Source organism: Streptomyces sp. NPDC087310, assembly GCF_044744405.1.
Classification (GTDB): Bacteria; Actinomycetota; Actinomycetes; order Streptomycetales; family Streptomycetaceae; genus Streptomyces.
This window is the reverse complement of the sequence record NZ_JBIUYF010000002.1, coordinates 613,235-727,241: the sequence shown is the minus strand read 5'-3', so window position 1 is coordinate 727,241 and position 114,007 is coordinate 613,235. Positions and strand designations below refer to the sequence as shown.

Sequence of the window (114,007 nt, the reverse complement as noted above, 5' to 3'; positions counted from 1 at the left end):
CAACTCCATCCACGGTCTGATCCTGGTCTACATCGCCTACTCGCTGCCGTTCACGGTCTTCTTCCTGACCTCGTTCTTCAGAACGCTGCCCACCTCGGTCGCGGAAGCCGCGATCATCGACGGCGCCTCGCACACCCGGACGTTCTTCCAGGTGATGCTGCCGATGGCCAAGCCCGGGCTGATCAGCGTCGGCATCTTCAACTTCCTCGGGCAGTGGAACCAGTACCTGCTGCCCACCGTGCTCAACACCGACCCGGAGCGCAAGGTCCTCTCCCAGGGGCTGGTGCAGCTCGCGGTCAGCCAGGGGTACAAGGGTGACTGGTCGGGGCTCTTCGCCGGTCTGGTGATGGCGATGCTGCCGGTGCTCGCCGCGTACATCATCTTCCAGCGCCAGGTCGTCGCCGGGCTGACGGCGGGAGCGCTCAAGTAGGGATTCACAGGTCAAGTGAGGAGGGGCGCCACATATGTGGCGCCCCTCCTTATGTAGCTGGTCAGACCCTCATCCGCAGTTCGCGAATGCTGTTCGCCCGTTGACGCCTCCGGCGATCCTCCCGCGGAAGTTTACGCACTGCCCTGTGGTGTACTCCTTGACGGCAGCGTAATGACCGAATGTTCCGGAATCAGTCCGATAGGCGATGGCGCCGCTTCTGCTCTGGATGCCGAGTCGTGCTTCCATCGATATGGGAATCCCGTGGCCCGCTGTTTGAAGTGTGACCACGCAATTCTGTCCGGTTTTGCCATTCCAGACGAGGTGCACGAGGCCCAGCTCCGCGCCAGCTTGGTTAGAGATGATGTTGCCGCCAGTGTTGAGGATTACGTAATCCTCCCGGGCCCATCCGCAGCCTTCGGATATCGCAGTGTAGCTGGTGTGTGCTGCGGCTGGTGTCGTGGTGACCGCGGTGATTCCGCCGGCCAGGAGTGCCGTTGACGCACCGAGCGTCAAAAAGCGGCGCACGAATCGCTTAGTGGATGAAGCCGACAAAGTGACTCTCCTTTGTGTTTTCTTATGACAAGAAGTGACCCTATAGCAATTCGGGTGTCATGGCAGGTGAATTAATTGATGCTGCTTCCCTGAGCCGCGCGTCCGTTGACCAGGTGGGGTGCGAGCGCACGATGGGCCCTGTCGTCAGCGGCTCACTCATCCCAGCCGTAGTTGCTCAAGGTCTTGACGGGAGCGGGCCCGAAAGCTGTGCTTAGGGTTCACAAGTTGGAGATACGTCGGGGTCTCATTGGCGCGGCCCCGGCCGGCGGCGGTCGTCGTGCCGTCCGCCAAGGGCAGGAGTGGATGAGTCGTGGAGACTCCAGGGTCGCAGTCGTCTCTGCACCGGGCCAACCTCGAACGGGTCGTACGCGCGGTGCGCTTGGCCGGTTCGCTCACCCAGGCGGAGATCGCACGGAGCACGGGACTGTCGGCGGCCACGGTCTCCAATATCGTCCGTGAGCTCAAGGACGGCGGAACGGTCCAGGTCACCCCCACGTCGGCCGGTGGCCGCCGGGCCCGCAGCGTCTCCCTGAGCGGGGACGCGGGCGTCGTCGTAGGGGTGGACTTCGGCCATACGCATCTGCGTGTGGCGGTCGGCAACCTCGCCCACCAGGTGCTCGCCGAGGAGTCGGAACCCCTCGACGTGGACGCCTCGTCCGCGCACGGCTTCGGCCGCGCCGAGGAGCTGGTCGAGCGGCTGATCGTGACCACCGGTGTCAGCCGTCAGAAGGTGATCGGTGTGGGGCTCGGGGTACCGGGCCCGATCGACGTCGAATCGGGCACGCTCGGCTCCACCTCGATCCTGCCGGGCTGGACCGGCATCAACCCCGGCGACGAGCTGGCCGGGCGCCTCGGCGTACCGGTGTACGTCGACAACGACGCCAACCTCGGCGCCCTCGGCGAGCTGGTCTGGGGGAGCGGGCGCGGGGTCAGCGACCTGGCGTACATCAAGGTCGGCAGCGGCGTCGGCGCCGGTCTGGTCATCGAGGGCCAGATCTACCGCGGCCCCGGCGGCACGGCGGGCGAGATCGGGCACATCACGCTGGACGAGTCGGGCCCCGTCTGCCGCTGCGGCAACCGCGGCTGCCTGGAGACCTTCGCCGCGACCCGCTACGTACTGCCCCTGCTCCAGTCCAGCCACGGCGTCGACCTGACCATGGAGCGCGTCGTCCAGCTCGCCCGCGAGGGCGACCCCGGCTGCCGCCGGGTGATCGCGGACGTCGGCCGCCATGTCGGCAGCGGCGTCGCCAACCTCTGCAACCTCCTCAACCCCAGCCGTGTGGTGCTCGGCGGGGACCTCGCGGAGGCCGGTGAACTGGTGCTCGGGCCGATACGGGAGTCCGTCTCGCGGTACGCCATCCCGAGCGCCGCGCGGCAGCTCTCGGTGCTCCCCGGGGCGCTCGGGGGCCGGGCCGAGGTGCTGGGGGCGCTGGCGCTCGTACTGAGCGAGATGGGCGATTCGACCCTGCTGGAGAGCGCTCTTCCGGCCGCCACGCCCGCCACCTCATCCGTGTCGGCCCCCGCCTTCACTTAGATAACGGATGGCACCGTTGTCATCTCGTTAAGGATTTACTCCTTGACGTCGACATCGGACGAGAGTTGACTTCCAGCCACCTCGGCCGCAACGACGCGGCCTCGTCAGGGAGGTTTTTGAAGTGAACGCAAAGATGCGTCGCGCCGCCGTGGCCACCGTCGCGACCGCGATGGCCGTCTCCCTCGCCGCCTGCGGCAGCGCGAAGGAGTCCGGCGACAAAGCCGAAGCGTCCACGTCGGACAAGAAGGGCCCGATCACCATCGGGCTGCTCCTGCCGGAGAACCAGACAGCTCGGTACGAGAAGTTCGACAAGCCGCTGATCGAGAAGAAGGTCAGCGAGCTGACCGACGGCACCGGCAAGGTCGTCTACGCCAACGCCAAGCAGGACGCGACGACGCAGAGCCAGCAGGTCGAGACCATGATCACCAACAAGGTGAGCGTGCTCGTCGTGGACGCCGTCGACTCGAAGGCCATCGCCAGCTCGGTCAAGAAGGCCAAGGAGGCCGGCATACCGGTCGTGGCCTACGACCGGCTCGCCGAGGGGCCGATCGACGCGTACACCTCCTTCGACAACGAAGAGGTCGGCAAGGTCCAGGGCCAGGCGCTCCTGGACGAGCTGGGGGACAAGGCCAAGTCCGGCGACATCGTCATGATGAACGGCGCCGTCACCGACCCGAACGCCGCCCTGTTCAAGAAGGGCGCGCTCTCCGTCCTCGACGGCAAGGTGACCATCGGCAAGTCGTACGACACCAAGGAGTGGAAGCCGGAGAACGCCAACGCCAACATGGAGGGCGCCATCTCCGCGCTGGGCAAGGACAAGATCATCGGCGTCTACTCCGCCAACGACAGCATGGCGGGCGGCATCATCACCGCCCTCAAGGGCGCCGGCTTCTCCAAGCTCCCGCCGGTCACCGGACAGGACGCCGAACTCGCCGGTGTGCAGCGCATCGTCACCGGTGAGCAGTTCATGAGCGTCTACAAGTCCTACCCGCAGGAGGCCGAGGTCGCGGCCGAGATGGCCGTCGCGCTCGCCAAGGGCGAGAAGCTCGACTCCATCGCCAAGACCACCGTGGACAGCCCCACCACCAAGGGCGTCCCGACGGTGCTCGTCCCGGTCGTGTCGCTGACCAAGGACAACATCAACGACACCGTGATCAAGGAAGGCATCTACACGGCCGCCGAGATCTGCACCGGCAAGTACAAGGCCGGCTGCGACGCCATCGGCGTCAAGTAGGCCGACCGGGCCCGCACCAGGCCGACCGGCGTCAAGCACGCCGACCGGCCCGAAGCAGGCCGACCGGCCCGCAGCGGGTCGACCGGCCCGCACCAGGCCCGGTCCGTACACCTGTCCGGCACCCCGCCCGTCAACGCCCCGCAGCAAGGGCGGGGCGCCGGACGGACCCGCGACGGCCGTCGTCCCCGGCCGCCGTCGCGGGGCGTTCCACCCGCCGTGCCCCGCGCCCCGTGTTCCCCGCGCGGCAGGCTCCCCCCGTTCTCTGTGCTCGACCTCCGCGCCTCACCCCGGCGCGGCATCCCCGCCGGTCAGGCGGCGAAGGAGATGGTTCATGTGACCGCTACGCCCGTGCTGGCGTTGCGAGGGGTCTCCAAGCGGTTCGGTGCCGTCCAGGCGCTCACCGACGTAGAGCTTGAGGTCCACTCCGGTGAGGTGGTCGCCCTCGTGGGCGACAACGGTGCCGGGAAATCCACGCTGGTGAAGACCATCGCCGGCGTCCACCCCATCGACGACGGCGTCATCGAGTGGGAGGGCAGGCCCGTCTCGATCGGCCGGCCGCACGACGCCCAGAACCTGGGCATCGCGACCGTCTACCAGGACCTCGCCCTCTGCGACAACATCGATGTCGTCGGAAACCTCTATCTCGGCCGTGAGCTGCGCAGTTGGGGCGTCCTCGACGAGGTCGAGATGGAACGCCGCTCGCGCGAGCTGCTGACAACGCTGTCGATCCGTATCCCCAGCGTCCGTATCCCGATCGCCTCGCTCTCCGGCGGGCAGCGCCAGACCGTGGCCATCGCCCGCTCGATGCTCGGCGAGCCCAAGCTCGTCATCCTCGACGAGCCGACCGCCGCCCTCGGCGTCGAACAGACCGCCCAGGTCCTCGACCTCGTCGAGCGGCTCAGGGAGCGCGGCCTCGCCGTCCTCCTCATCAGTCACAACATGGCGGACGTCAAGGCCGTCGCCGACCGGGTCGCCGTACTCAGGCTCGGCAGCAACAACGGTGTCTTCGATGTCGCGAGCACCTCGCAGGAGGAGATCATCGCCGCCATCACCGGCGCCACGGAGAACGCCGTGACCCGCCGCGCTTCGCGCAACGTGGAGGTTCAGAAGTGAGTACGGACAAGACCTCCCCGTCGCTCGCCAAGAGCACCGACGCGCAGGTTCCCGCCCAGGCCCCCGCCCCGGTCGACGCCCCGCCCGCCGCGGACGGCGCGGTCACCGCGGTCGACCCCCGGCTCCTCGTACGCGAACAGGGCTTCGCCGGCTACCTGACCGAGTTCAAGCGGAAGATACGCGCCGGCGACCTCGGCTCCATACCGGTCGTCATCGGCCTCGTCGTCATCTGGGCCATCTTCCAGAGCCTCAACTCGAACTTCCTCACCGCGGGCAACCTCTCCGACATCTCCGTCGCCATGGTCGGCACCGGAATGATCTCCGTCGGGATCGTCTTCGTCCTGCTGCTCGGCGAGATCGACCTCTCGGTCGGCTCGGTCAGCGGGGTGTCCGGCGCCATCGTCGCCGTGCTGAGCGTCACCCACGGCATGAACGAGTGGCTGGCCCTGCTCGTCGCCATCCTCAGCGGTACGGTCATCGGCGCGATCCACGGCTTCTTCTTCGCCCGCGTCGGCGCCCCCGCGTTCGCCGTCACCCTGGCCGGGCTGCTCTTCTGGTCCGGCTTCATGCTCCAGATCCTCGGCAGCAACGGCACGATCAACCTCGACGCCGACGGCGTGGTCGCCCAGCTCACCAGCTACTACTTCACCGATGTCGCCGCGGCCTACGGCCTCGCCGTCGTCGCGGTCGCCGCGTACTTCCTCACGGCGTTCCTCGACAACCGCCGGCGCGAGGCGGCCGGGGTGCCGTCCCGCCCGCTCAGCGAGATCCTGCTGCGCACCGGACTGCTCGCCGTCCTCTCCTTCGGCGTGGCGATCCTCTACAACCAGTACAAGGGGCTGCCCCTGGCGGTGGTGATCTTCCTCCTGGTGCTCGTCGTCACCGACTTCGTGCTGCGCCGTACCTCCTACGGCCGGAAGGTCTTCGCCCTCGGCGGCAGCGTCGAGGCGTCCCGCCGCGCGGGCATCAACGTCACCCTGATCCGGATCTCGGTCTTCTCGATCGCCGGTACGTTCGCGGCGGTCGGCGGCCTCTTCATCGCCTCCAAGATCGCCTCGGCCAACCAGGGCGCGGGCAGCGGTGACCTGCTGATGAACGCGATCGCGGCGGCCGTCATCGGCGGCACCAGCCTCTTCGGCGGCCGGGGCCGCACCTGGAACGCGCTGCTCGGTGTGCTGGTGATCGTCTCCATCCAGTACGGTCTGGCCCTCCAGGGCATCGCCTCGGCGATCCAGTTCATGATCACCGGCGCGGTGCTGCTGGCGACCGTCGTCATCGACGCGGTCACCCGCAAGACCCAGAAGACCGCGGGCCGCGCCTGACCCGGCGGAACGCGCGCACGACGCCGCCCGGCCCCCGGTCGACCTCCGGGGGCCGGGCGGCGTCGTGCCGGCGTGTCAAGGGCGCGTCGGTGTGACGTTCGGATTTGACATGTATACGTCCAAACGAGTGATGTGCAACGCACCGCCCCCCACCCGCCCGTCCGAGTGGAACATTAGACTCGGCGGATCGGCAGGCTTGACGGCTCATACACGCAAGGAGGCACGGGTGGCGATGTTGACCCGCATCAGGGGACCGCGCGATCTGGACCGGCTCGGCCCGGAGCAGCTCCAGGAGCTGGCCGGCGAGATCCGGTCCTTTCTCGTGGACGCGGTCTCCAAGACCGGCGGCCACCTCGGCCCGAACCTCGGGGTCGTCGAGCTGACCATCGCCCTGCACCGTGTGTACGACTCCCCGAACGACAAGGTCCTCTTCGACACGGGCCACCAGTCGTACGTGCACAAGCTGCTCACCGGGCGTCAGGACTTCTCGAAGCTGCGGAGCAAGGACGGCCTCTCCGGCTACCCCTCCCGCGCCGAGTCCGACCACGACATCATCGAGAACTCGCACGCCTCCACCGTCCTGGGCTGGGCCGACGGCCTTGCCAAGGCCAACGAGGTCCTGCGCAAGGACGACCATGTCGTCGCGGTGATCGGTGACGGAGCTCTCACCGGCGGCATGGCCTGGGAGGCGCTGAACAACATCGCCGCCGCCAAGGACCGCCCCCTCGTCATCGTCGTCAACGACAACGAGCGGTCGTACGCGCCGACCATCGGCGGCCTCGCCAACCATCTCGCGACCCTGCGCACCACCGACGGTTACGAGCGCTTCCTGGCCCGCGGCAAGGACCTTCTGGAGCGCACCCCGGTCGTCGGCCGCCCCCTCTACGACACGCTGCACGGCGCCAAGAAGGGCCTCAAGGACTTCATCGCCCCGCAGGGCATGTTCGAGGACCTCGGCCTGAAGTACGTCGGCCCCATCGACGGCCACGACATCGAGGCCCTGGAGTCCGCGCTGCTGCGCGCCAAGCGCTTCGGCGGCCCCGTCATCGTGCACTGCATCACGGAGAAGGGCCGCGGCTACGAGCCGGCCGAGCAGGACGAGGCCGACCACTTCCACGGCATCGGCCCCATCCACCCCGACACCGGGCTGCCCATCGCCGCCGGCGGTATGGACTGGACGTCGGTCTTCGGCGAGGAGATGGTCAAGCTCGGCCACGAGCGCGAGGACATCGTCGCGATCACCGCGGCCATGCTCCAGCCCGTCGGCCTGGCGAAGTTCGCGAAGGCGTTCCCCGACCGCGTCTACGACGTCGGCATCGCCGAGCAGCACGGCGCCGTCTCCGCCGCCGGCCTCGCCACCGGCGGGGTGCACCCGGTGTTCGCGCTCTACGCGACCTTCCTCAACCGCGCCTTCGACCAGGTCCTGATGGATGTCGCCCTGCACCGCTGCGGAGTGACGTTCGTCCTGGACCGCGCCGGGGTCACCGGCACCGACGGCGCCTCGCACAACGGCATGTGGGACATGTCGATGCTCCAGTGCGTGCCGGGTCTGCGCATCGCCGCGCCGCGCGACGCCGACCAGGTGCGCGCCCAGCTCCGCGAGGCCGTCGAGATCGAGGACGCCCCGACCGTGGTCCGCTACTCCAAGGGCGCCGTCGGCCCGGCCGTCGCCTCCCTCGGCCGGATCGGCGGCATGGACGTACTGCGCAGGCCCGAGGAGGGCACGGCCGACGTGCTCCTCGTCTCCGTCGGCGCGCTCGCCCCGATGTGCCTGGAGATCGCCACGCTGCTCGACAAGCAGGGCATCACGACGACGGTCGTCGACCCGCGCTGGGTCAAACCGGTGGACGAGACGCTCGCCCCGCTCGCCGAGCAGCACCGCGTGGTCGTCACCGTCGAGGACAACGGCCGGGTCGGCGGCGTCGGCTCGGCCGTCGCGCAGGCGCTGCGGGACGCCGGGGTCGACGTACCGCTGCGGGACTTCGGCATTCCGCCGCGCTTCCTCGACCACGCCTCCCGCAAGGAGGTCATGGCCGAGATCGGGCTGACCGCGCCGGACATCGCCCGCCAGGTGACCGGTCTGGTCGCCAAGCTCGACGGCCGGCTGGCCGACGCGTCCGCCGAGGTCGCCCGCGACTGACCCTCCTCCGACATCCGGATCTCACCGCGCCGGATGGCGCGGATGGGCCGTTCCGACCACCCTTCCAGGGAGGTCGGAACGGCCCATCCGTGTGAATTACGCCGATACCGGGTATATCGGGGCCCGCAACCTCTCGATTATTGCCGGATGAACGCGCACACGGAGGTACGCCGGTGAGTACGCAGCAGGAGCCAGGACCGGCCCGAAGCGGTCTTTTCCGTACAAAGGACGTAGAGCAGTCGATCCGTGACACCGAAGAGCCCGAGTACGCGCTCAAGAAGACCCTCTCCGCGCTCGACCTGACGGTCTTCGGTGTCGGAGTCATCATCGGTACCGGCATCTTCGTGCTGACCGGCGTCGTCGCCAAACAGACCGCGGGACCCGCCACCGCGCTCGGCTTCGTCGTCGCGGGCATCGTCTGCGGCCTGGCCGCGCTCTGCTACGCCGAGTTCGCCTCGACCGTGCCGGTCGCCGGATCCGCCTACACCTTCTCGTACGCCTCCCTCGGCGAACTGCCCGCCTGGATCATCGGCTGGGACCTCGTCCTGGAGCTCGCGCTCGGCTGCGCCGTGGTCGCCGTCGGCTGGTCCGGGTACGTACGCTCCCTGCTCGGCAACGCCGGGGCCAGCCTGCCTGACTTCCTGTCCGGCACCCAGAACGGGAAGTTCGGCTTCGACCTCCTGGCCTTCCTGCTCGTCCTCGTCCTGACCGCGATCCTCGTCGCCGGGGTGAAACTCTCCTCCCGGATCACCGGCATCATCGTCGCCGTCAAGGTCACCGTCGTGCTGCTCGTGATCATCGTCGGCGCCTTCTTCATCACCGGCTCCAACTACAAGCCGTTCATCCCGCCCGCCGAGGAGAGCCAGGGCGGCGGCGGGCTGGCCGCGCCGATCATCCAGCTCATGGCCGGGTACACCCCCACCAACTTCGGCGTCATGGGGATCTTCACCGCCGCGGCCGTCGTCTTCTTCGCCTTCATCGGCTTCGACATCGTCGCGACCGCCGCCGAGGAGACCCGCAACCCGCAGCGCGACGTACCGCGCGGCATCCTGGGCTCGCTCTTCATCTGCACCGTGCTCTACGTCGCCGTGTCGCTCGTCGTCACCGGCATGCAGCACTACACCGAACTGTCCGTGGAAGCCCCCCTCGCCGACGCCTTCAAGGCGGTCGGCCACCCCTTCTGGGCGGGCCTGATCAGCTTCGGCGCGGCCGTCGGGCTCACCTCGGTCTGCATGATCCTGCTGCTCGGCCAGACCCGCGTCTTCTTCGCGATGAGCCGTGACGGACTGCTGCCGAGGACCTTCTCCCACGTCCACCCGAAGTTCGGCACGCCCTACCGCTCCACGATCCTCCTCGGTGTGATCGTCGCGGTCGTCGCGGGCTTCACCTCCATCGAGGAGCTGGCCGAACTCGTCAACATCGGCACCCTGTTCGCCTTCATCGTGGTCGCGCTCGGCGTCATCATCCTGCGCCGAAAGCGCCCGGACCTGCCGCGCTCCTTCCGCACGCCACTCGTGCCCTGGGTGCCGATCGCGTCCGTACTGGCCTCCCTGTGGCTGATGCTCAACCTCCCCGCCGAGACCTGGCTGCGCTTCGGCATCTGGATGGTCGTCGGCTGCGTCGTGTACTTCGTGTACGGACGGGCGCACAGCCGCATCAACACGCCCCGCTGACACCGGCCGGGCTTCCGGACACACGCCCCCGGCGGGCCCGCGCTACGCGGGCTCGTCCGGGAGTTCCCGTACGGTCCTCGGCCCCGTGCACCGCGCCCCGTACGCCGCGACCCGCAGCCGCAGCTCCCGGTCCGCCGTGACCACGACACACCCGACCCCGTCCCGCTCCGCCCCCGCGGCCAGCTCCACGATCCGGTCGTCGCCGCTGCCGGCCGCCGGTTCGACCCGTACCCCCGGCACCGACTCCACGCCCCGGGCCGCGCCCTCCACGACGAGCACGACCTCGACGGGGCCCGGCTGCCCGGCCACCCCGTCCGCCGCGAGCGGCACGAGGGAGTCACGCAGCCGCTCCGTGGCCCCGCGCCGGTCGCGCCACCATCCGTCGGGGACGGAACCGACCACATTCGCCGCGTCGACGATCAGCTTGTTCAGCACAGTCGCAGCGTGCCACAGCCACCGCGCCGCGTCCGCCCGCCGAGCCGCACGGACCGAGCCGCACGGACCCGGGGCAGGCGGCGAGGCCGGGGCGGTTCCCGAGCGGGGAGGCTGCCGCGCCGCGCCGCATACCCGCGCGTACTATCGTTGTCTGGGTTTTCTCGTACTCGGGAAGGTGGCGGCGGGCCATGGCACCGAGGTCCGGACGGACGTCGAAACGGTCGGGGGACGGCGGGGGAGACGCCGCGCCGACCACCCCGCCGTCCACGGACCCGCACCGCGCCCCCGCCGCGCAGTCCGCGGAAGCCTCCCTCCCCGCGACCACCGGCTGGCTGCTGCGCGGCAAGGACGGCCGGCTGACCGCGTACGCCGCCACCCCGGGCGGGGTCCTCCGCTGGACCGAGACCCGGGCCGGCGGCCCCGCGTGGTCAGGACCCGAGCCGCTGCCCCTCGCCGGGCTCCTGCCGTACGTGTCGGTGGCACGGAGCGCCGAGGGCTTCGTCCACCTGCTGGGGGTACGGGACCGGCAGCGCCCCGAGGGGGACGTCGAGCGCGATCTCGTCCACGCCGTCCAGTACCAGACGGGCCGGCCGCTGCGGGACTGGCAGTCGGTGGGCAATCCGCACGGCAAGGACCGCGGGAAGGGCGCCCGTATCGGCATGCCGTCCGCCGTCCTGGACGCGACCGGCTCGATGCACCTGTTCGTACGCAACGCCAACGGCGGCCTCTCCGCCAAACACCAGTCGCCCACCGGCCGCTGGCAGCCCTGGGGCGGCGCCAACGCCACGGACACCACCCTGACCGGCGAGACCTCCGCCGCCGTCACCGACCGCGGGGCCATCGACATCCTCGTCCCGGCGGGCGGCGGTACGGTGCGCTGGCTGCGCGGCACGCCCGACGCGAAACTGGAGCGCGCCGAGGAGGAACCGGCGGCGGCCGTCGCCCACGCCACGGTCACCGCGGAGCGCACCGGCACCGGCGCGCTCACCCGCTTCTGGCGCGACGCGGACGACTCCACCGTCCGCGCCTGGCGCCCGGGGACCGAACCCGCCTCCCTCGGCGGCCCCGGCACCGGCCCGCTCGCCCTGCTCCGTACCCCCGTCGACGGGTACGACTGCACGATCCTGGCCGGCCGCGGCCCCGACGGCCGCCTCCAGGTCGCCGCCTACCCCACCGAGGACGAGAAGGTGGGCCTGAACTGGACCCCCACCGGCGAACCCTGCGCGGGCGCCCCGGCGCTCGCCCTGGACGGCACGGGACGGGTGGTCCTGGCCTGCCTCGGACTCGACGGAGCCCTGCGCGTCACCCGGCAGAAGGACGAGACGGGCCTGGCGCTGGAGGCGTGGCGCCGGGTCTGACGGTCAGCCGTCGGCGGGCTCCAGCTCTCCGTGGTCCCGGGCGCGCGCCACGCCCTGGTCGGCCGCCCCGTCCGCGAACTGCGTGCGGTACAGCTCCGCGTACCGTCCCCCGGTGGCGAGAAGCTCTTCGTGCGTGCCCCGTTCCACGATCCGGCCGTCCTCGACCACCAGGATCAGATCGGCGGCCCGTACGGTCGAGAGCCGGTGCGCGATCACCACGGCGGTACGCCCTTCCAGCGCCTCGGCGAGCGCCGCCTGGACCGCCGCCTCCGAGGTGTTGTCGAGATGCGCGGTCGCCTCGTCGAGGATCACCACACGCTGACGGGCGAGCAGCAGCCGGGCGATGGTCATGCGCTGGCGTTCGCCGCCGGAGAGCCGGTAGCCGCGCTCGCCGACCACGGTGGAGAGCCCGTCGGGCAGGGAGCGGACGAGACCGTCGAGGCGGGCCCGGCGCAGGACGTCCCACAGCTCGTCGTCGGTGGCTCCGGGCCGGGCGAGCAGCAGGTTGGCGCGGACGGACTCGTGGAAGAGATGGCCGTCCTGGGTGACCATGCCGAGCGTGGCACGGAGGGACTCGGCGGACAGGTCGCGTACGTCGACACCGCCGATCCGGACGGCGCCCGCGTCGGTGTCGTAGAGGCGCGGGAGGAGTTGCGCGATGGTCGACTTGCCCGCGCCGGACGAGCCCACGAGAGCGACCGTACGGCCGGGCTCCGCGCGGAACGAGATCCCGTGCAGCACCTCGGCGCCGCCGCGGGTGTCGAGCGAGGCGACCTCCTCCAGCGAGGCGAGGGAGACCTTGTCGGCGGAGGGGTAGCCGAAGCGTACGGCGTCGAACTCGACGGAGACCGGCCCGTCGGGAACCGGCCGCGCGCCGGGCCGCTCGGCGACGAGCGGCTGGAGGCCGAGGACCTCGAAGACCCGCTCGAAGCTGACGAGGGCGCTCATCACCTCGACGCGGGCGCCGGCGAGCGAGGTCAGCGGCGCGTACAGACGGACGAGGAGCAGGGAGAGCGCGACCACGGCGCCGGGGTCGAGGCTGCCGCGCAGGGCGTAGGAGCCGCCGAGACCGTAGACGAGCGCCAGGGCCAGGGCCGAGACGAGGGTCAGGGCGGTGAGGAAGGTGGCCTGCGCCATGGCCGTACGGACCCCGATGTCCCGTACCCGGCGGGCCCGCGCCGCGAACTCGGCGGACTCGTCGTCGGGCCGCCCGAACAGCTTGATCAGCGTGGCGCCCGGTGCCGAGAACCGCTCGGTCATCCGGTTGCCCATCGCGGCGTTGAGGTCGGCGGCCTCCCGCTGGAGCCGCGCCATCCGGGTACCCATCCGGCGCGCGGGCACGACGAACACGGGCAGCAGGACGAGCGCGAGGAGCGTGACGCTCCAGGAGAGGGTGAGCATCACGGCGAGGGTCAGCAGCAGCGTCACCACATTGCTGACGACACCGGAGAGCGTGTTGCTGAAGGCGCGCTGCGCGCCGATCACATCGTTGTTGAGCCGGCTCACCAGGGCCCCGGTGCGGGTACGGGTGAAGAAGGCGACGGGCATGCGCTGGACATGGTCGAAGACCGCGATCCGCAGATCGAGGATCAGCCCCTCGCCGAGGGTGGCGGAGAGCCGGCGGCCGAGGAGGCCCAGGCCGGCTTCGGCGAGCGCGATGAGCGCGATGAGCAGGGCGAGCCGGACCACCAGCCCCTCGTCGCCGCCGGACACGATCGCGTCGACCACGCGGCCCGCGAGCACGGGTGTCGCCACCGCGAGCAGTGCGGTGGCGACACCGAGCAGGACGAACTGGATGATGCCGCGGCGGTGCGGCCGGGCGAACTCGGCGATACGGCGGAGGGTGGCGCGGGCGAACGGCCGGCGTTCGGGCCGCGCGTTCATGACGTTCTGCAACTGCGTCCAGGCCGTGGACTCCATACTCATGGCAGGACCGTAGAACCTCAAGCGGCCTTGAGGTCAACTCGTCGCGAGGGACCGGCGTCGCGAGGGACCGGCGCCGTGAGGGACCGGCGTCAGGAGGCGTCGGCGTCAGGAGTCAGGACCCGAACCGGGCCCGGAGCGTGGCCCCCGGTCCGGGGCGACGAGTTGTTCGAGCCGGTCGAACCGCAGATGCAGGGCCCGCAGCTCCCGGGCGGCGTCCGTCCTCCCCTCCGACTCGACGTGCTCAAGGGCCTTCGCCACCCTGCGGGCACGGCGCGCCGCGCTGCCGACGAACCAGGTGGCGAGGGACGCGGTGACGATGCTGAAGACCGAGATCCCGACGAGCATCACGACGCCCGCGACGACGCGTCCGGGCGCGGTCACCGGATACAGGTCCCCGTACCCGACGGTGGTGGCGGTCTCGACGGACCACCACAGCGCGAGCGGGAACGAGGTGATGGTCGCCCTGGGAGCCGACGACTCGAACGGAACGATGATCCAGGAGCCGAGCACCAGGACCACCACGACCCCGAGGACCGCCCACACGGATGCCTTCACATGCAGCCGCTGCCAGCGGTCCCCACGCAGCAGCTTGCGCAGTACATAGAACGGCGAAAACGGAGGCATGGGCCGAAGCTAGCCATTTCGGCACCGGCCGGCCGACAGGACACACCCCTGCCCGCCGGGGGATGTCCGCTCCGGCCGGGATCCCATCGGGCCGCTCCCCAGCGGTCCCATCCGTTTCCCACCGCGCCCCCATCGAGTTCCCACCGGACCACAACCTCCGCCCCCCACTCTTGTCGATGTACGGACCAACACGCACCCATGGAGGAGGCTCCTCTTGCTGTCACCGGCCAAGCGGGCAGGCGTCATCGCCGCCGCGATTCTGGGGGTCGTCGGGTCGGCGCCCCACGCGTCGGCCGCCGTCGACCCCCTGGCGGTGAAGTTCACCAACCAGCGGAGCGCGCTGTGCATCAGGCTCCAGGACGGGGCGCTGATCAGCGACTGCTTCGGCACGTCGGGCGAGATGAACTGGACGCTCGCCCCGATCGACACGGCGCCCGTCGAGTACCGCTACATCAGGAGCAACTTCAACGGCTCGTGCCCCGCCGTCTCGGGCAGCACCCTCACCCTGTCGTCGGCCGGCTGCACCTCCGGCAGCGGCACGGCCCGGATGTGGCAGATCGTGCGGTACGAACCCGGTGCCCCGCCCGCGGGGATGGCGGGCGTACGGATGGAGAGCATCGTCGGCAGGAAGTGCATGGACACGGACGCCGCCGACAACTGGGCGATCATCCCCGGCCCGTGCAGCAACACCTCGACGTCGCAGCAGTGGAACATCCCGCTGGACAAATTCAACGCACTCTTCGGCTGACGAAGGAAGACCACGGTGTTCCTCCAGGACCTGGGATGGGGCCTTCTCCCCGCACGCGGGGATGACCTGGACCGCGCTCGACCGGAGCGCCGGTCCCCGGAACCGACGGGCGAGGGGGGACGGGGGAAACGGGGGGACGGGGGACACAGGGAAACGGGGGGACGGGGGAAGGGGAAAAGGGGGAGGAGGACCGGCGGCCGGTGAACGCTCACCGGCCGCCGGTCCTCCCGCACGCCCACGCCCGAGGGCCCGGGAGCGGTCAACAGCGGTTCAGGGTACGGCGGTCAGCTCGGCCAGCCTGCGCCGCGACCGCTGCGCCCAGCGCACACAGCCGAGTTCACCGTTGTGCCGGACCGCCCCGCGCATCAGGGTGGCCGCCACCGTACGCTCGCCCGCGACCTCGGCGACCTCGGCGAGGAAGTGGTCGATGGAGCCCCAGCAGAGCATCGCGGAACCGGTGGTGACGGCGCGCCCCGCGTACGGGAGCAGCCGGTCGAGCGCCCAGCGGCACGAGCGCACATCACCGCAGAGCGCCCACGTGTAGGCACGCAGGACCATCTGGAGGAGCCAGAGCCAGTCGTGCGGCGGTTCGGGCAGCGCCTCGGCGGGCGGACAGTACGTCCCGGCCTCGGCCAGACGACCCTGGAGAGCCAGGACGAGACCGAGGTGCTCCGGTGTGATCGGGGTACCAGGACGGTTGGCCGCGAGGACGAGCGCCTCCATCTCGTCGTACCGGTCCGCGTCCAGCAGCCAGGAGACCCGGTGGGCGAACAGGGCGGGCTCGGCACCCCACGCGGACTGCTGATGGTGCCGGTACGCCTGTCCCGCCAGCCGCTCCGCCGTCGGCAGATCCCCGGCCAGGCCGTGGCGCAGCGCCGCCCACCAGCGCAGATGGGCCTCGATCTCGGGCAGTCTGACCCGCCGGTTGGCGGCGGCGCAGTCGTCGATGTCCCGCTGGGCGCCGGGCATGTCACCCGCCTCCAGCCGGATCAGGGCCCGGCGCAGGAGCAGCATGGGCATCCAGTCGGGGCTCACCCCGGGGCGCCCGGCCAGGTCCAGTTGCTCCTCGACCAGGCGCTGCCGCTCGGCGAGGGTGTCCGGGTGGCGTACGGCCTGGTGGCGCAGGTGCAGCGCACGCAGCAGCAGGGTGTCGTCACCGAGCCTGCGGGCCATCTCCACCGCCTGCGCCGAGAGCCGCGCCTTCGCCACGAGCCCGTCGGCGCCGGGGGAGCCGTTCTCGGCGCCCGCGAAGTACCGTTCGGCCGCGAGCGCCGCGAGGGCCAGGCAGCGCAGCGGCGCGTCCTGCCGGGGCAGCAGCCGTACCGCGTCCCGCAGCGCCGTCAGTACGGTGTCGTGCGCACTGCCGTACTCCCGTACCGGGGTGAAGGTCTCGATGGTGTGGACGGTCGCGGCGCGCGCCAGGGCCTCCGGGTCGGCCAGCTCACGGGCGAGGCCGATGGCGCGGTCCAGGGCCAGGACCGATTCGGGGCGCAGGGCGCCACGACAGCACAACCGGCCCCAGCGCAGGACGAGTTCGAAGAGCCGCCGGGTCTCCTCGGGGGTGGTGGGGGCGGCGTACGCGTCGACGACACCGATCGCCGCCTCGACGAGCCGGGCCGCGTGCCGGTGGGCGTACACCTGCTCGGCCCGCTCAGCGGCGGCCGTGACGGCGGCGAGGGCCTGCTCGGCGTGGCCGACCGGGGCCGCGGCGAGCCAGTGGAACGCGACCGCGTCGAGCAGTTCGGTACCTCCGGCGGTGCCCTGGGCCGCCCGGCGTTCCAGGGCGCCGGCCACCCGGGCGTGCAGGCGCGCCCGGCGGATCCGGGAGAGCGAGTGGCGGAGCGTGTCGCGGATCAGGGCGTGGCCGAACCGGTAGTGGCCGACGGGCCCGGACTCCACGACCAGGCCCCACGCCACCCCGGCCTCCAGGATGTCCAGGAGCCGGTCCGCCTCCACTCCGGCCGCCTCCGCGACCACGTCGAGGCCGAACCGCTCGCCCAGTAGGGCCGCGACGCGCAGCACGTCCTCGGCGCCCTCGGGAAGGCGCCGCAGCCGGTGCCGGATGAGGTCCCGGGTCCCCTCGGGCAGCGCGTCCGCCGGCGTTCGGGCTCCGGGTCCGGCCCCGGGCAGCAGCTTCGCCAGCTCCACCACATGGAAGGGCACACCGCCGCAGCGCCGGTGGACGACCGAGGCCAGTCCTGGATCCGTACCGGGTCCCGTGTACGCGGCGAGCATCTGGGCCACCTCCGCCTCGGTGAGCCGGGCCAGCGGGTGGCGGGTCACCCAGTCACCGGTCAGCCCGGCCACCACGGAGGCGGCGGAGTCGTCGAGTTCGGGGCCGTCACGGCTGGTGACCAGGACGAGCAGCGGCAGTTCGGGCACCATCGTGGCCAGTACGCGCAGCACGCTCACCGAGTCGGGATCGGCCCAGTGCAGGTCCTCCAGGACCACCAGGAAGGGCCGTGTCCGCGCCGCGCGGACGAGCTGTTCGACCATCGCCGCGGGGGTCCCGGAGCGCCCGCGGTCACCGGGGGCGGCGTCCGGGCCCCCGCCGGGCGGCGCGGCGCGCAGCACCTCCAGCCAGGGCCACAGGGCGGGCACGCCCTCCCCGTCGGGACAGCGGCCGACCGCGGCCGTGGTCCCGGCCGCGCCGGCCCGCGCGACGGCGGCCTCGGCGATCCGGGTCTTGCCGATGCCCGGCTCCCCGGTGACCGTCATCAGCCCGCCACGGCCGTCCGCCAGCGCCGCCAGCGCCCGGTCCACCGCGGCCAGCACCTCCTGCCGCCCGGCGAGCGCGGCACCACCCACCGCCGCTTCCGGTACGGGCGGGGCGGCGGCCCGGGGCGCGTCAGTGGTCGCGACCGGTGTCACCGGTGCCACCTGTGCCCGCTCCCGGGCCGCGTCGGGCGTGAGCCCCGGCGTCAGATCCAGCTCCGGGTCCTGGTGGAGAATGGCCTGTTCCAGTCGGCGCAGCCGCCGCCCCGGCTCCACACCGAGGTGCTCGTCGAGCATCCGGCGGGCGTCCCGCAGGGCGGCCAGCGCGTCGGCCTGCCGGTCGGACCGGTAGAGCGCGAGCGCCAGCAGCTCCCACCGCCGCTCACGCAACGGCTCCGCCGCGACCAGCGAGCGCAGTTCCGCGGCGGCGGACTCGGGCCGCCCGGCGGCCAACTGGGCCCCGCAGCGCCACTCCTGGGCCGTGAGCCGCAGCTCCTCCAGCCGGTCGGCCTCCAGCACTGCGAACGGCTCCGCGCCGAACTCCCCGTAGGCGGGGCCGCGCCACAGCGCCAGCGCCCGGTCGAGTTCGGCGAGGGCGTCGAGCGGACGGCCACCGGCCAGCCGCAGCCGGCCGGCCTCCGCCAGCGCGCCGAAGCGCGCCGCGTCGTACTGCTCGGGCAGCACGCGCAGCCGGTACCCGTCCTCCACGCTGACCAGCACCTTCCCGGCCTCACGCGGGGGCCGGTCCGGTTCGAGCGCCCGCCGCAGATGGGCGACGTAGGAGCGCAGGGTGCGGACCGCGGACGGCGGTGGCGTCCGGCCCCACACACTGTCCACGAGCCGTGACACGGGGACCACACTCCCGGCGTCGACCAGCAGGGCCGTCAGCACCCGCCGCTGCTTGGCTCCCCCCAACTCCGCCGTCCGGCCACCGACCTGCACCTCCACCGTTCCCAGCACCGCCCACCACACAGCGGTGAACGTAGCCGCGCGGGCGGTGCCGATCAACGGCCCGCCGGTTGTTGGCTCAGACGCGACGTCCGTACCCACATCCGTACAGGCGTCCGTCACACACCCGTACACGCGGAACGGGCCGTACGGAGACTCCCGTACGGCCCGTCGACCCGCCCTGCAAGATCCCGTCAGGTCCGGTCAGTTCAGGGCACTACGCCGGCACGCTCGCCACACCCGGCGCCAGGAACGGCTTGCCGTTCACCCGCTCCGAGACGCCCGCGCGGTCCAGGTACGGGGTGACGCCGCCCAGGTGGAAGGGCCAGCCCGCGCCCGTGAGCAGACACAGGTCGATGTCCTGCGCCTCGGCGACGACGCCCTCGGCCAGCATCAGACCGATCTCCTGGGCGACCGCGTCCAGGACCCGGTCGCGCGTCTGCTCCTCCGTCAGCACGGTGTCGCCCTGCTTCAGCAGCGCCGCGACCTCCGGGTCCAGCTCCGGCGCCCCGGAGTCGTAGACGTAGAAGCCGCGCTTGCCCGCCTTGACCACCGCGGCCAGGTTCTCGGAGACCGTGAAGCGGTCCGGGAACGCGCCGTGCAGCGTCTCGGAGACATGCAGACCGATCGCGGGGCCGACCAGTTCCAGCAGGACCAGCGGGGACATCGGCAGCCCCAGCGGCTCCACCGCGCGCTCCGCCACCTCGACCGGGGTGCCCTCGTCGATGACGTTCTGGATCTCGCCCATGAAGCGGGTGAGGATCCGGTTGACGACGAACGCCGGGGCGTCCTTCACCAGCACCGCCGTCTTCTTCAGCTTCCTCGCCACACCGAACGCCGTGGCCAGCGACGCGTCATCGGTCCGCTCGCCGCGCACGATCTCCAGCAGCGGCAGGATCGCGACCGGGTTGAAGAAGTGGAAGCCGACGACCCGCTCGGGGTTCTTCAGCTTCGACGCCATCTCCGAGACCGACAGCGACGAGGTGTTCGTGGCGAGGATCGCGTGCGCCGGGGCGACCGCCTCGACCTCCGCGAACACCTGCTGCTTGACGCCCATCTCCTCGAACACGGCCTCGATGACGAAGTCCGCGTCCGCGAACCCCTCGGCCTTGTCCAGCACACCCGAGACCAGGCCCTTGAGCCGGTTGGCCTTGTCCTGGTTGATCCGGGACTTCAGCAGCAACTTGTCGATCTCGGCATGGACATAGCCCACGCCCTTGTCGATCCGGTCCTGGTCGATGTCGGTCAGCACGACCGGCACCTCCAGGCGGCGCAGGAACAGCAGCGCGAGCTGCGAGGCCATCAGCCCCGCGCCCACGACACCCACCTTGGTGACCGGGCGGGCCAGCGACTTGTCCGGGGCGCCGGCCGGCCGCTTGGCGCGCTTCTGCACCAGGTTGAACGCGTAGATCCCCGAGCGCAGTTCACCGCCCATGATCAGGTCAGCGAGGGCCTGGTCCTCGGCGTCGAAGCCCGCCTGGAGGTCGCCGTCCTTCGCCGCCGCGATGATGTCCAGCGCGCGGTACGCGGCCGGGGCCGCGCCGTGCACCTTGGAGTCCGCGACGGACCGCCCGCGCGCCACGGCCGCGTCCCACGCCTCGCCCCGGTCGACCTCCGGCCGTACGACCGTCACCTCGCCCTTGAGCACCGACGCCGTCCAGGCCAGCGACTGCTCCAGGAAGTCCGCGCCGTCGAACAGCGCGTCCGCGATACCCAGGTCGTAGACCTGGCCGCCCTTGAGCTGCTTGTTCTGGTTGAGGGAGTTCTCGATGACGACCGAGACCGCCCGCTCCGCGCCGATCAGGTTCGGCAGCAGCGTGCAGCCGCCCCAGCCGGGCACCAGACCGAGGAAGACCTCCGGCAGCGAGAACGCGGGCAGGGCCGCGGAGACCGTACGGTACGTGCAGTGCAGCCCGACCTCGACGCCGCCGCCCATCGCCGCGCCGTTGTAGTACGCGAAGGTCGGCACGGGCAGCGCGGCGATCCGCTTGAAGACCTCGTGGCCGCCCCGGCCGATCGCCAGCGCGTCCTCGTGGCGCTTCAGCAGCTCCACGCCCTTGAGGTCGGCGCCGACAGCGAAGATGAACGGCTTGCCGGTGATCCCGACCCCGACGATCGCCCCCTCGGACGCCTCCCGCCCGACCTGGTCGAGCGCGGCGTCCAGGTTCGCCAGCGACTGCGGGCCGAACGTCGTCGGCTTCGTGTGGTCGAGGCCGTTGTCCAGCGTGATGAGCGCGAACCGCCCGGCCCCCGCCGGAAGTTCGAAGTGGCGTACGTGCGCCTGGGTGACGACCTCGCCGGGGAACAGCTCGGCCGCGCCCTTCAGGAGTTCAGCGGTGCTCACTTGGTGCCTCCGTCGAAGTGCGGGTTCTCCCAGATGACCGACGCGCCCATGCCGAAGCCGACGCACATCGTGGTCAGGCCGTAACGGACCTGCGGCTGCGCCTCGAACTGCCGGGCGAGCTGGGTCATCAGCCGTACGCCGGAGGAGGCCAGCGGATGGCCGTACGCGATCGCGCCGCCGTACTGGTTGACGCGCTCGTCGTCGTCCGCGACGCCGTAGTGGTCGAGGAACGCCAGCACCTGCACGGCGAACGCCTCGTTGATCTCGAACAGACCGATGTCCGCGATCGACAGCCCCGCCTTGGCGAGGGCCTTCTCGGTCGCCGGGATCGGGCCGTACCCCATCACCTCGGGCTCGACGCCCGCGAAGGCGTACGACACGAGCCGCATCCTGACCGGCAGCCCCTGCTCGCGCGCGAAGTCCTCGGCGGCGATCAGCGAGGCGGTGGCGCCGTCGTTCAGCCCCGCCGCGTTGCCCGCGGTGACCCGGCCGTGCGGCCGGAACGGGGTCTTCAGACCGGCCAGCATCTCCAGCGTCGTACCCGGCCGCATCGGCTCGTCCGCGGTGGCCAGCCCCCAGCCGGTCTCCCCGGTCGCCGGGTCGGTACGCCGGATCGAGATCGGCACCAGGTCCTGCTGGATCGAGCCGTTGGCGTACGCCTTCGCGGCCTTCTCCTGCGAGCGCACCGCGTACTCGTCCGCGCGCGCCTTGGTGAGGTGCGGGAAGCGGTCGTGCAGGTTCTCCGCCGTCATGCCCATGAACAGCGCGGAGTCGTCGACGAGCTTCTCCGAGACGAACCGCGGGTTCGGGTCGACGCCCTCACCCATCGGGTGCCGGCCCATGTGCTCGACACCGCCCGCCACGACGACGTCGTACGCGCCGAAGGCGATGGAGCCCGCGGTGGAGGTCACGGCGGTCAGCGCGCCCGCGCACATACGGTCGATCGAATAGCCGGGCACGGACTGCGGCAGCCCGGCGAGGATCCCCGCGGTACGGCCGAGCGTGAGGCCCTGGTCACCGATCTGCGTGGTCGCGGCGACGGCCACCTCGTCGATCCGCGCGGGGTCGAGATCCGGGTTGCGGCGCAGCAGCTCCCGGATCGCCTTCACGACGAGATCGTCGGCCCGGGTCTCGTGGTACATGCCCTTCGGGCCCGCCTTGCCGAACGGGGTGCGGACGCCGTCGACGAAGACGACATCCCTGACGGTACGAGGCACGATGGCTCTCCTCCAGGGTGCGGGATGGCACTGCGGAGCCCGCACGTAGCACGGGCCCACCCCCATGCTACTTACCAGTAACCAAGTTGCCCAGTCCTGCTTGTTTTTTGAGGCTCGGTTCGCCTCCGGGGCGCTTCATGTCGGCGCCGACGGTTGACCGTGCTCGGTTCGCTCGTACCTCACGAACCTGCGCGCGCTCGCCCTTACGTCGCCGACGCGCCCCTTCGGCTCACTCGCCACCAGGGTCGGGCGCACCCCGGGGCCGGCGAGAGGGTTCCCCGGTGCCGGAATCCTCGGCCTGAGTGCGCGCCTGGCCGGCGAGTGAGCCGAAGGGGCGCGCCGCTGTCGAAAGGGAGAGCGCGCAGGCCCCGAGGAACGAGGGGCCGAGCACGGTCGACCGTCGACAGTGGCATAAAGCGCCCCGGAGGCGAACCGAGCCCCTAAAGAACCAGCGCCTGTGTGAGGAGGGGGGCTACCAGGTCGACCTGCCACTGGCGGGCGCCGTGGCCGGTGAGGGCTGCCGCCACGTTCTCCTCCGTGGGGTCCTGCGGCGGTTCCCAGCAGACGCGGCGGACCGTGTCGGGGGTGATCAGGTTCTCCTGCGGCATGGTGATGCTCTCGGCCAGTTCCGAGACCGCGGCGCGTGCCGCCGAGAGCCGGGCCGCGGCTTCCGGGTCCTTGTCGGCCCAGGAGCGGGGCGGCGGCGGGCCGGTGAGGGGCTGGCCCGGCTGGGGCAGCTCCGTGTCGGGCAGGGCCTTCGCCCGGTCGACAGCGGCCTGCCACTGTTCGAGCTGGCGTCTGCCCATCCGGTGTCCGAACCCGGGCAGCGCCGTCAGCGCCTGCACGGTGGCGGGCAGTGACAGCGACGCCTCGACGATCGCGGTGTCGCTGAGCACCTTGCCGGGGGAGACGTCACGCCGCTGCGCGACCCGGTCGCGGGTCGTCCACAGCTCCCGTACGACCGCCATCTGCCGGCGGCGGCGCACCTTGTGCATGCCCGACGTGCGGCGCCACGGGTCCTTGCGCGGCGGGGCGGGCGGGGCGGCGGCGATCGCCTCGAACTCCTGGTGCGCCCAGTCGAGCTTGCCCTGCCGGTCGAGCTCCTTCTCCAGCGCGTCCCGCAGGTCGACGAGGAGTTCCACGTCGAGTGCGGCGTACCGCAGCCAGGGCTCGGGGAGCGGGCGGGTCGACCAGTCGACGGCGGAGTGGCCCTTCTCCAGGGCGTACCCGAGGACGTTCTCGACCATCGCGCCGAGGCCGACCCGGGGGAAGCCCGCGAGACGGCCCGCGAGCTCCGTGTCGAAGAGGCTGGTGGGGATCATGCCTATTTCGCGCAGGCAGGGCAGGTCCTGGGTCGCCGCGTGCAGGATCCACTCCGTACCGGAGAGGACCTCGCCGAGTCCGGAGAGGTCGGGGCAGCCGACCGGATCGATCAGCGCCGTGCCCGCGCCTTCGCGGCGGAGCTGGACCAGGTAGGCGCGCTGACCGTAGCGGTAGCCGGAGGCACGCTCGGCGTCGACGGCGACGGGTCCGGTGCCCGCGGCGAAGGCCGCGATCACCTCGGCGAGCGCCTCGTCGGTGGCGACCACCGGTGGAATGCCCTCGCGGGGCTCCAGCAAGGGGATCGGCGCCGCTTCGACGTCGTCCGGGGGAAGCGACACCAGCGACTGCCGCCGCGGGCCCCCGGTGGTTCGCAGTGCTGGCTCTGCTGCGGTCTCTTGGGCGTCGGTCACCTGTCAAGGGTATCTGTGAACGGACGGCGCCCGTCGACGGAACGTTCCGTCGACGGGCGGTGGGGGCGAGAAGCGGTCAGTGGCCCGGTCGGGTGGTGTGTCCGGTTCAGTGGATGATTCCGGTACGGAGGGCCACGGCGACCATCCCCGCCCGGTCGCCCGTGCCGAGCTTGCGCGCGATCCGGGCGAGGTGGCTCTTGACGGTGAGTGCGGACAGGCCCATCGAGACGCCGATGGCCTTGTTGGACTGGCCTTCGGCGACCAGCCTGAGTACCTCGACCTCGCGGCCCGACAGCTCCCGGTAGCCACCGGGGTGGTTCGGGGCGCCCGGAGGGCGGCGGTGCATGCGCTGGCCGGCGCCCAGGGGGGCGACGCCGGGGCGGCCGGGGTGGCCGATGTTCGTACGGGTGCCGGTGACGACGTAGCCCTTGACGCCGCCCGCGAGGGCGTTGCGCACCGCGCCGATGTCGTCGGCGGCGGAGAGGGCGAGGCCGTTGGGCCAGCCCGCCGCCCGGGTCTCGGACAGCAGGGTCAGCCCGGATCCGTCGGGCAGGTGGACGTCGGCAACGCAGATGTCGCGCGGGTTGCCGACGCGGGGGCGGGCCTCCGCGATGGACGACGCCTCGATGACGTCACGTACTCCAAGGGCCCACAGGTGGCGGGTGACGGTGGAGCGGACGCGTGGGTCGGCCACGACGACCATGGCCGTCGGCTTGTTCGGGCGGTAGGCGACCAGGCTTGCGGGCTGCTCAAGGAGAACGGACACCAGGCCTCCTGGGAAGGTGCGGGACGGGGCCGGCTGCGGGGGATGAAGCCGGGGCGAACCGTGTGTGAAGGGTCATTGACCTCTTCGGCAGCAATCCCGCTCGCCTTTAGAGAATGATCACGAATTAGTGAGTAACAATTCGGGCAATTCGGATGCGTGATCGATCATCCTACGAGTGGTCCCCCGGGCGGGGGTGTACGGCGGACGAGTGAGGGACGCCCGGCGGACGTGGTGTGACGGAGCGGTGAAGGGGCGTCAGGGGAGCCACGGACTCCGTCAGGGGAGCCGTAGGTGGGCGGGAGGAGATCCGTGGGCCGCGTCGGGAGATCCGCAGGCCCCGTCAGGGGATGCGCGGGCCGCGTCGCTGGGGCAGGGACACCACGCCGGCGCCCCCGGTGTCCCCCGCGCCCGGCGGCAGCCCCGCGACCTGGCAGAGCAGATCGCACCACGCGGCCAGGTGCGCCGCCGTGTCGGGCAGTCCGCCCCGGCCCTCGCGCGGGGTCCAGGACGCCCGGATCTCGATCTGGGTGGCCGGCCTGCGCTCCGCGAGCCCGCCGAAGTAGTACGACCCGGCCCGGGTGACGGTGCCGCTCGCCTCCCCGTACGACAGACCGCGCGCCTCCAGTGCCCCCGTCAGCCACGACCAGCACACCTCGGGCAGCAGCGGGTCGGCGGCCATCTCCGGCTCCAGCTCCGCCCGTACGAGCGTCACCAGCCGGAACGTGCCCTGCCAGGCGTCGTGTCCTGACGGGTCGTGCAGCAGGATCAGCCGGCCGTCGGCCAGATCGTCGTCGCCGTCGACCACCGCCGCCTCCAGGGCGTACGCGTACGGCGCGAGCCGCTTCGGCGCCGGGGTCGGGTCGATCTCGACGCCGGGACGCAGCCGCGCCGTCCGCAGCGCGTCGACCGCGGAACGGAACGCGGGCGGGACGGAATCCCCCTCCCCGCCGCCCGTTCCCCCGGTGCCGTTGGAATGATCGGAAAACTGTCCCTGAGCCGCAGCCATGCGGGGAAGAGTAGGCGGAACCCGCGCCTCGCGCAGGGAGGGACACCCTGCCCGGGGCGGCGGCTTCCCCGTACATGGGAAGATTCTGTCCGTGAGCGCCAACGAACGCCCCCCGGGCCAGCAGACGAAGACGTACGAATCGGCCTTCCTGAAGGCGTGCCGACGTGAGCCGGTACCGCACACACCGGTGTGGTTCATGCGTCAGGCGGGGCGCTCGCTGCCCGAGTACCTGAAGGTCCGCGAGGGCATCGGGATGCTGGACTCCTGCATGCGCCCCGAGCTGGTCACCGAGATCACGCTCCAGCCGGTACGGCGCCACAAGGTCGACGCCGCGATCTACTTCAGCGACATCGTCGTCCCCCTCAAGGCCATCGGCCTCGACCTGGACATCAAGCCGGGCGTCGGCCCCGTCGTCGCCGAGCCGATCCGCACCCGCGCCGACCTGGCCCGGCTGCGCGACCTCACCCCCGAGGACGTCGGTTACGTCACCGAGGCCATCGGCATGCTCACCGGCGAGCTGGGAGCCACCCCGCTCATCGGGTTCGCCGGGGCGCCCTTCACGCTCGCGAGCTACCTCGTGGAGGGCGGCCCGTCCCGTAACCACGAGCACACCAAGGCCATGATGTACGGCGACCCCGAGCTCTGGGCCGACCTGCTCGACCGGCTCGCCGAGATCACCGCGGCCTTCCTCACCGTGCAGATCGAGGCGGGCGCGAGCGCCGTCCAGCTCTTCGACTCGTGGGTGGGCGCCCTCGCCCCCGCCGACTACCGCCGCTCCGTGCTGCCCGCCTCCGCCAAGGTCTTCGACGCGGTCGCCGGGTACGGCGTCCCGCGCATCCACTTCGGGGTCGGTACGGGCGAACTCCTCGGCCTGATGGGCGAGGCGGGCGCCGATGTCGTCGGCGTCGACTGGCGCGTCCCGCTGGACGAGGCGGCCCGCCGGGTCGGCCCCGGCAAGGCGCTCCAGGGCAACCTGGACCCGGCCGTCCTCTTCGCCCCGACCCCGGCGGTGGAGACCAAGGCCCGTGAGGTGCTGGACGCGGCGGCCGGGCTGGAGGGCCACATCTTCAATCTGGGCCACGGTGTGCTGCCGAGCATGGACCCGGACTCACTGACCAGGCTCGTCGACTACGTGCACACGCAGACCGCTCACTGATTGGCCGAAAAGTGTTGGTGGGGCGGGAGTGAGGCGGGAGTGGGACGGAGGTGATTCGCCCCGGAGTGGCGGGGATGAGGTAATTCGTCCCTTATCGCCGGACCTGCCCGACCTCGCCCGCCCCCGCCGCCCGCGCGGTGCTCACCAGCCCGCCGCCCTGACCGCCGTCGCCGCCTTGCGCGCGGCGACCAGCACCGGGTCCCAGACGGGCGAGAACGGCGGCGCGTACCCCAGGTCCAGGGTGGTCATCCCCTCCACCGACATCCTGGCGGTCAGCGCCACCGCCGCGATGTCCACGCGCTTCGCCGCGCCCTCCCGGCCGACGATCTGCACCCCCAGCAGCCGCCCCGTACGCCGCTCCGCGAGCATCTTCACCGTCATCGGCGCGGCGCCCGGGTAGTAGCCGGCGCTGTTGGTCGACTCGATCGTGGCGCTCACGTACTGGAGCCCGGCCCTGCGGGCGTCCTTCTCGCGCAGCCCCGTCCGGGCGATCTCCAGGTCGCAGACCTTGCTGACGGCCGTACCGACGACCCCGGGGAAGGTGGCGTAGCCGCCGCTCACGTTGGTGCCGATGATCTGGCCGTGCTTGTTCGCGTGCGTGCCCAGCGCGACATGGCGGGTGGCGCCCGAGACCAGGTCGAGGACCTCCACGCAGTCGCCGCCCGCCCAGACGTTCTCGTGGCCGCGTACCCGCATCGACAGATCGGTGACCAGCCCGCCGTACGGTCCGACGGGCAGCCCGGCGGCGCGGGCGAGGGCCGTCTCCGGCTCGACGCCGATACCGAGGACGACGACGTCCGCCGGGTACTCGGCGTCCGCGGTGGCCACCGCCCGCACCCGGCCGTCCTCGCCGGTACGGATCGCGGCCACCTCCGCGCCGCCCACGGTGGTGATGCCCAGCCCGTCCATCGCCTCATGGACGAGGCGCCCCATGTCCGGGTCGAGGGTCGCCATCGGCTGCTCGCCGCGGTGCACGACGGTGACCTCGTACCCGCGCTTCAGCAGCGACTCGGCCATCTCCACGCCGATGTACCCCGCGCCGACGACGACCGCGCGCCCGCCCTCGGTCGCGGCGAGGGTGTCCAGCAGCGCCTGGCCGTCGTCGAGGGTCTGCACCCCGTGCACGCCCGGCGCGTCGATCCCGGGCAGCGCGGGCCGTACGGGGCGGGCGCCCGTCGCGACGACCAGCTTGTCGAAGCCGGTCCAGCTCTCCGTACCGGCCTCCAGATCGCGGGCGCGGACCCGCTGCCCCGCCAGGTCGATCTCCACGGCCTCCGTGCGGGTCCGCAGCCCGATGGCGCGGGCCCGGTGCTCCTCGGGTGTACGGGCGATCAGCGCGTCCCGCTCCGTGACGTCGCCGCCCACCCAGTACGGGATGCCGCACGCGGAGTACGAGGTGAAGTGCCCGCGCTCGAACGCGACGATCTCCAGCTCCTCCGGGCCCCGGCCCCTGCGGGCCTGCGACGCGGCGGACATGCCCGCCGCGTCGCCCCCGATGACCACCATGCGCTCCGCCGCCATGTGCGCGTCCCTCCGTCCCTGTTCACCAGGGAGTTGTTCACCAGGTCGTCGTTCATAAGGTCGTACCGGAAGGGAACGCTACGCGGACGGAACCGGTCAGTCCTCCTCGCGCCCCCGCTCGGCGGGTTCGGCCGGTGCCTCGGGTGCTGCGGGTTCGGCGGGTTGCGTGGGCTTCACCGGCCCGGCCGCCACCAGCGGCGGAGCCGACGCGGGCAGCAGCCGGCGCACCAGCCGCCACAGCAGGTAGAGCGCCCCGAGCGCGGCGGCGAACGGCAGCGCAGCCCCGAGGACCACCCCGATCCACCGCAGGGTCGTCAGGAGCGCGTCCCAGCCGCCGCCCAGCGCGTCCAGGAACCCCGGATCCTCCGCCTTCTCCTCCTCCTTCACGACCGGGTTCTCGAAGAGCTCCAGGGTGATCGTCGCCAGCGTGGTGCGGTCCTTGAGGGACGCCTGCTGGGCGAGCAGCGCCTCCAGCGCCGACTGCCGGCTGCTCAACTCACCTTCCAGCGCCACCACATCGCTCAGTTTCGTGGCCCGGTCCATCAACTCCCGTACCCGCGCCACGCTCACGCGCTGCGAGGCGACCCGGCTGTCGACGTCGACGACCTGGTCGGTGACGTCCTCGGCGTTCGCCTTGCGCGTCAACAGCGTTCCCGTGCCCGACAGTTCGGCCAGCACCGCGTCGTACTTGTCCTGCGGGACGCGCAGCACGATCCGCGAGGTCACCCCGCTGTCCTCGTCCCGCTCGGTCACCTCGTCCTGCACCAGACCGCCGGCGTTCCCGGCCGCGGCCCGCGCCGTGGAGAGCGCCTTCCGCGTGTCCTTGACGCGCACGGTCAGCTCGGCGGTACGGATTACATGGACCCCGGCGGGCGCGGCGCTCTTCCCGTCCGCGCCCTTGGCGCCGGGCGTGGCGGCGTCACCGGCGCCCGCCCCCGCCTCCAGGCCGGCCGCCTGCCCTCCCGGCCCCTCCGCGGGCCTGGCGACGCCCTTCGAGGCCGCCTCGTCGGCGGATCCGGCGCTGCATCCGGCGAGCGCGAGTGAAACGGTGAGCAGTGCCGCCGCGAACGCGGGCATCGCACGCATGGTCCCCCCAGGTATTCGGTTGATGTCGCCGGTTCGACGTGTGGGGCCCCTGCGCGGGTTGCCCTTCCACGGTTCCGAAGCGGTCACGGTCAGGACTCGTTACCGGCGGGGTGAACGTGTTTGAGAGAGTGGGGCCATGGAGTCGAGCGCGCAGCACGTGGACACGCATACGGGCCATGTCGTCGTCATCGGGGGCGGTATCGCCGGTCTCGCCGCCGCCCACCGGCTGCTGGGCGCCGGTATCCGGGTCACCCTGCTGGAGGCCAGCGACCGGCTCGGCGGCAAGCTGCGTACGGGCGAGATCGAGGGCGCCCCCGTCGACCTCGGCGCCGAGTCCATGCTCGCCCGCCGCCCCGAGGGCGTCGACCTCGCCGAGGCCGTCGGGCTCGGCGCGCTGCTCCAGCCGCCCACCGCCACCACCGCCTCCGTCTGGACGCGCGGCGCGCTGCGGCCCATGCCCAAGGGCCATGTGATGGGCGTGCCCGGCGACCCCGCCGCCCTCGCCGGACTCCTCTCCGACGAAGGGCTCGCCCGGATCGCCCGCGAACCGGAGCTGCCCCCCACCGAGGTCGGCGACGACGTCGCGGTCGGCGCGTACGTCGCCGAGCGGCTCGGCCGCGAGGTCGTCGACCGGCTGGTCGAACCCCTGCTCGGCGGGGTCTACGCGGGCGACGCCTACCGCATCTCCATGAAGGCCGCCGTCCCGCAGCTCTTCGAAGCCGTCAAGGCCCATGACTCGCTGCTGGCCGGCGTCCGCGAGATCCAGGAGCGGACCGCTGCCAAGCAGCCGGGCGGCGCCGTCTTCGCGGGCATCGAGGGCGGCGTGGGCCGCCTGCCCGGCGCCGTCGCCGACGCCGTACGGGCCGGGGGCGGCGAGATCCTGCTGGAGACGCCCGTCCTCGCCCTGACCCGTACCGCCGAGGGCTGGCACCTGCGCACCGGGCACCCCACCCGCCCCGACGCGCGTGTCCTCACCGCCGACGGCGTGGTCCTCGCGACCCCCGCGTGGTCCGCCTCCGCGCTGCTCGCCGACGCGTCACCGGCCGCCTCCGCCGAACTCGCCGCGGTCGAGTACGCGTCGATGGCGCTGGTGACGATGGCCTTCCGGCGCGCCGACATCGGTGCCATGCCCGAGGGCAGCGGCTTCCTCGTCCCGCCCGTCGACGGCCGCACCATCAAGGCGTCGACCTTCTCCACCCGTAAATGGGGATGGGTCGACAGGGCAGCCCCCGACCTGTTCGTGCTGCGCACCTCCATCGGCCGCTACGGCGAGGAGGAACAGCTCCAGCGCGAGGACCCCGAACTCCTCGACGTCTCCCTGCGCGACCTGCGGGAGGCGACCGGCCTCACCGCCCGCCCGGTCGCCCACGAGGTGACGCGCTGGATCGACGGGCTGCCCCAGTACCCGGTCGGCCACCAGGCCAGGGTCGCCCGTATCCGCGACTCCGTCGCCGAACTCCCCGGGCTGCGCGTCTGCGGCGCCGCGTACGACGGCGTCGGCATCCCCGCCTGCGTCGCGAGCGCGCGGCGCGCCGCGGACGAGATCATCGCCACGTCGACCCTGGCGCCGGGCACCGGTCGCGGCGCGGGAGAATAGCCCCATGACTGCTGCTCCCGAGAAGATCCCGAACGCCGGCAAGAAGGCCAAGGACCTCAACGAGGTCATCCGCTACACGCTGTGGTCCGTCTTCAGGCTGCGTGATGTCCTGCCCGAGGACCGGACCGGTTACGCGGACGAGGTCCAGGAGCTGTTCGACCAGCTCGACGCCAAGGACGTCACCGTGCGCGGCACGTACGACGTGTCCGGGCTGCGCGCCGACGCCGACGTCATGATCTGGTGGCACGCCGAGACCTCGGACGAGTTGCAGGACGCGTACAACCGCTTCCGGCGCACCCGGCTCGGCCGCGCGCTGGAGCCGGTCTGGTCGAACATGGCGCTGCACCGCCCCGCGGAGTTCAACAAGTCGCACGTGCCGGCCTTCCTGGCCGACGAGACGCCCCGCGACTACGTGAGCGTCTACCCCTTCGTCCGCAGCTACGACTGGTACCTGCTGCCCGACGAGGACCGCCGTAGGATGCTCGCGGACCACGGCAAGATGGCGCGCGGCTACCCTGACGTACGCGCCAACACCGTGTCGTCCTTCTCGCTCGGCGACTACGAGTGGGTACTGGCCTTCGAGGCCGACGAGCTGTACCGCATCGTCGACCTGATGCGTCATCTGCGCGGGTCCGAGGCGCGGCTGTACGTGCGGGAGGAGATCCCGTTCTACACGGGCCGCCGCAAGTCGGTCGCGGACCTCGTGGCAGGGTTGGCGTGACGGAATGACGTGGTGGCCGGGTCCGTGACCGTACGGACCGGGCCACCCCACCCGGAAGATCAGACGGGCGGCGGCAGTTCCCTGCTGCGCGCACGCCCGTCCAGCGACACCGGGTTCGGCTCCGGGTTCCCATCGGCCGCCGGCCTGCGGAAACGCTGTGACCTACGGGGAAGAACCTCGTTCTTCCCCGGTCCAGCCCGTTCCGCCCCGGTCACGGCCGATGGAACCCGGGTCGGTGCTTGTCAGCCGAGGGCCGAGTAGTCGGTGTAGCCGCCCTGGTCACCGCCGAAGTAGGAGGCGGGGTCCGGGGTGTTGTAGGGGCCGCCGGCGGCGAGGCGGGCCGGCAGGTCGGGGTTGGCGAGGAAGAGGGCCCCGTAGGCGATCAGGTCGGCGGTGCCGTCCTCGATGAGCTTCAGCTCGTCCGGGCCCGTGGGCTCCGTGCCGGTGAAGGGGTTGAGGACGAAGGTGCTCGGCCATGCCTTGCGCAGCCGCAGGACCAGGTCGCGGATTCCGGGCGCCTCCATCTGGTGCAGGTAGGCCAGGCCGAGCGGGGCGAGCGCGTCCACGAGGGCGGTGTAGGTGGCCTCCACGTCCGGCCGGTCGCTCTCGTCGATGTCGTTGTAGGTGTTGCCGGGCGAGATACGGAAGCCGACCTTGTCCCCGCCGATGGCCTCGGCCACGGCCTTCGCGGTCTCGACGGCGAAGCGGATCCGCCGCTCGGGGCTGCCGCCCCAGGCGTCGGTGCGCTGGTTGGAGTTGGGCGCCAGGAACTGGTGGATCAGGTAGCCGTTGGCGCCGTGCAGCTCCACACCGTCGAAGCCCGCCTCGACGGCGTTGCGGGCCGCGGTGGCGAAGTCGGCGATGGTCGCCGCGATCTCCGTCTCGGTCAGCTCGTGCGGTTCGACGAAGTCCTGCGGCCCCTGGTGTGTGTAGACCTGGCCCTTGGCCTTGACCGCCGAGGGGCCGACCGGGGTGAGGCCCATCAGGCTCGGGTGGCCGACCCGTCCGGTGTGCATGATCTGCAGGAAGATCGCGCCGCCCTCGGCGTGTACGGCGTCCGTGATCCCGCGCCAGGCCGCGATCTGCTCGGCGGAGTGGATACCGGGGGTGTCCGGGTAACCCTGGCCGATCGCGGACGGCTGTGTGCCCTCGGTGACGACCAGACCGGCGCTCGCCCGCTGCGTGTAATAGGTCGCCATCAGCTCCGTGGGGGTCTGCCTGGCGCCGTGGGCGCGGCTGCGGGTCATGGGGGCCATCACGATGCGGTTGGACAGGCGGATGCCGCCGAGTTCGTAAGGGGCGAAGGCCGTAGTCATGATCAGGATCCTGTTCGGTTCGGCTGGGTGACACCACGCGATGTCATTGCCTGTTCGAACAAGTAAATAGCCTCGCCGCATTCCTGAGCTTCTGTGATGTGCGTCACTCTCCTGTGTTGGGGTGCTGGTGGCGCCCGTCCCGCAGGGCGCAGGGCGCGTCGCGGTAGAATGTTCCTGTTCGGGCAACAATCAGCGTGAGGGCGTGAGGGGCTGTGAGCGGCGTGAACGACATGGCGAAGGATCCGGGCGGCGCCCCGTCCGCGGACCCCTGCGCGAACCCCTGCGCGGGCATGACCCGCCCCGAGCTGCCGCCGTCGGTCAAGGCGGGGCCCGTGAGCCACGCGATCTTCCGCGTGGCCCGCCTGCACCGGATGCTCGCCGGACAGCTCCTGCGCCGCGTGGGGCTGCACCCCGGGCAGGAGCTCGTCATGATGCAACTGTGGGACCTCGGCCCGCAGCGTCAGGCCGATCTGGTGCGGCTGCTCGGCTCGGACGCGGCCACCATCACCCGTACGGTCAAGCGGCTGGAGAACGCGGGCTTCGTCCGCCGGCGGCCCAGCGAGACCGACAGGCGCGCCACCATCATCGAACCCACCACCGCCAGCCTCGCGCTGCGCAAAGGGGTCGAACAGATCTGGGCGGAACTTGAGGAGGGGGCCGTCGGCGATCTGGGCGCGGGCGAACAGGACGCCATGATCCGCGTCCTGGACCGTATCGAGGAGAGCCTCAGCCTGGCGGTCGAGCGGCGTCCGCCCCTCGACCCCACGGCGTGCACTCAGGAATGAGAAGCCGGACCGGGCCTTCCTCGCAGATCGGCGAGCCGGGCGGCCGGTTCGAGTGAGATCGGGTTCGGCTCGGGGTGCGGCGCGCACTCGGTGCGCCGCGCCGGTGTCCTCCCGGTCAGCAGATAGTCCTCCAGATACGCGTTGGCGCACGGGTTGTCGCCGCCCGAGACCCCGTGCGTACCGGCGTCCCGCTCGGTCACCAGCGCCGAGCCCGCCAGCCGGCGCTGGAGCTCCAGCGCCCCCTCGTACGGGGTGGCCGCGTCCCGCTCCGCCGCCAGGATCAGCGTCGGCGGGAGCTGTCCGGGGCGGGTGCGGACGTCGACGGGCTCCTGCCGGGGCGCGGGCCAGTAGGCGCACGGCAGGTTCATGAAGGCGTTGTCCCAGGTCTCGAACGGGGCGTGCCGCGCCAGCGCCGTGTTGTCGCGGTCCCACACCTGCCACCGGGTCGGCCACGGCGCGTCGTTGCACTCGACGGCGGTGTAGACGGCGTTGCTGTTCTCACCGCTCGCGGCGGCCGCCGGGCGGGGGGTGGCCTGGGAGATCAGCGGCTCGGGGTTGCCCCGGACGTACTCGGAGAGCGCGGTGGCGCGCAGCGCCCAGTAGTCGTCGTAGTAGCCGGCGCCGAGCATCGCCGCCTGGAGCTGCCCGGGGCCCACCTTGCCGCCGGCCGGTTCGTGCGCGACCCCGGCGCGCACCTGCTCGTAACTCCGCTGCACCTGCGCGGCGTCGGTGCCCAGGTGGTAGGTCGCGTCGTGCTTGGCGACCCAGGTACGGAAGTCCTCCCAGCGCCGCTCGAACGCGGCCGACTGTTCGAGGTTGTTGCGGTACCAGATCCGGTCCGGGTCCGGGTTGACCGCGGAGTCGAAGACCATCCGCCGTACGTGCGAGGGGAAGAGCGTCGCGTAGACGGCGCCGAAGTACGTCCCGTACGAGGCCCCCATGAACGTCAGCTTCCGCTCGCCGAGCGCGGCGCGCAGGACGTCGAGATCGCGGGCGTTGTTGCGGGAGTGGTAGTGGCGCAGCGCCTCACCCGCGTGGGCGGCGCAGCCCCGCGCGTACGCCTTCGCCTCGGCGATCCGCTCCCGCTTGTACGACGCGGAGGGGTGCGTGGGCGCCTGGGTCGGCGCCTTCCCGTAGTCCGCCGGGTCCTGGCAGGAGAGCGGCGCGGAGCGGCCGACACCGCGCGGCGCGTAGCCGATCAGGTCGTACGCGGCGGCGATCCGCTTCCACCCGGACACCTCGGCGGCGAGCGGGAAGTACATGCTGGAGGCTCCGGGGCCACCGGGGTTGTAGACGAGCGCCCCCTGCCGCCGGTCGGCGGGACCGCTCGCGGTGACCCGGCTGACGGTGAGGCCGATCGTGGGTCCGTCGGGCGCGGCGTAGTCGAGGGGGACCTCGACGGTGCCGCAGGTGACGGGGGCGGGCAGCTTCTCGGCCTCGGGGCAGGCACCGAACGTGACACCGGCGGCGGCGGCGCGCGCCGCCGCCCGGGCCACGCCGCGGGTCTCCGCGGTGGCGGCGGCCGGGCCGTTGTCGGCGGAGGCGCCGTCCGCCGGGACGGCGACGAGGGCCGACAGGACCAGGGAGCCGAGGGTCGTCAGAGCCCCGTACTTCGCGACTGCTCTCATCGTGTTCCCTTCGTGCGTGCGTACGAGCGGTCCGGAGGTCTCCCGGAATCCGGGGGTCCGGGGGAGCGACGGCACGACGAGCGTCGGCAGGGGGCCGGGACTTGGCAAGGACCGGTGAGCGGTGTCGGAGGCCGATGACCCCGATGCGCCCCACGGCCACTCCTGGGCGCCGCCCGGCGTGCGGAACGGGCGGGAGTGTGCGAAGAGGCGGTCCCGGGCGACGGTTCAGGAGCCTCCGCCGCCTCCGCAGCCCCCGCCGCCACCCCCTCCGCCGCAGCTACTGCCGCCGCCACAACTGCTCCCGCCTCCACCGGACCCGGAGTCGCCGCCCGCGCCCCCGCCTCCGCCTCCGCCGCCGCAGGATCCGGCGCCGCAGCCGGACCCCGACCCGCCGCACCCCGTCCCCGAACCGGGCTGCGCGCCGGAGCACCACCCCACGGCCCCGACGGCGAGATGCGGCGCGGGCGAGAAGTCCCGTCCGGGGCGCAGCCTCGCCGCCGTACGCAACTGCTCCCGCAGCAGCGGGTCGGCGACCCCGGCCAGGCCGTGCGCCGCGACCTGCCCGGCGACGGACGGCGGGGCGTACGGCTGCCCGGCGACGAAGGCGCGCAGGGCCCGCCGCCCGGCCGGCGTGATCCGGCGCCCCGCGACGGAGGCGCAGACCAGGCCGACGACGGAGCCGATGACGAGGGTGGGCAGGAGGGTGAAGTTGTCGAAGCCGTCGCCCAGACCGTCGTCGTGGAAGGCCGACAGGAAGGCCACGAAGAAGGTGACGGGCACGGCCAGCAGACACAGCAGGCCCTGGAGCACGCCCCACCGCCGCCACGGACGGGCCCGCCCAGGACGGACCAGCAGCCCGCGCTCCGCGAGCGCGTCGCCCACCCGCTGGACGTTCGGGCCGCGCATCACCGCCAGCCGCAGCGCGTGCAGCCCGCCGTGCGGCGCCGCCGCGTGTTCGTCGAGCACCGACCGCTCGACGGGGTCCTGGGCGACCGGCCGGAGTACGGCGACGATCCCCGGGCCGCCCACCGAGATCCGGCCGTCCGCGTGCATCCCGGCGAGCGCGGCGTCCACGACGCGCCCGGGGCCACCGCCGAGGAACGCGGCCTCCGCCACGTCATGGAGCGGGCCGGCGCCGGCCGCGCCCCGGCCGCGCCGACCGGCCACCCCGGCGATCAGCGCCACGGACGAGGCCACCACGGTGAGATGCGCCGCCAGTACGGGAAGGGAGGTCATCGCCCGTCACCCCCCGACCAGCGCGGCGCGGGCCGCGCGGACGAGCCGTACCGCCCGGCGCGGCGGGCGCGCGCCCGCCCGCTCCTGCCACCACAGGGTCAGCCGCCGCCGGGCCGCGGGATCCTCGGGGCGCCCCTCGATCAGCAGCGTCTCGACGAAGTCCAGCGCGTCCCTGCGGTAACCGCCGCGCATCGGCTTCCGCGCGGCGTACGCGAGGAACGCCGGACGGAAGCCGTCGCCGAGGATCCCGGGCAGCTCGGGTGCCACCTTGGCGACGACACCGGCACGCTTGGCGGCCAGCGCGCGGCTCTGCACGCCGAGCCGGCGCGGATCGAACCCTTCCGGTACGGGGGTGCCGGCGACCAGCGCCGAGAGCAGCGCGGTCTCGGCGAGCGCCAGCCGCGCCCGGGCCGCCTCGGTGGTGTCGGCGGGGTCGGTGGCGTCGGTGGCGTCGGCGAGGTCGGCGGGGTCTTCCGTCGCGGGCGAGGAGGCCCGTACCGGAGCGACGGCTTCCGGGGCAGAGGAGGCCCGTACCGTCGCCGCCCCGCCGGCCTCCAGCGTCTCGCGTATCAGCGTCAGTTCGCCCGCCAGCTCCGCCGAGGGCGGGAAGTCGTCGTCCCGCTCCAGCAGGACGCCCGGCGGCGCCACCCGCGAGCGCAGCTCGGCGAGGATGTCGAGCACGGGCCGGGTGACCGGATGGGCGTGGGTGTCGTGCCAGACGCCGTCGCGCTCGATCCCGCCCGCGACATGGACGTACGCGATGGCCTCGACCGGCAGTTCGTCCAGCGCCCTCGCCGGGTTCTCGCCCCGGTTCACGTGGTTGGTGTGGAGATTGGCGACATCGATCAGCAGCCGGACCCCGGTGCGTTCGACCAGTTCGGCGAGGAACTGTCCCTCGCTCATCTCCTCGTCCGGCCAGGAGATCAGGGCGGCGATGTTCTCCACGGCGAGCGGCACGGGCAGCGCGTCCTGCGCGATCCGTACGTTCTCGCAGAGCACGCGCAGCGCGTCGCGGGTGCGCGGTACCGGCAGCAGATGACCCGCTTCGAGTACGGGGGACGCGGTGCGCGGCCCACCGGCCCGTACGAAGGCGATGTGCTCGGTGACCAGGGGGGAACCAAGGGCCTCGGCGCACTCCGCGAGCTCCGCCAGCCGCCGCGGATCGGGGCGGTCCGCGCCGCCGAGTCCGAGCGAGACCCCGTGCGGGACGACGGTGACGCCGCGCTCGCGCAGCCGTACCAGCGACTCGGGGAGATGGCCGGCGCACAGGTTCTCCGCGACTGCCTCGACCCAGTCGACCCCGGACAGGGCCTCCACCGTGTCGGCGATCTCCGGGCGCCAGCCGATGCCGGTGCCCAGACGTGGTGTGTCGTTCATGGTTTCCCCCTGTTGCGGACTCCTCCGTACGCGACCTGGCTCGCGGTTGCAGGGGTCATGACCCCGAGAACGCCTCCGTGAATCCTGGAGGGAGGACGTTCAGAGGTTGATTTGAGGTTCCACGCCCCCGCCACGAAAGCACGGTGCCTCCCCCGGTACGGATGTGAGGGGGAGGCACCGTGCTGTGGAACCGCTGCGGAACCGTTGTGGCACCGCCTTGGAACCGCCGTGGGTCAGCTCGCGCCGGGGTCCGGCCGGTTGGTGTTGATCGAGGTGGGGGCGCCCGGCCCGGTGGAGGGCTCGGAGGTCAGCTTCTCGTTCCCGTTCGGCACCACCGGCTCAGCGGCCGGGGGCAGGTTGCCGTTCGGGGGCGGCGGGCCGGTCGGGCTGGCGGTCTTGGTGCCGGCGGCCTCGTTGGCGATCGAGTCGAAGTCGACCATGCCGGTGGCCTCCAGCATGGTGATGTGGTCGAGGACGGTGATGTTGGCGTCGCTGGCGAGATTGCGGATCAGGGTGTTCCTGGTGGTGTGCCGTACCTCCGCGATCAGGGCGAAGACCTTGCCGTGCGCGTTGCGCAGCAGGTTGGCGAACTTCTGCTCGTACTCCTGGCCGGTGGCCGCCGACAGCTCCCTGAGCCAGCCCTGCTGCTGGTCGTTGGGCTGGTTCGGCAGCTCGACGCCGAGCTTCCCCGCCACGTCACGGGCCCGCTTGTCGAGGTCGGTGTGGCCCACGACGAGGTGGTCACCACATTCCTTGATCGCCTTGGTGGGCGCGCGTTCGAGGGCCTGCTGTCCGGCGGGCAGCTCCCAGAGCCCCGCCAGCCTGACCTTGACCAGGAAATCACGGTCGGTGGCCGTCAGGGGGCCCCACTGGGTGGAGACGGACGACGCGTTGATGTTGGCCTGCCCGGTCCCGGAACGGTCGGCGTACGACCACACGGGGAAGGCCAGTGCCGCCACTGTGGCGACCAATGCCGCGATGATGAGCGCCGAACCGTTGATACGTCGCAACAATGTGCTGCCTCCCGAACCGAAAACTGACACCGCTGAATCAACCGCTGAGAGCGCGGCCGTTCAACCCGCCTTGGCGGTATGGAGGAATACGCACGGCGCGCCGGGTGTGTTCAACCCGGTGGCGGCGGATGATCGATGACCGTGCGGGCCGCTCTCCCGGGCGTCGGTCAGCGGCGCAGCGACGGGTGGTCGGCGACCACCGTGCAGGATCCCGCGGCGATCTCCGTGAAGCCCGCGTCGCGGACCACCGGCAGCCCGGCCGTGGTGAGTTGACGCCATTGCGTGGGGTCCGCGGTGCGGACGGAGAGCGGGAACCCGGCGTCGCGCCAGGACGCGCGGTCCGTCTCCGGCAGTTCCCACCAGGCGAGTTGGGCGCCGTGTCCGGCCTGGGCCATGGCTTTGCCCGCCGACATGTCGAGGTCGGGGCTCAGCCACAGCACCGGGTGGGCCGGGTCGGCCGGGGGCGGCGGCGCGGGGTCGTCCAGGTCGGTGCCGGAGACCTGGAGCTTGGCCAGCTCCTTGGGCCAGCCGTCGAGCGGGACGGGCGGGAAGACCCGTACCTCGGCGACGGACGACGACGCGCCGGCTTCCGCAGTCGGCGCACCGTCCGCGACCGGCGCACCGTCCGCCGCGGAGGCCGGCGCACCGTCCGCGGGCGGCGCACCGTCCGCGGGCGGCGCACCGTCCGTGGCCGGCGCCTGCGCCAGCGGGCCGCGGCCCGTCACCGTGATCCCGGGGAGCGTGCAGGCGCGGCGCCACTCCGCGCCGCGCGCCCGCCGTACCACCTTGCGGATCCGGGCGTCCTGCCAGTCCCGTACCGCCTGGGCCCACTCGCCCTCGTTCTCGCCCTCGCCCAGGGCCCGTTCGTCGGAGAGCAGGGTGAGCACCGCGCGGGCCGCAGTCTCCAGGGCGTCGGTACGGGTAGGCGGCGCGGCCTTCTCGATCCGGACCACCAGCGGCAGTACGTACTGCGGGGCCTCGTCCCGGGCGGTCGACTCGTGGCGGAAGGGACTCTCCGCCGGGGCGCTCTCGTTGCTCTCGCTGCTCACGGCCCCAGTCTGCCAGCCGCCGCGCCCCTGCCGGCCCGCGGATTTCTTGGCCGAACCTTTCTTGGCGGAACGTACCGGTCCGGGCGACGATGCACGGCATGAAGAGCGACCTTTTCTCCACGGGACACATGGCCCAGCCGGCCACCGCGCCCGGGATGACCCTCCAGAACGCCAAGTCGATCAAGTACGCCGTCAACGGTGAGATGTACGCGCGGCAGGGGGCGATGGTCGCCTACCGCGGCTCGCTGGAGTTCGAGCGCAAGGGGCAGGGCCTCGGCGGGCTCCTCAAGCGCGCGGTCACCGGTGAGGGGCTGCCGCTCATGACGGTGAAGGGCCAGGGCGAGGTGTGGCTCGCGCAGGAGGCGGCCCACTGCTTCATCGTCGATGTGGAGCAGGGCGACGCGCTCACCATCAACGGCCGTAACGTGCTCTGCTTCGATCCGACCCTCAGCTACGAGATCAAGACGGTGAAGGGCGCGGGGATGACCGGAGGTGGTCTCTTCAACAGTGTCTTCACCGGCTACGGCAAACTCGGCGTCATCTGCGAGGGCGATCCCATCGTGATTCCCGTCACGGCGCAGGCACCGGTGTACGTCGACACGGACGCGGTCGTCGGCTGGAGCGCACAACTCGGTACATCCCTGCATCGCTCCCAGTCCGTGGGGTCGATGATCCGCGGCGGATCCGGTGAGGCCGTCCAACTGATGCTCCAGGGAGAGGGCTTCGTGATCGTACGGCCGAGCGAGGCGACTGCGCAGAAGCCCACCGCGCACTGACGCGAGCTGAGATCATGCCCGGATGAACCTCCAAGGTGTGGGCCGCCGTTACGGCCTCCGCGGGCCCTGGGTGCTGCGCGGGGTCGATCTCGAACTCCCCGCGGGCGCCCTGGTCCGGGTCGAGGGCGTGAACGGCAGCGGGAAATCAACCCTGTTGAGGCTGATCGCGGGCATCGACGTGCCGACCGAGGGCCGCCTGCACGGCCGTTGCCGCACGGCGTACGTTCCCGAGCGCTTCCCCGTCTCGCTGCCCTTCACGGCCGCCGGATATCTGATGCACCTCGGCCGGATCCACGGGCTGCGCCGCGATGTCGCGGCGGCGAGCGCCGTCGAGTGGCTGGAGCGGTTCGGCGCGCAGGAGCACGCCCGGACGCCGATGGACGAGCTGTCCAAGGGCACCAGCCAGAAGGTGGCCGTCGCACAGGCGCTGCTGGCCGAGCCCGAGCTGCTGGTCCTCGACGAGGCGTGGACGGGGCTGGACACGGCGGCCCGCGCGGAGCTGGACCGGGCGGTCGCCGAGCGTGTCGCCGCGGGCGGCACGGTCGTCTTCGTCGACCACGACCGGCGGCGGCTGGCCGGGGCGTCCGACGCGTTGTACGGGGTGGTGGACGGCGGCGTGGTGCCTCGTACCGAGGCCGCGCTCCCCGACGACGAACGGGACGGGGAGCGGGCCGAGGTGGTACGGATACTCGCCGAGGGGCCGCCGGGCACGGCGCTCGACGGCGCGGCGGCGGCCGCACTGCCCGGGGCGCCCGCCTGCGACGTACCCGCCGAGGACGGTTCCGTCCTGCTGACGGTGGCCGCGGAGCACTCCGACGCGCTGCTGCGGGCGCTGCTCACCGCCGGCCCGCCCTGGCACATCAGGGAGGTGGGTCAGGCCGCTGAGCCGGCCCCGGCAGGTACCGCCACCACGGAGACGGAGCGCATCTCCTCATGACCGCACTGCTCAGCTATCAGATCGCCCTGCTGCTGCGCTCGCAGCGCTGGCTGCCGCCGCTCCTGCTGTACGGGATCTTCCTCGGCGTCGGGGTGCAGTCGGGGCAGCCGATCCTGGACTCGCTCGGATACGCGGCGGCGGCCCTGCTGCCCGTCACCGCCTGGCTGGTCCGGATCTGTGTCACCCAGGAACCGGCGGCCTCCCGCGCGGTCGTCGGCGCGGTGAACGGGACGCGCCGGGCGCATCTCGCCACGCTGCTGGCCGCCGTGGCCGTCGCGGGTGCCATCGGGGTGGCGGGCACGCTGCTCGTCATCCTGATCAGCGAACCGAAGAACGCCGACTTCACGGTCGGGGTGGACGTGGTGTCCGCCGGTACGGCGGGGCTGCTCGCCGCGCTGGTCTGTCTGCTGGTCGGCGCGGCCGTCGGAGCGCTGTGCAACCGGCCGCTGCTGCGCGCCCGGGGCTGGTCGATCGCGGCCACGACGGTGGTCTCGCTGGTCGCGCTGGTGATCACCGGGTCCCCGGCGCGGTACGCGGTCAGCGGCCTGGTGACCGGCTCGCTGACCGGGGAGGTCAGCGCGCCGGGTCCGGCGCTGGTGGCCGCCGTGCTGGTGGCGGGCGTGGCGGCGGCGGTGGCGTGCGTGATCGGCACCCGGCGGGACGGCTGAGCGGGCGACGGGAGCGGGCGGACCGGAAGCGGGCTGGCCGGGAGTGGGCGGACCGGGAGCGGGGCGGACCGGGACCGGAGAACGGGCGGGCCCCAGTAGGCTCGACCGTATGAGCGAGCGGACGAGCGGGCGGACGGCCGGAGAACCGGTGGTGACGGCGTACGCGGACTGCGTGCTGTGCGGGGAGCCGACCGAGCACCCCGAGACGGTCAGGGGCGCGACCCTCTGCCCCGTCTGCGAGTGGCAGGAGGCCCAGCGGACGGCGTGCTCGGGCTGACCCCGTAAGGCTGACCCCGTGGGGCGGTGCCGTCCGCCGGACTCCCCGTCGGTTCAGTGCGCCATCAGCTCCGACACCCGGACGAAGCGGAAGCCGCGCTCCCGCAGCTCCGGCACGATCCGCCGTACCGCGTCCTCCGTCACCGGCGCCGCGCTGCGCGTGCAGTGCATCACCACCAGGGAGCCGGGCTTCACGTCCGCCAGCACCTGGTCCGCGACGGCGTCCGGGTCCGTGGCGAAGGCGTCGCCGCTGACGACGTCCCACTGCACGGCGGTCACCTTCTGCGGGGCGAGCGCGCGCAGCGCCGCCTTGTCGTAACAGCCGCCGGGGAAGCGGAAGTACGGCACCACGTTGCGCGCCCCCGCCGCGTGGAACGCCTTGAAGGCCCGTTCCACGTCGCCGGCCATCCGCTCCTTGCCGATGACCGGCAGCCCGTAGCAGTCGGCGGTGAAGGCGTAGTGGCTGTACGAGTGGTTGGCGATCTCGAAGAGCGGGTCCGTGCCGATCGACTTCGCCTGGGTCGGGTACTCCTCGGCCCAGCGTCCCGTCATGAACACGGTCGACGGCACTTCGAGCCGGCGCAGCAGCGCGATCAGCGACGGGTTGTCGAAGCGCTCGCCGCCCGCGGCCCGCGGGCCCTGGTCGGCCGTCATGTCGGCGTCGAAGGTGAGGGCCACCGTCTTCCCCGCGGCGGGGGCGCCGCGCTGGAAGACCGGTGTCAGCCCGTCGGGCCCCGGAACCATGCTGGGCGGCCCCTTCGCCACGGCGGGGCGGGGCGACGCGGTGTGCGGGGGAGAGGCGGCTGTGGTCCCGGCACCGGCGCGGTCGGCGCCCGCGCACCCGGACAGGGCGGAGCCGAGCAGACCGAGTACCCCGAGGGCGCCGACGGCGGTGAGCATGCGTACATATCTGGTCACACGCGGAAAATATATGATGATCTGTCTGGAATCGGTGCACGGCGCTCACGCACCCCGAAGATTTGGTCCGGCCGGTCGCGCCGGGCTCAGCCCGGCCGGCCCATCGCGAGCAGCCGCCTGCGGCTCTCCTCGACGTCGAAATCGCCCGCCGGGTACGCCGGATCCAGCGCGTCCAGGTGTTCGAGCAGCAGGGTGCTGATCGCCCAGTTGCGGTACCACTTGCGGTCCGACGGTACGAGGAACCACGGCGCCGCCTCCGTGGAGCAGCGCCGCAGCGCCTGCTCGTACGCCTCCTGGTAGGCGGGCCACAGCGCCCGGTCCGCGATGTCGGACGGCTGGAACTTCCAGTGCTTGTCCGGGTCGTCCAGCCGGGCCAGGAGCCGGTCGCGCTGCTCCTCGTACCCGATGTGGAGGAAGACCTTCACGATCGTCGTCCCGTCGTCGGCCAGCTCCCGCTCGAAGCGGTTGATCTGTCCGTAGCGTGAGGCGAGGTCCCGCCGGGAGGCCAGGGCGCGGACGCGGGCGATCAGGACGTCCTCGTAGTGCGAACGGTCGAAGATGCCGATCTCGCCGGGCCGGGGCAGCGCCCGCCGGATCCGCCAGAGGAACGGATGGCTCCGCTCCTGCGGCGTCGGCTCCTTGAACGCCCTGATCCGGCAGCCGGACGGGTTGAACAGCCCGATCACATGCTTGACCGTGCCGCCCTTGCCGCTGGTGTCCATGCCCTGGAGGACCAGCAGCAGACGGCGCGTGTCGCCCGCGGTGGAGGACGCGTACAGACGGTCCTGGAGTCCGGCCAGACGGGCGGCCAGCGCGCTCATGGCCGCGCGGCCCGCGGCCTTGTCCGCCGGGCCGCCCGGGGTCGCCCTCGTGTCGTACGCGGAGAGGTCGACGGGGCCGCCCTCGGGGACGCGCAGCAGCTCACGGAGGGCCGGTACCGGTCCCGGCCGCTTACCGGCCTCTCCCGGCTTCTTCCGCTTCCTGTCGTCCTTCGTGTCTTTCGCGCCCTTCGTGTTCTTCTTGTCCTTCGTGGCCACCGCGCACCCCTTCCGCTCGGTCGGCCCCTCACCGAAGAGCCCTCACCGCAGGATGCGACGGATCGGCGCGCCCTGCGACCGCTGTGCGGTCGGCGGGGCGCGCCGGCGGGGACGCGTATGCGTCAGGGTGTGTACCGCGTCAGTGCCAGGGGCCCGTCACCGCGAACGTCGTCCCCGGGGTGTAGCAGTTCACGTACATCGTGGTGCTGTCCGGCGAGAACGTCACTCCGGCGAACTCGCCCCACTCCGGATCCTCCGGGGTGCCCACGTTGTTGGCGCCCCGGGCCATCGCGTACACCTCGCCGCGCCGCGTCACCCCGAACACGTGCTGCGCGCCGCCGCCGTCCTCGCACACCATCAGACCGCCGCTGGGCGCCAGACAGATGTTGTCCGGGGACTCGCCGGGCAACTGGATGTCGGTGTCCGGGCCGAAGACGATCACCAGCGTGAGCCGGCGCCGCTGCGGCTCGTACTTCCAGACCTGCCCGTAGTGGTCACCCGCCGAGCCGTCCGAGCTGTGCGCGAAGCTGGACACGAAGTAGACCGCGCGGTCGCCCCAGTAGCAGCCCTCCAGCTTCTGCGCGTGGGTGATGCCCCCGGCGCCGAAGTCCTGGAAGCGGATCGGGGTCTCCTTCGCCAGCGGGTCGGGTACGGGGACCCACTCGATCCGGTCGAAGGTCGCGCCGGTCTCCATGACCGTCGACAGGTCCGGCACCCCCGGCACCCGCATGGCCTCCAGCGTCCCGCCCGCGCGCAGCGAGCCGACACCGCCGCGCGGCTTCTCGGGGAGGAAGCGGTAGAAGAGCCCGAACGGCTTCTCGAACGCGTCCTCCGTCTCGTACACGACGCCGGTGCCGGGGTCGATCGCGACCGCCTCGTGCTGGAACCGGCCCATGGCGGTCAGCGGTACGGCTCCGGTGCGGCGCGGGTCCGCGCCGTCGACCTCGAAGATGAAGCCGTGGTCCTTGGTGTAGCCGTTGGTGCCCGCGCGGTCCTCGGTCTCCTCGCAGGTGAGCCAGGTGCCCCAGGGGGTGGGCCCGCCCGCGCAGTTGACGGCGGTGCCGGCGATGGCGACGCGTTCGCCGAGCACGTTGTCGCGCCCGTCGAGTTCGAGCGCCGTACAGCCGCCCTTGCCCATCGGGTCGTAGGTGATGCCGTCGACGGTCGGTACGCCGATCCGGGCGGTGGGGCGGTTCTCGTGGTTGCGTACGAGATGGACCCGGCCGCGCCGGCCCGCGAAGGCGGCCATCCCGTCGTGGTTGCTGGGGACCCGGCCCTCGCCGGAGCGGAGCGGGTCGCCCTCCCGGGAGAGGACCTTGTAGCGGAAGCCCTTGGGCAGGTCGAGCAGGCCGTCCGGGTCGGGGACCAGAGGGCCGTACCCTCCGCGGCCCATGGTGTGCGCCGCGGCGGTACCGGTGAACAGCTCCGATACGGCCCCGGCGAAGACGATGCCCGCGGCGGTGGCACCGCCGCGGGCGAGGATCTGACGTCGTGTTGCGGACATGAGGCAACTCCCTGCTGGCGGACAGGAGACGTGACCCGCATGTGTGTATCACGTGCACATGGGACACGTGAACCATGCGGGTCACCGAGAGCCTCTGGTGTCGCATGGGGCACCGCTCGTCAACAACGGGGTGACGTCATGTCAATTCCGCGTTGACACCGGGTGAACGCCGGGCGGCGCCCCGTACGGCGCCCCGTACAGCGCCGCCGTCAGACGAGCGACGCGCTCAGCGTGATGGTCGTCCCCGTCAGGGCCTGGCTGACCGGGCAGTTCGCCTTGGCGTCGGTGGCCGCGGCCTGGAAGGCGTCCGCGTCCAGACCCGGGACCTCGCCCTCCACGGTGAGGTGGATACCGGTGATGCCCTCACCCGGCTGGAACGTGACGTCGGCCTTGGTGGTCAGCTTGGTGGGCGGGGTGCCCGCGCCGGTCAGGCCGTGCGACAGGGCCATGGAGAAGCAGCTCGAATGGGCGGCGGCGATCAGCTCCTCCGGGCTGGTCTTGCCATTGGCCTTCTCGGCGCGCGACGGCCAGGAGACGGGCTGCTCGCCGATGCCGGACGAGTCGAAGGTGACGGTGCCCGAACCCTTGAGCAGTTCGCCTTCCCAGACCGTGTGAGCGGTGCGAACAGTAGCCATGATGGTTCCTTCCGATGGTCAACGGCGGCGCCGGGGCGGCCACGGGGGCCGGCCGCTCCGGCACGGGGGTTTGCGGCCCCCAAAGCCCCCAACCTACTGGACCCTACGGAGTGACCAGCCCCTTCGCGTCCCTCGCCAGCGCGGTGAGACGGGAGATCGCCCGGAAGTACTTCTTCCGATAGCCGCCGTTCAGCATCTCGTCGCTGAACAGTTGGTCGAACGGCACACCGGAGGCGAGCACCGGCACCTCCCGGTCGTACAGCCGGTCCGCGAGGACCACGAGCCGCAGCGCCGTCGACTGGTCGGGGACCGGGACGACCTCCGTGAGGCAGACGGCCCGTACCCCCTCCGTGAGCGCCCCGTACCGGCTCGGGTGGACCGAGGCGAGATGGTCGAGCAGCCCGGGGAAGTCGTCCAGGCTGGCGCCCTCGGTGGCGTACGCCGCCCGGGTCACCGCCTCGTCGGAGTACGGGGCGGGAGCCTCCGGCAGCCCCCGGTGGCGGTAGTCCTCGCCGTCGATGCGCAGCGGCCGGAACTGGGCGGAGAGCCCCTGGATCTCCCGGAGGAAGTCGGCGGCGGCGAAGCGGCCCTCGCCGAGCTTGCCCGGCAGGGTGTTGGACGTCGCGGCCAGCGCCACGCCCCGCTCGACCAGCCGGCCCAGCAGGCTGGAGACGAGAACGGTGTCGCCCGGGTCGTCGAGTTCGAACTCGTCGATGCACAGGAGCCGGTGCCCGCCGAGCGTCTGTACGGTCTGCTGGAAGCCGAGCGCGCCGACGAGGTTCGTCAGCTCCACGAACGTGCCGAACGCCTTCTGCTCGGGCGGGGCCGGGGTGGCGTGCCAGAGCGAGGCCAGCAGATGCGTCTTGCCGACGCCGTACCCGCCGTCCAGATAGACCCCGCGCGGCCCCGTGGGCGCCGGCGGCTTCCGCGCGAACCAGCGGCGCATGCCGCCCCCGGAACCCCCGGAACCGGCGACGCGGTGCGCGCCGCCCAACCCGGCGGCGAAGGCGTCCAGGACGGTGACGGCCTCGGTCTGGCTCGGCTGGTTGGGGTCGGGTACGTACGTGTCGAAACGTACGGAGTCGAAGCGCGGCGGCGGCACCATCTCCGCGACCAGCCGGTCGGCGGGGACGCGTGGCTCGCGGGCGCAGAGGGAGAGGGGGGCCGACTCGGTTGCCGAGGCGGGACCGGAGGCGTGGGTGGAGGACGACACAACTCCTCACTCTATGCTCCGTGCCAGACTGCTGGACATGCGACGCCTGTTCCCTGTGACCGATCAGACAGCGCCCGGCACCCCCGCTGACCTCCCCGTCGGCGCCGAGGGGGCCGGGCGTGAGTGGACGCTCGACGAGCTGGCGGACGCCTACGCCTACCCGGAGTACGCGGGGGGCGAGGGGCCGGAGGGCGGCCGGGCCGTGCTGCGCGCCAACATGGTCTCCACCTTGGACGGCGCCGCCCACCACGACGGTCTGTCGCACGCCCTCTCCTCCGACGCCGACATGCGGATCTTCGGCACGCTGCGCGGGCTCGCCGACGCGGTCGTGGTGGGGGCGGAAACGGTTCGGCGGGAGGGGTACCGGCCGGCCCGCGCCCGCGAGGCGTTCGCCGCGCGGCGCGCCGCGGCCGGCCAGACGCCCGCGCCCGCGATCGCCGTCGTCACCGCCGGCCTGGACCTGGACCTCGCGGCGCCGCTGTTCACCGCGCCCAGCGTCCCGACGCTCGTCCTGACCGGCGCCGCCGCCCCGCGGGACCGGGTGCACGCCGCCGAGAAGGCCGGCGCGGTGGTGATCGTCGCGGGGGAGGGGGCCGGGGTGGACCCCGCCCGCGCCGTACGCGCCCTGGCGGAGCGCGGCCTCGTCCGGCTGCTCACCGAGGGCGGCCCGCGGCTGCTGGGCCAGTTCGTGGCGGCGGGCGTCCTGGACGAGCTGTGTCTGACGCTCTCCCCGACGCTCACCGCCGGGGACGCGCAGCGCATCGCGGGGGGCCCCGCCGTCGCCGTACCGGAGAGGTTCGCACTGGCGTCCCTGCTGGAGCAGGACGGGTTCCTCTTCACCCGGTACCACCGCGTCCGACAATGAGCGGAATTCACCGTTCCGGTTAGCTTCCGCTGGGCAGACTTATTCTCGGACCCCGTGCGGGCACGGGGAAGGATGGTTTCCGCAGCGGGTCCGGAGGGCCCGTGCACCAAGTGGCTCAGTCGACCCAGTGGAACAGCTCAGTGGAACTGCTCAGTGGAACAGAAGGGCGCCTGTCGTGTTCACAAGCGTATTGATGATCGAGAAGCCCCTGACGCCGGAGGACGTGGAGTTCGTCACCACTCTCCACGGCGACGAGACGGTCTCCTTCGTGGTGCTCATGCAACCCCGCGGCGACCAGGCGGACGTCCTGCTGCGCGCCATCGACGACGTCGCCGTCGGTGAACTGCGGGACGCCACGCGCGAGGGCGACGAACTGGAGGGCACGGCCGCCAGACAGCCGGCCGAACTGGCACTCGAACACTCCTTGAGGGCCCTGCGCGCGGCGGGCTCCGAGGCCGTGGGCCAGGTGGTCGAGGAACACCCGCTGGACCTGCTCAAGACCGTCGTGGAGGACGCGGCGGCCGACGAGGTGATCGTGCTGACCGAACCGCACTACGTGGAGGAGTTCTTCCACCGGGACTGGGCGTCCCGGGCCCGTCACAAGGTCGGCGTACCGGTGCTCAAACTCTTCGCCCACAGCGAATAGGCTGAATCGACGGCACCGGCAGTGCCGGACGTACGCTGTCGGTCCTTGCCCAGCACCCCGCTCGCACCTTGGGAGAAACACAGATGGCACCCGGTACCGGTATCCCCGTCGCCATGGAACGGCCGCACTTCATCGGTATCGGCGGCGCCGGGATGTCGGGCATCGCGAAGATCCTCGCCCAGCGCGGGGCGAAGGTCGCGGGCAGCGACGCCAAGGAGTCGGAGACCGCTCAGGCGCTGCGGGCGCTGGGGGCCACCGTGCACATCGGCCACGCCGCGGAGCACCTCGCGGACGACGCCTCGTGCGTGGTCGTCTCCAGCGCCATCCGGGCCGACAACCCGGAGCTGGCGCGCGCCGCCGAGCTCTCCGTGCCCGTGGTGCACCGCTCCGACGCGCTGGCCTCGCTGATGGGCGGCGGCCTGCGGCCGATCGCGGTCGCGGGCACCCACGGCAAGACGACCACCACGTCCATGCTGGCCGTCGCCCTCACCGAGCTGGGCCTCGACCCGTCGTACGCGATCGGCGGCGACCTGGCGGGCCCCGGCACCAACGCCCGGCACGGCGGCGGGGAGATCTTCGTCGCCGAGGCGGACGAGAGCGACCGCAGCTTCCAGAAGTACGACCCCGAGGTCGCGATCGTCCTCAACGTCGAGCTGGACCACCACGCCAACTACGCCTCGATGGACGAGATCTACGAGTCCTTCGAGACCTTCGTCGGCAAGATCGTCCCGGGCGGCACCCTGGTGATCTCCGCGGACCAGCCGGGCGCGGTGGAGCTGACCGCGCGGGTCCGCGACCTGGCCACCGTGAAGGTCGTCACGTACGGCGTGGCCGAAGGCGCCGACGTACGGGTCCACAAGATCACCGCACGGGGGCTGACCAGCGAGGTGACGGTCCTGCTCGACGGCCGCCTGCTCACCTTCACGGTCTCCGTGCCCGGCCGGCACTACGCCCTCAACGCGGTCGCGGCCCTCGCGGCGGGCGTCGCCCTCGGCATCCCCGCGCACAACCTCGCCTCGGCCATCGGCACGTACACCGGGGTCAAGCGCCGCCTCCAGCTCAAGGGCGAGGCCGCGGGCGTCCAGGTCATCGACTCGTACGCGCACCACCCCACCGAGATGACGGCCGACCTGGAGGCGATGCGCGCGGCGGCGGCCCCCGGCTCCCGGCTGCTGGTCGTCTTCCAGCCGCACCTGTTCTCCCGTACCCAGGAACTCAGCACCGAGATGGGCCAGGCGCTCGCCCTCGCCGACGCGTCGCTCGTCCTCGACATCTACCCGGCCCGCGAGGACCCGATCCCGGGCGTCACCAGCGCCCTGATCGTCCAGGCGGCGCAGGCGGCGGGCGCCACGGTCACGGCCGTCCACGACAAGGACGCGGTGGCGGACGCGGTGGCGGGAATGGCGGGCCCCGGTGATCTCGTTCTCACCATGGGGGCGGGCGACGTCACGGACCTCGGCCCGCGGATCCTGGCCCGCCTGGCCGGCTGACCCGCCCGGCGGACCGGTCAGGCCCTGACGACCCAGAGAGGCAAGAGAGCCATGGCGTACGAGATCGACAAGCCGGAAGAGCAGTGGCGCGCTGAGCTGTCGCCCGCGGAGTACAAGGTGCTCCGCGAGGCCGGCACGGAGCCCGCCTTCGTCGGCGAGTACACGGACACGAAGACGACCGGCGTCTACTCCTGCCGCGCGTGCGGCGCCGACCTCTTCCGCTCCGACACCAAGTTCGAGTCGCACTGCGGCTGGCCGTCCTTCTACGACCCGAAGGACACGGACGCGGTCGAGCTGATCGAGGACCGCTCGCACGGCATGGTCCGCGTCGAGGTGCGCTGCGCGCGCTGCGGCTCGCACCTGGGCCATGTCTTCGAGGGCGAGGGGTACGCGACCCCGACGGACCAGCGGTACTGCATCAACAGCATCTCGCTGCGGCTGGCGCCGGACGAGGACTGAACGGTCCGCGCTGTCGCGCAGTCCGCCGTGTCCGCGCTGTCGCGTGGGACCCGGGGTCCGGGGTCCGGCTTTCCCTCGGCTCCCGGGCCGCCCCGGTCTCCGGGGAAAGCCGGACCCCGCTCACCGCTGCCGGCCGAGGGAACCGAAGCGGCGGCCCAGCCTGCTGAGCGCGCCCGGCCGGTTCCAGGCGCGGAACTCCTCCGCCCGGTGGCCCCCTCCTGTTCGAGATGGTGCTCGACGGCGGCGACGTCCGCGTCGGGGAGGGCGCGGACCGCCGGGCGCAGGACCTTGTCGCGGAGCGCCGTACGCGTCGTGTCCCACGCGGCGCTCGCGCCCGGCAGCGAGCTCCACGCGACGAAGCAGTGTGCCGCGTACGCGGGGGACGTACGCAGCCGGTCCGCCACGCGGGGCTCCTGGGCCGCCGCGGCGTACGCCGTGAGCAGCGCGGGCTCGCCGCAGTGGATCAGTGTGTACAGCTCGCCCTCCGGCCTCTCCTCCGAGAGCAGTTGACGGCCCAGGGTGGCGAACAGCCGGTCCAGCAGGGTCGGTTCCACCGGCTCGGCGTCGGCCCGCAGGGACAACGCCCGCTCCGTCCACGGCGGTTCGGCCCGGCCCGAGCCGAGCTCGCGGAGGAAGTCGAGGAGCAGCAGCGCACCCCGTACGCGCGGCTCCAGCCTGTCGGGGAAGCAGCGCAGCAGATCGTGCGCGAGGTCCGGGGCGTCCGGGTCGTCGGCGGGGCTGTCGAGCGCCGCCCGGACGAGCGTGGTCCACGTGCCCGCCGCGCGGTGCGCGTCCGAACCCGTCTCGCCGAGCAGCCGCCCCGCCTCGCCCGCGGTCGGCGCGCCGCCGCCCCACACCAGCCGTACCGCCGTACGCAGCACGAGCGGATCGGTGAACGCCGAGACGCCGCAGGCCCGTAGCGCGGCGTGCAGCGCGCTCAGACCGTCCCCGTCGGCCTGCCGCGTCCAGGGCGCGCCCGCGCACATCCGCAGATGCGGCAGCGTCTGCACCCCGCCGAGGGGGAGGTCGACCGTGCCCAGCAGCCGGGTGGCGGCGGCGGGATCGTCGGCGGCGTGCGCGTCGAGGGCGCCGAGCAGCGCGGTACGCAGCTCGAAGTGGTCCTCCAGCACGGTACGTACGGCCGGGACGCGGGCCGTCTCCGGATCGGTGGAGAGGGCGCGCACCAGGTGGGCGGCGAGGCCCGGAAGCAGCTCCGTACAGTCCACGCCGAGGATGGCGGCGACGCGCAGCAACTCCACCGGACGGGCGATGTCCGGCCCCGTGTCGTCGGCGATGCCCGCGAGGAGGCCGGGGGCCAGCTCGTCGGCGAGCCGCCGCTTCAGCTCCTCGGGGAGCGCCGACAACTCCGCCTCGGGGAGCGGCTCCTGGGGTACGCGGTCCATCCGTACGGCCGTGGTCAGCACGAGCGCGCCGAGTACGCCGAGCGTGGCCGCCGTACGGCCGCCGTCCCGCCCCGTCGGCCGCGCCAGGGTGTCGAGTGCCGTGAACAGCCGCGCCAGGGCGGCGCATTCGGCCTCCGTACGGTGGTCCTCGGCCGGGGCGGCGAGCGCTTCGACAAGCCGGTGCAGCCGCCCGGGGGACAGCTCGCGCGCGTGCCGGCCCGCCCAAGTAGCTGCCTCCGTACGGCCTTCCGGGCCCAGGGTGAGGTCCGCGCAGAGCGCGGCGAAGGCGAGCGCGCCGGGGGAGAGGGCGCCGCCCGGCAGCGCCGCCGCCTCCGTGAACACCTCGGGGGCCCTGCCGAGCCAGACGCGCGCGGCGATCTCGCCCCAGACGTACGCGGCGTACCGGGGCGACGCGGACGGGGGAGGACCCGTCGGAGCGGGGGCGCGGCCGGTGCAGTCGAGGACCCGGAGGCGCTGATCCGGCTCGGTCCATTCCCGTACACCGTCCGGGAGTACGCCGACGATCCGCTGGGTGGCCTCGCGCGGCCGGCGGGTGTACGTGGTGAACGTCAGCGGCTCGGCGTGCTCGCGCGGCAGGGCGGCGCAGGCCAGCGCGATCCACTGGGCGACATCGGCGCTGCTCCGCTCGACGAGGACGATCCGCGCGGAGGTGCCGGTGCCGGTGTTGCTGTCGGTGTCGGTACCGATGCCGGTGTCGGTGTTGGTCTGTTCCCGCAGCCCGGCGAAGAACCGCGCGAGCCACGGGGCGCGCGCGGCGGCGAACCCGACCAGCACGTCCCGGCCGAGGAGCCCCAGCGGGGGCAGCTCCTCCAGCGGCGCCGGGGTCCCGCTCTCCGGCGCGGAGGTGGCCCAACGCACCGAGTTCCAGGCCGATATGGGCAGTCCGCCGCCGGGCAGCCCGGCGTCCCGGGGCAACAGGACCGCATGGGTGTGGGAGCCGCCCGTGCCGGTGGCCGTTCCCGTGCCCGTGCCGGTGGCCGTCATGGTGCCGACCGTACGGGCCAGGAGCCGGCTGCCGTCGGAGAGCACGCTGTGGCTGAACGCCTGTGGCAGGGAGGCGGGTTCGGCGTCGGTGGGGTGCGGCGGGGCGCCCTCGGGCGGCTCGTACCCGATCAGCCGCTCCACCTCGTCCAGCAGCGACCGGGGTATGCCCGGGGTGACGGCGACGAAGCCGGAGCCCGGCCCGTCCGGGCCCGGTGGGGCCGAGGTGTAGTGCAACTGCGCCAGGCCCATGGGCCGGCCCCCTTCGTTCCTGGCTGGTCCGGCCCGCACCCGCCGTGAACCCGGGGAGGGCGCGCCGGATTTCGGCAGCACGAAGGTACCGCCCCGCGAAGGCCCGCGCGCACCGGCCCCACGACCGCGCCGGGCCTACGCGGGCTGGAGCAGGTCCCAGAGGTTTCCGTACAGGTCCTCGAAGACCGCGACCGTTCCGTACGGCTCGTGGCGGGTCTCCCGCACGAAGCGGACACCGGCGGCGGTCATGCGGGCGTGGTCGCGGGCGAAGTCGTCGGTGTACAGGAAGAAGCCGACCCGGCCGCCCGTCTGCGCGCCGATGCTCGCGCGCTGGGCGTCGTCCTTGGCACGCGCCAGCAGCAGACCGGTCCCGGCCGCGCCGGTGGTCCCGCCGGTGGTTCCGTCGGTGGTTCCGTCGAGCGCGCGCGGGCCGACCACGACCCAGCGGGAGCCGTCGCCGCGGTCGGTGTCCTCGACCAGTTCGAAGCCGAGGGCCTCCGTGTAGTGGGCGATGGCCTTGTCGTAGTCGTCGACGACAAGAGTGACCAGAGCGATATGGGACATAGGGTGAAGTTATACGTATGATCAGGCTCGGGGCAAGGCGGTGCGAGAAGCCCCCGTACCGCGCCTGCCTCGTTGTCACACCCGAGGACTAGCATCGGAAGTCCGAGATCACCCGGGATCCGTCCCGGGATCCATCGGGGCCCCTGGCGGTCACCGGGCTCCCCCGCGTTTTCCGGGGGAGCGGGCGGGACGGTGACGACGCGGGGCGGACACGGGCGGAGGCGATGGTGTGGGGCTGTTCCGGCGAGGGCCGAGGCGTGACGGACGTGACACGCCCCGGGACCCCGCGTTCTCGTTCTTCTCGGTGGACGAGGCCGCGCTCTTCCGCGGCCAGGTCCGTGAGGCGTTCGCCGAGCACGGACTGGAGGTCACGCTCTACGCGGACATGGTGACCGACAGCGCCGGCCGCCAGTTCGGCCTGGGCAACCTCGCCGCCGTCTGCCACAACGACGACCGCGGGCCCCGGGTCTGGGGCGATCTCGCCCGCAGACACGCGGGCATGGTGCTGCGCACCATGGACGGCCCCTCCGCGCTCGACACCCTGTCGCCCGAGCAGATCCGCGCCCAGCTCTACCCCCGGGTGATCAGCGAGGACGGCCTCGACGCCCAGACGTTCGGGTACGCGCGCTCGGTCGCCCCCGGGCTCTACGAAGTGCTCGCGCTCGATCTGCCGGAGAGCGTCATGATGCTCACCGACGAGGCGCTGGAGCCGCTGGGCGAGGTCAGGGACCTCCGCGAGCGGGCGCTGCGCAATCTGCGCGAGCTGCCCGTCGAGGGGCGCGAGACCGTCAAGGACAAGGGCGCCGACGGGATGCGGTTCGAGGTGATCCTCGGCGACTCCTTCTACACGGCCAGCCGCGTCCTCGCCCTGGAGACGGTCGTACGGCAGGTCACCGGCGAGCGGATACCGCCGGACGGGGCGCTCGTCGCGCTCCCGTTCCGGCACCAGCTCGCCTTCCATGTCATCCGTGACCTGACGATGATCCCGTCGCTGAACGCGATGGCGTCCTTCGCCGCCTCCGGGTACGAGGACACCCCCGGCGCCATCAGCCCGTACGTCTACTGGTGGCGCGGCGGTACGCTCACGCAGCTCAGCGAGGCGGACGACGACGGCGAGGGGCTGCGGATCGTCGTCGGTGACGACTTCCAGGAGCTGCTGGAACGGCTGGACCCGGACGGGCGGATGCCACCGGGAGTGGAGTAGGCCCTCTCGTGCGGATCCCGCCGGGCCCGCGTGCCCGCGGTGACCTCAGCCCGCCCGCACGGACACCGAAGAAGGAGACCGTATGACCCTCGCCCCGCCGCCCGTCGTCCCGCCGCCCTTCACCGCGGACGACTACCGTGCCCGGATGGCCCGCGCCGCCGAGTCCGCGGCCGACGCCGGTCTCGCTGGCCTGCTCGTCGCCCCTGGGCCCGACCTCGTCCATCTCACCGGCTACCGGCCGACCGCCGACACCGAGCGGCTCACCCTGCTCGTCGTCGCCGCGGGCCGGGACCCCGTCCTCGTGGTGCCCGCCCTGGAGGCGCCGGACGCCGCACGCGCCGCCGGGGCGCCCGCGCTCACCCTGCGCGACTGGACGGACGGCACGGACCCGTACGGCGTGACGGCCCCGCTGCTGGACCCGGCGGGCCGGTTCGGCGTCAGCGACAACGCCTGGGCGATGCATCTGCTCGCGCTCCAGCGGACGCTGCCCGGCACCTCGTACGTCGCGCTGACCGAGGGGCTGCCGATGCTGCGCGCCGTCAAGGACGCGCGGGAGCTGGAGCGGATCGGGGCGGCGGGCGCGGCGGCCGACGCCGCGTACGACGACATCCTGAAGGTCCGGTTCGCCGGACGCCGGGAGACGGACGTGGCCGCCGATCTCGCCCGCCTCCTGCGGGAGCACGGCCACTCCCAGGTCGACTTCACCGTCGTCGGATCGGGCCCCAACGGCGCGGATCCGCACCACGAGGCCGACGAGCGGGTCATCGAGCGGGGCGACATGGTCGTCCTCGACTTCGGCGGGCTCAAGTACGGGTACGGCTCCGACACCACCCGGACCGTCCATGTCGGCGAGCCGACCGCCGAGGAGCGGCGCGTGCACGACGTCGTACGCGCGGCGCAGCAGGCCGGGTTCGAGGCGGTACGCCCCGGGGCCGCCTGCCAGGAGGTCGACCGGGCCGCCCGCGCGGTCATCGCGGACGCCGGGTACGGCGCGTACTTCATCCACCGCACCGGCCACGGCATCGGCGTCACGACCCATGAGCCGCCGTACATGATCGAGGGCGAGGAGCGGCCGATGGTGCCGGGCATGTGCTTCTCGGTCGAGCCCGGTGTCTATCTGCCGGGGCGCTTCGGGGTCAGGATCGAGGACATCGTCACGGTCACGGAGGACGGCGGCCGCCGGCTCAACAACACCCCGCGCGAGATGGCGATCGTCGAGTAGGCGCGAAGGGGCCCCTGGCAGGGATCGGCGGGGGTGCGGAGGCTGTTCCACGGGCGGGCGGGGGCACGGGGTTCCCCTCTCCCCGTTCGCCCGCGCAGCCCCCGCGCACGCCGCGCCCGCGTCCCGTGCGAAACCGGGGGTGACCTGGCCTTTCCCGGTCTCCGGTGGCACCGTACCCCCCATGAGGGAAGGGGAGTTGATGGACCGGGACACACGCACGACCGAGGATGTGCTGAGGCTGCTGGACGGCCTGTTCGCGCCGGAGGCCGACCGCTGGACGGCCGAAGCGGCCACCTGGTGGGACGGCTTCTACGCCGACCGCTCCAAGCGGGTGCCGTTCTTCGTGGCGAAGCCGGACGAGAGCCTGGTCTCGTACCTCGACCGGGGCCTGGTCGCACCGGGCCGCGCGCTCGACCTGGGATGCGGCCCGGGCCGTAACGCGCTGTATCTCGCCTCCCGGGGCTTCCGGGTGGACGCTGTCGACCTCTCCCCGGCGGCCCTCGACTGGGCGCGGGAGCGCGCCCGCGACGCCGGTGCCGACCTCCGCTTCCACCTCGGCGACGCCTTCGCCCTCGACCCGGCGGAACTGGGCGGCCCGTACGACCTGATCCAGGACTCGGGCTGCTTCCACCACCTGCCGCCCCACCGGCGGATCAGCTACCTCGCCCTCGTCGACCGCGTGCTCGCCCCCGGGGGCCGTCTCGCCCTCACCTGCTTCGCCGCCGGGGAGGCGGGCATGGGCTCCGAACTCCCCGACGCGGCCTTCTACGGCCGACCGGGCCGGTCCGACGGAACCGAAGGAACCGACGGAACCGGCGGAATCGACGGAACCGGCGGAACCGACCGGCCCGGCCTCCACGGCGGTCTCGCGTACACGCCGGACTCCCTGCGCCGGATCTTCTCCGGCCTCACGGAGATCGAGGTGCGCCGCATGAACGACGAGCCGCCCGAGTCGCCCCGCTTCGGGGAACCCTTCCTGTGGACGGCCCTGTTCCACCGGGCCGGGGCCGGTTCAGCCGTCGGTCAGGATCACGCATGACTCCGGCGGCATCCGCAGCACCCCGTCCGCCCCCGGCGCCGCCACCGGCTCCCACGCCGCCAGTACCCGGCCGGAGCTGTCCGTGGACAGGCCGTCCAGCGGGATCTCCACGCCCCGCGCGGAGAGGTTCACCGCGATCCGCAGATCGCCCCTGCGGTACGCCAGCCAGCGCGCCCCCTCGTCGTACGCGACCCGCACCGCCGCCAGGTCCGGATCGGCCAGATCCGGCTGGGCGTGGCGCAGCGCGATCAGTTCGCGGTACCAGGCCAGCAGACGCGCGTGCGGCTCGCGTGCCTGCTCCGAGCGGTCCAGGCACGAGCGTTCGCGCGTCGCCGGGTCCTGCGGGTCCGGGATCTCCTCCGCCGCCCAGCCGTGCGCGGCGAACTCCCGGCGCCTGCCGCTGCGTACGGCCTCCGCGAGCACCGGATCGGGGTGGTCGGTGAAGAACTGCCAGGGCGTGGTCGCGCCCCACTCCTCGCCCATGAAGAGCATCGGGGTGTGCGGCCCGGTCAGCACGAGGGTGGCCGCGCAGGCGAGCAGCCCGGGGGAGAGGGTGGCCGAGAGCCGGTCGCCGAGCGCCCGGTTGCCGATCTGGTCATGGGTCTGGGCGTAACCGAGGAAGCGGTGCGCGGGCGTCCTCGTACGGTCGACGGGGCGGCCGTGCGTACGGCCGCGGAAGGTCGAGTACGTACCGTCGTGGAAGAAGGCGTGCGTCAGCGTCTTGGCCAGCGCGGCCAGTGGCTCGCGGGCGAAGTCGGCGTAGTAGCCCTGGGATTCGCCGGTGAGCGTGGTGTGCAGGGCGTGGTGGAAGTCGTCGTTCCACTGGGCGTGCAGTCCGAGGCCGCCCTGCGCGCGGGGCGTGGTGGTGCGGGGGTCCCCGAGGTCGGACTCGGCGATCAGGAACAGCGGACGGCCCAGGTCGGCGGAGAGCGCGTCGACGGCCGTGGACAGCTCTTCGAGGAAGGTCAGTGCGCGGTGGTCGGCCAGCGCGTGCACGGCGTCCAGCCGCAGCCCGTCGAGCCGGAAGTCCCGCAGCCAGGCCAGGGCGCTCTCCCGCAGATACGCGCGGACCTCGTCCGAGCCGGGGGCGTCGAGGTTGACGGCGGCGCCCCACGGGGTGTGGTGGGTGTCGGTGAAGTACGGGCCGAACGCGGGCAGATGGTTGCCCGCCGGGCCCAGATGGTTGTGAACGACGTCGAGGACGACCCCGAGGCCCAGCCGGTGCGCCGCGTCGACAAATCGCTTGAGCGCCTCGGGGCCGCCGTACGGCTCGTGCACCGCCCACAGCGACACCCCCTCGTACCCCCACCCGTGGGTCCCGGGGAAGGGACACACCGGCATCAGCTCGACATGGGTGATCCCCAGCTCGGCCAGGGGCGCGAGCCGCGCCGCCGCCGCGTCGAAGGTGCCCTCACGGGTGAAGGTGCCGATGTGCAGCTCGTACAGGACCGCGCCGGGCAGCGGCCGGCCCGGCCAGGGGACGCGCCAGTCGTACGCGGCCTGGTCGACGACGGCGCTGCGGCCGTCGGGGCCCTCCGGCTGGCGGCGCGAGCGCGGATCGGGCCGTACGGGGCCGCCGTCGAGCGCGAAGCCGTAGCGCGCCCCGTCGGCCGGGGCGGGAGCCGTCTCGGCGGTCCACCAGCCGGGTCTGCCCTGGTCACGCTCCATGGGGAGGACGACGGGGCTCGCCCCGCCGCGGCGGTCGGGTCCGTCGCGGCCCGTCCCCTCCAGATGGAGATCGACCCGCTCCTGCGCCTTCGGTGCCCACACCTCGAACTGCACGGGTGGCTCCCCCTTGTCGTCGGCACTGTCCCTCTGACGGTGACACCTCTCATGGTGGCAAGGGAGAGGGCCGGGGGCTCGGTGATCACGGTGATTCGGGTGGCCGTGGCGCGGACGGGAGGGGGGAAGCGTGTTGACGGAAACGGCGGGTGGCGGAGGGAGGAACCCCGGACCGTACCGCGAGGAACCCCGGACCGTACCGCGAAGAACGCCGGACCGTACCGCGAAGAACGCCGGACCGCTTGCACGGGAACACCGGACCGTCTGGACACGTCAGGGCCGCCGGAAGGACAATCACGTCTGTGACGTCCTCCTTCGAGTCCCCCGCGTACCCCGTGCGGCTCTCCGACGCCGAGCGCGACCGTGTCCTCGCGGTACTCAGGGAAGGCATGGCGCAGGGAAAGCTGTCGCACGACACCTTTCTGCGCCGGACGGACCTGGCGCTCGCCGCCCGCGGGGCCGACGAGCTGAAGCCGCTCGTCGTGGATCTGGAGACCGAAGCCCGCTGGTCCCGTGGGCTGTTCGCCGCGGTCGGCCGGATCTCCGCGTTCTCGCACCGGCTGGGCAGGGCGTGGCAGGCCGAGCGGCTGCCGAAACTGCTGCTGCCGCAGCCGGGCCCGTATCCGCTGCGGATCGGCCGCGACCCGGTCAACGGGCTGCGGCTCAGCCATGACACGGTCTCGCGGCTGCACGCGGAGCTGAGCAGGCAGGGCGAGCGGTGGGTGCTGCGCGACCTCGGCTCGACGAACGGCACGACCGTCAACGGACGGCGCGTCACCTCGACGGTCGTCGTACGGGACGGGGACATGGTGACGTTCGGTCAGATGAGCTTCCGGCTCGCCGTCGACTGAGCGGTGCCGGGCGGCCGTCGAGCGGCCGTCGAGCGGTCCCGGCCCGCCGCCCGGTGTGGGGGGTGTGACGGCGGGCCGGGTGCTGTCCGGCGTCCGGGTGGGGGCCGGGCCGGAGTGTGCGGGTGCGCCTGTGGTGACGCGGGCGCGCCCTGGTCAGTGCACGGTGCAGGGCGCTGTGGTGGCGGTGTCCGGTGGTCCGCCGGTGGCGACGTAGTTGAAGGTGGTGGAGGCGCCGGCCGCCAGCGATCCGTTCCAGTCGACGTTGTGGACCATCACCTCCTGGCCGCCGTAGGTGGCGTTGCCGTTCCAGAGGCTGTCGACCTTCTGGCCGGTCGGCAGGGTGAACTCGACCATCCAGCCCAGGATCGGGTTGGCGCCGGTGTTCTTGACGGTGACCTCGGCCTGGTAGCCGCCCGACCACGAGTTGGTGGTCTTCCGGGTGGCGGTGCAGGTGGCCGTCGGGTCGGTCGGCGGGTCCGTCGGGCTGCCCGCCTCACCGACGCCGGTCACCTCGCCGTTGCCGCCGTCGAAGACCACGTCCGAGCAACTGTAGAAGGTCTCGTTGCTGTCCGAGCGCTGCCACACCATGTAGATGATGTGCCGGCCGCTCTTGCCGCCGGGCAGCCTGCCGGTCCACTTGTAGGCGCCCTCCACGGTGCCGACGCTGCCGGTGACCTGCGGGTGGTCGACGGTCATGAACGGGGTGGACTCCAGGTCGTCCCAGGTGAAGGTCTTCGTGGGGTCGAAGCCGTCCTTGGTGACGTACACGTAGAACCAACCGGGGTGCGCGGCCCACGCGTTGTACGAGAAGTCGAGGGACGCGCCCGAGGTCAGGTGGGTGAGCGGCCAGTCGCTGCGTGACTTGTTGAAGCCGTTGAAGGTGGTGTTGCCACCGCTGCACAACTGGCCGTCGGGGATGAAGCCCTTGGTCCGCCCGGCGCCGTCCGAGCGCAGCACGGAGAACCAGTTGTAGAGCGGGGTGGTGCCGCTCTCCGCGACCGCGGCCTTGCACGCGGGGTTGACGGGCTTGATCTCACCCGTGCTGGTGAGACCGTCCCGCCAGCACATGAAGGTACGGCTGGCGGGCTTCATGGGGGTGCCGTGGGCGGACGAGGGCTGACTGTCCGTCACGACCAGCAGCAGGGCGGGGAGTACGGCGAGAAGGGCGAGGAGTACGGCTCTGCGGGGGTGTAACAGCCACAGTGGGGGGCGTTTCATCATGCGGGTCCCTTCGGCATGATCATGACAAGTGAGCGAGTGGCGTAAATGGGAGCGCTCCCATTTCTCGGAACGTAGCGCGGCTCGGTCCCTCTGTAAACGCCGTGAACCGAACTTCCGGTAACCGGCCCGGCGGACCGGGGCGGCGGACCGGCCCGGCAGCGGCAGTCCGGCCGGTCGCCCGCGGGACGGTCGGTCGCCCGCGGGACGATCGGCACCCTCGTGATCGAGGACGCCTACGGGCGCACCAGCCCATGGCGGTCGGCCCAGGCGTTGATCGCCGCGGCCAGTTCCTCGGGGCGGTCCTCCGGGGAGTGGTGGCCGGCGAGGCCGTGGCGGGAGATCTCCAGGCCGGCGATGTTCTCCTCGCACCAGGCCACCGCCCTCCGGTCGGTCATCGCGCCCGGGCCCGGCTCGAACGCGGCGAGCAGCTTGGGGACTTCGGGGCTGGCGGCCAGCCAGGCGGCGTAGTGCCCGACGCGGGCCACGATGTCGGCGGGCTCGGCGTCCAGCGGCATCATGCGCGTCCACGCCAGTATCGGGCGGCGACTGTGCGGGGTCGGGAAGGGGCGGCGGTAGACATCCAGATCGGCAGGGTCGAGCGGGGTGGCGAGCGTGTCCGGGAGTCCTTCGATGAACAGGGACTTCTCCAGGATCATCTCCTCGCCCACCCCGGGGGTGCGCAGCATGGCGAACAACTCCCGCCCGGCCGCCGGGAATTCATCGCCGACCAGCGGCTTGACGATGGTCTCGGTGAAGGCGAGGCCGCGGACGCGGCCCGGGAGGCGGGCGGCGCGGTCGAAGGCGAGCGCGCCGCCCCAGTCGTGGCCGACGAGGACGGCCTCGGCAAGGCCGAGGGCGTCGAACCAGGCGTCGAGATAGCGGGCGTGGTCGTCGAAGGAGTAGGCGAGGTCGGGCTTGCCGGAGTCGCCCATGCCGATGAGATCGGGGGCCAGGAGCCGGCGCCCGGGCGCGGCCACACCCGGCAGGACGTTCCGCCAGAGGTGGGAGGAGGTGGGGTTGCCGTGGAGGAAGACGAACGGCAGCCCGTCGGGGTCGCCGGACTCGCGGTGGTACAGGGTGGAGCCGAGGACGGGAGTGGTGGGCATGGCGGTGTCACTTCGCTTTCAGGACGGGAATTCAGGGGGTTCAGGGGGTTCAGGGATTCCGGGGGGTTAAGGGGTTCAGGGATTCAGAGGTTGAGGCCCAGGACACGGTCGACGGCGATCTCGACGACGACCAGGTCCGGAGGGGTGGGCGGGGCCGCGCGGTAGCGGAGGGTGTAGCGGCGGACGGCCTCGGCCAGGCGCGCGGGATCGTCGGTGACGGTGGCCCGGCCTTCGAGGGTGGCCCAGCGGAAGCCGTCCGCCTGGCAGAGCGCGACTCGGGCCGTAGGACCGCCCGCCACCACGTTCCGGGCCTTGCGCGCTGCCGCCCGGGTGGTCACCCGGGCCAGGCCGGTGGCCGTCTCGAAGGTGAAGCGGACGGGGGTGACGTGCGGGGTGCCGTCGGGGCGGAGCGTGGTCAGGGTGGCTGTACGGGGGCCGGTGAGGAACGCCCCTGTGGCGGAGTGGAGTTCGACGGTCACCCGGCTCATTTCCTCCGCACGCCCTTGTTCCGGATCAGCTTGGCGATGTCCGGCTTCACGGCCGTGGTGATGACACCCATGGCCGTACGGACGTACCGCCGCTCCTCCGGATCGCCGCAGCGTGCTCGCACCTCGTGGCCGGCGGCGAGGGCTTGGTCGGTGAGGTGGCGGCCGGTCGGTCCATCGGCACCGAGGACTGCGATAGGCATGGCGTCGGGTTGTCCCTTCGTGTGGTCACCGGAATGCCCTTGACTGTGCCGATCACGAAAAGCAGGCTCAACGCTGATGAATAACGCCGCTCCCGCCCCCGCCCGCACCCGAGGCCGCCCCCGCGGCAATCCGCCGACCCGCGAGTCGATCGTCTCGGCGGCCCGGACGCTGTTCCTGGAGCGCGGCTACCGGGGCACCACTGTGCGCGCGGTGGCCGGGGCCGCCGGGGTCGACCCGGCGCTGATCGCGTACCACTTCGGTTCGAAGAAGGGCCTGTTCGCGGACGTGATGCAGTTCCAGTGCGCCCATGCGCTGACGGTGGACGACGTCCTCGGCGGCGACCCGGCCACCCTCCCCGAGCGTCTGATCGACGCGGTGACGGACCTGTGGGAGGACGCCGACTTCGTACAGCTCACCACCCGGGGCGGGGAGGCTGCCGAGGCGATCCGCGAATACCTGGAATGCGAGCTGCTGGCCCGGCTTGTTGAATTTCTCGGCGGCCGGGACGCGACCGCCCGCGCCACGGCCGTGGTGACGATCCTCGGCGGCCTCATATACACCCGCTACCTCAACCCCCTCCCTACCCCCGCCGCCCTCACTCCGTCCGAGACCCGCCACACCCTCGCCCCGGCGCTGCGCGCGGCACTGACCCGGCGGCCGGGCACCGCGGTAACCATCGAGCGCGGGCCGTCGGGGCTCACCGGTCTCCGGTCGAGGCGGGACGGCGACGGGGTGGCACGGTGACCGACCGCGATGACGGGGCGGCTGTCCGGCCGTTGACCCTGGATTGGGTGAGCCGGCATCTGGAGGCCGGTGAACGGATCGTCAGGACCGAGGCGCTGCACGGCGGTATCACCGCCGAAATGCGGCGGCTGACCATCCGTACGCGGGACGGGGGCACCCGTGACCTGGTGCTGCGGACCTTCGTCGACGTGGAGCACGCCGAGGACGGGCTGAACAGGGAGGCCGGCGCTCTGATCCTGCTCACGGGGACCGACGGGACCAGTGGGGTCGATGGGGCTGATGGTGCCGGTGAGTTCAGTGGGACCGGTGGGGCCCGCGTGCCGGCTCCTGGGCTGGTCGCGGTCGATCCGACCGCCGCGCGGTGCGAATATCCGTCGCTCCTCATGACCCACCTGCCGGGCCGGACGGTCCTCGACGACGAGGGAGTGGCGACGCGCGTCCCCCTGCTGGCCCGTCAACTCGTGGCGATCCACGCGGTGCGACCCGCCGTGCGGCCCCCGGAGTACGTGGCGTGGACGACCGCCGACACCGTCGTGACCCCGCAGGGCGCCGACGCGGCGGCATGGGCCGCGGCGATCGACGTGATCCGCGAGCCCGCGCCGCCCTATGAGGGGCGGTTCCTGCACCGGGACTTCCACCCCGGCAACGTGCTGTTCGACATGGAGCACCCGGATCCGGCGGGGGCCCGGATCACCGGCGTCGTCGACTGGCCAGCGGCCTCCTGGGGCCCGGCGGACCTCGATGTCGCGCACTGCTCCACCAACCTCGCGCTGCTGCACGGCCCGGCGTGGGGGCCGCGGTTCGCTGAGGCGTACGAGGAGGCCGGCGGGGTACTGGCGGCGACCGCGAGCGAACGGCTGTACTGGCGGGTGCGGGACGCGCTGGCGTTCTCGGAAGACGTGCGGCTGGTGGCGCGTTCATGGCGGGAGACAGGGAGGACGGAGCTGACGGCGCGAGCCGTGGAGGAGCGGCTGGACGCCTATGTCACCGCCCTGATGGCCGCACCGGGCTGAGCCGAGGCGATCCGGGGTGGTCCGAGGCGATCCGGGGGGTCCGGGGCGCGGCCCCGGCGGCGAACCGCCCGTGCCGGTGCTCCACCTCGACGCGCACCGCGGCATCGCCCGCCGTGACCACACCCGTGACCACGGCCGTGCCCCCCCGTGACCACTCCCCGTGATCGGTGACAGCCCCCTGGCAGCACCCTGAGAGCTGCCCCGCCGGTCCCCCTCAGTCCGTCGTCAGCAGGGCCACCGGGAACTGGTCGAGCAGCTCGGCGAGCCGTACCATCCCCGACACCTCACGCCCCGTCAGCACATCCCGCCACTGTCCCGGTGGCAGCGGCAGCTCCGTCGTACGCCAGCCGCCGGCCCGCTCCAGACCGTACGGAAGCCGCGTCGCGACCGTGACCGTGGCGCCGGTGCGGGCGAAGGCCAGCGCGTGTGCGGCGGCCGGGCCCACCGCGTGCAGCGGGGTGTACGTGCCGGACTCGCCGAAGACCTCGGGCCGCTCCCGGCGCAGCCGCAGCGCCGCCGTCGTGACCACCGTACGGTCGTCGGGCGGCCCGGTCCTGAACGGCCGCCGGTTGTCCGGGTCCACCAGCGCCAGGTACTCGCGCTCCGTGCCCTGGTAGAGGTCGGGCACCCCCGGCATGGTGAGGTGCACCAGCGCCGCGCCCAGCGCGCTCGCCCGTACGTACGGCGCCAGGGCGCGGTTGAACGCCGTGACCGTACGCCGCGCGGGGCCCGCGGGGCCCGCCTCGACGAACGCGGCCACCGCCTGCTCGTACAGCGGCTCCGGCTCCGTCCAGCTCGTCCGCAGCCCCGCCTCCCGTACCGACTTCAGCAGCGCGGGCACCATCCGCGCCCCGTCCGGCGGGGTCCCGTCCACGGCCGGGGTGAAGCCCACCGCCGTCTGCCACGCCTGCCACGCCACCTGCGGGTCCGGCGCCGCCACCCCCGCCACCTGCTCCAGCAACTGGTCCCACCGCTCGGGGCACTCGGCCAGGATCGCGATCCCGGCCCGTACGTCCGCGCTGCGCTTGGTGTCGTGCGTGGTCAGTACGGTGCCGGTGGACGGCCAGTCGCGCGCGAGGCGCAGGCAGTACGCGTGGAACCGCTCCGGGCTCACCGCAGGGCTGCCCGGGTCGCCGCCCACCTCGTTCGCCGAGATCAGCGGCACGTACCGGTAGAACGCCGTGTCCTCCAGCGACTTGGCGCGCAGCGCGGACGCGGTCTGCGCGAACCGCGCGCAGAACACCGCCTGGTCCTCGCCCGTACCGAGCCGGCCGAGCGCCAGCTCCCGCACCACGTCCACGACGGTCGCCTCCCGCTCCACCGCGAACGCCGTCTTCGCCTGCCGGACCGCCTCCTCGGAGACCGCGGCCTCGGCCGCCTCCGGGCAGGGCCCGCCCGCCGTCGTGTACGGGCGGTAGACCGGCACCCGGACCAGCAGCTCCCGGATCGCCGTGCGCAGCGCCCAGGGCGCGTGATCGCGCAGCGCGGGGTCGGCGGCGCAGACGCGTCCCGCCGTACGGACGAGGAAGGCGGTCTCGGCGGCCAGTTCGTGGAAGACCACCTTGTAGGCCGCGCGCCGGGCCGTACCGTTCCAGTAGCCGCCCCGGTCACCGGCCGGGCCCGCGACGTCCCGGTAGCGCTGCTCCAGGACCTCGGCGCCCGCCCCGTCGGTGAACACCCCGTCGATGTGGCGCAGCGCGTCGTAGCCGGTGGTGCCCGCGACGGCCCAGCCGGCGGGCAGCACCTCGTCGTCGGCGAGGATCTTCTCCACCACCGTCCAGCAGCCGCCGGTCGCCTCGTTCAGCCGGCGCAGATACTCCTCCGGATCGGCGAGCCCGTCCGGGTGGTCGACGCGCAGCCCCTCGACGACGCCGTCCCGTACCAGCTCGACGATCTTGGCGTGGGTGGCGGCGAAGACCTCCGGGTCCTCCACCCGTACCCCGATCAGCTCCGGGATGGTGAAGAACCGGCGGTAGTTCAGCTCGGTGCGGGCCAGCCGCCACCACGCGAGCCGGTAGTGCTGGGCGTCGAGCAGCTCGGGCAGCGGCAGTTCCTCGCTCCCGGCGGCGAGCGGGAAGCGCTGCTCGCCGTGGTGGAGCATGCCGTCCTCGACGCGCAGCGCCCCCGCCGCCAGCTCGTCGCCGACCGGGCCCGGCAGCACCGGCAGCAGCACCTTGCCGTCGCCCGCCGCCCAGTCGATGTCGAACCAGCGGGCGTACGGCGACCCGGGGCCCTCCCGCAGCACCTCCCACAGGGCGCGGTTGTGGACGGGCGCCGCGGCCATGTGGTTGGGGACGATGTCCAGCACGATCCCGAGGCCGTGCTCGCGGGCGGTGGCGGCCAGGCGCCGCAGCTCCTCCTCGCCGCCCAGCTCGGCCCGTACGGCGGAGTGGTCGACCACGTCGTAGCCGTGCGCGGAACCCGGCACGGCCTCCAGCACCGGTGACAGGTGCAGATGCGAGACCCCGAGCGCGGCGAGATACGGCACGGCCCTCCGGGCGGCCGAGAACGGGAATTCCGGCTGGAGCTGGAGCCGGTAGGTCGCAGTGGGCGTCATACGGTCGTACGTACCCCGCTTCTCGACTTCTGTGTCATGGGAGTGACTCATGTTCCACCTCCACCGTAGGGCCTGTTGCCCATGGTGTGTGAACGTATGGCGTGGTCGTGCTCAGGACGGTGAAACCGAGGCGCTCCAGAATGGGACGGCTCATGTCCGTCGCGTCGACCTGGAGGTAGGGGTAGCCGCGGGCGGCGGCGATCCGGGCCCGGTAGGTGACGAGCGCGCGGTAGATGCCCTTGCCGCGCCACTCCTCCGTTGTACCGCCGCCCCACAGACCGGCGAACCGCTTGCCGGGTGGCAGTTCCAGCCGCGCCGCGCTCACCGGTACGTCGCCCGCCACGGCGACGACCGCGGAGACCGTGTCGGGGAACTCGGTGAGTTGGCCGAGGAGCTGCTGAGCGATGCGGCTGCCGTCCGTGCCGAACGCCTGATCGTGCACGTCCGCCATGAGGGCGACACCGGCCGCGTCGGTCACGGGGACCAGCCGGACGCCCTCCGGTGGCTCGGCGTCGTCGAGCAGATCTTTGACCTCGGCGACCATGAGCGCCTCTGTGGGCTCGGCGACGAACCCCGCCGCGAGCAGCAGCCTCCCGAGACCGGCGGGAGCGTCATGGCTGTAGAGCTTCCACTCGGACTCCAGGCCGAGCCCGGTGAAGTGCGCCACCTGCTCCGCGATCGCCGCCGGGGCCGAGTTCTCGTCCAGGTCCGACCAGAGGACCCCGTTCCAGTCGTGCGGGCCGCCGCTGCGGCGCACCACGTTTCCCACCCGCTCCGGCGACGCGCGCGAACCGTCGGCTCCCGCATGGAGTCGCATGTCCCGGTCGAACGCCTTCAGTACGGTTTCCTTGTCCATCCGGGCACTGGATCACCGGCGGGGCGGCGCGGCAACCGGATTTCCCGGCCGGCCGCGCCGCGTACGCCCTCCCGCCGACGAGGCCCTACGCCGGGCGCATCAGCACCGTCATGCTGCGGCCGATCATCTTGAGCCGCTCGCCGCCGTCGACCTTCTCGCCCTGCCCCCGCACCACACCCTCCGGGCGGGCCGTGTCCACCATGACCTGCCACTGCCGCCCGTGGTTCACCGGCACCCTGAACTCCAGCTCCTCCGCGCTCGCGTTGAACATCAGCAGGAACGAGTCGTCCGAGATCCGCTCCCCGCGCGGCCCCGGCTCCGAGATCGCGTGGCCGTTGAGGAAGACCGTCATCGCCTTGGCGTGCGCCGCCTGCCAGTCCTGCTGGGTCATCTCCTCACCCTCAGGGGTGAACCAGGAGATGTCCGACAGGTCGTCGTGCGTGCCCTCCACCGGACGTCCGTGGAAGAAGCGCCTGCGCCGGAAGACCGGATGGTCCCGGCGCAGCCACACCATCGCCTGGGTGAAGGCCAGCATCGTCCGGTCGGTCTCCGCGCCCGGCTCCGGCCAGCGGACCCAGGAGACCTCGTTGTCCTGGCAGTACGCGTTGTTGTTGCCGCCCTGCGTACGGGCGAACTCGTCGCCGTGGCTGAGCATCGGCACGCCCTGCGAGAGCATCAGCGTCGCGATGAAGTTGCGCATCTGGCGGTTGCGCAGCTCCACGATCTCCGGTTCGTCGCTCTCGCCCTCCGCCCCGCAGTTCCAGGACCGGTTGTGGCTCTCGCCGTCCCGGTTGGACTCGCCGTTGGCCTCGTTGTGCTTGTCGTTGTACGAGACGAGGTCGTGCAGGGTGAAGCCGTCGTGGCAGGTGGTGAAGTTGATGGAGGCCAGCGGGCGCCGCCCGTCGTCCTGGTACAGGTCGGACGAACCGGTCAGCCGGGACGCGAACTCGGCGAGGGTCCTGGGCTCGCCGCGCCAGAGGTCCCGTACGGTGTCGCGGTACTTCCCGTTCCACTCGGTCCACAGCGGCGGGAAGTTCCCCACCTGGTAGCCGCCCTCGCCCACGTCCCACGGCTCGGCGATCAGCTTCACCTGGCTGACCACCGGGTCCTGCTGGACGAGGTCGAAGAACGACGACAGCCGGTCCACCTCGTGGAACTGGCGGGCCAGGGTCGCCGCGAGGTCGAAGCGGAAGCCGTCGACGTGCATCTCGGTCACCCAGTACCGCAGCGAGTCCATGATGAGCTGAAGGACGTGCGGGCTGCGCATCAGCAGCGAGTTCCCGGTGCCCGTCGTGTCCGTGTAGTAGCGCTGGTCCTCGGAGAGCCGGTAGTACTGCGCGTTGTCCAGGCCGCGGAAGGAGAGCGTCGGGCCGAGATGGCTGCCCTCGGCCGTGTGGTTGTAGACGACGTCGAGGATGACCTCGATCCCGGCCTGGTGCAGCGCCCGTACGGCCTGCTTGAACTCCAGGACCTGTTCGCCCCGGTCGCCCCACGACGCGTAGGCGTTGTGCGGGGCGAAGAAGCCGATGGTGTTGTAGCCCCAGTAATTGGCGAGCCCGGCGTCCGCCAGCCGGTGGTCGTTGACGAACTGGTGCACCGGCATCAGCTCCAGCGCCGTGACCCCCAGCTCGGTCAGGTGCTCGATCACCGCCGGATGGGCGAGCCCGGCGTAGGTGCCGCGCAGCTCCTCGGGAAGCTCCGGATGGAGCATCGTCAGGCCCTTCACATGGGCCTCGTAGAGCACGGTGCGGTGGTAGTCGGTCCGCGGACGGCGGTCGTCGCCCCAGTCGAAGTACGGATTGACGACGACCGAGGACATCGTGTGGGGGGCGGAGTCCATGTCGTTGCGCGAGTCCGGCTTGCCGAAGTGATAGCCGTACACCGACTCACCCCACTCGACGGAGCCGCTGATCGCACGCGCGTACGGGTCGAGGAGCAGCTTGGCGGAGTTGCAGCGGTGTCCGCGCTCCGGCTCGTACGGCCCGTGGACCCGGAAGCCGTAGCGCTGACCAGGCATGATGCCGGGCAGATAGGCATGGCGCACAAAGGCGTCGGTCTCGCGGAGCTCCACCGCCGTTTCTGATCCGTCGTCGTGCAGCAGGCACAACTCGATCCGGTGCGCGACCTCGGAGTAGACCGCGAAGTTCGTACCGGCGCCGTCGTACGTGGCGCCGAGGGGATATGTCTGTCCCGGCCAGACCTGCATAGATAGGACTCTTCCATTTCTGATCCGGGTGGTGCGGGCTGTTGAGCCAGATCTTCCCCGAAAGTAGGGCAACCACCTAGGAACCCGCAGCGTTCTTGGCGCTTCTTGCCCGGAGGGTCAACCGCGTGCACCGCGCCGTCCCCCGGACCGGTCACGGTGCTCAGCGGCCCCACCGGACCCCTCCCGCCCCGCCGGTGCGCGGCGAAGATCGGGCGCAATCGTGATGAACCATCTCACTCCGGTAGAAGTCACCACCAGGAACAAGCCTCACGAACAAGGGAGTTGAGAAAGGAGCCTGTGCATCCTGCTGCACCTGGTCCGGTCGGCGGAGTACCCTTCCTTGATCGTTGAAAAGGGAGAGAAGGCGGTGCGCGGGTGAGCTCGGGAGGGCTGGAGCTGCCCCCAGGTGACGCAGGTCATGCGGGGGAATCCGGCGACATCCCGCCCGGAGTGGTCTCCCTCGCGCGACCGATGGAGATCGGGGCGGAACTGGACTGGGGCGCGGACGCCTGGAGCGAGGTCCGTACGCGCGCACAGCGGGCCGGGCGGGCCTACATCTGGCTGAATCTGGTGGAGCAGCGGCTGCGCGCGGTCGTCGCCGCGGTCCTGCGGCCCATCTACGAGCCCGTGCACGGCGAGGAGTGGGTGGTCGCCGCCGCCGGACCGGCGGGGCAGGAGTGGGTGCAGCGCGCCGTCGCCGTACGGGAGGTGTCCCGGCGCAAGGGCTATCTCCTCGACCCGGCCGACGACAACGTGCTGAGCTTCCTCACCCTTCCGCAGCTCAGAGAGCTGATGGTGCAGCACTGGCCCTGCTTCGAGCCGTACTTCGACGACCGCCGCGACGTGGAGCTGGCGCTCGACGAGCTGGAGGTCGCGCGGAACGTCGTCTCCCGCAACCGGGCGCTCTCCGAGACGGTCCTCGCCCAGGCGGAGCGGGCCTCCGCCAGGCTGCTGGAGATCCTCGGCGGCGGCAGCGGCATACCGTCCTCGCAGCGGCTGCGCGTCGACGCGGTCGAGGACCTGGTCGGCGACCGGTACGGGGACGTCGTCTCCGTCCACTCCGACCGGGTCAGGCTCCAGCGCCAGCTCCCCGCGGAGGACCTGTTCGGCGGCGCCCGGCGGCTCGACGCCATCGGCATCGGCCTCAACCTCCTCGTCCAGAACTTCTCCGGACGCCGGCTCATCCGGCTCGCCGAGTCCGGCTGCCGGACGCGGCTGGTCTTCCTCAACCCGGCGAGCAGCGCGGTCAAACGCCGCGAGCGCGAGCTGGGGCTGCGCAAGGGGGAACTGAGCCGTTCGGTGGAGATGAACATCCTCCACATGCGCCGGGTGCGCTCCAAGCTGCGCGACCCGGGCGCCTTCGAGATCCACGTCTTCGACGAGACCCCGCGCTTCACCGCGTACCTCGTGGACGGGGACGGCTCCGACGGCCTGGCCGTCGTCCAGTCGTACCTGCGCCGCGCCCGCGGCATGGAGGCCCCGGTCCTCGTACTGCGGGGCGGCGGGCGTGAGGTCGTCCGGGCAGGGCAGGACACGGAGACCGGACTCTTCCAGACCTACCGCGAGGAGTTCGAGTCGGTCTGGACGGACTCCCGGCCGGTCTCCTGAACCGGGGCGTTGTCAGTGGCCCGTGGCAGGGTGAAGGTCCGGCGGGGAGATCCGACGGGGGGAAGCGGGGGACGCGCCACCGCACCACGAAGGAGGGCCACACGATGACTTGGCACGGGGAACCACTGGTCGGTTTCGACCTGGAGACGACCGGTACGGAGCCGCTGGAGGCCCGGATCGTGACGGCGGCGGTCGTCGAGGTCCGGCGCGGCGAGGTGATACGGGAGCGGAGCTGGCTCGCCGACCCGGGCATCCGGATCCCCGCCCAGGCGTCCGCGGTGCACGGCATCAGCAGCGAGCGGGCGGCCTCGGAGGGGCGCCCCGCGCCCGAGGTGGCCGGTGAGATCGCGGAGGTCCTGCGCGGCTACTGGGCGCGCGGGGTGCCCGTTGTGGCGTACAACGCGCCGTTCGACCTGACGCTGCTCGCCGCCGAGCTGCGGCGCCACGGGCTGCCGGAGCTCGATCCGGTCGGCCCGGTGATCGACCCGTACACGATCGACCGGGCCGTCGACAAGTACCGCAGGGGCAAGCGCAATCTGGAGGCGGTCTGCGCGGAGTACGGCGTGGTGCTCGACGCGGCCCACGACGCGGGCGCGGACGCGCTGGCGGCGGCCCGGGTGGCCACCGCGATAGCCGAGCGGCACGCCTCGGTGGCCGCGCTGACCCCGCCGGAGCTGCACGAGCGTCAGATCGCCTGGTACGCGGAGTGGGCGGTGGACTTCCAGCGCTTCCTGCGGAAGAAGGGGAACACCGACGCGGTGGTCGACGCGGTGTGGCCGCTGCGCGAGCCGGTGGTGACGACGGCGCCCTGACCGCGGGCGGCTGGTCAGAAGGGGTACCAGCGGACCTCGGGGTCGTCGTCGCGCAGGGAGGCGACCCGGCGCCGGAACTCCGCGAGCGCCTTGGGGTTGGCCGGGGCGTGCTGCGCCACCCAGGCGCAACTGGCCGTCTCGCGGGCGCCGCGCAGCACCGGGCAGCCCGACCAGGCGCGGACGTCCCAGCCGTAGACGGCGGTGAACCTGTCGTACGCCTCGTGGTCCAGCCCGTACCGGTCCCGGGACAGCGCCATGACCACCAGGTCGTGTTCGCGGAAGTCCGCGGAGAAGGTCTCCAGATCGACCAGGACGGGCCCCCGCGGGCCGACATGGACATTGCGCGGCAGCGCGTCGCCGTGGATCGGACCGGCCGGGAGATGCGGGGTGAGCGTGGCGGCGGCCTCGGCGAAGCCGTCCCTGCGTCCGCGCAGGTAGTTGGCGTCGGCGGGGTCGATCGTGTCGCCCGCGATCCGCAGCCAGCGCTCCACACCGCCGAGCAGTTCGCGGCGGGGAAGGGCCAGTACGGAGGGATCGGGGGTGGGCAGCGCGTGGACGAGCCGCAGCAGCGCGGCCAGATCGGCCGGTCCCGCCGGGCGTTCGGCCTCGGGCAGCCGGTGCCAGAGCGTCACCGGATGACCGTCCACGGAGCGCGCCTCGGGTTCGGCGGCCCGCACGGCCGGCACCCCGGACTCCGCGAGCCAGGACGCGAGGGCGACCTCGCGCCGGGCCCGCTCCAGCAGCTCGGGGTGGTCCCGCGCGTCCCTGCCGACCTTGACGACCAGCCCGGCCGTCCCGAACACCGCGTTCTCGCCCAGGGCCAGCAGCTCCGCGTCGTGCGGCAGCCCCGTCGCGGCCAGAATCTCCCGCGCCCGCGCCTCGTCCATCGTTGGCTCACTTACTTCCGGTCGTTCCTCCGCGCGGTCCACCGCGTCCCGCGCCACCGCGCAGTCTCCCATCCGCGCGTGTGTGCGTGCTTGACGTACCGAGGGGGCGTCACCACGATGACGAGGCCGGACAGGACGGCCCCTGACAGTCCCACCCGAAGGAGTCGCATCCGTGACATCGGCCACCGCGACGACGCGGTCAGAGCGGGAGAGCAGGGGCGAGGGCCGCTCCGGTACCGGCCGGACGGGCCGGGGCGGGCGGCCCCGGAAGCCGCTGGACCACGGTGCCTGGTTCCTGGTGCTGCCCGCGCTGCTGCCGATCCTGGTGCTGAGCGTCGGCCCCCTGCTCTACGGCGTCACGCTCGCCTTCACCGACGCCCAGTCCGGCCGAACCGAACCCACCCGGTGGATCGGCGCCCTGAACTTCCAGGACCTGCTGCACGACACGCTCTTCTGGGACTCCTTCGGGATCGGCCTGCTCTGGGCGGTCGGGGTGACCGTGCCGCAGTTCGCGCTCGGACTCGGCCTCGCCCTGCTCCTCGACGAGGACCTGCGGCTGCGCTGGCTGGCCCGGTCCCTGGCGATCATCCCCTGGGCCATGCCCGAGGTCGTCGTCGCCGTCATGTGGCGGCTCGTCTACCACTCCGACGCAGGGGTCCTCAACGAGACGCTGCGCGATCTGGGCCTGGGCGAGGGGCGGGACTGGCTGACCGGGCTCTCCACCGCCCTGCCCGCGGTGATCGTCGTCGGCGTCTGGGCGGGCCTGCCGCAGACCACCGTCGCCCTGCTGGCCGGCCTCCAGAACACCCCGCGCGAACTGCACGAGGCCGCCGCGCTCGACGGCGCGGGCGCCTGGCGCCGCTTCCGTACCGTCACCTGGCCGGCGCTCCGGCCGGTCGCCCTCGCCATCACCGCGCTCAACTTCATCTGGAGCTTCAACTCGTTCGCGCTGGTCTACGTGCTGACCAGCGGCGGCCCCGGCGGCCGCACCCGGCTGCCGATGCTCTTCGCGTACGAGGAGGCGTTCCGCTACGGCCAGTTCGGCTACGCCGCCGCGATGGGGTGCGTCATGGTCGCCGTGGTCTCCGTACTCCTCGCGCTGCATCTCGTCGGCCGGCTCACGAAGGGGGCGGAGGCATGAGCACACGCACCAGCGGCTCCGTGCGCGCCGGACAGTACGCCGCGCTCCTGTGCTACCTCGTCTTTCTCGCCTTCCCGTTCCTCTGGCTGATGTCCACGGCCTTCAAACCGGCCAGGGAGCTGGGCAGCCTCCACCCGACCTGGATCCCGCACCACCCGACGCTCGACAACTTCCGCCAGGCGTTCGACGAACAGCCGCTGCTGCGGGCGGCGGCCAACAGCCTGACGGCCGCCCTCGCCGCCGCGCTGATCGCCGTCGTCGTCGCGACCCCGATGGCCTATGTGATGGCCCGCCGGCGCGGCAGGCTCGCGGCGGCGGCCACCGGCTGGGTGGTGGTCAGCCAGGCGTTCCCGTTCGTCCTGGTGATCATCCCGCTCTTCCTCGTCCTGAAGAACCTGCGCCTCGTCGACTCCGTGGGCGGCCTGGTCCTGGTGTACGTGGTGTGGTCGCTGCCGTTCGCGCTCTGGATGCTCACCGGGTACGTCCGCGCGCTGCCCGCCGAGCTGGAGGAGGCCGCGGCGGTGGACGGCGCGGGCCGGATCCGTACGCTCGTCTCCGTCACCGCGCCGCTCCTGGCGCCCGGCATCGTCGCCACGGCGCTCTTCGCGTTCATCACCGCGTGGAACGAGTTCTTCTTCGCGCTCGTCCTGCTCAAGTCGCCCGGGAAACAGACCCTGCCGGTGGTGCTCACCCACTTCGTCGGGGCGGAGGGCGTCGCGGACCTCGGGCCGCTCGCCGCCGCCGCGTTCCTCGCGACCCTGCCCTCGCTCCTCGTCTTCGCCCTCATCCAGCGCCGGATCACCGGCGGGATGCTGGCCGGGGCGGTGAAGAGCTGATGCGCCGGCCGAAGAGGCTCGCGGCCCTGGCCGTCGCCGCCGTTCTCGCCCTGCTGCTCGGCGGCTGCTCCGGCGGCGGGACCGACGGCGCGCGGGACGGCCGGATCACCCTGCGCTTCCAGTCCCTCGCCTGGCAGGACGAATCGGTCCGCGCCACCAAGGAGCTGGTGAAGGAGTGGAACGCGGCCCATCCCGGCATCCGGGTCGAGTACGTCCAGGGAAGCTGGGACAGCGTCCACGACCAGCTCCTCACCTCCTTCGAGGGCGGCGAGGCGCCCGACCTCATCCACGACGCCTCCGACGATCTCGCGGACTTCGCCTACGGCGGCCACCTCGCCGATCTGCGCCCCTTGCTCCCCGACCGGCTCACCCGGGACATCCCGCGCCGCAGTTGGGACACGGCCACCTTCGGGGACGGTGTCTACGGCGTGCCCTTCCTCCAGGAGCCCCGTGTCCTGATCGCCGACAAGAAGATCCTGGACGCCTCCGGGGTCCGGATCCCCACCGCGGAGCGGCCTTGGAGCTGGCCGGAGTTCCGGCGGATCAGCGGTGAACTGACCACCTTCATGAGAAAGGGGCAGGGACAGGTGCCGACGAAGGGGCGGTTCGCGGTCGCCTGGCCGCTCAAGGACCCCGTCTCCGCGACGCTCAACCTCGGCCTCTCCACCGGCGGCCGGCTCTTCCACCGGGGTACGGACGGAAAGGTGACGGTCCGGTTCACCGAGGGCGACGCCGTGGTCCCCGACACGATCCGGCGGCAGGTCGTGGCGGACCGGAGCGCGTCCGGCGCCACCCTCGGGATGGGCGGCTCCGACACCCTGCCGGGGCTCTTCGGCGGCAAGTACGCGATGGTCCCGCTCGGGTTCTCGTACCGTCAGCAGATCATCCAGCAGGCACCGGAGGGCTTCGAGTGGACCGTGCTGCCCGCCCCCGCCGGGGACGGGGCGGCCAGGGCCGGGGAAGGGGCCGCCGAGCCCGCGCAGGGGGTGAGTCCGCAGACCCTCTCCATCGCCCGGGACAGCCCGCACAAGAAGGAGGCGGCGCTCTTCCTCGACTTCCTGCTGCGCCCCGGGAACATGGTGCGCCTCGCCAAGGGCGACTGGATGCTGCCCACCGGTACGGCGGCCCTCGCGGACCCGTCCCTGCACACCGCCGAGCACGGCTGGGCGACGGGCGCGGCGCTCGCGCGCGGACTGCGCCCGGCCCCCGCCCAGTCCGTACGCGGCTATCCGGAGTGGAAGGACAAGGTGGCGACCCCGGCGCTCCAGGAGTACTACAGCGGCGCGATCGACCGCGCGGAACTGGAGAAACGCCTGGTCAGAGACGGTAACCGGGTTCTGGCCCGCTATCAGCGGTAGACAGCCGGGGCCGCCTAAAGAAGTTGCACGAGACGTATCGTCTTGTTTACGTTGTGGGCATGACCGCAGCCAAGCCCGCCCACATCGCCATGTTCTCCATCGCCGCCCACGGGCATGTGAACCCGAGCCTCGACGTCATCAGGGAACTCGTCGACCGGGGCCACCGCGTCAGCTACGCGATCCCCCGGAACTTCGTGGAGAAGGTCGCGGCGACCGGCGCCACGCCGGTGATCTACAGCTCCGTCCTGCCCACCCCCGAGGACGACCCCGAGGAGTGGGGCACGGAACTGATCGACAACCTGGAGCCCTTCCTCGACGACGCGATCCAGGCACTGCCCCAGCTCGTCGACGCCTTCGAGGACGACCGCCCCGACCTCGTCCTCGGCGACACCACCTCGTACCCGGCACCCGTCCTCGCCCACCGCTGGGGTGTGCCGTTCTTCCAGATCTCCACGCACATGGTCGCCTGGAACGGCTACCGCGAGGAGGTCGCGGAGCCGATGATCGCGGAGCTGGAGAAGTCGGAGCGCGGCAGGGCGTACCGGGCACGGTTCGCCCAGTGGCTCGTCGACCAGCACATGGACCACACCGACCCCGACCGGCTCGCCGCCGAACCTGGCCGCTCCCTCGTCCTGATCCCCAAGGCCCTCCAGCACCGGGCCGACGAGGTGGACGAGTCCGTCTTCACCTTCGTCGGCGCCTGCCAGGGCGACCGCGCCGACCAGGGGGAGTGGCACCGCCCCGCCGGGGCGGAGAAGGTCCTGCTCGTCTCGCTCGGCTCGTCCTTCACCAAGCAGCCCGCGTTCTACCGGGCGTGCGTCGAGGCGTTCGGCGGAGATCCGGGCTGGCACGTCGTGCTCCAGATCGGCAAGAACGTCGAGGTGTCGGAGCTGGGCGAGATCCCGGCCAACATCGAGGTACGGGACTGGGTGCCGCAGCTCTCCGTCCTCCGGCAGGCCGACGCGTTCATCACCCACGCGGGCGCGGGCGGCAGCCAGGAGGGTATGGCCACGGCCACCCCGATGGTCGCCGTACCGCAGGCCGTCGACCAGTTCGGCAACGCCGACATCATGGTCGGCCTCGGCGTCGCACGCCGGATCGACACGGCGGAGGCCACCCCCGAGGCGCTGCGCGAGGCCGTCCTCGCCCTGACCTCCGACCCGGAGGTGGCCCGCAGGCTCACCGGGATCCAGGCCGGGATGGCGGCGGAGGGCGGCACCCGGCAGGCCGCGGACCTCATCGAGGCCGCGCTCGCAGCGGACGCGGCACGATGACCGCACGGGGATCGGTGTCCGGGGCACGCCGGGTGCCCCGGACACCGAACCCCGCCCTATCGTGGGCACATGATCACGACCTACGTGGCGCTCCTGCGCGGAATCAATGTCGGCGGCCACCGGAAGGTCCCCATGGCGGACCTCCGGGCGCTGCTCACCGGGCTGGGCCACGGGCAGGTCCGTACGTACCTCCAGAGCGGCAACGCCGTCTTCACGAGCGCGTCCGACGACGAGCAGGCCCTCGCCGCCGCGCTGGAGCACGCCATCGAGGAGCGCTTCGGCTTCACCGTCGACTGCCTCGTACGGAACGCCGCGTACCTGCGGGCCGTGGCCGACGCCTGTCCCTTCCCGGCCGACGCCCTGGAGGGCAGGCAGCTCCATCTCATCTGCTTCTCCGAGCGGGTGGGCCCCGAACGGCTCGCGTCGCTCGACCCGGCCGCGTACCTCCCGGAGGAGTTCCGGCTCGGCGACCGGGCCCTCTATCTGTACGCGCCCGACGGGCTCGGCCGCTCCAAGCTCGGCGACGCGCTCGGCAGGCCCGCCCTGTTCCGGGGCACCACGGCCACCAGCCGTAACTGGAACACCGTCGTCAAACTGCTGGAACTGACCCGCCTGCTGGAACTGACCCGTGACTGACCGCACCTCCGCGATCGCCGCGGCCATCCGCGCCGAACTGCGCCTCCTCGACCCGGCCGTCCGCGCCTCCCCGGCGCTCCTCGCGGAACTGCTGCACCCGGAGTTCCGGGAGTTCGGCTCCTCGGGCCGGGAATGGACCCGTGACGCGATCATCGCCGCGCTCACGGCGCCCGGCGGGCCCGCGCCCCGGCCGATCACCACCTCCAAGATGCGGGGCGTACAGCTCGCCCCCGACGTGGTGCACCTCACCTACGACACCGAGACGGACGGCCGCCGGGCCCACCGCAGTTCGCTGTGGCGGCTCACCGGCGACACCTGGCTGCTCCACTTCCACCAGGGCACGCCGTACGGCTGCTAGCAACTCGCGTGGAACGGGCCGCCGGTGGCGAAGGCCAGTTCGGCGAAGCGTTCGCCCATCCGGCGGTGGGTGGCGGCGTCCGGGTGGAGGGCGTCGGGCAGCGGCAGTTCGGCGGAGTCGGCCTCACCGTAGAGGGCACGACCGTCGAGGTGGTGCAGGTTCGGGTCCTCGGCCGCCCGCCGCGCCACGATCCGCGCCAGCTCCTCCCGGATGACCCCCAGGGTCAGCTTCCCCTGTGCGCGCTCAGCGGGATCGCCCGTGGCCCGGAACCGCACGCGCCCCTCGCCGAGGCCGGAGAAGTCCGGGGCGCTGGGGCCGGGGGTGTCCTCGTGGATGGGGCAGAGGATGGGCGAGACGACCAGCAGCGGGGTGGTGGGGTGGCCCTCGCGGATGGTGTCGAGGAAGCCGTGGACGGCGGGGGTGAAGGCGCGCAGCCGCATCAGGTCGGCGTTGACCACGTTGATGCCGATCTTGACGCTGATCAGGTCGGCGGGGGTGTCCCGCAGTGTGCGGGCGGTGAACGGGTCGAGCAGGGCGCTGCCGGCCAGGCCCAGATTGATCAGCTCCACACCGGCGAGGGAGGCGGCCAGAGCCGGCCAGGTGGTGGTGGGGCTCGCGGCGTCGGAGCCGTGGCTGATCGAACTGCCGTGGTGCAGCCACACCGCGCGGCCCGGATCGGGCGCGGGCTCGACCGGGGCGTCGGTGCGCAGGGCGACCAGTTCGGTGGTCTCGTTGTGCGGCAGCCAGATCTCGATCTCCTTGACGCCCTCGGGCAGATCGCCGAAGCGGAGGGTGCCGACCGGCCCCGGCGTGACCTCCATCGACCCGGCGGTCATGTCGATGGTCAGGGTGTTGCCGCCGGTCACACCGGCCTGGCCCGCGAGACGGCCGTCGACGAGCAGGTCGTACACGCCGTCCGGGCGGGGCGGGGCGCCGATGTAGGACCGCTTGGTGGGCAGCGTGTCCAGCTCCAGGGCGGTGGCCCGGGTACGGAAGGCGAGCCGCACCCCGGAGGGCTGGGACTCGGCCATGGCGAGCTGCCCGTCGGTGTACTGGGCGCGGGCCCGGGCGGGCAGCCGGTGCGGCAGCACGCCGTGCTCGGTGCGCTCCACTTCGAGGGCGCCACGCAGCAGCTCCGCGGTGACGGGGGTGGTGGTCCAGTGGTTCCGGGTGCTCATGGTCTCAGCCTGTTGGTCGGTGGGCCCGCGTGAGGCCGGACGGTCGGGTGGTCGGAGGGAGGGGCGGTCGGCGGGGCGGGCGGGAGGCGCGCGTTCAGGGCGCGGACCAGCCCCGCAGCAGGGCGTCGAGGCGGTCGAGGGTCCAGGACCACGACTCCTGGGAGTCGGGGGCGCTGTGGCTGAAGCCGCCCGCCAGCTCCAGGCTGACGTAGCCGTGGAAGACGCTGCCCAGCATCCGTACGGCGTGGGTCTCGTCCGGCTCCGTCAGGTCGTAGCCGCGCAGGATCGCCCGCGTCATCCGCGCGTGTCTGCCCCCGGCGCTGGCCGCGGCCGTCTCCGGGTCGAGCCGGAACTGGGCGGCGGCGTAGCGGCCGGGGTGCTCCCGGGCGTAGTCGCGGTAGACGTTGGCGAAGGCGGCCAGGGCGTCCTTGCCGGCCCGCCCGGCCAGGGCGGCGGCGCCCCGGTCGGCCAGCTCCTCCAGGGCGAGCAGGGCGATCCTCGTCCTGAGGTCGTGGGAGTTCTTCAGGTGCGAGTACAGGCTCGCGACCTTGACGTCGAACTGCCGGGCGAGCGCCGAGACGGTCACCTGGTCGAAGCCGACCTCGTCCGCCAGCTCCGCCCCCGCCCGGACCAGGCGCTCCGTGGTCAGTCCCGCGCGTGCCATAGCCATCCCTTCATCGGCCTGAACCGATTATGTATTTGCCTATAGGGCTTAGGCAAATTAGCTTACGGTGTATGAAGCCGCTGACCGAGCAAGAGATCCGTGCCGCGTTCGTGAACTGCACCAAGGGCCAGGCCAAGCGCCTCTCCGTGCCGCGCGACCTGGCCGACCGGCCCTGGGACGACCTGGACTACCTGGGCTGGCGGGACCCGCAGGCCCCCGACCGCGCCTACCTCGTCGCCGAGCTGGACGGCCGTCCCCGGGCCCTCGCGCTGCGCTCGCCCAGCCCCGCCTCCTGGCAGACGCGGCGCAGCATGTGCTCGATATGCCTGACCCTGCACACCGGTGGCGTCTGTCTGATGGTCGCGCCCAAGGCGGGGAAGGCCGGACAGCAGGGCAACACGGTGGGCACATACATGTGCGGCGACCTCGCCTGCTCGCTGTACGTACGGGGAAAGAAGGACGCGGGCATCGGCTCCCGCCTCCCCGAGTCGCTCACCCTGGAGGAGCGGATCCACCGGACCGTCGGGAACGTCGCCGCGTTCCTGGCCAAGGTGACCGCCTGACCGGGTACTCCGTCAGCCGACGGGATCGAGCGGGGCGAGCGCGTCCAGGTCGCGCAGGTCCTCGGCGGACAGCCGGATCTCCGCGGCGCCCAGGTTCTCGTCGAGATGGGCGGGCGAACCGGTGCCCGGGGTCGGGCAGAGCACGGGGGAGCGGTGCAGCAGCCAGGCCAGGGCGATCTGCCCGCGTGTGGCGCCGTGCCGCCCGGCCACGGAGTCGAGCGCCGATGCCGCCACACCCGTCAACGCGCCGTTGGCCAGCGGGAACCACGGCAGGAACGCGAGCCCGTGTGTCTCGCAGAGCTCCAGCACCGCCGCCGACGCGCGGTCCAGGAGGTTGAAGCGGTTCTGCACCGAGGCGATCCCGGTCAGGGAGAGCGCCCGGTCGAGCTGCTCGGCGGTGACGGTGTCCAGGCCGACGCAGCGGATCTTGCCCTCCCGCCGCAGCTCGTCCAGGGCCCCTAGCTGCTCCTCCATCGGCACCGCCGGATCCAGCCGGTGGAGCTGGTACAGGCCGATCGTCTCCGTACGCAGCCGGCGCAGGCTCGCCTCGCACATCGCCCGCAGCCGCTCCGGGCGGCCGTCGACGTGCCAGGCGCTGTCGCTCGTGCGCACCACACCGCCCTTGGTCGCCACGGTCAGCCCGGCCGGATACGGTGCCAGCGCCTCGGCGACCAGCTCCTCCGCGAGCCCCGGCCCGTAGTTGTCCGCCGTGTCGATCAGGGTCACCCCGCGTTCGACGGCGCGCCGCAGGACGGCGACGGCGTCCGCCCGCTCGCCGCGCGGGCCCCAGTAGCCGGGGCCGGTGAGCTGCGCCGTACCGAACCCCAGCCGCCGTACGGGGAGTCCGCCGCCCAGCACGAAGGTCTCCGCGACCGGTTCCCGCTTCGCCTGTCGGTCTGTCCGTTCCGTCATTCCCGGACGGTATCCGACTGCGAGACTGGCGTTCATGACAGCACAGGAACCCCTGATCGTGGTGGCCGCGGCGATCGTCAGACAGGGACGGCTCTTGGTCGTCAGCAAGAGGGCGGCCCCGGAGGTCTTCTACCTGCCCGGCGGCAAACCCGATCCGGGAGAGAGCCTGGCGGGCGCGCTGATACGGGAGCTGGACGAGGAGTTGGGCGTCGTGCCCGAGGAGCCGCGCTTCCTGGTCGAGGTGGAGGCGGTCGCGGCGCTGGAGGGGGTGCCCATGCGGATGACGGTCTTCGAGGCGCGGGTCGGCGGGACCCCCCGCGCCGCCGCCGAACTGGCCGACCTGCGGTGGACGACCGGTACGGAGGAGGACCTGCTGCTCGCCCCGGCCGTACGGAACCACGTACTGCCCCTGCTCCGGCTGGGCACCGCCGCCTACTAACCGGCGGGACCGGTGGGACCGGCGACCGGCGGCCGGCGCGGGCTCAGTAGACGTCGCGGACGTACCGCTTCTCGGCGGCGAGCCGCTTGACGTACGCGGCGGCCCCCTCAGCGTCCAGACCCCCGTGGGCCATGGCGAGTTCGCGCAGCGCGCGGTCGACGTCCCTGGCCATCCGGGAGGCGTCGCCGCACACGTAGAAGTGGGCGCCGTCCTGGAGCCAGGACCAGAGCCGGCCGCCGTGCTCGCGCATCCGGTCCTGGACGTAGACCTTGGCCCGCTGATCGCGGGAGAAGGCGGTGTCCAGCCGGGTCAGGGTGGCGTCGCGGCGCAGCTCCGCCAGTTCGTCCTGGTGGTAGAAGTCGGTGGCGCGCCGCTGCTCGCCGAAGAAGAGCCAGTTCGGGGCCTGGTGGCCGCGGGCGCGCCGGTCCTGGAGGAAGCCGAGGAAGGGGGCGACACCGGTGCCGGGGCCGACCATCACCATAGGGGTCGCGGGGTCGGCCGGCGGCCGGAAGTGCGGGGAGCGCCGCACATGGACCGGGACGGGGCTGCCGGGCGCGGCGTCCGCGAGGAAGGCCGACGCGACGCCCTTGCGCGGCCGGCCGTGGCGGTTGTCGTACCGGACCACGGAGACCGTCAGCCGGACGAGCGCGGGGTCGGTCAGCGGGCTGGACGATATGGAGTAGAGGCGCGGGCGCAGCCGTTGGAGGGTGTCCGCCCACTCCGCCGCCGTGGCCCGTACCGGGTACTCGGCCATGATGTCGACGCACTGACGGCCCCACGTCCACTGGGCCAGCTCGCCCTTGTTGTCCGGCCGCAGCAGCTTCCTGAGGGTGCGGTCGTGGGTGCGTTCCGCGACGAGGCGCAGCAGCGCGGGGGTGATCGCGGCGATGTCGAGATGGCGGTGCAGCGCGTCGCCGAGGGCCACCTCGCCGAGGCCCGTCAGGTCGACGGGCGCGGCGGCGTCGAGACCGGTGACGGCGAGCCATTCGGCGACGAGATCGGGGCAGTTGCGGGGCTGCACGCCGAGCGCGTCGCCCGCCTCGTAGACAAGCGGGACGGGGCTGTCGCCGGTGTCGAAGGTGAACTCGCGCACCTCCTTGGCGGCGCCGGGGAGGCCGAGCAGCCGGTTCCCGGTCAGCCGGGCGGTGACGGGCGCGGCCTTGGCGGGACGGACACCCGGCGCGGGCGGTGTCGGTGTCGGTGTCGCGGGTACGGGCGGTGTCCCCCCGGCCGCCTCGGCCGCCGCGCCCGCGCCCGGCCCGGCGCCCGGCTCCGTACGCAGCGCCGCGCGTACCAGGTCGAGCCACTGCCCGGCGGGCTGTTCGTACTCCGGTTCGCAGTCGGTACGGGGCACCAGGCGGACGGCGCCCAGTTCGTCGAGGCGCGCGTCGAGCCGGCGGCCGTGGCCGCAGAAGTCGTCGTACGAGGAGTCCCCGAGGGCGAGCACCGCGTACCGTACGCCGTCCAGCCGCCGCGCGTCGGACGCGCTGAGGGCCGCCCAGAACCGGGAGCCGTTGTCCGGGGCGTCGCCGTCGCCGAACGTACTGGTCACCACCAGCAGATCCGCGCCGCGCCCGACCGCGTCCGGCGCCGCGTCGTCGTCCATGTCGAGCAGCCGCGCCGCGTGTCCGTCCTCGGCCAGCCTCCGCGCCACCAGGGCGGCGGCCTCCTCGGCGGTGCCGGTCTGCGAGGCCCACAGGACGACGACCTCGCGTCCGGGCGCGGCGGCGGGGGAGGCGCCGGGCGGCGTTCCGGTGACCGAGGGCGCGGTGGTACGGGAGTACATGCCGGCGAGGACGCCGTTGACCCACAGGGCGTGCGCCGGGGCGAACGGCGCACCGTCCGGCAGCACCGGCGTGGCGACGGCGGACCCCGCGCCACCTCCATCCGTCCCCGCGCCCGTCCCCGTACCCGCCTCCGCACCCGCCTCCGCACCCGTCCCCGTACCCGCCTCCGCGCCCGTCCCCGTACCCGCCTCCGCGCCCGTCCCCGTACCCGCCTCCGCACCCGTCCCCGTCGCCGTACCCGCCTCCGCGGCGCCCAGCCCGGTGAGGAACCCCGCCAGGTAGCGGCGCTCCTCCTCGGTCAGCGCCGGTGGCGCGAGATCCGCCCCGAACACCCCCGCCAGCGCGGCCACCGACCCGTGACCGGGACGGTCAGTTGCGGCCGGCGTCTCCGCCACGGGAGGCGTGGCGGGTGCGGTGGCGAGCCGCGTCAGCGACACCGCGCACACCTTGAACTCCGGCTGGAAGGAGATCGGGTCGACCGCGTCGCTGGTGACCGCGTTGACGCAGGTGTACTCCCCGAACAGGTCGTTCCAGTGGAAGGGCGCGAAGCAGCCCCCGGGCCGTACCCGCTCGGTCACCACCGCGGGCAGCACCGCCCGGCCCCGCCGCGAGGCCACCTCCACCGGGTCGCCCTCCGCGATGCCCAGTTCCCGCGCGTCGTCCGGATGGATCTCCACGAAGGGCCCGGGGTTGAGCTTGTTGAGCTTGGCGATCTTGCCCGTCTTGGTGAGCGTGTGCCACTGGTGCGGGAGCCGGCCCGTGTTCAGGACGTACGGGAAGTCGTCGTCCGGCAGTTCCGCCGCGGGCAGGTGCGGGCGCGCGTGGAACACCGCCCGGCCGGACGCCGTGGGGAAGACGAGCCGTGGCCTGCCGCCGTCGGGTCGCTCGGCCAGGGTCTGGCTGACGCCGTCGTTGAGGTAGCGGACCGGGTTGCGGTCGGGGCCCTCGGCGGCGGCGCTGGGCCACTGCACGGGGGTACGGCGCAGCCGTGCGTAGCTCACCCCGCGCAGGTCGTAGCCGGTCTTCGGGTTCCAGGCGCGCTTGATCTCCTCGAATATCTCCTCGGCGTCGCTGTAGCCGAAGGCGTCCTCGTACCCCATCTCGCAGGCGATCCGGGCGATGATCCGCCAGTCCGGCCACGCCTCGCCCGGGGGATCCACGGCCTGCCGGCTCAGGGTGAGGGTGCGTTCCGAGTTGACCTGGACGCCCTCGGACTCGGCCCACAGGGCGGCGGGCAGGGCGACATCCGCGTACGCGTTGGTCTCGGTCTCGGCGAAGACGTCCTGCGTGACGACGAACTCGGCCCGTTCGAGCCCCTCGATGACCGTTCTGCGGTTGGCCACCGAAGCGACGGGGTTGGTGCAGATGATCCAGCACGCCTTCACCTCCCCGTCGGCCATCCGCCGGAACAGGTCCACCGTGCCCTCGCCGAAGCCGTCGGCCCGTACGGTCCCCGGCTCGACGCCCCACAGCTCCTCGACGAAGGCCCGTTCCCCCTCCACCAGCACCGACCGCTGGCCCGGCAGCCCCGGGCCCATGTACCCCATCTCGCGCCCGCCCATGGCGTTGGGCTGGCCCGTCAGGGAGAACGGGCCGCTGCCGGGGCGGCAGATCGCCCCGGTCGCGAGATGCAGATTGACCAGCGCGTTGGTGTTCCAGGTGCCGTGCGTGGACTGGTTGAGCCCCATCGTCCAGCAGCTCATCCACTCGCCCGCGTCCCCGATCCACTCGGCGGCGCGCCGGATGTCCGCCTCGGGGATGCCGGTGATCTCCGCGACCTTCTCGGGCGGGTACTCCGCGAGGAACGCGGGCATCTCCTCCCACCCCTCGGTGTGCTCGGCGATGAACTGCGGGTCGGTGCGGCCGTTCTCGACGAGGAGGTGCAGAAGCCCGTTGAGCAGGGCGAGATCCGTGCCCGGCCGGATCTGGAGGAAGAGATCGGCCTTGGCGGCGGTGGCCCCGCGCCGCGGGTCGACCACGATCAGCTTCGCGCCCGCCCTGACCCGCTCCATGAGCCGCAGGAAGAGAATCGGATGGCAGTCGGCCATGTTCGAGCCGGTGACGAGGAAGACGTCCGCGTGCTCGAAGTCCTCGTACGACCCGGGCGGGCCGTCGGCGCCCAGCGACAGCTTGTAGCCGCTGCCCGCGCTCGCCATGCACAGCCGGGAGTTGGACTCGATCCGGTTGGTACGGAGGAAGCCCTTCGCCAGCTTGTTGGCGAGGTACTGCGCCTCCAGGGTCATCTGCCCCGACACGTAGAGGGCGATCGCGTCCGGGCCGTGCTCGTCGAGGATCGCGCGCAGCCGCCGCGCCGTCTCCTTGACCGCCGTGTCCGTCGGGGACGGTACGGGCTCGTCGCCGCGCTCCGCCCGTACCAGCGCGGTGGTCAGCCGCCCGGGGGCGGTGAGCAGATCGGCGGAGGTCGCGCCCTTCGTGCAGAGCCGGCCCCGGTTGGCCGGGTGGGACGGGTCGCCGGACGCCTTCAGTACGGTCCTGCGGCCGTCGGGACCCGCGCCGACGTCGAGGAGGATTCCGCAGCCGACACCGCAGTACGAGCAGACGGTCCGCACCTGGGTGGTGGTGGCGGTGGCGCCGTCCTGGTGATGCGCTGCGGTCACGGGCGGCCTCTTTCGTGGACGCGGGGTCCGGGGTTCCGGGCTTCCGGGGGTCCGGGAGCGTACGGCCCCGACCGTACGAAGGGCCCGTTACCCGGAGGTCACGCCGGACGCGTGCGAAGGGTTACGCCTGCCACACAGCCGCCCGCACCGCCCCGTGAGGCCGGGGGAGGCCGGGGCAGGCCGGGGAGAGGCCGGGCCCGGGGCGGCCCCTCACCCGATCAGGTGGAGCGGCCCCGCTTCCGCCCCGCCCGCACCCCGGCGTCCGCCACGCTGTCCCCGTTGCCCGTCCGCCGCCCCGCCGAGGAGCCACCATGCCCGACCTCTGGATGCCCGATGCGGAAAGACTCGACATCAGGGACCACGCCCCCACCGACGGCGGCCCGGCCAAGGCCGTCGCCCACATCACCTGGGACAGGAACGCCACGGAGGCCGAGCCCCAGGACCTCGTCCCGTACGCGAACCTCAGGACGTACTTCTCCGGCGACGGCAAGGGCGTCGCCCCGCATCTCCTCTGGGACCCCTTCACCGGTGGCTTCTGCCAGTTCGTCCCGGCCGACTCCCGGTCGAAGTCCCTCGCCGACCTGCCGGGCGGTACCCGGACCAACCGGGCCGGGGCGGTGGTGATCCAGATCGAGGCGCTCTTCTTCCCCTGGTGCGTGGTGAAGGGGAAGGTGTACGAATCGCTCAAGGACACCCCGTGCGCGGGGTGGCGGGCGCTGCACGCCTGGATCAAGGGCTGGGGCGTCCCGGACTCCTGGCCGATGGGGCGGCCCGACGGGTTCGTGAGCCGCCGTGACGAGAACGTCTGGGCGGAGAAGGCCGGCTGGTACGCCCACGCCCAGGTCCCGGAGAACGACCACACGGACCCCGGCACCTGGCCGGAGTTCCCGAAGGCGGGCTGAGGGGACCCGGCCGCGAAGGGCTACTGCCCGAGGCTGTCGAGCACGCGCCGGGTGACGTCCTCCACCTCGCCCAGCGCGTCGATCACGGCCGTGCACCCCGCGTAGTAGGCGAGCAGGGAGTCGGTCTGCTCGTGGTGGATCCGCAGCCGGTGCCGGATCACGCCCTCGGTGTCGTCGGCGCGTCCGCGCGCGAGCAGCCTCCGTACGACGATCTCGTCGTCGATCCGGAACTCCAGGACCCGGTCCAGCCGCTTCCCGAGACCGGCGAGGATCGTGGTCAGCGCGTCCGCCTGGACCACACTGCGGGGGAAGCCGTCGAGCAGGAACCCCCGGGCCGCGTCCGCCGCGCCGAGCCGCTCCGTCACCAGCGCGGCGGTGAGTTCGGCGGGGACCAGCTCACCGGCGCGCAGATACTCGTCCGCCTCCAGGCCCAGCGGCGTCTCCTGGGCGATGTGCGTACGGAACAGATCGCCGGTCGAGACGTGGGGCACGCCGAACTTCGCCGCGAGGAGGCCGGCCTGGGTGCCTTTGCCCGCGCCGGGCGGGCCGAGAAGCACAAGTCGCACGCTGGAATCCTTCGCGGGTCGCGTTCCGTCCTCTTCTTCCTGCGAGGACCGTCCGGTCGTTATACCCGCGCCCACCGAACCCAGACGTGACGCCGCTCACGGGCTGTCGGCGGGCTCGCCTATGCTGAAGGCGTCGTACCTGAACGGGGGTCGGGAAACGGGGGTCGGGATGCGTTACGTCATCATCGGGGCGGGAGCGGTCGGCGGCAGTGTGGGCGGCCGGCTGGCGGAGGCCGGCCAGGACGTGGTCCTCGTCGCCCGGGGCGCGCACCACGCGGCGCTGCGCGAACACGGCCTGCGGCTCACCACACCGGACGGCACCTGGGTGCACCGGCTGCCCGTTGTCGACGGACCCGAGGCGCTCGAACTGCGCCCGGACGACGTCCTGCTGCTCTCCGTGAAGACCCAGGACAGCACGGCGGCCCTGGACGCCTGGTCGGCCCGGCCCGTCGCGGGTGGTGGTACGGCGGGCGAGCTGCTGCCGCTGGTCTGCGCGCAGAACGGGGTGGAGAGCGAACGGCTCGCCCTGCGGCGCTTCCGGCACGTGTACGCGATGTGCGTCTGGCTGCCCGCGACCTATGTCGAACCGGGCGCGGTGAGCGCCGGAGGCGCCCCGTACACCGGCATGCTGCACCTCGGCCGATACCCCTCAGGTACGGACGCGACGGCCACCGCGATCGCCGCCGGACTGGAGAAGGGCAGGCTCCTCGCGCCCGTCGTGCCGGACGCGATGCGCTGGAAGTACGCCAAGCTGCTGGCCAACCTCGCCAACGCGATCGAGGCCGTCACCGGAGGGATCGGCGAGGAGACCTGGGAGCTGGTGCGGCGCGCCACGGCGGAGGGCGCGACCGTCCTCGACGCCGCGGGCATCGCGTACGTGGGCCCGGAGGAGCAGGCCGAGAAGCGCGGCGACCACATCACCTTCGACCCGGCCGCCGGCGTCGAGCGCGGCCACGGCTCGTCCTGGCAGAGCCTCAGCCGGGGCACGGGCACGATCGAGGCGGACTACCTCAACGGCGAGATCTCCCTGCTGGGCCGGGTCCACGGGGTGGCCACCCCGGTCAACGACACGCTTCAGCGGACAGCCAACACCTTCGCGCGGGAGCGCCGCGCGGCGGGCTCGATGAGCGTCGCCGAACTGACGGCACTGATCGACGCGGCCGGCTGACGGCCCACGCCTCACGCGTGGCCGACGAGTTCCCTGGCCGGGGCCGCCGCGTTGTCATAGCGATGCAGGAGCAGCGAGGCCACCTCCGGCGCCGCGCCCAGCACCTCGGCCAGCACGTCAGCGCCCGCCTCCCGCGCGCCCGCCGCGATGCGGTCGGGCAGTCGGCCGGGGGCGATGACATACGGGGCCACCGCCACCCGCCGGACGCCCTCCGCGCGCAGCGCGCGGACCGCGTCCGCGGTGCGGGGCAGGGATGCGGAGGCGAACGCAGGCCGCACGGCGCACCAACCGGTGTGCCGCCACTCCCGCGCGATTTCAGCGATCACTGCGATCGCCTCCGGGTCCGATGAGCCCGCCGAGGCCAGGACGACCCCGGTCGAGCTCCTGTCGGCGGCCGTCAGGCCCGCCTCGTACAGCCGCCGCTCCAGCGCCGCGCCCAGCAGCGGCGACGGGCCGAGCACCGCGGCCTGCCGGATCCGCAGGCGCGGGCCGCGCTCCGCCGCCGCGCGCAGCACCGCCGGGATGTCGGACTTGGCGTGGAAGGCACGGGTCAGCAGCAGGGGCTGGGCGACCACGTCCCGTACGTCCTCCCGCGCGAGCCGGTCCAGCACGCTCTCCACGGACGGGGTGTTGAAGTCCAGGAACCCGGCCTCCACCCGCAGCCCCGGCCGCAGCGCGCGCAGCCGCCGGGTCAGGGCGCGCACGGTCGCCGCGTGCCGGGGGTCGCGGCTGCCGTGCGCGACGACCAGCAGTACGGGCCGCGCGGCGCGGTACGTCAGAAGGGCGCGTCCCGGTCCTCGCACCGGTATCAGCCCTTCACCAGCAGGCCGCGCCCGCGCAGCACGCGCCGCTCCAGCGGGCTGAAGATCAGCAGGTCGATGGCGATCCCGACGATCAGGATGAGGAAGATGGCGAGGAACACCATCGGCATGCTGCCGACCGTACGGCCGTTCTCCAGCAACTGACCGAGCCCCACACCGAGATCCGGCGACGAGGCGATGATCTCCGCGGCCATCAGCGAACGCCACGAGAACGCCCAGCCCTGCTTGAGCCCGGCCAGATAGCCGGGCAGCGCGGCCGGCATCACGATGTGCCAGGTGCCCCGCAGCCCGGTCGCGCCGAGCGTGCGTCCGGCGCGCAGGAAGAGCGGCGGCACCTGGTCCACGCCGGAGACCAGCCCGTTGGCGATCGAGGGGACCGCGCCGAGCAGGATCACCGCGTACATCATCGAGTCGTTCAGGCCGAGCCAGATCACGGCCGGCGGCACCCAGGCCACCGACGGCAGCGACTGGAGCCCGGAGAGGATCGGGCCGATGGCCGCGCGGACGAACTTCACCCGGGCCACCAGCAGCCCCAGCGGGGTGCCGATCAGCAGCGCCAGCAGGAAGCCCAGCAGGCCGCGCGAGACACTGGTCCAGATGTAGCCGAGCAGGGTGCCCTGCATCCACGCGTCGGAGACCTCGCCCCACACCGCGCCCGGCGACGGCAGCTTGTAGCTGTCGGTCACCTTCGCCCACACCAGTACCTGCCACACCACCAGCACCACGGCGACGGCGATCACCGGCGGCAGCACCTTCGCGACCAGGGTCTGGCGCAGCGGCGTACGCCGGGTCTGTACGGTGTCCAGCGCGTCGAGCCCGGCCCCCAGACCGGCCAGATCGGTGCCCGGCGCCGCGCCCCGCTCCGCCGCGTCGCGCGGCGTCCCCTGTCCGGACGTCGTCTCAGTGCTGGCCATGGCGGCGGATCTCCCCACGCAGTTCTTCGGTGATCTCGACGGACAGCTCCGCGACCGCGGCGTCCTCGATACGGCGCGGCTGCGGGATGTCCACCCGCCACTCGCGGGCCACCCGGCCGGGCCGCGACGACAGCAGGACCACGCGCTGCGCGAGCCGTACCGCCTCACGGACGTTGTGCGTGACGAACAGCACCGACAGGTCGGTCTCCCGCCAGATCCGGGTCAGCTCGTCGTGCAGCACATCCCGGGTGATGGCGTCCAGCGCCGCGAACGGCTCGTCCATCAGCAGCAGTTGGCTGTCCTGGGCGAGCGCCCGGGCCAGTGCGACACGCTGGCGCATCCCGCCGGACAGCTCGTGCACCCGCTTGCCGTACGCCCCGTCGAGCCGGACGAGCCCGAGCAGCCGCTCCGCCTCGCCGCGCCGCTCCTGCTTGGCCACGCCGCGCAGCCGCAGCGCCAGTTCGATGTTCTTGCCCGCGGTCAGCCACGGGAACAGCGCGTGCTCCTGGAACATCAGGGCGGGCCGGCCGCCGGGCGTCTCGATCGCCCCGGCGGACGGCCGGTCGAGCCCGGCGACCAGATTGAGCAGGGTGGACTTACCGCATCCCGAGGCTCCCAGGAGGGTGACGAACTCGCCCGGCGCGACATCGAGCGTGATGTCGTCCAGGACGAGCTGCTGCCCCGCGGGCGTCGCGAAGGACTTCGAGACGTGCGCGATACGGGCGGCGTGGTCCACCGCCGGGGTGCTCTCGGCGGCCTTGGCGAGGGTCGATGCCACGGTCGTCACCTCCTGGGAACGGTGTGGATGCAGGGATTTCGGAGCACGACGGGGCTACTTGGCGCCGAGGCCCGCGTCGGCGACCTCGGGCTCGCCCTCGGCCTTCAGCACCTTGTTGAGCGGCTTCACGTCGTAGATCCCGTTCAGGTCGGGCTTCTTCAGCAGCCCGGCCTTGACCGCGTGGTCGGCCTCCGACCGGAGCGTCGAGGCCAGCGGGTCGTCGGTGATCTTGATGGATTTCCACGCCGGGTCCAGGACATCGGCGGGCAGCGCCTTGCCGGAGAGATTCTTCAGCGCCTCGTTGGCCGCGGCCTTCGCCTGGGCGTCGTTGGCGTTGATCCACTTGTTCGTCTTCACGGTGCCGCGCAGGAACGCCTCGACGACGTCCGGGTGCTCCTTCAGGAACGTCTGCGACACGATGATGTTGGTGATCACGAACTGCTTGTCCGGCCAGAGCGTCGACTCGTCCAGGATCTCCTTGGCGCCCTCGGCGACCAGCTTGGAGGCGGTCGGTTCCGGCACCCACGCGCCGTCGATGTCACCGGACTTGTAGGCGTCCGGGGTGATCTTGTTGTCCGTACGGACGACGGAGACATCGCCCTTGCCGGACTGCGCGTCGACCTTCCACCCCTGCTCGGAGATCCAGTGGAGGAACGCCACGTCCTGCGTGTTGCCGAGCTGCGGGGTGGCGATCTTCTTGCCCTTGACGTCGGCCAGGGACTTGATCTTCTTGGGGTTGACGACGAGCTTCACCCCGCCCGAGGCGGAGCCGCCGATGATGCGCAGCCCCTTGCCGGCGGTCTGGGTGTAGCCGTTGATGGCGGGGGAGGGGCCGATGAAGCCGATGTCGATGGAGCGCGCGTTGAGCGCCTCGATCTCGGAGGGACCCGCGTTGAACGTCGTGGCCGACACCTTCGTGCCGCCCAGCTCCTTCTGGAGGATGCCCTTCCCGATGCCGACCAGCGCCGTGGCGTGCGTGAGGTTGGGGAAGTAGCCGACGCGCACGGTGTCGGCCGACAGCGCCTTGCCGGTGGGCGCGGGTCCCGACGCCTCGGACGAGGAGTCGGCCTCGGAGCCGTAACCGCACGCGGAGAGCACCACGGCGAGCAGGGGCAGTGCGGCGACGGCGGCCAGTCGGCGGCGCGTGACGGTGCGGGAGGCAGGCACGGGAGGGGTTCCTCTCGTTGGCCCGGTGCTCACGCCCTGGAGGGATACGGGGGCGCGGCCGGGAGGTCGGCAGATCTTCGTCGATACGAGTGGTACGGGTGCGGCTGGTGAGGCATACGGGCGCGCGAGCGGTGCGCGTACGTCATCGCGCACATCGCGCCACCCCGCCCGTCCCCGCGCCGAGGGCGCCGCTGCCCACCCGGCCGCCCTCCTTCGCGAACGTCGCGTAGACGTCGTGCGTGACGCCCGCCATCAGAAGTCCCAGCCCTCGTCGTCGGCCGCCGCGGCGGCGGCGTTCTCGGCGGCGGCGGTGGCGCCGTCGGCGAAAGCCTCGCCCGCCATGCCGGCGCTCAGCGTCGTCCCGTCGGCGGGGTCGATCAGCAGAAACGATCCTGTACGCCGCGAGTCCGCGTACGAGTCCAGCGCCAGCGGCTCGGCCGTACGGACCACGACCCGCCCGATGTCATTGGCGACGAGCTGTCCCGGCGCCGGGTGCTGGGAGAGGTCGTCCAGCGTCAGCCGGGACGGGATGTCCTTCACGATCGCCTTGACCGTACGGGTGGTGTGCTTCAGCAGCACCCGCTGGCCCACCCCGAGCGGCTGGTCGGCCACATGGCAGACGGTCGCCTCGATGTCCTGCGTGGTGGCGGGCGCGTCGCCGGTGGGCACGATCAGATCGCCGCGCGAGACGTCGATGTCGTCCTCCAGCAGCAGCGTCACCGACTGCGGCGTCCAGGCGATGTCCACCGCCTCGCCCAGCAGGTCGATCCCGGCGATCTTCGACGTACGGCCCGACGGCAGGACGGTCACGTCCTCGCCGGTCCGGAAGGTGCCCGCGGCGATCTGGCCCGCGTACCCCCGGTAGTCCGGGTGCTCGGCGCTCTGCGGCCGGATCACGTACTGCACGGGCAGCCGCGCGTGGCAGCCGGTCAGGTCGTGGCTGACCGGGACGGTCTCCAGGTGCTCCAGCACCGTCGGGCCGCCGTACCAGTCCATGTGCGCGGACGGCTCGACCACATTGTCCCCGGCCAGCGCCGAGATCGGGATCGCGGTGATCTCCGGGACACCGAGGGACGCCGCGTACGCCGTGAACTCCTTGGCGATCTCGGCGAAGACGGGCTCCGCGTACTCCACCAGGTCCATCTTGTTGACGGCGAGGACGACGTGCGGGACGCGCAGCAGCGCCGCCACCGCGGCGTGCCGGCGGGTCTGCTCGACCACCCCGTTGCGGGCGTCCACCAGGACCACGGCCAGCTCGGCCGTCGAGGCGCCGGTCACCATGTTGCGGGTGTACTGCACATGGCCCGGGGTGTCGGCGAGGATGAACCGCCGCCGGGGCGTGGCGAAGTAGCGGTAGGCGACATCGATGGTGATGCCCTGCTCGCGCTCGGCGCGCAGCCCGTCGGTCAGCAGCGCCAGGTCGGGCGCCTCCTGGCCGCGGCCGAGCGAGACCCGCTCGACGGCCTCCAACTGGTCGGTCAGGACCGACTTGGAGTCGTGCAGCAGCCGGCCCACGAGGGTGGACTTGCCGTCGTCGACGGAGCCCGCGGTGGCGAAGCGCAGCAGCGTGGTCGCCGCGAGCGGCCCGCCGAGCGGATCGGTGGTGTGCGTGTGCGTGCTCGGCATGGCTAGAAGTACCCCTCGCGTTTGCGGTCTTCCATCGCGGCCTCGGACATCTTGTCGTCGGCGCGGGTCGCGCCGCGCTCGGTCAGCCGGGAGGCGGCGATCTCGGTGATCACCGCGTCGAGCGTGGTGGCGTCGGAGTCGACGGCGCCGGTGCAGGACATGTCGCCGACCGTGCGGTAGCGCACGAGGCGCGTCTCGACGGTCTCGGACTCCTTGGGGCCGCCCCAGTCACCGGCGGTCAGCCACATCCCGCTGCGGCTGAACACCTCGCGCTCGTGCGCGAAGTAGATCTCCGGCAGCTCGATCCCCTCGCGGGCGATGTACTGCCAGACGTCCAGCTCGGTCCAGTTGGAGAGCGGGAAGACGCGGACGTGCTCGCCCGGGGCGTGCCGGCCGTTGTAGAGCTGCCACAGTTCGGGGCGCTGGCGGCGCGGGTCCCACTGCGAGAACTCGTCCCGCAGCGAGAACACCCGCTCCTTGGCGCGCGCCTTCTCCTCGTCGCGCCGCCCGCCGCCGAAGACCGCGTCGAACCGCTCGGCCTGGATCTTCTCCGTGAGCGGCACGGTCTGCAGCGGGTTGCGGGTGCCGTCGGGCCGCTCGCGCAGCTTCCCGGCGTCGATGTACTCCTGTACGGAGGCGACGTGCAGCCGCAGCCCGTGGCGGGCCACGGCGCGGTCGCGGTAGTCGAGGACCTCGGGGAAGTTGTGCCCGGTGTCGACGTGCAGCAGCGAGAACGGCACCGCCGCCGGCGCGAACGCCTTCAGCGCCAGGTGCAGCATGACGATGGAGTCCTTGCCGCCGGAGAAGAGGATCACCGGCCGCTCGAACTCGCCCGCGACCTCGCGGAAGATGTGGACCGCCTCGGACTCCAGGGAGTCCAGGTGGCTCAGCGCGTACGGGGCGTCCGTGCCCTCGGTGACGGCTGCGACGGTGGTGGTCACGCGAGACCCCTCTCGGTGAGCAGAGCGTGGAGCGCGGCGGCGGACTCCTCGACGGACTGGGTGTGCGACTCGATCCGCAGGTCCGGCGCCTCGGGGGCCTCGTAGGGGTCGTCCACCCCGGTCAGCCCGGTCAGCTCGCCGGCCGCCTGCTTGGCGTACAGGCCCTTCACATCGCGTACGGAGCACACCTCGACCGGGGTGGCCACGTGCACCTCCAGATACCCGGTGCCCTCGGCGCGGTGGCGCCCCCGTACCGCCTCCCGGCTGTCCGCGTACGGCGCGATCACCGGGACCAGCGCCTTGACGCCGTTCGCGGCGAGCAGTTCGGCGACGAAGCCGATGCGCTGCACGTTGGTGTGCCGGTCCGCGCGGCTGAAGCCGAGGCCCGCGGAGAGGAACTCCCGGATCTCGTCACCGTCGAGGACCTCCACCCGGTGGCCCTCGCCGCGCAGCCGCTCGGCCAGCGCCGTCGCGATGGTGGTCTTGCCGGCGCTCGGCAGGCCGGTGAGCCAGACCGTGGCGCCCTGCTCCGTCGCGCTCAACCGTTTCTCCCCATCATGTTCCCGGCGGACATCGTCTTCCTGACGGACATCGTGTTCCCGGCGGACATCGTCTTCCTGACGGACATCGTGTTCCCGACGGACGTCGTCTTCCTGGCGGACCGGCATCAGTGCAGCCCGCATTCGGTCTTGGACCGGCCCGCCCAGCGGCCGGCGCGCGCGTCCTCGCCCGCCAGGACCCGGCGGGTGCACGGGCCGCAGCCGACGGAGGCGTACCCGTCCATCAGCAGGGGGTTGGTGAGCACACCGTGCTCCTCGACGTACGCGTCCACGTCGTCCTGCGTCCAGCGCGCGATCGGCGAGATCTTCACCTTGCGGCGCTTCTCGTCCCAGCCGACGACCGGGGTGTGCGCGCGGGTCGCGGACTCGTCACGGCGCAGCCCGGTGGCCCACGCGTCGTATCCGGTCAGACCCTCTTCGAGCGGGGCGACCTTGCGCAGCGCGCAGCACAGGTCCGGGTCGCGGTCGTGCAGCTTCGGTCCGTACTCGGCGTCCTGCTCCGCGACGCTCTGCCGCGGGGTGAGCGTGATGACGTTCACGTCCATCACGGCGTCCACCGCGTCCCGCGTCCCGATGGTCTCGGGGAAGTGGTAGCCGGTGTCCAGGAAGACCACGTCCACGCCGGGCCGTACCCGGGCGGCGAGGTGGGCGACCACCGCGTCCTCCATCGAGGAGGTCACGCAGAACCGGGCGCCGAAGGTGTCCGTCGCCCAGGTCAGGATCTCCAGGGCCGACGCGTTCTCCAGGGCACGCCCCGCCTCTTCGGCGAAGGCCCTGGGATCGTCGGTCTCCATCAGTGCCGTCATGTCTCTTCCCCTCCGTCACTCCGCTGGAGTCCTCGCGCAAGGGCCTGGCGTTCGGATCCGGCCGGGCTCGCGTGCCCTGGTGCCGCGCCTCGCGGCGTTGTCGTCGGTCGACGACGCTCCGCGTCGCCTCCCTCCTCCGCCTTGCGATCCACGACACCAGACCCCGCTCCCTGATCCGGCCGGATCCGAACGCCACGCCCGAGCAGCCCGAGGAACTTCAACTGGAAGGCTCGATTGCATGCTCCGCATTCCCAGGCGCCGTGACCCTGTTCGTTGGGGCGCAGGTCCTCGTCGCCGCAGTAGGGGCAGTAGAAGGGCGCCGCGCGCTCGCTCATGACAGGGCCTCCTCGCTGGCCCTGGCGGCCCAGGTGGCGAAGCGCTCGCCGTCCTCGCGCTCCTTCTCGAAGCGCCCGAGGACCCGCTCGACGTAGTCGGGCAGCTCCTGCGAGGTGACCTTCAGCCCCCGGACCTTGCGGCCGAACCCGGCCTCCAGGCCCAGCGCGCCGCCCAGGTGCACCTGGAAGCCCTCGACCTGGTTGCCGTCCTGGTCCAGCATGAGCTGGCCCTTGAGACCGATGTCCGCGGTCTGGATACGGGCGCAGGCGTTGGGGCAGCCGTTGATGTTGATGGTGATCGGCTCGTCGAAGTCCGGGATACGGCGCTCCAGCTCGTCGATGAGCGTGGCGCCGCGCTCCTTGGTCTCGACGATGGCCAGCTTGCAGAACTCGATGCCGGTGCAGGCCATCGTGCCGCGCCGGAACGGCGAGGGCTTGACCCGCAGGTCCAGCGCCTCCAGACCGGCGACCAGGGAGTCGACCCGGTCCTCGGTCACATCGAGGACGATCATCTTCTGCTCGGCGGTGGTACGGAGCCGGCCCGACCCGTGCGCCTCGGCCAGCGCGGCGATCTCCGCCAGCTTCACACCGTCCACCCGGCCGACGCGCGGCGCGAACCCGACGTAGAAACGGCCGTCACGCTGGCGGTGCACACCGACGTGGTCGCGCCACCGCTGGAGCGGCTGCTCGGGGGCGGGCCCGTCGATCAGCTTCCGCTCCAGGTACTCGTCCTCCAGGATCCGGCGGAACTTCTCCGCGCCCCAGTCGGCGAGCAGGAACTTCAGCCGGGCGCGGGTGCGCAGCCGGCGGTAGCCGTAGTCACGGAAGATCGAGATGACCCCGGTGTAGACGTCGGGGACCTCGTCGATCGGCACCCAGGCGCCGAGCCGCTGGCCGATCTTGGGGTTGGTGGAGAGCCCGCCGCCGACCCACACGTCGAAGCCGGGTCCGTGCTCGGGGTGGTCCACCCCGACGAACGCGATGTCGTTGATCTCGTGGGCCACATCCAGCGACGGCGATCCGGAGATCGCCGACTTGAACTTGCGCGGCAGGTTCGAGAAGTCGGGGTTGCCGACGATACGGCGGTAGATCTCCTCGATGGCGGGCGTGCCGTCGATGATCTCGTCCTCGGCGATCCCGGCGACCGGCGAACCGAGGATCACGCGGGGCGTGTCACCACATGCCTCGGTGGTGGAGAGCCCGACCGCTTCGAGGCGCCGCCAGATCTCCGGGACGTCCTCGATCCGGATCCAGTGGTACTGGACGTTCTGCCGGTCCGTGATGTCCGCCGTGCCGCGCGCGAACTCCTGCGAGATCTCGCCGATGACCCGGAGCTGCTCCGTGGTGAGCCGGCCGCCGTCGATCCGTACCCGCAGCATGAAGTACTCGTCGTCCAGCTCCTCCGGCTCCAGGATCGCGGTCTTGCCGCCGTCGATCCCGGGCTTGCGCTGGGTGTACAGACCCCACCAGCGCATCCGGCCGCGCAGATCGTTGGGGTCGATCGAGTCGAACCCGGCCTTGGAGTAGATCGTCTCGATGCGTGTCCGCACATTGAGACCGTCGTCGTCCTTCTTGAACTGCTCATTGCCGTTGAGCGGAGTGAAGTGACCCCGGGCCCACTGGCCCTCGCCGCGGTGACGGCTCACCTTGCGGCGCGGCGTGGCGGGGGACGGCTGTTCCGGCGTGGCGGCCATGGCGGTTACGTCCATTCGAGACATGCGGGAGGGCTGCTCTGAGCTGCACACACACGCGGAGACGCGAGGGTGCGCAGCACAGGGGACAAAGAAAGAGTGAAACGCGGCGGTGCTGGGACTCTCAGCCCGCCGGACAGATGGCGCTGGACATGCGGCAGAGATCGACGTGCCGTCGACTCACCAAGGCGATTCCAGAGCTGGACATGACGGAAGCGTGTCACGCGGATCTCTGGCCAGTCCACCGTTATCCACCATGTGGACCATAACGTACCGCTATATGAGACGGTGTGTTGTCCGTCACGGAGTGTCGGCGTTTAAGCCCTGATCCGGGTCGTGCGGAGCGTGCGGCCGGGTCAGACCGCCGGGTGCGCGCCGGGCCACGGGCCGGGGGCCGCCGCCTCGGGCTCCTCCTCCGTCTCCGTCCCGAAGAGCCGGAAGCCCCGCCGCAGGTAGTTGTCCATGGCGTGCTCGCCGTCCTTGGAGCAGGTGTGCACCCAGACCCGCTCCACCGGCCCGGTCCCGGGCCACCGCTCGGACAGGTCCCAGGCGCGCGCCACCCCGTACGACAGGAGCTGCCCGCCGATCCGGCGGCCGCGGAAGGCGGGGATCAGCCCGAAGTACGCGATCTCGACCGCCGCGCCCTCCTGCGCCTCCAGCTCGATGTACCCGGCCGGGGTGCCGTTCTCGTACGCCACCCAGGTCTCCACGCCGGGCCGCGCCAGATACTCCGACCACCGGGCGTACGGCCACGGCAGCCGGTCCGTCCACCGGACGTCCCCGCCGACGGCCGTGTACAGGAACCGGCTGAACTCGGGCGACGGGACCTCGGCGCGTACGATCCGCACCCCGGCGGGGGGCTGCGCGGCGGGCCGCAGGTCGGCGGGCGAGGTCTGCTCCAGGGACCAGGTGGTCACGGTGATGCTCATACGGGCCAGGAGAACACGGGGCGGGGACGGCCGGAGCGGCGGGCCCCCACCCGTCCCCGGGCACGTGGGCCGCCGCCACATGGGCCGCGGGCCCCCTCACGGGCGGGGCGGGCCGTCTCTCACGGTCCTGGCAGGTCCCGCGCGCTCACCACCGCGGGGGCCGTCGAGCGCGGCAGCAGATCCGCCGGGCGCTCCGGGGCGAGCACCTCCACCTCGACCTCCTCGCTGAAGCGGTACGGCCGGTGCGCCAGCACCCCCGAGAGATGGCGCCGTACCCGCGACATCTCGGCCCGGACCGTCACCGTACGGGTGGGATCCCCGAAGACGTCGGCGGCCAGCTCCGCCGCGCTGCGGCCCGCCCGGTGCGCGGCCAGGACGTAGAGCAGCTCGGCGTGGCGCGGGGTCAGCTCCTGCGTCCAGCTTCCCGCCGGGCCCGACACGGTGACCGACCGGCGCCCGGGCCGGCTCAGATCCAGCACCACCCGGCCCGGCGCCCCCTCCGCGCGGGGCTCCTCGTCCACCCGGAACAGCCAGCCGCCGGGCAGCGGCTCGACCGTGCACATGCCCAGCGACGGCTGCCAGATCCGGCCCGCCCTGAGCGACTTCGGCAGCGGCAGCCGGTCCACCGGCGCCATGCCCGTGACCGCCGCCGTCCAGCCGTGGACATCGACCGCCAGGGCCCGCCCGCCCAGTCGGCACATGATCGGCGCCGCCACCGAGCGCAGCCGGTCGACGCTCCGCCCGTGGCGTTCGCGCAGCTCGCTCTCGGCGAGCCGGGCGACCGAGGTGACCAGCGCCAGCGTCGTCGGATGGAAGCCGGCGGCGGGGCCGCTCACATCGATCACGCCGAGCAGCCGGCCGTCACGCGGGTCGTGCACCGGGGCCGCCGCGCAGGTCAAGGAGTGCAGGGCGTGCGCGAAGTGCTCGGCCGAGTGGACCTGCACCGGCCGGCGCAGCGCCAGCGCCGTACCGATGGCATTGGTCCCGATGCCCCGCTCCGACCAGTTCGCGCCCTCCTCCAGACAGATGGCACCGGCCCGGCGCAGCGCCCCGAGGCTCCCGTCGCGCCACAGCACCCGGCCCTCGGCGTCGCCGACCACCATGACCTGGGCCGAGGCGTTCACCAGGCCGCCGAGCGCCTCGCCGAGCGACCGCAGCACGTCGCCCAGCGCCGAGCTCCGCCGCCGGTGCTCCAGCTCGTCCCGGCCGAGTAACGCGCCGCCACCGGCCGGGCGGCCGGGGTCCAGGCCCATGTCGAGCACCCGCGACCAGGAAGCGCCGATCACCGGCCGGGGCGCCACCGGGGGCCGTTCCCCGGCCAGGGCGGCGTCCCGTACCCGCTGGAGCAGCCGCCCCGCGCGGTCGCTGTCCATGGCCATGAGCCGGGTCAGATCGATCGGCAGGTCCTTCAGCGGACCGTTCTTCATCGGGTTCTCCCGGCCACTCGGGGCGCTGTGTCGAGTCTCAAGGCGCCGTATCGATTCCTCTGCAACGGCCTGCAACCCTGGCGCATCGCTGACCGGTGCGTGAAAGTGACTATCAGTCAAAGGTGGTGCCGTGTCGGCGCGGCACCACCTCTGACGTACGCGCCCGGGCGGACGACGGATCGTGCCTGGTCGCACGACGGACCGCGCCCGGTCGGACGACGGACCGCGCCCGGTCAGACGACGGGCCGCGCCCGCTCCACGACCGACGCCAGGTCGAGGGTGTGCGGCAGGGTGCCGAAGGCCGCGCCCCAGTCCCCGCCGAGCCGCGACGCGCAGAACGCGTCCGCCACCTCCGGCGGCGCCCACCGCACCAGCAGCGACCCCTGGAGCACCAGCGCCATCCGCTCCACCAGCCGCCGCGCCCTGGCCTCGATCCCCGCCAGGTCCGCCAGCTCGGTCAGCAGGTCCTTGATCGCGCGGTCCAGCCGGTGATCGGCGCCCCGGGCCCGCCCGACCTCCTGGAGGAACGCGTTCAGCGCCGCGGGCTCCCGCTGGAGCGCCCGCAGCACGTCCAGTGCCTGCACATTGCCCGCGCCCTCCCAGATCGAGTTGAGCGGCGACTCGCGCAGCAGCCGCGGCATCCCCGACTCCTCCACGTACCCGTTGCCGCCCAGGCATTCGAGGGCCTCCACGGCCAGCGGTGTACCCCGCTTGGTCACCCAGTACTTGGCGGTCGGCACCGCGAGCCGCAGAAAGGCCCGCTCCTCGTCCGTGTCCGCGTCGTACGCGGTGGCGAGCCGCAGCGTGAGCGTCGTCGCCGCCTCCGACTCCAGCGCCAGATCGGCCAGTACGTTGCGCATCAGCGGCTTGTCGACCAGCTCACCGCCGAACGCCGTCCGGTACGTGGCGTGGTGCACCGCCTGCGCCACGGACTGCCGCATCAGCGCCGCCGATCCCAGCACACAGTCCAGCCGGGTCGCCGCGACCATCCCGATGATCGTACGAACCCCGCGCCCCTCCTCGCCGACCCGGCGCGCCCACGTCCCGTCGAACTCGACCTCGCCCGACGCGTTGGACCGGTTGCCCAGCTTGTCCTTGAGGCGCTGGAGGCGGAACACGTTGCGCGTCCCGTCGGGCAGCACCCGCGGGACGAGGAAGCAGGTCAGCCCGCCCGGCGCCTGCGCGAGCACCAGGAACCCGTCGCTCATCGGCGCGGAACAGAACCACTTGTGCCCGGTCAGGACGTACTCCCCGGACGCGTCCAGGGGGAGCGCGGCCGTCGTGTTCGTCCGTACGTCGCTGCCGCCCTGCTTCTCCGTCATGCCCATGCCGAAGAGCGCACCGGCCTTGCCCGCGGCGGGCCGCAGCCCCGGCTCGTACGCGTGCGCCGTCAACCGCGGCTCCCACTCCGCGGCGAGCGCCGGATCCGCCCGCAGCGCGGGCACCGCCGCGTGCGTCATCGACACCGGGCACAGATGCCCCGCCTCCGCCTGGCTCCACACCAGGAAACCGGCCGCGCGCCGGAGATGGCCGTCCGGTCTGCCCCAGGCGTCGGTCAGCCCCGAGGAGACCGCCCGCCCGAGCAGATGGTGCCAGTCGGGGTGGAAGTCGACCTCGTCGATCCGGTTGCCGTACCGGTCGTGGGTGCGCAGGACCGGCGGATGGCCGTTGGCCCTGGCCCCCCACTCCTGGACCTCGGCGGACCCGGCGGCGCGGCCGAGCGCCGTCAGCTCCGCGCGGGTCCCGTCGAGCAGACCGGGCGCGCTGTGCCGCTCGACGGCCTCCGAGAGGACCCGGTCGGCGCGGAAGACGTCGTACCCCACCAGGGGCGGAACCTGGTTGGTCACTGTATGGGTGCTGGCTGCCATGCCGATACGGTAAGGAGGTGCAGGCAGCAAAAGAAACACCTGAGCGGCCGACTGGCCGACTCCACCGGGCCCGAGTCCTCTACCGCAACGTATCCAAGCGGAAGATGGCCTGGTTGCTGCTGAAAGACACCGTCAACTCGTGCATCGAATACCGGATCCTGGGGCTCGCGGCCGAAGCGGCGTTCTTCACGCTGCTCTCGCTGCCGCCGCTGCTCCTCGGACTGATCGGCCTGCTCGGCTACGTGGACGACTGGACCAACTCGACCACGGTCGCCTCCATGGAACGGAACATCCTCAGCGCCTCCGGCACGGTCCTCTCGGCGCGCGGCGTGGACGAGATCGCCAAACCCCTGCTGGCCGACCTCACCCGGGGCGGCCGGCCCGACGTCATCTCCCTCGGCTTCGCGATCGCGCTCTGGTCGGGCTCCCGGGCGGTCAACGTCTTCGTCGACACGATCACGGTCATGTACGGCCTCGACGGGCGGCGCGGCATCGTCGCCACCCGGCTGCTCGCCTTCCTGCTCTACGTGGTGGCGATCGTGATCGGCGCGGTGGTGCTGCCCCTCGCGGTGGTCGGCCCCGACCGGGTGGTCGAGTTCATCCCCTGGGGCACGGAGGTCGTCAGCGTCCTCTACTGGCCCGTGGTGATCGTCCTCTCCATCGCCTTCCTCACCACGCTCTACCACGTCTCCGTACCGGTCAGATCCCGCTGGATAGAGGACATGCCGGGCGCGCTGGTCGCCCTCGGCATGTGGGTCCTGGGCAGCTTCCTGCTCCGGATCTACCTGACGAACGCGGTCGAGGGCCCCACGATCTACGGCTCACTGGCCGCGCCCATCGCCGTCCTGCTCTGGATAGGAGTCTCCGCGTTCGCGGTGCTGGTGGGGGCGGCGGTCAACGCGGCGATCGACCGCGTCTGGCCGTCGGTCTCCACGGCCGCGGCCCGCGCCGCCAACGAACGGCTGCGCGTGGCGCAGGTGGCGGAACTGGTGGCCCGCGCGGCGGCGTCCGCGGAAGGACCGCAGGACGACGACGTGACCGACCCGGACATGCCCTCGGAGTTCCCGGAGCGCTGGTCCAAGTTCCTGCCGCCGGACGACGTCAAGTCACGGATGACGGCGCGGCTGCACGGGGGGTGGCACCGTGCGAAGGGGCCGGGCGGGGGCGCCGGGCACGGGGACGGGAGCGGAAGCGGCAGCGGGAAGACGAACGGTACGGGGCAGGGGACAGGTACAGGGCAGGGGCCGGGGACGGACGGTTAGCCGCGCCGGGGCCGGGCTCCAGTGCGGGAGGAGCACTAGCCTGAGTCGCATGTACCAGGAACGGGCGTCGCGGCTCGACGGCGCGATCGTCTGGACCGGGACGACGGCAGCGGCGACGACGGGGCCGGGGTCCGGGCCGGGCCCCGACCCTTACCCCGTACTCCCCGACGGCTGCATGGACCTGCTGTGGATCGGCGGACGGCTGCTCGTCGCGGGGCCCGACACCCGCGCGTACGTGCCCGAGGGCATGTCCGGGCTGTACTGCGCCGGAGTACGTTTCGCGCCCGGGACCGCGCCCGCGCTGCTCGGGGTGCCGGCGTACGAACTGCGCGACCGGCGGGTCGAGCTCGCCGACCTCTGGTCACCGGCGAAGGCGCGCGCCCTCACCGACCTCACCGCGCGCGTCGCCGCCACCACCGATCCGGCCACCGCGCTGGAGACGGCGGCACTCCGCTGCGCCGCCGCCTCCGGACCGCCCGACCCCCTGCTGCGGGCCGTCGTCACCGGGCTGGACGCGGGTCGTACGGTCGCCGTGACCGCCGATGCCGTCGGCCTCGGCGCCCGGCAGCTCCACCGCCGCTCCCTGGACGCCTTCGGCTACGGCCCCAAGACGCTCGCCCGGGTGCTGCGGCTCCAGCGCGCGCTGGAGCTGGTACGGCGCGGGGTGCCGTACGCCGACGCCGCGCTCGCCGCGGGCTGCGCCGACCAGGCGCATCTGGCCAGGGAGACCCGCGCGCTGGCCGGGCTCACCCTCCGCGCCTACGAGCGCGCCTACGCGGCGTCCGCGAGAGGCGAGACCCCGCAGCCGTCCGGGTCGAGGACGACCGCGTAACGCTGCCCCCGGCCGCGGTCAGCGCGGCGTACGTGGGGACGGAACGAACACGGCGGGCCGCGCATCCTCTGCGCGGCCCGCCGGTCGTCGGTGGAGCGGGCACGGGTGTGGGGGAGCCCGTGCGGGTCATACGGTCCTGCGGTCGTGCGGGGCGTCTTCCGTACGGCCGGTCACCGGGAGGTCAGTGGTTCCGGCCGTACGGAAGGGCCGGGGCCGGCTAGAAGACGCTGACGCCGTAGGCGTTCAGGGCCTCCACGACCGGCTGGAAGAACGTGGTGCCGCCGGAGGTGCAGTTGCCGCTGCCGCCCGAGGTCAGGCCCAGCGCCGTGGTGCCGGCGAAGAGCGAGCCGCCGCTGTCGCCGGGCTCGGCGCAGACGTTGGTCTGGATCATGCCGTAGACGATGTCGCCACCGCCGTAGTTGACGGTCGCGTTGAGCGCGGTGACCGTACCGGAGCGCACGCCGGTGGTGGAGCCGCTGCGCCGCACGCTCTGGCCGACCGTGGGGTTGGCCGCGCTGGTGATGTCCTGGTACGAGCCGTTGTACAGGTAGACCCGGCCGTCGGCCGCCGCCGTGTTGGAGTGGCGGATGAGACCGTAGTCGTTGGTCGGGAAGCTCGTCCCGGCGCGGGTGCCCAGCGAGGCGGTGCCCGCGGAGTTGGTGTACCAGGCGCTGCCGATGTTGGTGCAGTGTCCGGCGGTCAGCGCGTAGTACGTCGAGCCGCTGCGGACGTTGAAGCCGAGGGAGCAGCGGCCGCCGCCGGCGTAGATGGCCTCGCCGCCCGCGATCAGCTTGCTGAACTTGCCCTCGGTGTGCTTGATCGTGACGCCCGCGGCGGTGTCCGCCACGGAGTTCTTGATCTCGGCGATCTGCGCGTCGGAGACCCGGCTGTCGACGGTGACGACGACCTTGCCGGACGCCTTGTCCGTGTACCAGGACGTACCGGCGATGTCGGCCTCGCCGATGGCGCTGCTGGCGGCGGCGAGCTGCGCCGCGGAAGGAGCGGGGGCCGGCGCCGGGGCGGCGACGGCACTCGGGGCCGCAAGCGCGACCGCGGTCACCAGACCCGAGGCGACGGCGAGGAGCCGGGCTCGTCTGGACACCGCGCTGAGGGGGGAAAAGCGCTTGATGGTCACAACATCCTCCATTGAGTGGGGGAGCTTCGCGGCCGTCGGGTAAGCGGACCGCTGGCGTACGACCGTTCACCGCCATTCGGTTTTGGCCGTGAACCTGTCAATCGCACGATCTGAATCCTTGGCTCCGTCCGGGCATCGGGCAAGACCGACTTCTGGACCGACGGCACGGACCTGCCCCGACGCCCCGGAACCGGGTCCCCCGACCCCTTGTCGGCCGCTCGGGGCGACCCGCCCCGCCGTCCCGCCGGGCTCCCGCGAATGAACTCCTGCAAAGCCCGTGACGCGGGGTGCCGGGACTGGTGACAGTCCGTCAGCACCCGCGCTGAGCGGGGCACTCTTCCGCTGACGCCATTCGGCCACGCGGCGGGCCGTCACAAACACACATGGTTCACCGTGGGTGCAGGAGGGGTGACGTAACGGTTCACCATCGCCGCGGAGTTGCGGCCGAATGGCGCGAATCTCTGCGCGTAGAACGTCCGTTTGGCGACGGCGTACCACGAAATGCTCTCGCGATGATCATGGCTGAATCTTTTCGATCTGCTCCGGGCGTGGATGCGGAACCGGGCCGGACCGCGACCGGATTCGGCCGGAGGGGCGCTCTTGCTTTCGCCGATGACGTGTGTTGCCGGCGGGGCGCGTTCGTCAGGAGGCCGCGTCCCGCCGCCGGTGCCGGGCCACGGCGTCGTTGTTGGCGCACCGTACGGAGCAGTAGGCGCGCCTGCCGTTGCGTGACGTGTCGACGAAGGCCAGGCCGCACCGGGCGCGGGCGCAGCGGCCCAGGCGGGTGTGGCCGGCGAAGCAGATGACATGGGCGAGGGCGGCGGCCGTCACGGCGCGGATGTGGGCGACCGGGCCCAGGGCCGGGTCGGCGTAGTGGAGGTGCGGGGCGTGGCCGTCGTGGACGGTGATGTACGGCTTGCTGGCGGCCTCGGCCAGCAGGCCGTTGACGTCCTCGCGCCGCGCCTCCGGATCCCGCGGCCCGAAACAGGGCGCCAGCCGGTGGCTCCACGCCTCGACCTCGGCCGCCTCCCCGGCGGTCAGGGAGCGCCGGGTGGTGCCGCGCGCGGCGAGCAGCGGCTCCAGGGTCTCGGGGGTGAACGGGGCGCCGTCGGCCGTGGCGTTGACGAGGTCCACGGCGAGCAGGGCGGCCTCGCCGCCGTAGTGGGTGAACTGCATCACCGCAGCCTAGCGAATGTAATGGTTGAACGTATCTAGGTCATGACAGCACTCTGGCCGTATGCGAATACGGTGCGGTGAGGGCGGGTGTCCCGAGGGGGACCGGTGCGCGGATCGGGGCGGAGGCCCCGGCGGAGGCGCGGGTGAAGGGCCGGGCGAGGACCGGTGCGCCGTCTGCGGCCGGGCGGGCGCGGCGGACGACGCGCGCTGGTCCCTGCTCTCCCGCCACGCGAGTTCGCAGGGGGTGGTGGAGTACTGTGCCTGCCGCTGCGGTGGCGTGGTGGTCCTGGTCGACGGCGGATTCGTGAAGATCCTCCCCGGCCGCGCCCCGGGCCGTACGGGTGTGCGGAGCCGTTGACGCGGCGCCGGGTGGGTATCCGGACAGGCGGGGAGCCTCATACGCCCCGGAGACCTATCCGAAGGGGAGAGCGCCGTGAGCGAACTCCAGATCCTCGTCGCCGTGGCCGTCGTACTGGTGGTCCTCACCCTGGGCGCCGCGATCGTCCTCGCCGTCCGGCTCGTCCGGGCCCGCGGTGTGCTGCGGAAGGCGGGTGTGCCGCCGACGAAGAAGTGGCTGTTCTGGGCGGCCCTCGGCTATCTGGTGCTGCCGGTCGACCTGCTGCCCGACCCCGTGTACCTCGATGACATCGGGGTGCTCCTGATGGCGCTGCGCTCGCTGCACGCGGACCACCCGGAGCGGGAGAAGCGGGCCGGTGCGGTGAAGGGATGATCGCACCGCGCCACTAGAGTTTCAGACCGGTTCCATCCCGGCACGAGAGGCACCAGTGACTCAGCACGCGATTCCGGACGGCAGCGTCGGCGACGGAAGCGGTAGCGGCGGCCCGCCCGACTGGTGGCGGGAGTCCGTCGTCTACCAGGTCTACGTCCCGAGCTTCGCCGACGCCGACGGCGACGGCATGGGCGACCTCCGCGGGATCACCGACCGCCTCGGCCATGTCGCGGAGCTGGGCGCGGACGCCGTCTGGCTCACGCCGTTCTACCCCTCCCCGCTTGCCGACGGCGGCTACGACGTCGCCGACCACCGGGACGTCGACCCGCGCCACGGCACGCTGGACGACTTCCGCGCGCTGCTGGCGCGGGCCCGGGCGCTTCAGCTCCGTACGATCGTCGACATCGTGCCCAACCACTGCTCCGACCGGCACCCCTGGTTCGTGGAGGCCCTCGCCTCCCCGCCGGGGTCCGCGGCCCGGGACCGGTTCGTCTTCCGGGACGGCAGGGGCCCGGACGGGGCGGAGCCGCCCGCGGACTGGCAGTCCAAGTTCGGCGGCGCGGCCTGGACCCGGGTCCCCGACGGCCAGTGGTACATGCATATCTTCGCCGCCGAGCAGCCCGATCTGAACTGGGAGAACTCCGATGTCATCGCCGATTTCGAGCGCACCCTGCGCTTCTGGCTGGACCTCGGCGTCGACGGTTTCCGGATCGACGTGGCGCACGGCCTGCGCAAGGACCTCACCCCGCCGCTGCGCGACACCCGCGGCGGCGACACCGCGCCCCTGAACGCCCCGCCCAGTGGCGAGGACCACCCCTTCTGGGACCGCGACGAGGTCCATGACATCTACCGCACCTGGCGCAAGATCACCGACTCGTACGCCCCGTCCCGGATCATGGTCGCGGAGGCGGGTGTCAGCGCGGCGCGGCTGCCGCTCTACACCCGGTCCGACGAACTCCACCAAGCCTTCAACTTCTTCCATCTGCGCTGCCCCTGGGGGGCCGAGACCTTCCGGGACGTCATCGACATGTCCCTGTCCGGCGCGGCGTCCGTCGGCTCCCTGCCGACCTGGGTGCTCTCCAACCACGACGTGGTCCGCCATCTCACCCGGTACGCCCTGCCCGAGGCGACCGACCTGCGCGCCTGGCTGATGAGCGAGGGCCCCACGCCCCCGCCCGACGAGGTGCGCGGCCGGCGGCGGGCCCGCGCCGCCGCGCTGCTGACCCTCGCCCTGCCCGGGACGACCTACCTCTACCAGGGCGAGGAGCTGGGCCTCCCCGAGGTCGCCGACCTGCCCGCCGACGCGCTGCGCGACCCGATGTGGGAGCGCACCGGCCGGACGGTGAAGGGCAGGGACGGCTGCCGGGTGCCGATGCCGTGGACGGCGTCCGGCTCCAGCCACGGCTTCGGCCCCGGCGGGAGCTGGCTGCCCCAGCCGGCCGGCTGGGGCGCCCACTCCGTCGAGGCGCAGACGGACCGCCCCGGCTCGTTCCTGGAGCTGTACCGTACGGCGCTGACGCTGCGCCGGGGCTTCCGCGGCGACGAGAGCTTCACCTGGCTGCCGTCCGCCGAGGGCGAGTTGGCCTTCAGGAAGGGCGCCGGCCTGGAGTGCCGCGTCAACTTCTCCGACGCTCCTCTGCCGTTGCCCGCGGGGGCGGTCCCGCTGCTGGGCAGCGAGGAGCTGACGACGGACGAGGCGACGGGCGCGCCGCTGCTGGCGCCCGACACGGCGGTCTGGCTGGACGCGGCCGTCAGGTAGCCCGCTGCCACTGCTGGTTGGTGGAGCCCGTGCAGGTGTACGTGATGACCTTGGCGGAGTTCTCCGTGGACCCCGAGGCGACGTCGAGGCATTCGCCGCTCGCGCGGGCGGTCAGCGTGGTGTGGCCGCTCGCGTTCACCGTCACCCGCCACTGCTGCTCGGGTGCGCCGCCGCACGCGCGCTGCTGGACGTCGGCGGCGGTCTCGGTCAGACAGAGCGAGCTGTGCCGGGCCATCAACTGCACATAGCCGTCACCGGTGTTCCTGAACCAGAAGCGCTGATTGCCGCCCCCGTTGCAGGTGTACTGCGTGACCGCGACATCGTCGACGACCGACTGGTTCGGTATGTCGGCGCACTTGCCGCTGTGCCGGGCGGTCAGTGTCTCGTACGGCCCGCCGGAACCGGTCACGGTGCCCGCCGCCGTGTCGACGGTCAGCTCGGGGTACCAGTCCATGGTCATCGAGGTGCTGGTCGGGAAGGCGAGCGGCAGCCACACGTACCGCGAGTCGTTGACCTTCTGGCCGAACGAGTTGCCCCACCGGTCGCCCATGTAGAGGTACGAGGTCCCCGACGTGCCCTGGAGCGGCAGGACGTACGCGGTCTGGGAGTTGTACGCCGTCGCGTCGCCCACGTTCCGCATCGCGCTCCACGGCCCGGCGAGCGAGGTCGCGGTGGCGTACTGCTGCTGGTTCGGGCTCCAGCCGGTGGCGCCCGACGTCAGCATGAAGTACACACCGCCGCGCTTGAAGAGCGCCGGCGCCTCGCGGTGGCCGCCCGGCCAGGGGTTGGCGACCAGGCTCGCGACGCCCGTGTAGTCGGACGTGAGCCGGTAGATCTGGAGGTCGTAGTTCTCGCGGGCCGCCGACACCATGTAGCCGGTGCCGTCGGTGTCCGTGAAGAGGGTGATGTCGCGCGACATATGGGTGTCGAGCGGCCGGAAACTGCCCTTCCAGGCGTAGTCGCCGTCGATCGTGGCGGACGTGGCCACGGCGGCCCGCGCCTGGCTGTAGTCCGTGGCGCTCTCCTTGTGCATCCACATCACGAACCTGCCCGTCGCCGCGTTGTGGACGACCTTCGGCCGCTCGATGTTGGCGGCGGCCAGCTCCGGGTCACTGGCCTGGGTCAGCACATGCCTGCGGAACTCCCAGGTCTTCAGGTCCGCGGAACGGTACGCCGACACGTACCGGAAGGTGTTGTCCGCGTTGCGGTTCTCGCCGAACCAGTAGTACCAGGAGCCCACCTTGATGACCCCGCCCCCGTGGGCGTGCAGCAACTGGCCGCCGGTGTCGGTGAACTGCCCGCCGTTGGTGACGGACACCGGTCCTGCCTCGGCGCCCTGCGCTGCGGCCTGGGGCAGGAAGAGCCCCGCCACCGCGACACAGAGCGCGAGCAGGAACGTACGCACGCGGCCCCTTCCGTACGCCCGGCCCTTCTCGTACGCGTACACGCGACTCATCTCAGACACGCTCCCTCAGTACGGTGAAGTGCCGTGCGAAGCCCGAGAGTCCTCCGGGCAGTTGCCGGATCGGCGTCCAGGTGCGCAGCCCGTCCAGGCTGTCGCTGTAGTAGTACTTCTGCTCCGCGTAGCCGTCGAAGTAGATCCGCCAGCCGCCGTTGTCCAGAGGGACGAGCGCGGGCCCCTCACGCCAACTGCCCCAGCCCGCCCAGTCGCCGGTGCCGGTGAACGTGTACGGCCCTTCGAGGCGGTCGGCGACGGCGTGCTCCAGATACTTCGTCGTCTCCTGCTTGGTGATCGCGTGGTACTTGCCGTCGTGCCGCACGACGAACGTGTCGATGTAGTTCGACCGGTCGAGCCCGGCCACCGCCTTCGGAGTCGTCCAGGTGCGCAGCGACGCGTCCGTCGCGGTGAGCAGATGCGGCCGGAAGGTGTAGGTGTTCGTCGTGTCGAGCGAGACGACGATATGCGTACGGCCGTCGGCGTCCACGAACCACTCGGGCGCCCAGGTACGCGCGAGCCCGGCCACCGGCAGGGTGTGGCGGGCGAAGAACTGCCAGTTCGTACGGTCCCTGCTGCGGGCGATCCCGATCGTGTTCCCGGTCCAGTCGGTGGTGTGCACGATGTAGTAGTAGCCGTCGGTGTGTCT

At 72.4% G+C, this 114,007-nt stretch carries 98 protein-coding genes and 2 pseudogenes (2 of these 100 cut by a window edge); 44 read left to right on the top strand and 56 right to left on the bottom strand.

From position 1 onward, the window contains the following. Positions 1–430: the 3' end of a carbohydrate ABC transporter permease gene (locus ACIO3P_RS08975; RefSeq protein ID WP_329823601.1), read on the top strand. 503 nt of this gene lie to the left of the window's left edge; only the last 430 of its 933 coding nucleotides appear in the window; its start codon lies beyond the left edge, outside the window; its stop codon occupies positions 428–430. Between the two features lie 69 nt (positions 431–499). Here the strand turns inward: ACIO3P_RS08975 and ACIO3P_RS08970 are convergent, their stop codons facing one another. Next, positions 500–982, bottom strand: coding sequence for a hypothetical protein (locus tag ACIO3P_RS08970; protein ID WP_401848377.1), 483 nt, complete (start codon positions 980–982; stop codon positions 500–502). A 310-nt stretch (positions 983–1,292) separates the two neighbouring features. On the opposite strand from ACIO3P_RS08970, the gene ACIO3P_RS08965 reads away from it, so the two are divergent. The 6 genes from ACIO3P_RS08965 (at position 1,293) to ACIO3P_RS08940 (ending at position 9,998) form a co-directional block, all read left to right on the top strand. Next, positions 1,293–2,516: an ROK family protein gene (locus ACIO3P_RS08965; RefSeq protein ID WP_401848379.1), complete on the top strand. Its 1,224-nt coding sequence runs from the start codon at positions 1,293–1,295 to the stop codon at positions 2,514–2,516. 133 nt (positions 2,517–2,649) lie between these two features. Next, positions 2,650–3,750 carry a substrate-binding domain-containing protein gene (locus tag ACIO3P_RS08960; protein WP_401848830.1) on the top strand — a complete coding sequence of 367 codons (1,101 nt, stop codon included), beginning with the start codon at positions 2,650–2,652 and terminating at the stop codon, positions 3,748–3,750. Between the two features lie 324 nt (positions 3,751–4,074). After that, entirely contained in the window at positions 4,075–4,863 is a 789-nt protein-coding gene (locus ACIO3P_RS08955; protein WP_329823598.1) for an ATP-binding cassette domain-containing protein, read from the top strand. After that, complete coding sequence (locus ACIO3P_RS08950; RefSeq protein ID WP_401785369.1) at positions 4,860–6,185, top strand: sugar ABC transporter permease; 1,326 nt, start codon at positions 4,860–4,862, stop codon at positions 6,183–6,185. The genes ACIO3P_RS08955 and ACIO3P_RS08950 overlap by 4 nt, the downstream gene beginning before the upstream one ends. Before the next feature lie 232 nt (positions 6,186–6,417). Then, positions 6,418–8,325 (top strand): 1-deoxy-D-xylulose-5-phosphate synthase, encoded by a 1,908-nt coding sequence (gene dxs, locus ACIO3P_RS08945; protein ID WP_401848831.1) that lies wholly within the window; start codon positions 6,418–6,420, stop codon positions 8,323–8,325. Between the two features lie 173 nt (positions 8,326–8,498). Then, a complete protein-coding gene (locus ACIO3P_RS08940) occupies positions 8,499–9,998 on the top strand; it encodes an amino acid permease (protein WP_401848381.1) in 1,500 nt (499 codons plus the stop codon). Between the two features lie 42 nt (positions 9,999–10,040). On the opposite strand, the gene ACIO3P_RS08935 is transcribed toward ACIO3P_RS08940, so the two are convergent. After that, entirely contained in the window at positions 10,041–10,430 is a 390-nt protein-coding gene (locus ACIO3P_RS08935; RefSeq protein ID WP_329823765.1) for an NTP pyrophosphohydrolase, read from the bottom strand. A gap of 191 nt (positions 10,431–10,621) precedes the next feature. Between ACIO3P_RS08935 and ACIO3P_RS08930 the strand changes: the two genes are divergently transcribed. Continuing rightward, positions 10,622–11,791, top strand: a complete 1,170-nt coding sequence (locus tag ACIO3P_RS08930; RefSeq protein ID WP_401848382.1) for a hypothetical protein — start codon at positions 10,622–10,624, stop codon at positions 11,789–11,791. A gap of 3 nt (positions 11,792–11,794) precedes the next feature. Here the strand turns inward: ACIO3P_RS08930 and ACIO3P_RS08925 are convergent, their stop codons facing one another. Next, entirely contained in the window at positions 11,795–13,717 is a 1,923-nt protein-coding gene (locus tag ACIO3P_RS08925; protein ID WP_401848384.1) for an ABC transporter ATP-binding protein, read from the bottom strand. A 105-nt stretch (positions 13,718–13,822) separates the two neighbouring features. Beyond that, a complete protein-coding gene (locus ACIO3P_RS08920) occupies positions 13,823–14,341 on the bottom strand; it encodes a potassium channel family protein (protein WP_329823590.1) in 519 nt (172 codons plus the stop codon). Between the two features lie 214 nt (positions 14,342–14,555). Here ACIO3P_RS08920 and ACIO3P_RS08915 point away from each other — a divergent pair, with 214 nt between their 5' ends. After that, complete coding sequence (locus tag ACIO3P_RS08915; protein ID WP_401848386.1) at positions 14,556–15,089, top strand: hypothetical protein; 534 nt, start codon at positions 14,556–14,558, stop codon at positions 15,087–15,089. 270 nt (positions 15,090–15,359) lie between these two features. Here ACIO3P_RS08915 and ACIO3P_RS08910 read toward each other — a convergent pair whose 3' ends face one another. From ACIO3P_RS08910 to ACIO3P_RS08885, 6 genes are all read right to left on the bottom strand, one after another. Next, positions 15,360–18,812 carry a BTAD domain-containing putative transcriptional regulator gene (locus ACIO3P_RS08910; protein ID WP_401978128.1) on the bottom strand — a complete coding sequence of 1,151 codons (3,453 nt, stop codon included), beginning with the start codon at positions 18,810–18,812 and terminating at the stop codon, positions 15,360–15,362. A gap of 157 nt (positions 18,813–18,969) precedes the next feature. Continuing rightward, positions 18,970–21,096, bottom strand: coding sequence for a 3-hydroxyacyl-CoA dehydrogenase NAD-binding domain-containing protein (locus tag ACIO3P_RS08905; protein ID WP_401848390.1), 2,127 nt, complete (start codon positions 21,094–21,096; stop codon positions 18,970–18,972). Next, positions 21,093–22,313 carry an acetyl-CoA C-acyltransferase gene (locus ACIO3P_RS08900; RefSeq protein WP_329823585.1) on the bottom strand — a complete coding sequence of 407 codons (1,221 nt, stop codon included), beginning with the start codon at positions 22,311–22,313 and terminating at the stop codon, positions 21,093–21,095. Before ACIO3P_RS08900 ends, ACIO3P_RS08905 begins: the two co-directional genes overlap by 4 nt. 440 nt (positions 22,314–22,753) lie before the next feature. Then, on the bottom strand, positions 22,754–24,046 hold the full coding sequence (locus ACIO3P_RS08895; RefSeq protein WP_329823584.1) for a ribonuclease D: 1,293 nt from the start codon (positions 24,044–24,046) through the stop codon (positions 22,754–22,756). A 106-nt stretch (positions 24,047–24,152) separates the two neighbouring features. Next, complete coding sequence (locus ACIO3P_RS08890; protein ID WP_329823583.1) at positions 24,153–24,812, bottom strand: response regulator transcription factor; 660 nt, start codon at positions 24,810–24,812, stop codon at positions 24,153–24,155. Between the two features lie 340 nt (positions 24,813–25,152). Next, the gene (locus tag ACIO3P_RS08885; protein ID WP_329823582.1) at positions 25,153–25,818 is read right to left on the bottom strand and encodes a DUF3000 domain-containing protein; all 666 of its coding nucleotides are present in this window, start codon (positions 25,816–25,818) and stop codon (positions 25,153–25,155) included. A 91-nt stretch (positions 25,819–25,909) separates the two neighbouring features. Between ACIO3P_RS08885 and hemE the strand changes: the two genes are divergently transcribed. Next, a complete protein-coding gene (gene hemE / locus ACIO3P_RS08880) occupies positions 25,910–26,974 on the top strand; it encodes a uroporphyrinogen decarboxylase (protein WP_329823580.1) in 1,065 nt (354 codons plus the stop codon). 141 nt (positions 26,975–27,115) lie between these two features. On the opposite strand, the gene ACIO3P_RS08875 is transcribed toward hemE, so the two are convergent. Then, positions 27,116–28,495 (bottom strand): FAD-dependent oxidoreductase, encoded by a 1,380-nt coding sequence (locus ACIO3P_RS08875; protein WP_401848393.1) that lies wholly within the window; start codon positions 28,493–28,495, stop codon positions 27,116–27,118. A gap of 96 nt (positions 28,496–28,591) precedes the next feature. Continuing rightward, positions 28,592–29,572 carry a DUF4349 domain-containing protein gene (locus ACIO3P_RS08870; RefSeq protein ID WP_401848395.1) on the bottom strand — a complete coding sequence of 327 codons (981 nt, stop codon included), beginning with the start codon at positions 29,570–29,572 and terminating at the stop codon, positions 28,592–28,594. A gap of 145 nt (positions 29,573–29,717) precedes the next feature. On the opposite strand from ACIO3P_RS08870, the gene hemG reads away from it, so the two are divergent. Together hemG and hemQ are read left to right on the top strand one after the other, a co-directional pair. After that, positions 29,718–31,178: a protoporphyrinogen oxidase gene (gene hemG / locus ACIO3P_RS08865; RefSeq protein WP_401848396.1), complete on the top strand. Its 1,461-nt coding sequence runs from the start codon at positions 29,718–29,720 to the stop codon at positions 31,176–31,178. A gap of 4 nt (positions 31,179–31,182) precedes the next feature. Further along, positions 31,183–31,899 (top strand): hydrogen peroxide-dependent heme synthase, encoded by a 717-nt coding sequence (gene hemQ, locus ACIO3P_RS08860; protein WP_329822047.1) that lies wholly within the window; start codon positions 31,183–31,185, stop codon positions 31,897–31,899. 242 nt (positions 31,900–32,141) lie between these two features. On the opposite strand, the gene ACIO3P_RS08855 is transcribed toward hemQ, so the two are convergent. Next, a complete protein-coding gene (locus ACIO3P_RS08855; RefSeq protein ID WP_401848398.1) occupies positions 32,142–33,215 on the bottom strand; it encodes an alkene reductase in 1,074 nt (357 codons plus the stop codon). A gap of 290 nt (positions 33,216–33,505) precedes the next feature. On the opposite strand from ACIO3P_RS08855, the gene ACIO3P_RS08850 reads away from it, so the two are divergent. After that, positions 33,506–34,000 (top strand): MarR family winged helix-turn-helix transcriptional regulator, encoded by a 495-nt coding sequence (locus ACIO3P_RS08850; protein ID WP_329822061.1) that lies wholly within the window; start codon positions 33,506–33,508, stop codon positions 33,998–34,000. Here the strand turns inward: ACIO3P_RS08850 and ACIO3P_RS08845 are convergent. From ACIO3P_RS08845 to ACIO3P_RS08825, 5 genes are all read right to left on the bottom strand, one after another. Then, positions 33,991–35,628 (bottom strand): alpha/beta hydrolase, encoded by a 1,638-nt coding sequence (locus ACIO3P_RS08845; protein WP_401848399.1) that lies wholly within the window; start codon positions 35,626–35,628, stop codon positions 33,991–33,993. The genes ACIO3P_RS08850 and ACIO3P_RS08845 overlap by 10 nt on opposite strands. Positions 35,629–35,853: 225 nt before the next feature. After that, complete coding sequence (locus tag ACIO3P_RS08840) at positions 35,854–36,864, bottom strand: TIGR04222 domain-containing membrane protein (protein WP_401848401.1); 1,011 nt, start codon at positions 36,862–36,864, stop codon at positions 35,854–35,856. A 6-nt stretch (positions 36,865–36,870) separates the two neighbouring features. Continuing rightward, complete coding sequence (locus ACIO3P_RS08835; RefSeq protein WP_401848403.1) at positions 36,871–38,241, bottom strand: DUF692 domain-containing protein; 1,371 nt, start codon at positions 38,239–38,241, stop codon at positions 36,871–36,873. 233 nt (positions 38,242–38,474) lie between these two features. Continuing rightward, positions 38,475–39,251, bottom strand: coding sequence for a DUF4142 domain-containing protein (locus ACIO3P_RS08830; protein WP_329822042.1), 777 nt, complete (start codon positions 39,249–39,251; stop codon positions 38,475–38,477). A gap of 170 nt (positions 39,252–39,421) precedes the next feature. Then, positions 39,422–40,303 carry an aminoacyl-tRNA hydrolase gene (locus ACIO3P_RS08825; RefSeq protein WP_401848405.1) on the bottom strand — a complete coding sequence of 294 codons (882 nt, stop codon included), beginning with the start codon at positions 40,301–40,303 and terminating at the stop codon, positions 39,422–39,424. 98 nt (positions 40,304–40,401) lie between these two features. Here ACIO3P_RS08825 and ACIO3P_RS08820 point away from each other — a divergent pair, with 98 nt between their 5' ends. The 4 genes from ACIO3P_RS08820 (at position 40,402) to ACIO3P_RS08805 (ending at position 42,961) form a co-directional block, all read left to right on the top strand. Then, entirely contained in the window at positions 40,402–41,079 is a 678-nt protein-coding gene (locus tag ACIO3P_RS08820; RefSeq protein WP_401848406.1) for an AIM24 family protein, read from the top strand. Positions 41,080–41,101: 22 nt separating this feature from the next. Next, the gene (locus ACIO3P_RS08815) at positions 41,102–42,016 is read left to right on the top strand and encodes an ATP-binding cassette domain-containing protein (protein WP_401848408.1); all 915 of its coding nucleotides are present in this window, start codon (positions 41,102–41,104) and stop codon (positions 42,014–42,016) included. Beyond that, positions 42,013–42,684 (top strand): ABC transporter, encoded by a 672-nt coding sequence (locus tag ACIO3P_RS08810; protein ID WP_329822038.1) that lies wholly within the window; start codon positions 42,013–42,015, stop codon positions 42,682–42,684. The genes ACIO3P_RS08815 and ACIO3P_RS08810 overlap by 4 nt, the downstream gene beginning before the upstream one ends. Before the next feature lie 109 nt (positions 42,685–42,793). Beyond that, positions 42,794–42,961: a hypothetical protein gene (locus ACIO3P_RS08805; RefSeq protein ID WP_329822037.1), complete on the top strand. Its 168-nt coding sequence runs from the start codon at positions 42,794–42,796 to the stop codon at positions 42,959–42,961. Positions 42,962–43,014: 53 nt separating this feature from the next. Here ACIO3P_RS08805 and ACIO3P_RS08800 read toward each other — a convergent pair whose 3' ends face one another. The 5 genes from ACIO3P_RS08800 to zapE form a co-directional block, all read right to left on the bottom strand. Then, a complete protein-coding gene (locus ACIO3P_RS08800) occupies positions 43,015–43,860 on the bottom strand; it encodes a polysaccharide deacetylase family protein (protein ID WP_329822060.1) in 846 nt (281 codons plus the stop codon). A gap of 104 nt (positions 43,861–43,964) precedes the next feature. Then, positions 43,965–44,798: a PPK2 family polyphosphate kinase gene (locus tag ACIO3P_RS08795; protein ID WP_401848833.1), complete on the bottom strand. Its 834-nt coding sequence runs from the start codon at positions 44,796–44,798 to the stop codon at positions 43,965–43,967. A 256-nt stretch (positions 44,799–45,054) separates the two neighbouring features. Continuing rightward, positions 45,055–46,419, bottom strand: a complete 1,365-nt coding sequence (locus ACIO3P_RS08790; protein ID WP_329822036.1) for an alkaline phosphatase PhoX — start codon at positions 46,417–46,419, stop codon at positions 45,055–45,057. 209 nt (positions 46,420–46,628) lie between these two features. Further along, a complete protein-coding gene (locus tag ACIO3P_RS08785; protein WP_329822035.1) occupies positions 46,629–47,054 on the bottom strand; it encodes an OsmC family protein in 426 nt (141 codons plus the stop codon). A 103-nt stretch (positions 47,055–47,157) separates the two neighbouring features. Further along, positions 47,158–48,267 carry a cell division protein ZapE gene (gene zapE, locus ACIO3P_RS08780; protein ID WP_329822034.1) on the bottom strand — a complete coding sequence of 370 codons (1,110 nt, stop codon included), beginning with the start codon at positions 48,265–48,267 and terminating at the stop codon, positions 47,158–47,160. 37 nt (positions 48,268–48,304) lie between these two features. On the opposite strand from zapE, the gene ACIO3P_RS08775 reads away from it, so the two are divergent. From ACIO3P_RS08775 to msrB, 4 genes are all read left to right on the top strand, one after another. Next, positions 48,305–49,132, top strand: coding sequence for a pyrimidine reductase family protein (locus ACIO3P_RS08775; protein ID WP_329822033.1), 828 nt, complete (start codon positions 48,305–48,307; stop codon positions 49,130–49,132). 193 nt (positions 49,133–49,325) lie between these two features. Continuing rightward, positions 49,326–49,778 (top strand): indole-3-glycerol phosphate synthase, encoded by a 453-nt coding sequence (locus ACIO3P_RS08770; protein WP_329822032.1) that lies wholly within the window; start codon positions 49,326–49,328, stop codon positions 49,776–49,778. 83 nt (positions 49,779–49,861) lie between these two features. Next, the gene (gene murC, locus ACIO3P_RS08765; protein WP_329822031.1) at positions 49,862–51,268 is read left to right on the top strand and encodes a UDP-N-acetylmuramate--L-alanine ligase; all 1,407 of its coding nucleotides are present in this window, start codon (positions 49,862–49,864) and stop codon (positions 51,266–51,268) included. 51 nt (positions 51,269–51,319) lie between these two features. Beyond that, positions 51,320–51,727 (top strand): peptide-methionine (R)-S-oxide reductase MsrB, encoded by a 408-nt coding sequence (gene msrB / locus ACIO3P_RS08760; protein ID WP_329822030.1) that lies wholly within the window; start codon positions 51,320–51,322, stop codon positions 51,725–51,727. 269 nt (positions 51,728–51,996) lie between these two features. On the opposite strand, the pseudogene ACIO3P_RS08755 reads toward msrB, so the two are convergent. Both ACIO3P_RS08755 and ACIO3P_RS08750 read right to left on the bottom strand, forming a co-directional pair. After that, positions 51,997–54,384, bottom strand: a pseudogene (locus ACIO3P_RS08755) (GTPase-associated protein 1-related protein); the annotation flags it as partial. A gap of 135 nt (positions 54,385–54,519) precedes the next feature. Continuing rightward, positions 54,520–54,948, bottom strand: coding sequence for a VOC family protein (locus tag ACIO3P_RS08750; protein WP_329822028.1), 429 nt, complete (start codon positions 54,946–54,948; stop codon positions 54,520–54,522). A 229-nt stretch (positions 54,949–55,177) separates the two neighbouring features. Here ACIO3P_RS08750 and ACIO3P_RS08745 point away from each other — a divergent pair, with 229 nt between their 5' ends. The 3 genes from ACIO3P_RS08745 (at position 55,178) to ACIO3P_RS08735 (ending at position 58,413) form a co-directional block, all read left to right on the top strand. Next, on the top strand, positions 55,178–56,152 hold the full coding sequence (locus ACIO3P_RS08745; RefSeq protein ID WP_329822027.1) for a hypothetical protein: 975 nt from the start codon (positions 55,178–55,180) through the stop codon (positions 56,150–56,152). Between the two features lie 82 nt (positions 56,153–56,234). Beyond that, the gene (locus ACIO3P_RS08740; protein ID WP_329822026.1) at positions 56,235–57,374 is read left to right on the top strand and encodes an aminopeptidase P family protein; all 1,140 of its coding nucleotides are present in this window, start codon (positions 56,235–56,237) and stop codon (positions 57,372–57,374) included. Positions 57,375–57,573: 199 nt separating this feature from the next. Next, on the top strand, positions 57,574–58,413 hold the full coding sequence (locus ACIO3P_RS08735; protein ID WP_401848411.1) for a class I SAM-dependent methyltransferase: 840 nt from the start codon (positions 57,574–57,576) through the stop codon (positions 58,411–58,413). Here ACIO3P_RS08735 and treZ read toward each other — a convergent pair. After that, a complete protein-coding gene (gene treZ / locus ACIO3P_RS08730; protein ID WP_401848413.1) occupies positions 58,387–60,195 on the bottom strand; it encodes a malto-oligosyltrehalose trehalohydrolase in 1,809 nt (602 codons plus the stop codon). The two genes, ACIO3P_RS08735 and treZ, sit on opposite strands and share 27 nt — an antisense overlap. Before the next feature lie 302 nt (positions 60,196–60,497). Between treZ and ACIO3P_RS08725 the strand changes: the two genes are divergently transcribed. After that, positions 60,498–61,046 carry a DUF1707 and FHA domain-containing protein gene (locus tag ACIO3P_RS08725; protein ID WP_329822024.1) on the top strand — a complete coding sequence of 183 codons (549 nt, stop codon included), beginning with the start codon at positions 60,498–60,500 and terminating at the stop codon, positions 61,044–61,046. 153 nt (positions 61,047–61,199) lie between these two features. Here the strand turns inward: ACIO3P_RS08725 and ACIO3P_RS08720 are convergent, their stop codons facing one another. The 4 genes from ACIO3P_RS08720 to ACIO3P_RS08705 all read right to left on the bottom strand — a co-directional run bounded on the left by ACIO3P_RS08720 (position 61,200) and on the right by ACIO3P_RS08705 (position 64,061). Further along, the gene (locus ACIO3P_RS08720; protein WP_401785479.1) at positions 61,200–62,264 is read right to left on the bottom strand and encodes a lytic polysaccharide monooxygenase; all 1,065 of its coding nucleotides are present in this window, start codon (positions 62,262–62,264) and stop codon (positions 61,200–61,202) included. 236 nt (positions 62,265–62,500) lie between these two features. After that, a complete protein-coding gene (locus ACIO3P_RS08715; RefSeq protein WP_401848414.1) occupies positions 62,501–63,373 on the bottom strand; it encodes a haloalkane dehalogenase in 873 nt (290 codons plus the stop codon). A gap of 83 nt (positions 63,374–63,456) precedes the next feature. Then, positions 63,457–63,861, bottom strand: coding sequence for a pyridoxamine 5'-phosphate oxidase family protein (locus ACIO3P_RS08710; RefSeq protein WP_401848415.1), 405 nt, complete (start codon positions 63,859–63,861; stop codon positions 63,457–63,459). Next, entirely contained in the window at positions 63,858–64,061 is a 204-nt protein-coding gene (locus ACIO3P_RS08705; RefSeq protein WP_401785487.1) for a hypothetical protein, read from the bottom strand. The genes ACIO3P_RS08710 and ACIO3P_RS08705 overlap by 4 nt, the downstream gene beginning before the upstream one ends. A 76-nt stretch (positions 64,062–64,137) precedes the next feature. On the opposite strand from ACIO3P_RS08705, the gene ACIO3P_RS08700 reads away from it, so the two are divergent. Both ACIO3P_RS08700 and ACIO3P_RS08695 read left to right on the top strand, forming a co-directional pair. Beyond that, complete coding sequence (locus tag ACIO3P_RS08700; protein WP_401848417.1) at positions 64,138–64,806, top strand: TetR/AcrR family transcriptional regulator; 669 nt, start codon at positions 64,138–64,140, stop codon at positions 64,804–64,806. Between the two features lie 47 nt (positions 64,807–64,853). Continuing rightward, complete coding sequence (locus tag ACIO3P_RS08695; RefSeq protein WP_401848419.1) at positions 64,854–65,819, top strand: phosphotransferase family protein; 966 nt, start codon at positions 64,854–64,856, stop codon at positions 65,817–65,819. A gap of 214 nt (positions 65,820–66,033) precedes the next feature. Here the strand turns inward: ACIO3P_RS08695 and treY are convergent, their stop codons facing one another. The 3 genes from treY to glgX all read right to left on the bottom strand — a co-directional run bounded on the left by treY (position 66,034) and on the right by glgX (position 71,438). Further along, positions 66,034–68,376 carry a malto-oligosyltrehalose synthase gene (gene treY / locus ACIO3P_RS08690; RefSeq protein WP_329822057.1) on the bottom strand — a complete coding sequence of 781 codons (2,343 nt, stop codon included), beginning with the start codon at positions 68,374–68,376 and terminating at the stop codon, positions 66,034–66,036. Between the two features lie 34 nt (positions 68,377–68,410). Next, a complete protein-coding gene (locus tag ACIO3P_RS08685) occupies positions 68,411–69,232 on the bottom strand; it encodes a GNAT family N-acetyltransferase (RefSeq protein ID WP_401848421.1) in 822 nt (273 codons plus the stop codon). Between the two features lie 85 nt (positions 69,233–69,317). Beyond that, positions 69,318–71,438 carry a glycogen debranching protein GlgX gene (glgX, locus tag ACIO3P_RS08680; protein WP_329822012.1) on the bottom strand — a complete coding sequence of 707 codons (2,121 nt, stop codon included), beginning with the start codon at positions 71,436–71,438 and terminating at the stop codon, positions 69,318–69,320. A 375-nt stretch (positions 71,439–71,813) separates the two neighbouring features. On the opposite strand from glgX, the gene ACIO3P_RS08675 reads away from it, so the two are divergent. Both ACIO3P_RS08675 and ACIO3P_RS08670 read left to right on the top strand, forming a co-directional pair. Beyond that, positions 71,814–73,046: an SAV2148 family HEPN domain-containing protein gene (locus ACIO3P_RS08675; protein ID WP_329822010.1), complete on the top strand. Its 1,233-nt coding sequence runs from the start codon at positions 71,814–71,816 to the stop codon at positions 73,044–73,046. Between the two features lie 104 nt (positions 73,047–73,150). Next, on the top strand, positions 73,151–73,858 hold the full coding sequence (locus ACIO3P_RS08670; protein ID WP_329822008.1) for a 3'-5' exonuclease: 708 nt from the start codon (positions 73,151–73,153) through the stop codon (positions 73,856–73,858). 14 nt (positions 73,859–73,872) lie between these two features. Here ACIO3P_RS08670 and ACIO3P_RS08665 read toward each other — a convergent pair whose 3' ends face one another. Continuing rightward, positions 73,873–74,745, bottom strand: coding sequence for an aminoglycoside phosphotransferase family protein (locus ACIO3P_RS08665; protein ID WP_329822056.1), 873 nt, complete (start codon positions 74,743–74,745; stop codon positions 73,873–73,875). A gap of 172 nt (positions 74,746–74,917) precedes the next feature. On the opposite strand from ACIO3P_RS08665, the gene ACIO3P_RS08660 reads away from it, so the two are divergent. The 6 genes from ACIO3P_RS08660 to ACIO3P_RS08635 all read left to right on the top strand — a co-directional run bounded on the left by ACIO3P_RS08660 (position 74,918) and on the right by ACIO3P_RS08635 (position 80,348). Next, entirely contained in the window at positions 74,918–75,886 is a 969-nt protein-coding gene (locus ACIO3P_RS08660) for a sugar ABC transporter permease (RefSeq protein WP_329822007.1), read from the top strand. Next, a complete protein-coding gene (locus tag ACIO3P_RS08655) occupies positions 75,883–76,722 on the top strand; it encodes a carbohydrate ABC transporter permease (protein WP_399301050.1) in 840 nt (279 codons plus the stop codon). The genes ACIO3P_RS08660 and ACIO3P_RS08655 overlap by 4 nt, the downstream gene beginning before the upstream one ends. Further along, the gene (locus tag ACIO3P_RS08650; protein WP_401848424.1) at positions 76,722–78,080 is read left to right on the top strand and encodes an extracellular solute-binding protein; all 1,359 of its coding nucleotides are present in this window, start codon (positions 76,722–76,724) and stop codon (positions 78,078–78,080) included. Before ACIO3P_RS08655 ends, ACIO3P_RS08650 begins: the two co-directional genes overlap by 1 nt. A 59-nt stretch (positions 78,081–78,139) precedes the next feature. Beyond that, a complete protein-coding gene (gene mgt, locus ACIO3P_RS08645) occupies positions 78,140–79,354 on the top strand; it encodes a macrolide-inactivating glycosyltransferase (RefSeq protein ID WP_329822004.1) in 1,215 nt (404 codons plus the stop codon). 69 nt (positions 79,355–79,423) lie between these two features. Further along, complete coding sequence (locus tag ACIO3P_RS08640; protein WP_329822002.1) at positions 79,424–79,990, top strand: DUF1697 domain-containing protein; 567 nt, start codon at positions 79,424–79,426, stop codon at positions 79,988–79,990. Beyond that, positions 79,983–80,348, top strand: a complete 366-nt coding sequence (locus tag ACIO3P_RS08635) for a nuclear transport factor 2 family protein (RefSeq protein WP_329822001.1) — start codon at positions 79,983–79,985, stop codon at positions 80,346–80,348. The genes ACIO3P_RS08640 and ACIO3P_RS08635 overlap by 8 nt, the downstream gene beginning before the upstream one ends. Here ACIO3P_RS08635 and ACIO3P_RS08630 read toward each other — a convergent pair. Next, positions 80,345–81,526: a GDSL-type esterase/lipase family protein gene (locus ACIO3P_RS08630; protein WP_329822000.1), complete on the bottom strand. Its 1,182-nt coding sequence runs from the start codon at positions 81,524–81,526 to the stop codon at positions 80,345–80,347. The genes ACIO3P_RS08635 and ACIO3P_RS08630 overlap by 4 nt on opposite strands. A 94-nt stretch (positions 81,527–81,620) precedes the next feature. Further along, entirely contained in the window at positions 81,621–82,190 is a 570-nt protein-coding gene (locus ACIO3P_RS08625; RefSeq protein ID WP_329821999.1) for a WHG domain-containing protein, read from the bottom strand. Positions 82,191–82,261: 71 nt separating this feature from the next. Between ACIO3P_RS08625 and ACIO3P_RS08620 the strand changes: the two genes are divergently transcribed. After that, a complete protein-coding gene (locus ACIO3P_RS08620) occupies positions 82,262–82,753 on the top strand; it encodes an FBP domain-containing protein (protein WP_329821998.1) in 492 nt (163 codons plus the stop codon). Positions 82,754–82,765: 12 nt separating this feature from the next. On the opposite strand, the gene ACIO3P_RS08615 is transcribed toward ACIO3P_RS08620, so the two are convergent. After that, complete coding sequence (locus ACIO3P_RS08615; RefSeq protein WP_401848426.1) at positions 82,766–83,665, bottom strand: aldo/keto reductase; 900 nt, start codon at positions 83,663–83,665, stop codon at positions 82,766–82,768. Positions 83,666–83,699: 34 nt separating this feature from the next. On the opposite strand from ACIO3P_RS08615, the gene ACIO3P_RS08610 reads away from it, so the two are divergent. Then, positions 83,700–84,104 carry an NUDIX domain-containing protein gene (locus ACIO3P_RS08610; RefSeq protein WP_401848428.1) on the top strand — a complete coding sequence of 135 codons (405 nt, stop codon included), beginning with the start codon at positions 83,700–83,702 and terminating at the stop codon, positions 84,102–84,104. A 43-nt stretch (positions 84,105–84,147) separates the two neighbouring features. Here ACIO3P_RS08610 and ACIO3P_RS08605 read toward each other — a convergent pair whose 3' ends face one another. Continuing rightward, a complete protein-coding gene (locus tag ACIO3P_RS08605) occupies positions 84,148–88,509 on the bottom strand; it encodes a molybdopterin-dependent oxidoreductase (protein ID WP_401848430.1) in 4,362 nt (1,453 codons plus the stop codon). A 311-nt stretch (positions 88,510–88,820) separates the two neighbouring features. On the opposite strand from ACIO3P_RS08605, the gene ACIO3P_RS08600 reads away from it, so the two are divergent. Continuing rightward, on the top strand, positions 88,821–89,411 hold the full coding sequence (locus ACIO3P_RS08600) for a hypothetical protein (protein WP_329821991.1): 591 nt from the start codon (positions 88,821–88,823) through the stop codon (positions 89,409–89,411). Between the two features lie 20 nt (positions 89,412–89,431). Here the strand turns inward: ACIO3P_RS08600 and ACIO3P_RS08595 are convergent, their stop codons facing one another. Continuing rightward, positions 89,432–89,977 carry an adenylate kinase gene (locus ACIO3P_RS08595; RefSeq protein WP_329821990.1) on the bottom strand — a complete coding sequence of 182 codons (546 nt, stop codon included), beginning with the start codon at positions 89,975–89,977 and terminating at the stop codon, positions 89,432–89,434. 169 nt (positions 89,978–90,146) lie between these two features. Here ACIO3P_RS08595 and ACIO3P_RS08590 point away from each other — a divergent pair, with 169 nt between their 5' ends. Beyond that, positions 90,147–91,145: a ketopantoate reductase family protein gene (locus tag ACIO3P_RS08590; protein ID WP_401848432.1), complete on the top strand. Its 999-nt coding sequence runs from the start codon at positions 90,147–90,149 to the stop codon at positions 91,143–91,145. Between the two features lie 11 nt (positions 91,146–91,156). Here ACIO3P_RS08590 and ACIO3P_RS08585 read toward each other — a convergent pair whose 3' ends face one another. From ACIO3P_RS08585 to ACIO3P_RS08525, 13 genes and pseudogenes are all read right to left on the bottom strand, one after another. Then, positions 91,157–91,948, bottom strand: a complete 792-nt coding sequence (locus tag ACIO3P_RS08585) for a sirohydrochlorin chelatase (protein ID WP_401848434.1) — start codon at positions 91,946–91,948, stop codon at positions 91,157–91,159. A 5-nt stretch (positions 91,949–91,953) separates the two neighbouring features. Then, positions 91,954–92,880: an ABC transporter permease gene (locus ACIO3P_RS08580; protein WP_329821985.1), complete on the bottom strand. Its 927-nt coding sequence runs from the start codon at positions 92,878–92,880 to the stop codon at positions 91,954–91,956. Further along, the gene (locus ACIO3P_RS08575) at positions 92,867–93,667 is read right to left on the bottom strand and encodes an ABC transporter ATP-binding protein (RefSeq protein ID WP_329821984.1); all 801 of its coding nucleotides are present in this window, start codon (positions 93,665–93,667) and stop codon (positions 92,867–92,869) included. The genes ACIO3P_RS08580 and ACIO3P_RS08575 overlap by 14 nt, the downstream gene beginning before the upstream one ends. A 45-nt stretch (positions 93,668–93,712) precedes the next feature. Next, positions 93,713–94,825, bottom strand: a complete 1,113-nt coding sequence (locus tag ACIO3P_RS08570; RefSeq protein WP_401785529.1) for an ABC transporter substrate-binding protein — start codon at positions 94,823–94,825, stop codon at positions 93,713–93,715. Between the two features lie 252 nt (positions 94,826–95,077). Beyond that, positions 95,078–96,451 carry a GTP-binding protein gene (locus tag ACIO3P_RS08565; RefSeq protein ID WP_329821982.1) on the bottom strand — a complete coding sequence of 458 codons (1,374 nt, stop codon included), beginning with the start codon at positions 96,449–96,451 and terminating at the stop codon, positions 95,078–95,080. A 2-nt stretch (positions 96,452–96,453) separates the two neighbouring features. After that, positions 96,454–97,392, bottom strand: a complete 939-nt coding sequence (gene cysD, locus ACIO3P_RS08560; protein WP_329821980.1) for a sulfate adenylyltransferase subunit CysD — start codon at positions 97,390–97,392, stop codon at positions 96,454–96,456. Further along, positions 97,389–97,934 (bottom strand): adenylyl-sulfate kinase, encoded by a 546-nt coding sequence (cysC, locus tag ACIO3P_RS08555; RefSeq protein ID WP_329821979.1) that lies wholly within the window; start codon positions 97,932–97,934, stop codon positions 97,389–97,391. The genes cysD and cysC overlap by 4 nt, the downstream gene beginning before the upstream one ends. Before the next feature lie 125 nt (positions 97,935–98,059). Further along, on the bottom strand, positions 98,060–98,758 hold the full coding sequence (locus tag ACIO3P_RS08550; protein WP_401785536.1) for a phosphoadenylyl-sulfate reductase: 699 nt from the start codon (positions 98,756–98,758) through the stop codon (positions 98,060–98,062). Between the two features lie 331 nt (positions 98,759–99,089). After that, positions 99,090–100,787 carry a nitrite/sulfite reductase gene (locus tag ACIO3P_RS08545; RefSeq protein ID WP_329828106.1) on the bottom strand — a complete coding sequence of 566 codons (1,698 nt, stop codon included), beginning with the start codon at positions 100,785–100,787 and terminating at the stop codon, positions 99,090–99,092. A 121-nt stretch (positions 100,788–100,908) separates the two neighbouring features. Further along, positions 100,909–100,980 (bottom strand): annotated as a pseudogene (locus ACIO3P_RS08540) (putative leader peptide); the annotation flags it as partial. A gap of 160 nt (positions 100,981–101,140) precedes the next feature. Beyond that, positions 101,141–101,713, bottom strand: coding sequence for a GNAT family N-acetyltransferase (locus ACIO3P_RS08535; RefSeq protein ID WP_401848437.1), 573 nt, complete (start codon positions 101,711–101,713; stop codon positions 101,141–101,143). Between the two features lie 119 nt (positions 101,714–101,832). Beyond that, positions 101,833–103,140: a GAF domain-containing protein gene (locus ACIO3P_RS08530; RefSeq protein ID WP_401848438.1), complete on the bottom strand. Its 1,308-nt coding sequence runs from the start codon at positions 103,138–103,140 to the stop codon at positions 101,833–101,835. 233 nt (positions 103,141–103,373) lie between these two features. Further along, positions 103,374–105,008 carry an acyl-CoA dehydrogenase family protein gene (locus ACIO3P_RS08525; RefSeq protein WP_401848441.1) on the bottom strand — a complete coding sequence of 545 codons (1,635 nt, stop codon included), beginning with the start codon at positions 105,006–105,008 and terminating at the stop codon, positions 103,374–103,376. 17 nt (positions 105,009–105,025) lie between these two features. Here ACIO3P_RS08525 and ACIO3P_RS08520 point away from each other — a divergent pair, with 17 nt between their 5' ends. Then, the gene (locus tag ACIO3P_RS08520; RefSeq protein WP_401848443.1) at positions 105,026–106,270 is read left to right on the top strand and encodes a YihY/virulence factor BrkB family protein; all 1,245 of its coding nucleotides are present in this window, start codon (positions 105,026–105,028) and stop codon (positions 106,268–106,270) included. Between the two features lie 49 nt (positions 106,271–106,319). Then, entirely contained in the window at positions 106,320–107,102 is a 783-nt protein-coding gene (locus ACIO3P_RS08515; RefSeq protein ID WP_401848444.1) for a helix-turn-helix domain-containing protein, read from the top strand. Positions 107,103–107,319: 217 nt separating this feature from the next. Here the strand turns inward: ACIO3P_RS08515 and ACIO3P_RS08510 are convergent, their stop codons facing one another. Both ACIO3P_RS08510 and ACIO3P_RS08505 read right to left on the bottom strand, forming a co-directional pair. Then, the gene (locus tag ACIO3P_RS08510; protein ID WP_329828099.1) at positions 107,320–108,237 is read right to left on the bottom strand and encodes a S1 family peptidase; all 918 of its coding nucleotides are present in this window, start codon (positions 108,235–108,237) and stop codon (positions 107,320–107,322) included. A 642-nt stretch (positions 108,238–108,879) separates the two neighbouring features. Then, entirely contained in the window at positions 108,880–109,413 is a 534-nt protein-coding gene (locus tag ACIO3P_RS08505; protein WP_401848446.1) for a CGNR zinc finger domain-containing protein, read from the bottom strand. Between the two features lie 61 nt (positions 109,414–109,474). Between ACIO3P_RS08505 and ACIO3P_RS08500 the strand changes: the two genes are divergently transcribed. The 3 genes from ACIO3P_RS08500 (at position 109,475) to ACIO3P_RS08490 (ending at position 111,902) form a co-directional block, all read left to right on the top strand. After that, positions 109,475–109,771 (top strand): hypothetical protein, encoded by a 297-nt coding sequence (locus ACIO3P_RS08500; RefSeq protein WP_329828097.1) that lies wholly within the window; start codon positions 109,475–109,477, stop codon positions 109,769–109,771. A 75-nt stretch (positions 109,772–109,846) separates the two neighbouring features. Continuing rightward, complete coding sequence (locus tag ACIO3P_RS08495) at positions 109,847–110,143, top strand: YkvA family protein (protein ID WP_329828096.1); 297 nt, start codon at positions 109,847–109,849, stop codon at positions 110,141–110,143. Positions 110,144–110,198: 55 nt separating this feature from the next. After that, positions 110,199–111,902, top strand: coding sequence for an alpha-amylase family glycosyl hydrolase (locus ACIO3P_RS08490; protein WP_401848448.1), 1,704 nt, complete (start codon positions 110,199–110,201; stop codon positions 111,900–111,902). Here ACIO3P_RS08490 and ACIO3P_RS08485 read toward each other — a convergent pair. Next, complete coding sequence (locus tag ACIO3P_RS08485) at positions 111,895–113,358, bottom strand: RICIN domain-containing protein (protein WP_401848449.1); 1,464 nt, start codon at positions 113,356–113,358, stop codon at positions 111,895–111,897. The genes ACIO3P_RS08490 and ACIO3P_RS08485 overlap by 8 nt on opposite strands. A gap of 1 nt (position 113,359) precedes the next feature. Further along, on the bottom strand, positions 113,360–114,007 hold the 3' portion of the coding sequence (locus tag ACIO3P_RS08480; RefSeq protein ID WP_401848451.1) for a family 43 glycosylhydrolase. Its footprint extends 1,257 nt past the window's final position; only the last 648 of its 1,905 coding nucleotides appear in the window; its start codon lies off the right edge, out of view; it ends in the stop codon at positions 113,360–113,362.

Coding starts and splice junctions, on each gene's coding strand:
- treY (WP_329822057.1), bottom strand. CDS start 68,376: ATGACGCCCACTGCGACCTACCGGCTCCAGCTCCAGCCGGAATTCCCG.
- ACIO3P_RS08770 (WP_329822032.1), top strand. CDS start 49,326: ATGATCGAGAAGCCCCTGACGCCGGAGGACGTGGAGTTCGTCACCACT.
- ACIO3P_RS08545 (WP_329828106.1), bottom strand. CDS start 100,787: ATGGCCGCCACGCCGGAACAGCCGTCCCCCGCCACGCCGCGCCGCAAG.
- ACIO3P_RS08625 (WP_329821999.1), bottom strand. CDS start 82,190: ATGGCACGCGCGGGACTGACCACGGAGCGCCTGGTCCGGGCGGGGGCG.
- ACIO3P_RS08785 (WP_329822035.1), bottom strand. CDS start 47,054: ATGGCTACTGTTCGCACCGCTCACACGGTCTGGGAAGGCGAACTGCTC.
- ACIO3P_RS08525 (WP_401848441.1), bottom strand. CDS start 105,008: ATGGCAGCCAGCACCCATACAGTGACCAACCAGGTTCCGCCCCTGGTG.
- ACIO3P_RS08600 (WP_329821991.1), top strand. CDS start 88,821: ATGCCCGACCTCTGGATGCCCGATGCGGAAAGACTCGACATCAGGGAC.
- ACIO3P_RS08580 (WP_329821985.1), bottom strand. CDS start 92,880: ATGGCCAGCACTGAGACGACGTCCGGACAGGGGACGCCGCGCGACGCG.
- ACIO3P_RS08885 (WP_329823582.1), bottom strand. CDS start 25,818: ATGGCTGCGGCTCAGGGACAGTTTTCCGATCATTCCAACGGCACCGGG.
- ACIO3P_RS08535 (WP_401848437.1), bottom strand. CDS start 101,713: ATGAGCATCACCGTGACCACCTGGTCCCTGGAGCAGACCTCGCCCGCC.
- ACIO3P_RS08705 (WP_401785487.1), bottom strand. CDS start 64,061: ATGCCTATCGCAGTCCTCGGTGCCGATGGACCGACCGGCCGCCACCTC.
- ACIO3P_RS08955 (WP_329823598.1), top strand. CDS start 4,075: ATGGTTCATGTGACCGCTACGCCCGTGCTGGCGTTGCGAGGGGTCTCC.
- ACIO3P_RS08820 (WP_401848406.1), top strand. CDS start 40,402: ATGAAGAGCGACCTTTTCTCCACGGGACACATGGCCCAGCCGGCCACC.
- ACIO3P_RS08735 (WP_401848411.1), top strand. CDS start 57,574: ATGGACCGGGACACACGCACGACCGAGGATGTGCTGAGGCTGCTGGAC.
- ACIO3P_RS08590 (WP_401848432.1), top strand. CDS start 90,147: ATGCGTTACGTCATCATCGGGGCGGGAGCGGTCGGCGGCAGTGTGGGC.
- ACIO3P_RS08845 (WP_401848399.1), bottom strand. CDS start 35,628: ATGAGAGCAGTCGCGAAGTACGGGGCTCTGACGACCCTCGGCTCCCTG.
- ACIO3P_RS08685 (WP_401848421.1), bottom strand. CDS start 69,232: ATGGACAAGGAAACCGTACTGAAGGCGTTCGACCGGGACATGCGACTC.
- ACIO3P_RS08960 (WP_401848830.1), top strand. CDS start 2,650: ATGCGTCGCGCCGCCGTGGCCACCGTCGCGACCGCGATGGCCGTCTCC.
- ACIO3P_RS08630 (WP_329822000.1), bottom strand. CDS start 81,526: ATGAGCACCCGGAACCACTGGACCACCACCCCCGTCACCGCGGAGCTG.
- ACIO3P_RS08835 (WP_401848403.1), bottom strand. CDS start 38,241: ATGAACGACACACCACGTCTGGGCACCGGCATCGGCTGGCGCCCGGAG.
- ACIO3P_RS08750 (WP_329822028.1), bottom strand. CDS start 54,948: ATGTCCCATATCGCTCTGGTCACTCTTGTCGTCGACGACTACGACAAG.
- ACIO3P_RS08665 (WP_329822056.1), bottom strand. CDS start 74,745: ATGGACGAGGCGCGGGCGCGGGAGATTCTGGCCGCGACGGGGCTGCCG.
- ACIO3P_RS08640 (WP_329822002.1), top strand. CDS start 79,424: ATGATCACGACCTACGTGGCGCTCCTGCGCGGAATCAATGTCGGCGGC.
- ACIO3P_RS08815 (WP_401848408.1), top strand. CDS start 41,102: ATGAACCTCCAAGGTGTGGGCCGCCGTTACGGCCTCCGCGGGCCCTGG.
- ACIO3P_RS08485 (WP_401848449.1), bottom strand. CDS start 113,358: ATGAGTCGCGTGTACGCGTACGAGAAGGGCCGGGCGTACGGAAGGGGC.
- ACIO3P_RS08565 (WP_329821982.1), bottom strand. CDS start 96,451: ATGCCGAGCACGCACACGCACACCACCGATCCGCTCGGCGGGCCGCTC.
- ACIO3P_RS08655 (WP_399301050.1), top strand. CDS start 75,883: ATGAGCACACGCACCAGCGGCTCCGTGCGCGCCGGACAGTACGCCGCG.
- ACIO3P_RS08515 (WP_401848444.1), top strand. CDS start 106,320: ATGTACCAGGAACGGGCGTCGCGGCTCGACGGCGCGATCGTCTGGACC.
- ACIO3P_RS08810 (WP_329822038.1), top strand. CDS start 42,013: ATGACCGCACTGCTCAGCTATCAGATCGCCCTGCTGCTGCGCTCGCAG.
- ACIO3P_RS08670 (WP_329822008.1), top strand. CDS start 73,151: ATGACTTGGCACGGGGAACCACTGGTCGGTTTCGACCTGGAGACGACC.
- ACIO3P_RS08610 (WP_401848428.1), top strand. CDS start 83,700: ATGACAGCACAGGAACCCCTGATCGTGGTGGCCGCGGCGATCGTCAGA.
- ACIO3P_RS08805 (WP_329822037.1), top strand. CDS start 42,794: ATGAGCGAGCGGACGAGCGGGCGGACGGCCGGAGAACCGGTGGTGACG.
- ACIO3P_RS08925 (WP_401848384.1), bottom strand. CDS start 13,717: ATGAGTATGGAGTCCACGGCCTGGACGCAGTTGCAGAACGTCATGAAC.
- ACIO3P_RS08650 (WP_401848424.1), top strand. CDS start 76,722: ATGCGCCGGCCGAAGAGGCTCGCGGCCCTGGCCGTCGCCGCCGTTCTC.
- ACIO3P_RS08715 (WP_401848414.1), bottom strand. CDS start 63,373: ATGCCCACCACTCCCGTCCTCGGCTCCACCCTGTACCACCGCGAGTCC.
- ACIO3P_RS08500 (WP_329828097.1), top strand. CDS start 109,475: ATGCGAATACGGTGCGGTGAGGGCGGGTGTCCCGAGGGGGACCGGTGC.
- ACIO3P_RS08710 (WP_401848415.1), bottom strand. CDS start 63,861: ATGAGCCGGGTGACCGTCGAACTCCACTCCGCCACAGGGGCGTTCCTC.
- glgX (WP_329822012.1), bottom strand. CDS start 71,438: ATGCAGGTCTGGCCGGGACAGACATATCCCCTCGGCGCCACGTACGAC.
- ACIO3P_RS08850 (WP_329822061.1), top strand. CDS start 33,506: ATGACCCGCCCCGAGCTGCCGCCGTCGGTCAAGGCGGGGCCCGTGAGC.
- ACIO3P_RS08930 (WP_401848382.1), top strand. CDS start 10,622: ATGGCACCGAGGTCCGGACGGACGTCGAAACGGTCGGGGGACGGCGGG.
- ACIO3P_RS08800 (WP_329822060.1), bottom strand. CDS start 43,860: ATGCTCACCGCCGTCGGCGCCCTCGGGGTACTCGGTCTGCTCGGCTCC.
- ACIO3P_RS08720 (WP_401785479.1), bottom strand. CDS start 62,264: ATGAAACGCCCCCCACTGTGGCTGTTACACCCCCGCAGAGCCGTACTC.
- ACIO3P_RS08855 (WP_401848398.1), bottom strand. CDS start 33,215: ATGACTACGGCCTTCGCCCCTTACGAACTCGGCGGCATCCGCCTGTCC.
- ACIO3P_RS08505 (WP_401848446.1), bottom strand. CDS start 109,413: ATGCAGTTCACCCACTACGGCGGCGAGGCCGCCCTGCTCGCCGTGGAC.
- ACIO3P_RS08700 (WP_401848417.1), top strand. CDS start 64,138: ATGAATAACGCCGCTCCCGCCCCCGCCCGCACCCGAGGCCGCCCCCGC.
- murC (WP_329822031.1), top strand. CDS start 49,862: ATGGCACCCGGTACCGGTATCCCCGTCGCCATGGAACGGCCGCACTTC.
- ACIO3P_RS08920 (WP_329823590.1), bottom strand. CDS start 14,341: ATGCCTCCGTTTTCGCCGTTCTATGTACTGCGCAAGCTGCTGCGTGGG.
- ACIO3P_RS08550 (WP_401785536.1), bottom strand. CDS start 98,758: ATGACGGCACTGATGGAGACCGACGATCCCAGGGCCTTCGCCGAAGAG.
- mgt (WP_329822004.1), top strand. CDS start 78,140: ATGACCGCAGCCAAGCCCGCCCACATCGCCATGTTCTCCATCGCCGCC.
- ACIO3P_RS08615 (WP_401848426.1), bottom strand. CDS start 83,665: ATGACGGAACGGACAGACCGACAGGCGAAGCGGGAACCGGTCGCGGAG.
- hemQ (WP_329822047.1), top strand. CDS start 31,183: ATGACTGCTGCTCCCGAGAAGATCCCGAACGCCGGCAAGAAGGCCAAG.
- ACIO3P_RS08620 (WP_329821998.1), top strand. CDS start 82,262: ATGAAGCCGCTGACCGAGCAAGAGATCCGTGCCGCGTTCGTGAACTGC.
- ACIO3P_RS08875 (WP_401848393.1), bottom strand. CDS start 28,495: ATGGCGGCGGAGCGCATGGTGGTCATCGGGGGCGACGCGGCGGGCATG.
- ACIO3P_RS08790 (WP_329822036.1), bottom strand. CDS start 46,419: ATGTCCGCAACACGACGTCAGATCCTCGCCCGCGGCGGTGCCACCGCC.
- ACIO3P_RS08530 (WP_401848438.1), bottom strand. CDS start 103,140: ATGAAGAACGGTCCGCTGAAGGACCTGCCGATCGATCTGACCCGGCTC.
- ACIO3P_RS08840 (WP_401848401.1), bottom strand. CDS start 36,864: ATGACCTCCCTTCCCGTACTGGCGGCGCATCTCACCGTGGTGGCCTCG.
- ACIO3P_RS08870 (WP_401848395.1), bottom strand. CDS start 29,572: ATGCCCGCGTTCGCGGCGGCACTGCTCACCGTTTCACTCGCGCTCGCC.
- msrB (WP_329822030.1), top strand. CDS start 51,320: ATGGCGTACGAGATCGACAAGCCGGAAGAGCAGTGGCGCGCTGAGCTG.
- ACIO3P_RS08740 (WP_329822026.1), top strand. CDS start 56,235: ATGACCCTCGCCCCGCCGCCCGTCGTCCCGCCGCCCTTCACCGCGGAC.
- hemG (WP_401848396.1), top strand. CDS start 29,718: ATGGAGTCGAGCGCGCAGCACGTGGACACGCATACGGGCCATGTCGTC.
- ACIO3P_RS08775 (WP_329822033.1), top strand. CDS start 48,305: ATGCGACGCCTGTTCCCTGTGACCGATCAGACAGCGCCCGGCACCCCC.
- dxs (WP_401848831.1), top strand. CDS start 6,418: ATGTTGACCCGCATCAGGGGACCGCGCGATCTGGACCGGCTCGGCCCG.